The sequence below is a fragment of the Saccharopolyspora karakumensis genome (genome assembly GCF_004349225.1).
GTDB lineage: Bacteria > Actinomycetota > Actinomycetes > Mycobacteriales > Pseudonocardiaceae > Saccharopolyspora > Saccharopolyspora endophytica.
This window is the reverse complement of the sequence record NZ_SMLA01000008.1, coordinates 1-115,343: the sequence shown is the minus strand read 5'-3', so window position 1 is coordinate 115,343 and position 115,343 is coordinate 1. Positions and strand designations below refer to the sequence as shown.

Annotated in this window: 103 protein-coding genes and 9 pseudogenes (1 of these 112 running past the window's edge); 53 read left to right on the top strand and 59 right to left on the bottom strand. The window is 66.4% G+C overall.

Annotated elements, in window-relative coordinates; translation table 11 throughout:
* On the bottom strand, positions 1-939 hold the 5' portion of the coding sequence (locus E1202_RS08280; RefSeq protein ID WP_165943783.1) for an MFS transporter. 399 nt of this gene lie to the left of the window's left edge; only the first 939 of its 1,338 coding nucleotides appear in the window; the start codon lies at positions 937-939; its stop codon lies beyond the left edge, outside the window.
* Between the two features lie 296 nt (positions 940-1,235).
* Between E1202_RS08280 and E1202_RS08275 the strand changes: the two genes are divergently transcribed.
* Positions 1,236-2,450 (top strand): PucR family transcriptional regulator, encoded by a 1,215-nt coding sequence (locus E1202_RS08275; RefSeq protein WP_132681975.1) that lies wholly within the window; start codon positions 1,236-1,238, stop codon positions 2,448-2,450.
* Positions 2,451-2,561: 111 nt separating this feature from the next.
* On the opposite strand, the gene E1202_RS08270 is transcribed toward E1202_RS08275, so the two are convergent.
* Positions 2,562-3,935, bottom strand: coding sequence for a PucR family transcriptional regulator (locus E1202_RS08270; protein ID WP_132681974.1), 1,374 nt, complete (start codon positions 3,933-3,935; stop codon positions 2,562-2,564).
* A 27-nt stretch (positions 3,936-3,962) separates the two neighbouring features.
* On the opposite strand from E1202_RS08270, the gene E1202_RS08265 reads away from it, so the two are divergent.
* The 7 genes from E1202_RS08265 to E1202_RS08235 all read left to right on the top strand — a co-directional run bounded on the left by E1202_RS08265 (position 3,963) and on the right by E1202_RS08235 (position 14,268).
* Positions 3,963-5,591 carry a GMC family oxidoreductase gene (locus tag E1202_RS08265; protein WP_132681973.1) on the top strand — a complete coding sequence of 543 codons (1,629 nt, stop codon included), beginning with the start codon at positions 3,963-3,965 and terminating at the stop codon, positions 5,589-5,591.
* Positions 5,588-7,084: an aldehyde dehydrogenase family protein gene (locus E1202_RS08260; protein ID WP_132681972.1), complete on the top strand. Its 1,497-nt coding sequence runs from the start codon at positions 5,588-5,590 to the stop codon at positions 7,082-7,084. Before E1202_RS08265 ends, E1202_RS08260 begins: the two co-directional genes overlap by 4 nt.
* 93 nt (positions 7,085-7,177) lie before the next feature.
* Positions 7,178-8,455 (top strand): PucR family transcriptional regulator, encoded by a 1,278-nt coding sequence (locus E1202_RS08255; protein WP_132681971.1) that lies wholly within the window; start codon positions 7,178-7,180, stop codon positions 8,453-8,455.
* A 413-nt stretch (positions 8,456-8,868) separates the two neighbouring features.
* Positions 8,869-9,615: a hypothetical protein gene (locus E1202_RS08250; RefSeq protein ID WP_235877862.1), complete on the top strand. Its 747-nt coding sequence runs from the start codon at positions 8,869-8,871 to the stop codon at positions 9,613-9,615.
* Positions 9,615-11,378, top strand: a complete 1,764-nt coding sequence (locus tag E1202_RS08245; RefSeq protein ID WP_132681969.1) for a GMC family oxidoreductase N-terminal domain-containing protein — start codon at positions 9,615-9,617, stop codon at positions 11,376-11,378. Before E1202_RS08250 ends, E1202_RS08245 begins: the two co-directional genes overlap by 1 nt.
* Positions 11,379-11,439: 61 nt before the next feature.
* Positions 11,440-13,779 carry a molybdopterin cofactor-binding domain-containing protein gene (locus tag E1202_RS08240; protein WP_132681968.1) on the top strand — a complete coding sequence of 780 codons (2,340 nt, stop codon included), beginning with the start codon at positions 11,440-11,442 and terminating at the stop codon, positions 13,777-13,779.
* A 12-nt stretch (positions 13,780-13,791) separates the two neighbouring features.
* A complete protein-coding gene (locus tag E1202_RS08235; RefSeq protein WP_132681967.1) occupies positions 13,792-14,268 on the top strand; it encodes a (2Fe-2S)-binding protein in 477 nt (158 codons plus the stop codon).
* On the opposite strand, the gene E1202_RS08230 is transcribed toward E1202_RS08235, so the two are convergent.
* Positions 14,243-14,611, bottom strand: a complete 369-nt coding sequence (locus E1202_RS08230; protein WP_132681966.1) for a GntR family transcriptional regulator — start codon at positions 14,609-14,611, stop codon at positions 14,243-14,245. The genes E1202_RS08235 and E1202_RS08230 overlap by 26 nt on opposite strands.
* 107 nt (positions 14,612-14,718) lie before the next feature.
* Here E1202_RS08230 and E1202_RS32950 point away from each other — a divergent pair, with 107 nt between their 5' ends.
* On the top strand, positions 14,719-14,952 hold the full coding sequence (locus tag E1202_RS32950; RefSeq protein ID WP_132682021.1) for an L-asparaginase family protein: 234 nt from the start codon (positions 14,719-14,721) through the stop codon (positions 14,950-14,952).
* Between the two features lie 12 nt (positions 14,953-14,964).
* Here E1202_RS32950 and E1202_RS32945 read toward each other — a convergent pair.
* From E1202_RS32945 to E1202_RS08200, 5 genes and pseudogenes are all read right to left on the bottom strand, one after another.
* Positions 14,965-15,300, bottom strand: a pseudogene (locus E1202_RS32945) (SAM-dependent methyltransferase); the annotation flags it as partial.
* A gap of 78 nt (positions 15,301-15,378) precedes the next feature.
* On the bottom strand, positions 15,379-15,606 hold the full coding sequence (locus E1202_RS08215; protein WP_132681965.1) for a hypothetical protein: 228 nt from the start codon (positions 15,604-15,606) through the stop codon (positions 15,379-15,381).
* Between the two features lie 194 nt (positions 15,607-15,800).
* Positions 15,801-16,163 (bottom strand): hypothetical protein, encoded by a 363-nt coding sequence (locus E1202_RS08210; protein ID WP_132681964.1) that lies wholly within the window; start codon positions 16,161-16,163, stop codon positions 15,801-15,803.
* A 112-nt stretch (positions 16,164-16,275) separates the two neighbouring features.
* The gene (locus tag E1202_RS08205; protein ID WP_132681963.1) at positions 16,276-16,926 is read right to left on the bottom strand and encodes a response regulator transcription factor; all 651 of its coding nucleotides are present in this window, start codon (positions 16,924-16,926) and stop codon (positions 16,276-16,278) included.
* The gene (locus tag E1202_RS08200; RefSeq protein ID WP_132681962.1) at positions 16,923-18,101 is read right to left on the bottom strand and encodes a sensor histidine kinase; all 1,179 of its coding nucleotides are present in this window, start codon (positions 18,099-18,101) and stop codon (positions 16,923-16,925) included. The genes E1202_RS08205 and E1202_RS08200 overlap by 4 nt, the downstream gene beginning before the upstream one ends.
* Before the next feature lie 110 nt (positions 18,102-18,211).
* Here E1202_RS08200 and E1202_RS08195 point away from each other — a divergent pair, with 110 nt between their 5' ends.
* From E1202_RS08195 to E1202_RS32940, 3 genes and pseudogenes are all read left to right on the top strand, one after another.
* Positions 18,212-18,973: an ABC transporter ATP-binding protein gene (locus tag E1202_RS08195; protein WP_132681961.1), complete on the top strand. Its 762-nt coding sequence runs from the start codon at positions 18,212-18,214 to the stop codon at positions 18,971-18,973.
* Complete coding sequence (locus E1202_RS08190) at positions 18,970-21,414, top strand: FtsX-like permease family protein (protein WP_132681960.1); 2,445 nt, start codon at positions 18,970-18,972, stop codon at positions 21,412-21,414. The genes E1202_RS08195 and E1202_RS08190 overlap by 4 nt, the downstream gene beginning before the upstream one ends.
* Before the next feature lie 116 nt (positions 21,415-21,530).
* A pseudogene (locus E1202_RS32940) lies at positions 21,531-21,692 on the top strand (PadR family transcriptional regulator); the annotation flags it as partial.
* A 55-nt stretch (positions 21,693-21,747) separates the two neighbouring features.
* Here E1202_RS32940 and E1202_RS08180 read toward each other — a convergent pair.
* Positions 21,748-23,190, bottom strand: a pseudogene (locus E1202_RS08180) (cytochrome P450); the annotation flags it as partial.
* A 377-nt stretch (positions 23,191-23,567) separates the two neighbouring features.
* Here E1202_RS08180 and E1202_RS08175 point away from each other — a divergent pair.
* Genes E1202_RS08175 through E1202_RS08150 form a run of 6 tightly spaced genes read left to right on the top strand, consistent with a single transcriptional unit; the run spans position 23,568 to position 28,855 of the window.
* Positions 23,568-24,887 carry an MFS transporter gene (locus tag E1202_RS08175; RefSeq protein WP_132681958.1) on the top strand — a complete coding sequence of 440 codons (1,320 nt, stop codon included), beginning with the start codon at positions 23,568-23,570 and terminating at the stop codon, positions 24,885-24,887.
* On the top strand, positions 24,884-25,669 hold the full coding sequence (locus E1202_RS08170; RefSeq protein ID WP_132681957.1) for an SDR family NAD(P)-dependent oxidoreductase: 786 nt from the start codon (positions 24,884-24,886) through the stop codon (positions 25,667-25,669). The genes E1202_RS08175 and E1202_RS08170 overlap by 4 nt, the downstream gene beginning before the upstream one ends.
* Positions 25,666-26,067 carry a nuclear transport factor 2 family protein gene (locus E1202_RS08165; RefSeq protein ID WP_132681956.1) on the top strand — a complete coding sequence of 134 codons (402 nt, stop codon included), beginning with the start codon at positions 25,666-25,668 and terminating at the stop codon, positions 26,065-26,067. The genes E1202_RS08170 and E1202_RS08165 overlap by 4 nt, the downstream gene beginning before the upstream one ends.
* Positions 26,068-26,102: 35 nt before the next feature.
* Entirely contained in the window at positions 26,103-26,927 is an 825-nt protein-coding gene (locus E1202_RS08160; RefSeq protein ID WP_132681955.1) for an SDR family NAD(P)-dependent oxidoreductase, read from the top strand.
* A gap of 9 nt (positions 26,928-26,936) precedes the next feature.
* On the top strand, positions 26,937-28,370 hold the full coding sequence (locus E1202_RS08155; protein WP_132681954.1) for an FAD-dependent oxidoreductase: 1,434 nt from the start codon (positions 26,937-26,939) through the stop codon (positions 28,368-28,370).
* Complete coding sequence (locus tag E1202_RS08150; protein WP_132681953.1) at positions 28,367-28,855, top strand: nuclear transport factor 2 family protein; 489 nt, start codon at positions 28,367-28,369, stop codon at positions 28,853-28,855. Before E1202_RS08155 ends, E1202_RS08150 begins: the two co-directional genes overlap by 4 nt.
* 15 nt (positions 28,856-28,870) lie before the next feature.
* Here E1202_RS08150 and E1202_RS08145 read toward each other — a convergent pair whose 3' ends face one another.
* The 6 genes from E1202_RS08145 to E1202_RS08120 all read right to left on the bottom strand — a co-directional run bounded on the left by E1202_RS08145 (position 28,871) and on the right by E1202_RS08120 (position 34,963).
* A complete protein-coding gene (locus E1202_RS08145; protein ID WP_165943782.1) occupies positions 28,871-29,572 on the bottom strand; it encodes an IclR family transcriptional regulator in 702 nt (233 codons plus the stop codon).
* A 273-nt stretch (positions 29,573-29,845) separates the two neighbouring features.
* The gene (gene fahA / locus E1202_RS08140; RefSeq protein WP_132681951.1) at positions 29,846-31,030 is read right to left on the bottom strand and encodes a fumarylacetoacetase; all 1,185 of its coding nucleotides are present in this window, start codon (positions 31,028-31,030) and stop codon (positions 29,846-29,848) included.
* A gap of 5 nt (positions 31,031-31,035) precedes the next feature.
* The gene (locus E1202_RS08135; RefSeq protein ID WP_132681950.1) at positions 31,036-31,896 is read right to left on the bottom strand and encodes a hypothetical protein; all 861 of its coding nucleotides are present in this window, start codon (positions 31,894-31,896) and stop codon (positions 31,036-31,038) included.
* Positions 31,893-33,092 (bottom strand): homogentisate 1,2-dioxygenase, encoded by a 1,200-nt coding sequence (locus tag E1202_RS08130; protein ID WP_132681949.1) that lies wholly within the window; start codon positions 33,090-33,092, stop codon positions 31,893-31,895. Before E1202_RS08130 ends, E1202_RS08135 begins: the two co-directional genes overlap by 4 nt.
* Positions 33,093-33,226: 134 nt before the next feature.
* The gene (locus E1202_RS08125) at positions 33,227-33,769 is read right to left on the bottom strand and encodes a MarR family winged helix-turn-helix transcriptional regulator (protein ID WP_132681948.1); all 543 of its coding nucleotides are present in this window, start codon (positions 33,767-33,769) and stop codon (positions 33,227-33,229) included.
* Positions 33,770-33,826: 57 nt separating this feature from the next.
* Positions 33,827-34,963: a LacI family DNA-binding transcriptional regulator gene (locus E1202_RS08120; RefSeq protein ID WP_268952305.1), complete on the bottom strand. Its 1,137-nt coding sequence runs from the start codon at positions 34,961-34,963 to the stop codon at positions 33,827-33,829.
* A 104-nt stretch (positions 34,964-35,067) separates the two neighbouring features.
* On the opposite strand from E1202_RS08120, the gene E1202_RS08115 reads away from it, so the two are divergent.
* From E1202_RS08115 to E1202_RS08095, 5 genes are all read left to right on the top strand, one after another.
* Entirely contained in the window at positions 35,068-35,817 is a 750-nt protein-coding gene (locus E1202_RS08115) for a glutamine amidotransferase (protein WP_132681946.1), read from the top strand.
* A 6-nt stretch (positions 35,818-35,823) separates the two neighbouring features.
* On the top strand, positions 35,824-36,762 hold the full coding sequence (locus tag E1202_RS08110; protein ID WP_132681945.1) for a ribokinase: 939 nt from the start codon (positions 35,824-35,826) through the stop codon (positions 36,760-36,762).
* Positions 36,763-36,896: 134 nt separating this feature from the next.
* Entirely contained in the window at positions 36,897-37,826 is a 930-nt protein-coding gene (locus E1202_RS08105) for a DMT family transporter (protein ID WP_235877856.1), read from the top strand.
* Complete coding sequence (locus tag E1202_RS08100; protein ID WP_132681943.1) at positions 37,823-38,860, top strand: phosphotriesterase family protein; 1,038 nt, start codon at positions 37,823-37,825, stop codon at positions 38,858-38,860. The genes E1202_RS08105 and E1202_RS08100 overlap by 4 nt, the downstream gene beginning before the upstream one ends.
* 45 nt (positions 38,861-38,905) lie before the next feature.
* Complete coding sequence (locus E1202_RS08095; protein WP_132681942.1) at positions 38,906-40,003, top strand: M20 family metallopeptidase; 1,098 nt, start codon at positions 38,906-38,908, stop codon at positions 40,001-40,003.
* A gap of 372 nt (positions 40,004-40,375) precedes the next feature.
* Here the strand turns inward: E1202_RS08095 and E1202_RS08090 are convergent, their stop codons facing one another.
* Both E1202_RS08090 and E1202_RS08085 read right to left on the bottom strand, forming a co-directional pair.
* Positions 40,376-40,699 carry an EthD family reductase gene (locus E1202_RS08090; RefSeq protein ID WP_132681941.1) on the bottom strand — a complete coding sequence of 108 codons (324 nt, stop codon included), beginning with the start codon at positions 40,697-40,699 and terminating at the stop codon, positions 40,376-40,378.
* 16 nt (positions 40,700-40,715) lie between these two features.
* Positions 40,716-42,245, bottom strand: a complete 1,530-nt coding sequence (locus E1202_RS08085; protein ID WP_132681940.1) for a class I adenylate-forming enzyme family protein — start codon at positions 42,243-42,245, stop codon at positions 40,716-40,718.
* A 144-nt stretch (positions 42,246-42,389) separates the two neighbouring features.
* Between E1202_RS08085 and E1202_RS08080 the strand changes: the two genes are divergently transcribed.
* Positions 42,390-43,952 carry an acyl-CoA carboxylase subunit beta gene (locus E1202_RS08080; protein ID WP_132681939.1) on the top strand — a complete coding sequence of 521 codons (1,563 nt, stop codon included), beginning with the start codon at positions 42,390-42,392 and terminating at the stop codon, positions 43,950-43,952.
* Positions 43,953-43,979: 27 nt separating this feature from the next.
* Entirely contained in the window at positions 43,980-45,098 is a 1,119-nt protein-coding gene (locus E1202_RS08075; RefSeq protein WP_132681938.1) for an alkene reductase, read from the top strand.
* Positions 45,099-45,161: 63 nt separating this feature from the next.
* Here E1202_RS08075 and E1202_RS08070 read toward each other — a convergent pair whose 3' ends face one another.
* From E1202_RS08070 to E1202_RS07975, 20 genes are all read right to left on the bottom strand, one after another.
* The gene (locus E1202_RS08070; RefSeq protein WP_132681937.1) at positions 45,162-45,779 is read right to left on the bottom strand and encodes a TetR/AcrR family transcriptional regulator; all 618 of its coding nucleotides are present in this window, start codon (positions 45,777-45,779) and stop codon (positions 45,162-45,164) included.
* Positions 45,780-45,887: 108 nt separating this feature from the next.
* On the bottom strand, positions 45,888-46,622 hold the full coding sequence (locus E1202_RS08065) for an SDR family NAD(P)-dependent oxidoreductase (RefSeq protein ID WP_132681936.1): 735 nt from the start codon (positions 46,620-46,622) through the stop codon (positions 45,888-45,890).
* The gene (locus tag E1202_RS08060; RefSeq protein WP_132681935.1) at positions 46,622-47,095 is read right to left on the bottom strand and encodes a MaoC/PaaZ C-terminal domain-containing protein; all 474 of its coding nucleotides are present in this window, start codon (positions 47,093-47,095) and stop codon (positions 46,622-46,624) included. The genes E1202_RS08065 and E1202_RS08060 overlap by 1 nt, the downstream gene beginning before the upstream one ends.
* On the bottom strand, positions 47,092-47,556 hold the full coding sequence (locus tag E1202_RS08055; protein WP_132681934.1) for a MaoC family dehydratase: 465 nt from the start codon (positions 47,554-47,556) through the stop codon (positions 47,092-47,094). The genes E1202_RS08060 and E1202_RS08055 overlap by 4 nt, the downstream gene beginning before the upstream one ends.
* Positions 47,557-47,558: 2 nt before the next feature.
* Positions 47,559-48,440, bottom strand: a complete 882-nt coding sequence (locus E1202_RS08050; protein ID WP_132681933.1) for an HpcH/HpaI aldolase/citrate lyase family protein — start codon at positions 48,438-48,440, stop codon at positions 47,559-47,561.
* Complete coding sequence (locus E1202_RS08045) at positions 48,440-49,189, bottom strand: SDR family NAD(P)-dependent oxidoreductase (RefSeq protein ID WP_132681932.1); 750 nt, start codon at positions 49,187-49,189, stop codon at positions 48,440-48,442. The genes E1202_RS08050 and E1202_RS08045 overlap by 1 nt, the downstream gene beginning before the upstream one ends.
* Complete coding sequence (locus E1202_RS08040; RefSeq protein WP_132681931.1) at positions 49,186-50,997, bottom strand: acetyl/propionyl/methylcrotonyl-CoA carboxylase subunit alpha; 1,812 nt, start codon at positions 50,995-50,997, stop codon at positions 49,186-49,188. Before E1202_RS08040 ends, E1202_RS08045 begins: the two co-directional genes overlap by 4 nt.
* Before the next feature lie 174 nt (positions 50,998-51,171).
* Positions 51,172-52,479: an MFS transporter gene (locus tag E1202_RS08035; RefSeq protein ID WP_165943781.1), complete on the bottom strand. Its 1,308-nt coding sequence runs from the start codon at positions 52,477-52,479 to the stop codon at positions 51,172-51,174.
* Positions 52,480-52,861: 382 nt separating this feature from the next.
* Complete coding sequence (locus E1202_RS08030) at positions 52,862-53,719, bottom strand: fumarylacetoacetate hydrolase family protein (RefSeq protein ID WP_132681929.1); 858 nt, start codon at positions 53,717-53,719, stop codon at positions 52,862-52,864.
* 19 nt (positions 53,720-53,738) lie between these two features.
* Positions 53,739-54,953, bottom strand: a complete 1,215-nt coding sequence (locus E1202_RS08025) for an acyl-CoA dehydrogenase family protein (RefSeq protein WP_207918507.1) — start codon at positions 54,951-54,953, stop codon at positions 53,739-53,741.
* A 66-nt stretch (positions 54,954-55,019) separates the two neighbouring features.
* Entirely contained in the window at positions 55,020-55,445 is a 426-nt protein-coding gene (locus E1202_RS08020; RefSeq protein ID WP_132681928.1) for a cupin domain-containing protein, read from the bottom strand.
* Positions 55,446-56,225: 780 nt separating this feature from the next.
* Positions 56,226-57,347, bottom strand: coding sequence for a PucR family transcriptional regulator (locus E1202_RS08015; protein WP_132681927.1), 1,122 nt, complete (start codon positions 57,345-57,347; stop codon positions 56,226-56,228).
* A gap of 88 nt (positions 57,348-57,435) precedes the next feature.
* Positions 57,436-58,236, bottom strand: coding sequence for an enoyl-CoA hydratase/isomerase family protein (locus tag E1202_RS08010; RefSeq protein ID WP_165943780.1), 801 nt, complete (start codon positions 58,234-58,236; stop codon positions 57,436-57,438).
* Positions 58,233-59,564, bottom strand: a complete 1,332-nt coding sequence (locus E1202_RS08005) for an MFS transporter (RefSeq protein ID WP_132681925.1) — start codon at positions 59,562-59,564, stop codon at positions 58,233-58,235. Before E1202_RS08005 ends, E1202_RS08010 begins: the two co-directional genes overlap by 4 nt.
* Positions 59,565-59,604: 40 nt before the next feature.
* Positions 59,605-60,798, bottom strand: a complete 1,194-nt coding sequence (locus E1202_RS08000) for a CaiB/BaiF CoA transferase family protein (protein WP_132681924.1) — start codon at positions 60,796-60,798, stop codon at positions 59,605-59,607.
* Positions 60,795-61,145, bottom strand: coding sequence for a carboxymuconolactone decarboxylase family protein (locus E1202_RS07995; RefSeq protein ID WP_132681923.1), 351 nt, complete (start codon positions 61,143-61,145; stop codon positions 60,795-60,797). The genes E1202_RS08000 and E1202_RS07995 overlap by 4 nt, the downstream gene beginning before the upstream one ends.
* 31 nt (positions 61,146-61,176) lie before the next feature.
* Complete coding sequence (locus E1202_RS07990; RefSeq protein ID WP_132681922.1) at positions 61,177-61,953, bottom strand: enoyl-CoA hydratase/isomerase family protein; 777 nt, start codon at positions 61,951-61,953, stop codon at positions 61,177-61,179.
* A gap of 634 nt (positions 61,954-62,587) precedes the next feature.
* Entirely contained in the window at positions 62,588-63,946 is a 1,359-nt protein-coding gene (locus E1202_RS07985) for an MFS transporter (RefSeq protein ID WP_132681921.1), read from the bottom strand.
* A 209-nt stretch (positions 63,947-64,155) separates the two neighbouring features.
* Positions 64,156-65,373, bottom strand: coding sequence for a CaiB/BaiF CoA transferase family protein (locus E1202_RS07980; protein ID WP_132681920.1), 1,218 nt, complete (start codon positions 65,371-65,373; stop codon positions 64,156-64,158).
* Entirely contained in the window at positions 65,366-67,090 is a 1,725-nt protein-coding gene (locus tag E1202_RS07975; protein WP_132681919.1) for an acyl-CoA dehydrogenase family protein, read from the bottom strand. Before E1202_RS07975 ends, E1202_RS07980 begins: the two co-directional genes overlap by 8 nt.
* Positions 67,091-67,502: 412 nt before the next feature.
* Here E1202_RS07975 and E1202_RS07970 point away from each other — a divergent pair, with 412 nt between their 5' ends.
* Entirely contained in the window at positions 67,503-68,396 is an 894-nt protein-coding gene (locus E1202_RS07970; RefSeq protein WP_132681918.1) for a LysR family transcriptional regulator, read from the top strand.
* Between the two features lie 1,024 nt (positions 68,397-69,420).
* On the opposite strand, the gene E1202_RS07965 is transcribed toward E1202_RS07970, so the two are convergent.
* The 5 genes from E1202_RS07965 to mftA all read right to left on the bottom strand — a co-directional run bounded on the left by E1202_RS07965 (position 69,421) and on the right by mftA (position 73,597).
* Positions 69,421-69,819: an SDR family oxidoreductase gene (locus tag E1202_RS07965; RefSeq protein ID WP_207918515.1), complete on the bottom strand. Its 399-nt coding sequence runs from the start codon at positions 69,817-69,819 to the stop codon at positions 69,421-69,423.
* Positions 69,820-70,638: 819 nt separating this feature from the next.
* The gene (mftD, locus tag E1202_RS07955) at positions 70,639-71,886 is read right to left on the bottom strand and encodes a pre-mycofactocin synthase MftD (protein WP_132682019.1); all 1,248 of its coding nucleotides are present in this window, start codon (positions 71,884-71,886) and stop codon (positions 70,639-70,641) included.
* A gap of 40 nt (positions 71,887-71,926) precedes the next feature.
* Positions 71,927-73,201 carry a mycofactocin radical SAM maturase gene (gene mftC, locus E1202_RS07950; RefSeq protein ID WP_132681916.1) on the bottom strand — a complete coding sequence of 425 codons (1,275 nt, stop codon included), beginning with the start codon at positions 73,199-73,201 and terminating at the stop codon, positions 71,927-71,929.
* Entirely contained in the window at positions 73,198-73,482 is a 285-nt protein-coding gene (mftB, locus tag E1202_RS07945) for a mycofactocin biosynthesis chaperone MftB (protein ID WP_132681915.1), read from the bottom strand. The genes mftC and mftB overlap by 4 nt, the downstream gene beginning before the upstream one ends.
* Before the next feature lie 13 nt (positions 73,483-73,495).
* A complete protein-coding gene (gene mftA / locus E1202_RS07940; protein ID WP_132681914.1) occupies positions 73,496-73,597 on the bottom strand; it encodes a mycofactocin precursor MftA in 102 nt (33 codons plus the stop codon).
* 145 nt (positions 73,598-73,742) lie between these two features.
* Between mftA and mftR the strand changes: the two genes are divergently transcribed.
* Entirely contained in the window at positions 73,743-74,333 is a 591-nt protein-coding gene (gene mftR / locus E1202_RS07935) for a mycofactocin system transcriptional regulator (RefSeq protein ID WP_132681913.1), read from the top strand.
* Between the two features lie 349 nt (positions 74,334-74,682).
* Here the strand turns inward: mftR and E1202_RS07925 are convergent, their stop codons facing one another.
* The 4 genes from E1202_RS07925 to E1202_RS07910 form a co-directional block, all read right to left on the bottom strand.
* Complete coding sequence (locus tag E1202_RS07925) at positions 74,683-75,486, bottom strand: HpcH/HpaI aldolase/citrate lyase family protein (protein WP_132681912.1); 804 nt, start codon at positions 75,484-75,486, stop codon at positions 74,683-74,685.
* Positions 75,483-76,292: an FAS1-like dehydratase domain-containing protein gene (locus tag E1202_RS07920; RefSeq protein ID WP_235877852.1), complete on the bottom strand. Its 810-nt coding sequence runs from the start codon at positions 76,290-76,292 to the stop codon at positions 75,483-75,485. Before E1202_RS07920 ends, E1202_RS07925 begins: the two co-directional genes overlap by 4 nt.
* Before the next feature lie 227 nt (positions 76,293-76,519).
* Positions 76,520-76,954: an MFS transporter gene (locus E1202_RS07915; protein ID WP_132681911.1), complete on the bottom strand. Its 435-nt coding sequence runs from the start codon at positions 76,952-76,954 to the stop codon at positions 76,520-76,522.
* A 284-nt stretch (positions 76,955-77,238) separates the two neighbouring features.
* Positions 77,239-78,192: a LysR family transcriptional regulator gene (locus E1202_RS07910; protein ID WP_132681910.1), complete on the bottom strand. Its 954-nt coding sequence runs from the start codon at positions 78,190-78,192 to the stop codon at positions 77,239-77,241.
* A gap of 128 nt (positions 78,193-78,320) precedes the next feature.
* Here E1202_RS07910 and E1202_RS07905 point away from each other — a divergent pair, with 128 nt between their 5' ends.
* The 5 genes and pseudogenes from E1202_RS07905 (at position 78,321) to E1202_RS07885 (ending at position 82,342) form a co-directional block, all read left to right on the top strand.
* Entirely contained in the window at positions 78,321-79,505 is a 1,185-nt protein-coding gene (locus tag E1202_RS07905) for a CaiB/BaiF CoA transferase family protein (RefSeq protein ID WP_132681909.1), read from the top strand.
* 30 nt (positions 79,506-79,535) lie between these two features.
* Positions 79,536-80,702, top strand: coding sequence for an acyl-CoA dehydrogenase family protein (locus tag E1202_RS07900; protein ID WP_132681908.1), 1,167 nt, complete (start codon positions 79,536-79,538; stop codon positions 80,700-80,702).
* A gap of 91 nt (positions 80,703-80,793) precedes the next feature.
* A pseudogene (locus E1202_RS32075) lies at positions 80,794-81,248 on the top strand (transposase); the annotation flags it as partial.
* Between the two features lie 33 nt (positions 81,249-81,281).
* Positions 81,282-81,830 carry a transposase gene (locus E1202_RS07890; protein ID WP_235877866.1) on the top strand — a complete coding sequence of 183 codons (549 nt, stop codon included), beginning with the start codon at positions 81,282-81,284 and terminating at the stop codon, positions 81,828-81,830.
* 233 nt (positions 81,831-82,063) lie between these two features.
* Positions 82,064-82,342, top strand: a complete 279-nt coding sequence (locus E1202_RS07885; protein WP_235877850.1) for a hypothetical protein — start codon at positions 82,064-82,066, stop codon at positions 82,340-82,342.
* A 423-nt stretch (positions 82,343-82,765) separates the two neighbouring features.
* Here E1202_RS07885 and E1202_RS31715 read toward each other — a convergent pair whose 3' ends face one another.
* From E1202_RS31715 to E1202_RS07845, 8 genes and pseudogenes are all read right to left on the bottom strand, one after another.
* Complete coding sequence (locus E1202_RS31715) at positions 82,766-82,939, bottom strand: hypothetical protein (RefSeq protein WP_207918506.1); 174 nt, start codon at positions 82,937-82,939, stop codon at positions 82,766-82,768.
* Positions 82,940-83,105: 166 nt separating this feature from the next.
* A complete protein-coding gene (locus tag E1202_RS07875) occupies positions 83,106-84,422 on the bottom strand; it encodes an MmgE/PrpD family protein (protein ID WP_207918505.1) in 1,317 nt (438 codons plus the stop codon).
* The gene (locus E1202_RS07870; RefSeq protein ID WP_132681905.1) at positions 84,419-84,682 is read right to left on the bottom strand and encodes a hypothetical protein; all 264 of its coding nucleotides are present in this window, start codon (positions 84,680-84,682) and stop codon (positions 84,419-84,421) included. Before E1202_RS07870 ends, E1202_RS07875 begins: the two co-directional genes overlap by 4 nt.
* A gap of 10 nt (positions 84,683-84,692) precedes the next feature.
* Positions 84,693-86,083: pseudogene (gene pntB / locus E1202_RS07865) on the bottom strand (Re/Si-specific NAD(P)(+) transhydrogenase subunit beta).
* A 94-nt stretch (positions 86,084-86,177) separates the two neighbouring features.
* Positions 86,178-87,707: a Re/Si-specific NAD(P)(+) transhydrogenase subunit alpha gene (locus E1202_RS07860; RefSeq protein ID WP_132681904.1), complete on the bottom strand. Its 1,530-nt coding sequence runs from the start codon at positions 87,705-87,707 to the stop codon at positions 86,178-86,180.
* 87 nt (positions 87,708-87,794) lie between these two features.
* Positions 87,795-89,174 (bottom strand): NAD(P)/FAD-dependent oxidoreductase, encoded by a 1,380-nt coding sequence (locus tag E1202_RS07855; RefSeq protein WP_132681903.1) that lies wholly within the window; start codon positions 89,172-89,174, stop codon positions 87,795-87,797.
* Between the two features lie 92 nt (positions 89,175-89,266).
* The gene (locus E1202_RS07850) at positions 89,267-90,613 is read right to left on the bottom strand and encodes an aldehyde dehydrogenase family protein (protein WP_132681902.1); all 1,347 of its coding nucleotides are present in this window, start codon (positions 90,611-90,613) and stop codon (positions 89,267-89,269) included.
* A 436-nt stretch (positions 90,614-91,049) separates the two neighbouring features.
* On the bottom strand, positions 91,050-92,546 hold the full coding sequence (locus E1202_RS07845; RefSeq protein ID WP_132681901.1) for an APC family permease: 1,497 nt from the start codon (positions 92,544-92,546) through the stop codon (positions 91,050-91,052).
* A gap of 486 nt (positions 92,547-93,032) precedes the next feature.
* Between E1202_RS07845 and E1202_RS07840 the strand changes: the two genes are divergently transcribed.
* From E1202_RS07840 to E1202_RS07830, 3 genes are all read left to right on the top strand, one after another.
* Positions 93,033-93,485 (top strand): FAD-binding oxidoreductase/lyase, encoded by a 453-nt coding sequence (locus E1202_RS07840; RefSeq protein ID WP_132681900.1) that lies wholly within the window; start codon positions 93,033-93,035, stop codon positions 93,483-93,485.
* 789 nt (positions 93,486-94,274) lie between these two features.
* Positions 94,275-94,697, top strand: coding sequence for an alpha-hydroxy-acid oxidizing protein (locus E1202_RS07835; RefSeq protein ID WP_207918504.1), 423 nt, complete (start codon positions 94,275-94,277; stop codon positions 94,695-94,697).
* Between the two features lie 202 nt (positions 94,698-94,899).
* Entirely contained in the window at positions 94,900-95,850 is a 951-nt protein-coding gene (locus tag E1202_RS07830) for a helix-turn-helix domain-containing protein (RefSeq protein ID WP_165943779.1), read from the top strand.
* A gap of 290 nt (positions 95,851-96,140) precedes the next feature.
* Here the strand turns inward: E1202_RS07830 and E1202_RS31320 are convergent, their stop codons facing one another.
* Complete coding sequence (locus E1202_RS31320) at positions 96,141-96,515, bottom strand: helix-turn-helix domain-containing protein (protein ID WP_268952308.1); 375 nt, start codon at positions 96,513-96,515, stop codon at positions 96,141-96,143.
* A gap of 334 nt (positions 96,516-96,849) precedes the next feature.
* On the opposite strand from E1202_RS31320, the gene E1202_RS07820 reads away from it, so the two are divergent.
* The 8 genes from E1202_RS07820 (at position 96,850) to E1202_RS07790 (ending at position 104,363) form a co-directional block, all read left to right on the top strand.
* Positions 96,850-97,152, top strand: coding sequence for a transposase (locus tag E1202_RS07820; RefSeq protein WP_132681897.1), 303 nt, complete (start codon positions 96,850-96,852; stop codon positions 97,150-97,152).
* A 57-nt stretch (positions 97,153-97,209) separates the two neighbouring features.
* Positions 97,210-97,881 (top strand): helix-turn-helix domain-containing protein, encoded by a 672-nt coding sequence (locus E1202_RS31710; protein WP_235877847.1) that lies wholly within the window; start codon positions 97,210-97,212, stop codon positions 97,879-97,881.
* Positions 97,785-98,303, top strand: coding sequence for an IS30 family transposase (locus E1202_RS31705; RefSeq protein ID WP_235877845.1), 519 nt, complete (start codon positions 97,785-97,787; stop codon positions 98,301-98,303). Before E1202_RS31710 ends, E1202_RS31705 begins: the two co-directional genes overlap by 97 nt.
* Positions 98,304-98,394: 91 nt before the next feature.
* Positions 98,395-99,339: an IS3 family transposase gene (locus E1202_RS07810; protein WP_132681896.1), complete on the top strand. Its 945-nt coding sequence runs from the start codon at positions 98,395-98,397 to the stop codon at positions 99,337-99,339.
* 270 nt (positions 99,340-99,609) lie between these two features.
* Entirely contained in the window at positions 99,610-101,088 is a 1,479-nt protein-coding gene (locus E1202_RS07805; protein WP_132681895.1) for an aldehyde dehydrogenase, read from the top strand.
* Between the two features lie 772 nt (positions 101,089-101,860).
* Positions 101,861-102,538 carry an APC family permease gene (locus E1202_RS32535; RefSeq protein ID WP_165943776.1) on the top strand — a complete coding sequence of 226 codons (678 nt, stop codon included), beginning with the start codon at positions 101,861-101,863 and terminating at the stop codon, positions 102,536-102,538.
* On the top strand, positions 102,496-103,227 hold the full coding sequence (locus E1202_RS32530) for an APC family permease (RefSeq protein WP_132681893.1): 732 nt from the start codon (positions 102,496-102,498) through the stop codon (positions 103,225-103,227). Before E1202_RS32535 ends, E1202_RS32530 begins: the two co-directional genes overlap by 43 nt.
* 134 nt (positions 103,228-103,361) lie before the next feature.
* Positions 103,362-104,363: a helix-turn-helix domain-containing protein gene (locus tag E1202_RS07790; RefSeq protein ID WP_165943775.1), complete on the top strand. Its 1,002-nt coding sequence runs from the start codon at positions 103,362-103,364 to the stop codon at positions 104,361-104,363.
* 171 nt (positions 104,364-104,534) lie between these two features.
* On the opposite strand, the gene E1202_RS07785 is transcribed toward E1202_RS07790, so the two are convergent.
* Positions 104,535-104,969, bottom strand: coding sequence for a nuclear transport factor 2 family protein (locus tag E1202_RS07785; RefSeq protein ID WP_132681891.1), 435 nt, complete (start codon positions 104,967-104,969; stop codon positions 104,535-104,537).
* Positions 104,970-105,321: 352 nt separating this feature from the next.
* On the opposite strand from E1202_RS07785, the gene E1202_RS07780 reads away from it, so the two are divergent.
* Complete coding sequence (locus tag E1202_RS07780; protein WP_132681890.1) at positions 105,322-106,641, top strand: flavin monoamine oxidase family protein; 1,320 nt, start codon at positions 105,322-105,324, stop codon at positions 106,639-106,641.
* A 205-nt stretch (positions 106,642-106,846) separates the two neighbouring features.
* Here the strand turns inward: E1202_RS07780 and E1202_RS07775 are convergent.
* The 3 genes and pseudogenes from E1202_RS07775 to E1202_RS07770 form a co-directional block, all read right to left on the bottom strand.
* A pseudogene (locus E1202_RS07775) lies at positions 106,847-107,074 on the bottom strand (transposase); the annotation flags it as partial.
* A 17-nt stretch (positions 107,075-107,091) separates the two neighbouring features.
* Positions 107,092-107,514, bottom strand: coding sequence for a transposase (locus tag E1202_RS32935; RefSeq protein ID WP_408006099.1), 423 nt, complete (start codon positions 107,512-107,514; stop codon positions 107,092-107,094).
* Positions 107,429-108,302, bottom strand: a pseudogene (locus E1202_RS07770) (IS701 family transposase). Before E1202_RS07770 ends, E1202_RS32935 begins: the two are co-directional and overlap by 86 nt.
* A gap of 253 nt (positions 108,303-108,555) precedes the next feature.
* On the opposite strand from E1202_RS07770, the pseudogene E1202_RS32930 reads away from it, so the two are divergent.
* The 9 genes and pseudogenes from E1202_RS32930 to E1202_RS32055 form a co-directional block, all read left to right on the top strand.
* Positions 108,556-108,633, top strand: a pseudogene (locus E1202_RS32930) (hypothetical protein); the annotation flags it as partial.
* Positions 108,627-108,962, top strand: coding sequence for a transposase family protein (locus tag E1202_RS32060; protein ID WP_132681883.1), 336 nt, complete (start codon positions 108,627-108,629; stop codon positions 108,960-108,962). The pseudogene E1202_RS32930 and the gene E1202_RS32060, both read left to right, overlap by 7 nt.
* Before the next feature lie 363 nt (positions 108,963-109,325).
* Entirely contained in the window at positions 109,326-111,191 is a 1,866-nt protein-coding gene (locus E1202_RS07760) for a flavin-containing monooxygenase (protein WP_165943774.1), read from the top strand.
* A gap of 164 nt (positions 111,192-111,355) precedes the next feature.
* On the top strand, positions 111,356-112,165 hold the full coding sequence (locus tag E1202_RS07755; protein WP_132681887.1) for a mycofactocin-coupled SDR family oxidoreductase: 810 nt from the start codon (positions 111,356-111,358) through the stop codon (positions 112,163-112,165).
* 29 nt (positions 112,166-112,194) lie between these two features.
* A complete protein-coding gene (locus E1202_RS07750) occupies positions 112,195-113,052 on the top strand; it encodes a mycofactocin-coupled SDR family oxidoreductase (RefSeq protein ID WP_132681886.1) in 858 nt (285 codons plus the stop codon).
* 470 nt (positions 113,053-113,522) lie between these two features.
* Positions 113,523-114,176: an NAD(P)H-dependent oxidoreductase gene (locus tag E1202_RS07745; RefSeq protein ID WP_132681885.1), complete on the top strand. Its 654-nt coding sequence runs from the start codon at positions 113,523-113,525 to the stop codon at positions 114,174-114,176.
* A 257-nt stretch (positions 114,177-114,433) separates the two neighbouring features.
* A complete protein-coding gene (locus E1202_RS07740) occupies positions 114,434-114,763 on the top strand; it encodes a cupin domain-containing protein (RefSeq protein ID WP_132681884.1) in 330 nt (109 codons plus the stop codon).
* A gap of 163 nt (positions 114,764-114,926) precedes the next feature.
* Positions 114,927-115,004, top strand: a pseudogene (locus E1202_RS32925) (hypothetical protein); the annotation flags it as partial.
* Positions 114,998-115,333 (top strand): transposase family protein, encoded by a 336-nt coding sequence (locus E1202_RS32055; RefSeq protein WP_132681883.1) that lies wholly within the window; start codon positions 114,998-115,000, stop codon positions 115,331-115,333. The pseudogene E1202_RS32925 and the gene E1202_RS32055, both read left to right, overlap by 7 nt.
* Positions 115,334-115,343 lie beyond the last annotated feature (10 nt).

The window sequence follows — 115,343 nt, the reverse complement described above, 5'->3', positions numbered from 1 at the left end:
GAGGCCGCCGCGCGCCCACCGCCCGGACACCCCGCGCCACATGAGCCTCTGGCTGACCGCACCCTGCACGACCACGGCGAGCGCACCCACGACCCAGGGCAAGGTCGTCAGCAGACCGGTTTCCGATTCGCTGTACCCTGCACCGGTGGTGAGGTACGGGGGCAACCAGGCGATCAACAGCGACAGCGACCAGTACGCTGCGAACACCGCCACCGCGCTGCCGATCCAGGTGCCCGTCGCCAGCACCCGCAGAGTCGACACGGTCGTCTCGGGCGCGGGCGACGTCTCGTCCGCACGCGGCTGAGCGGTCTCGGCACCGATCGGACCGTCCTTGCCCAGCGCGGCCCACAGGATCGCCCACAGCACGCCGACCGCGATGAGGGCGACGAACATCGATCGCCAGCCGAAGTGGATCATGAGCCAGGTGAGCGTGGGCGCCGTGATGATCACACCCAGCGACGGGCCGAGACTGAGCAGCGCGGCGGGCACGTTGCGTTCGGCGTCGGGGAACCACTTCTGCATGGCGTGGTTGGCCACGCCGAACGCCGGCCCCTCGGCAGCACCCAGCACGATCCGGGACACGAGAATGACGACGAATCCCGCGGTACCGAGCACCGGCAGCAAGGTCAGCGACCAGATCACCGCCAAGGCCAGCAGCACGGGCTTGGTCGCGATCCGGTCCACCAGGAAGCCCACAGCGAGGGCCGAAAGGCTGAACAGCAGGAAGAAGCCACTCGCGATCACCCCGTACTGCTCGGCAGAGATCCCGAACTCCCGCTGCAAAGCACCGGCAGCAAGCCCCAGCACGGCCTTGTCGCCGAAGTTGATGACCATGAAGACGACGAGCAGAACGGTCACCGTCCACGCTCGACGCCGGGAACCTGATCTGCTCGATCCGGCCGGTTCGGCCACCTGCTCCGTCGATTCGTTGCGGAACATCTGAAACTCCTGACTCGGACGCCGTCGAGCGGCGAGCATGAGAATTCGGGTCAGAGATAGCAGGCCGTGCCGTCGTACCGGCCTCGTCCGGTGATCGGATCGGCGATCACCCGGGGACCGCGCATCGCGGAACCATCGACCGGCATGGGTCGGGGTCCTGTGCCCTACGCCACAACCTGTGCTTGACACCACCGTAAGGCGGCGCGATGGTCCTCTCAATGAAGAATGTGCACAGTCGATGAGAGGTTGGTTGTGCGCGAGCACAACGCCACGCGATCGCCGATCGAGGACCGCCGATGACCGACGCCGACGCCATCCCACCGTCCGCCCATCGAATCCTCGACCGGGTCCAGAACCGGATCGCCACCATCGCCCGCGCCGCGACGGTCGACCCCGCACTGCAGAACCTCCCCACCGCCATCCGGAAGAGCGAGGTGCCGGAGACCGCGCGGCGCTACATCGCGCTCACCATCCGCGCCCTGCACGACGGCCAGCCTCTGCAGGACACCGACCTGCGGGGGGCTCAGGAACGCGGTTCCCAGCGAGCCGAGGACGGAGTGCCCCTGTCACTGGTGTTGCACAACTGGTTCCAGGGCGCCCACGTGTTCCTCGAGGCGTGCGCCGATGCCTCGGACCCGGAAGACGCGGAAGGCTTCAAGCACATCGCCCTGGCGTACTTCCGCCTGCACGAGAAGATGATCCGCACGGTGACGGACGCCTACCAGGACGAGAAGGCGGCGATCGCCAGCGAGGAGCGCGGAGCCAATCACGTGCTCGCCCGGCTGCTGGTGAACGGTCAGGACGGCAGCGGCGAGGCCGAGCGATTCGGCATCCGGCTCGCGGCATCCTATGCGGTGCTGGCTGTTTCGTTCGGTACGGCCACCGATGAACGAACCGGCGACACCACCGGACGCGCGGTCGCCGAGCGACGCAAGCTCCGTCGGATCAACCGGGTGCTCGGGCAGCACTCCCGCTTCCCGATCCTGGCGCTGCTCGAAGCGGACGGTGGCCAGATACTCCTTCCGCACGTCGGCGCGGACGCCTACAGCGACGCGAGCGACCTCGTCACCAAGGTCACCGCAGAGGCGCATGTCCAGCTCACGGGTGCGCTCGTCGACCACGCCCCATGCCCATCCCTGCCTCACTCCAGCGAGCTCGCCCAGGAAATGCTGAAGCTCGTTACCGCAGAAGAACGTCCGCCCGGGATCTACCGGATCTCGGACATCTCGCTGGACTACCACCTCACCCGGCACACGGCCGCCACCGAACACCTGCTGGCGCTGCTCACGCCGCTCGAGCCATTCCCCGAGCTGATCGAAACGCTCGAGCGCTACTACGCGCACGATCTCGACCGGGGTCCGACCGCACGTGCACTGCACGTTCACCCCAACACCGTGAACAATCGGCTCAACCGGATCGCGGAGCTCCTGGGAATGGACCCCAGCAAGGTCGACGGTGTCATGAAGCTCGGCGCGGCTCTCAAGGTGCGAAAAGCCACGTACGACTCGTGACGCCGGTCGGGACGCGGCTGCGCTCCAGCTGCGCGGGCGAGCGCGGTGACGCGATCCTGTTCAACAGCCGCGGGTGTACGTCGACCACCACCTCGGGGATGAGGATCGGCGTCACTGCCTGGGGACCGCCGGTTCACCGTCGGCCAGTGCGCCGACGCCGAAGACGTGGTGGCAGTGCAGCGCGAGTTCTAGGTGGGCACGGCGGCGGTCAATCGGGTGGCCGCGCAACTGCTCGGCCTGCCGAACGCGGTAGCGGACGGTGTTTCGGTGTACCCCGAGCGCCTTGCCGGTGCGATGGGCATCGGCCGCGTGGGTGAGGAACTCGTGCAGGGTTTCGCGCAGTCGGGTGGTGGCGTCGTCGGTGGCCGCGAGCGGCCCGAGTTCGCGTTCGACCATGGCTCGCATCGCGGCTTTGCCACCGACACCGGCCGCCAAGCAAGCCAGTTCGACCTCGGCATAGCGGGTGATGACCTGGTCCTGCGCAGCCGTGATCGCGACGGATTGGGCAGCCAGCGCCTCCCGATGGCTGCTGCGGAAACCGCCCACGCCCGCCGCGCTGATGCCAACAGCCGCCCGAACGCCTGGCCACAACGTTGCGGTGGCACGAGTTGCAGCGTCCGGAACCCCAGCGGTCACCGCCCAGCACCACAGACCGCGGGCGCCACTTGCCATGGTCAGCGGCCGCGGCGCGCCGAGCGCCTGGGCCAGCTCGGTAGCCGACCCTTCGAGCGCGCGCACGACATCCACTTCAGGAACCGTGTCGTCGGCCCACAGCACCATCGCGGTGTGGTGCCGGCGCAGCGACAAGCCGAGCTCCTGCGAAGCGATGTCCAGGTCGAGCAGGTCACCGCGCAGAACGGCGTGCACGGTTTCGGCGCGGCGTGCGAGCGCACCCCGCTGCCACTGCTCGCGCTCCTCGGTGTAGGTGCCGACCAGGGACTCGACGGTCGCGTCCAGCCACCGGCTGACCCGCTCCCAGAACTGCACCAGCACGGCTGCGCGCAGGTCGGCATCGGCGACTTCCTCGTCGAGCGTGCGGGTGATGTGAGTCCACACGGCACGCTGGGCGACGCGGTAGGTCTTGAGCAAGGCCGCCAGATCGATTCCCCGGCGGGCGACGGTGCGCGCGAGGTCGTAGGCCTCGGGTGGGGTGTGCACCTCGAACCGCTCGCGGTTGATCACGCTGAGGAACGACCGCCAGTGAGCACGGGTGCTGGCGTGCAGGTCCCGGCGGAGTTCTTCATCAGCGGCGTACTCGGGGACCTCCGCCAGCACCTCGTTGTCGACGATCGTGACCAGGTGCTCCAGCTCTTCCGGCAGCTGGACGCGCTTGCTGAAGCTCTCGATCCAGTCGGCGACAGTCGATTCCGCATCGTTGCGCATGCCCTCACCTCGCTTTTTGTACCGCTGCACAATGCACTCGTTCAAGGTTGGCGCGCAAGCCAAGAATGTGACCGGAGCCATATCTGATGCTGGGGCCAACATCTGCTGAACAGCACGTGGAGGCCAGTCGTGAGCGATCGGGAATCGGTCGACTACATCGTCGTAGGGGCGGGCAGTGCGGGAGCCGTGGTGGCGAACCGGCTTTCCGAAGATCCATCGGTGTCGGTGCTGCTGCTGGAGGCGGGGCCTACCGATGACGCGGACGAGATCAAGATCCCCGCGGCTTTCCCCGGCCTTTTCAAGACCAAGTGGGACTGGCACTACCAGACCACCCCGCAACCCGGCCTGGGGGGAAAGCGCGCGTTCTGGCCGCGCATGAAGGCGCTCGGCGGCTGCTCGTCGATGAACGCCATGATCTACATCCGGGGCAACCGCGCGGACTACGACGGTTGGCGACGTGACTTCGGCGCGACCGGCTGGGGCTACGAGGACGTGCTGCCGTACTTCATCAAGGCCGAGACCAACACCCGGGGAGCCAGTGAGTTCCACGGAGCCGATGGCCCCCTGCACGTGGAAGACCGCCGGTTCACCCATGAGCTGACCGACGCGTGGATCGCCGCCGCCGTCGACTCCGGGCTGTCCGCCAACGACGACGTCAACGGCCCCTCGCAATATGGCGTCGGCCGCTACCAGGTGACCTGCAAACGAGGTCGCCGCTGGTCCACCGCTGACGCCTACCTGCGGCCGGCAATGGCGCGCCCGAACCTCGAGATTCGCACTGGCGCGCAGGTCACCCGGCTGGTACTGACCGGAAACCGCGCGGCGGGGGTCACCTACCTCAAAGGCGGGCAGGAGCACACCACTTTCGCAGCCGGCGAGGTGATCCTCTCCGGTGGCGCGATCAACAGCCCGCAGTTGCTGATGCTGTCCGGCATCGGCCCCGCCGACCACCTGCGAGAGATCGGCGTCGACGTGGCGGTCGACCTCCCCGGGGTGGGGCAGAACCTGCACGACCACCCGGTGTGCCCGATCGTGTGGCGGACCAAGGGCACCACCGACATCGCCGCGGACCACAACAACCCGACGCGCCTCATGCAGTGGCAGGCACTCGGTCGCGGTCCGCTCGTGTCCAACATCGGCGAGGGCGGCGGGTTCGTCGCAACCCGCGACGGGCTGGAAGGCCCGGACATGCAGTTCCACGTCGTGGGCACCGGTTTCTACGACAACGGTCTCAACGAAGCGGTCGAGCGGATGTTCACCACGGGCGCGACGCTGGTCGACGTGCGCAGCCGCGGGCGGCTGCGGATCCGCTCGACGGACCCGCGCTGGAAACCCGAGATCGACCCGGCCTACTTCGCGGACCCGACCGACCTGACGGCGATGATCGCCGGGTTGCGGCAAGCGCACGAGATCGCCACGCACTCCCCGCTGTCGAAGTTCATCGACGGCAAGCACCCGCCGATCACCGACCACGACGACGAGGCGCTGCAGCGGTTCGTCCAGGAATGGACCCAGACGCTCTACCACCCGGTCGGCACCTGCGCCATGGGCACCGGCCCAAATGCCGTTGTCGATCCGGAGCTGCGCGTGCACGGCATCGAGAACCTGCGCGTGGCCGACGCGTCGATCATGCCGCGCATCACGCGTGGCAACACCAACGCACCCACCATCATGGTCGGCGAGAAGGCGTCCGACCTCATCACCGGCCACGGGCCGAAGTTCGCCGCGGCGGCCAAGACGAAGGAGAACGCCCGATGACGACCAGCACTCGCGACGAGCGAGCGACCGCCGACACCTTCGAGGTCCGCAGCCCGAGCACAGGCGACCTGGTCGGCTCATTCCCGACGCACACGGCCGACGATGTCGCAGCCACCGTGGCGCGTGCGCGCGTCGCCGCCGACTGGTGGGCAGGTCTGACCTTCGGCGAACGAGCCAAGCGGCTGGACCGCTTCCGCGGCATCATCGCCCGGCGTCTGGCACAACTGGCCGGGATCATGCACGAGGAAACGGGCAAACCGCACTCCGACGCCGCTCTCGAGGCCTCGCTCGCGCTCGACCACTGCGCCTGGGCGGCGAAGCACGCCGACCAGGTGCTCGGCAGGAGGAGGGCCGGCGTTGGCCTGCTGACGCTCAACCAGGCGGCGAGCGTGGAGTACCGGCCGCTGGGCGTGGTCGGCGTGATAGGCCCGTGGAACTACCCGGTCTTCACGCCACTCGGCTCGATCGTCTACGCGCTGGCGGCGGGCAACGCCGTGGTGTTCAAGCCCAGCGAGTTCACACCGGGAACAGGTTCCTGGCTGGTCGAGGCCTTCGCCCAGGTCGTTCCCGAGCACCCGGTCTTCCAGCTGATCACCGGTGACGGTTCCACCGGTGCTGCCCTGTGCGCTTCGGGTGTGGACAAGGTCGCCTTCACAGGCTCGACGGCGACGGCGAAGAAGGTGATGGCCGGCTGCTCCGAGACCTTGACACCGATCGTCGCCGAGTGCGGCGGCAAGGACGCGCTGCTCGTCGACACCGATGCCGATCTCGACAGCGCGGCCGACGCGGCCGCGTGGGCGGGAATGGCCAACGCAGGTCAGTCCTGCATCGGTACGGAACGCGTCTACGTGCATGCCGACGTCTACGACGCGTTCGTGGAGAAGCTGGTCAAGATCGCGCGCGAGCAGCGAGCGGGCACCGACCCGGATGCCAAGATCGGCCCGATTACGTTGCCCTCGCAGGTCGAAACCATCCGCAGGCACATCAACGACGCCCTCCGCCGAGGAGGCCGGGCCGCCCTCGGAGGACCCGACGCCGTGGACGGAAACGTGGTGCAGCCCTGCATTCTGACCAACGTCCCGGAAGACTCGCCGGCCGTCACCGAGGAGACGTTCGGCCCCACGCTGACCGTCACCAAGGTCCGCGACATGGACGACGCCGTCGCTCGCGCCAACGCCACCACGTACGGCCTCGGTGCCGCGGTGTTCTCGAAGAAGCGCGGAGCCGAGATCGCGGACCGGTTGCGGTGCGGCATGGTCGCCGTCAACGCAGTGTTCAACTTCCCGCAGATCCCGTCTCTGCCCTTCGGCGGAGTCGGCGACTCCGGCTTCGGCCGCATCCACGGCCCGGACGGCCTGCGCGAGTTCAGCTACGCCCGATCCGTCGCGCGACAGAGGTTCACCCCCCCGCTCGCGCTGACGACGTTCGCCCGCACCGCGAAGACCGACTCGCTGGTCGCCAAGATCATGACCCTGCTGCACGGAAGGCATTGACAGCGTGACCTGACGGCTCATGGCCGTGGCAGACCTCTTCAACCGATCGAAACCCACCTCGAGGACGGCCTCCGCAACAACGCCGTTCCCGAGGTGACCGCTGACCAGGATCCGGCGACACCTCGCATCACAACGGTGCGGGGCCTGGAGGAGGCAGATCCGGTGAATCCGACAACGCCGTCGGGATCGGGGTCGGGAGCCACCCCGTCAAGCGCGGCTCGTGAACTGGCGACCCGACTGATGAACCGATTACCGGAACTGGCCGTGCGGTTGCGAGATGCGTTGATCGCGAAGGACGAGATCTACGCGACCACCGACCTGATCACACCGGACGAGCTGCTGCGCTCGTGCGAGCACAACCTGCTCCGCGCGGTGCAGTCGCTCGCCGGTACCGCACCGGACGATGTGGACATGCTCGACGCGGCCCGCCGCACCGCGCGCGGGCGGGCCGACACGGGACTCCCCCTCGAGTCGCTCCTGCACGCGTATCGGCTGGGCACCGAAGTGCTCTGGGCCGCGCTCCTCGAAGAGGCGCGCGAGCACGCGCCACCGCTGCTGTGGGACCTGCTGGACAGCGCGGCCCAGGTGATGCAGGTGATCGACTGGATGTCGCTTGAGGCCGCGTCGGTGTACCGCGCACGCGTGGAACAGGCGCAACGGCGAGACAGCGAACGGCGACAGGCGGTTCTGGACGGCCTGCTCGAGGGATACGGCGGCGACCCTCGGGTGGCCGAGGAAGCGAACCGAGTGCTCGGGGTGTCACCGGCGGCACGTCTGTTGATGGTGGTGATCAAGCATGTCGGTGTTTCGGCCTCCCCGCCGCAGTCTCCGGCGGACGCGCTCGCCGCGCACGGGTTCACCTCGGAATGGCGGTTGCGCGCCGACCGCGAGATCGGGTTGGTGGTGCTTGGGAGCGAATCCGTGGCTCGGATGACCACGCGCTTGCGTGCCGTGGTGGATGGACAAGCCGGGATGTCGTCACCTTTCACCGGACTGGAGCAGGTCCCGTCGGGTTGCCGACTCGCGGAGCTCGCGCTGGACACGATTCCAGGCGATGAGCCGATGGTCGTCGCGTTCGAGGATCGGTTGCCGGAGGCGCTCCTGGCATCGAACCGCACGATCGCTGACCGCATCCACCAACGCGCGCTGGGGCGGCTACTCGAACTCGATGTGGACAAGCGCGACATGCTGCTGGACACGCTGCGGTGCTGGTTCCGGCACGACCGTTCGGCCAGGGACGTCGCCGGCGAACTGCACTGCCATCGCAACACGGTGCTGCAACGGCTGGCCCGGATCGAGGACCGCACCGGCCGCTCGTTGTCGAACGACCGCGACGTGCTCCTGCTACGTCTCGCGTTGATGACCGAGTAGCTGCTCGTGCACCACCACGAATTCGCTTCCGCCGACCACGCGGAGGTCACCTTGGCGAACCTGCGCCTCACTTGCCGTGCGGGTTGGGGTTCGGTCGCTGATCGCAGGAGACTTCCCGGACCTATGGCTCACCCGGTTCCGTCAAGCGGAAGCCGGAGGTGTGCAGCTGCACACCTCCGGATCACGGAAATGTGTACGCCACGACGATGCGCGGACAAGGCCGAATGGACGAACCTTTTACGGTCCATGATGCCGCGCCTGCAGGAGGCTCGATGCCCCAACGACCTGTGGATCGACGCGTTTTCCTCGCCCGGATCGGACTCCTGGGAGCACTTGCCGGGACCGGTTACTTGGCCCCGAGCGTGCTACGCCCCGGCAGCGCTCGGGCGGCCTCCGGCGCGGCACCTGACCTGGTGACCACCGCACTGGCGGAGCTCGCCCGCGACACGTTGAACGCCCTCGCCGTGTTCGTCGTACCGGGCCCTGACGCCTACTCGGCGGCACAGGGCACGCCGCGGAGCGAGCCAGGAGCGTTGGAGGCCAAGACCCCGGATTTCTTGATCGAGTCGCTGGACCACTACGTCCCGGTCCCGGACGGAATCGGAAAACCGATCGGCTCCGCACTGGCCAACGGCCTCGCCGACGTCGCCGTACCGCTGCCCGGAGACCTTCCCGAGTTGCCGACTGACGCGCTCGTCGACTTGGACGACGCCGTGCGGACCTCGCTGCGCAACGACGAGACCCTCCCGCTGTCGCTGCTCGTCGCCCTGCTGCTCAATAGCCTGGCCACGCAAGTCAATCCGGCAGCGGTCAGCGGGGCGTTCCTGTCGCCGTTCGCGCGCTTGTCGTTCGAGGAGAAGGCTCGGGTCTTCCAGCAGCTGGAAGACCCGACCGCGGCCCTGATAGCTGCCATCGACGGCGAACTCCCAGAGCCGGTCAAGGGGAGCGTGTCAGGTCTGCTCCGGTTCTTGGCCGGTGCCCTGCTGGAGTTCTCCGCATTCGGTACCTACTCCGAGTGGTCGACCTTCGACCCGGAGACCCGCTACGTCCGCACCAAGCCAGTCGGCTGGCAGTTGTCCGGATACGACCCGGGTGTTCTCGACGGTTGGGACGAGTTCCGGGGTTATTACCAGGGACGCACGAAAGTGAGTGAACGCTGATGCGCGATGTCATCATCATCGGTGCCGGTGGCGGCGGTGCCGTCGTCGCCAAGGAACTCGCCACGCACGGCCTCGACGTGCTCGTGCTGGAGGGCGGCCCCCGGCATGCGCGTCCTCGCCAGGAGTGGAGCCGACTGGAGAACGACGCGAACAACCCGCTCAGCGGCTACTTCCGAGTGGGACCGGAGGATCGGAGCAAACCCGCGCACTACCGCGAGCTGCCGCAGAACTCATTCCTGTGGCAGGTGTCCGGCGTCGGCGGTACGACCCAGCACTACTTCGGCAACAACCCACGCGCCTACCCAGGTGCCTTCGCCGGCTACGACGGCCCGGACAAGGCGATGTACGACATCGCGCACCACTTCCCGTTCTCCTACGACGAGTTGGTGCCCTACTACGAGTGGGTCGAGGCGACCCTGCCGGTGCACACCGCGCCGATGGGCACCAAGGAGGAGATCTACTTCCGCGGCTGCGAAACGCTGGGCATTCCAGTGCAGACGACCAAAACCACGCTCGGCCCGTCCTACAGGCCGCAGGAGAACGCCATCTTGCCGCCGGGCGGCCACGCCGGCCGGACCACCGACCCCGCCCAACTCGCCTACCCGGCCTCGACCGGTTGCACGTTCTGCGGCCACTGCTTCCAGGGCTGTGCCACACCCGTCGACGCCCCGCGCAACCTGCTCGCCAAGCGATCGACTGACAACAGCTACATCCCGATGGCGCTCACCGCCGACACCTGGTCCCCTGGCGGAAAGGCGATCACCTTGATCACCGACGCGATGGTGACCAAGGTCCGCGCCGAGCGCGGTGAGGTGAAGGGCGTTACCTGGCGGGAGAACAGCACCGGTGAGCTGCGATCCGAGGATGCTTCCGTCGTGGTGATGTGCGGCGGTGCGGTCGAGACACCGCGCCTGTGGTTCAACTCCGAACTGCCCAATCCCAACGATTGGGTCGGTCGCCGCTTCACCGACCACTACCTGGACTGGACGTTCGGGCTGTTCGACCACGACACCGGCTCCTCACGTGGTCCGGCGTCGGCGGCCCGCACCGAGTACCCCGGTTACGGGATGCTCATGAACACCGGACTGATGCCCGGCATCGAAGCGTTCGCGCTGACGTTCTCCGACAGCGGCATCCGCGGCCACTACACCAACGGGCGCGGTATCGCCGGACCGTGGGATGGACCTGCCGGGCGGCTCATCGGCCCCGAGCTCAAGGACGTCATGCTCGGAGGCATCGACCGCATGCTCAACGTGCTCAGCATCGTCGACGACGACGTCACGCCGGACAACCGCGTCACGCTCTCGGCGATGCCCTCCGATGAGAACGGATCGGTGCCCAAGGTGACCTTCCACAATCGCGGTCGCACCCAGCGCAGCGTCCGCAACCGCGAGTTCCTGGCGCGCAAGGCGACCGAACTGCTGCGCGGCGCCGGCGCCAAGGAGGTCTTTCGGATGGACTTTCCCGCGCTCCCCTTGCACGTTCACTCCACGATGCGCATGGGCCAGTCCGAAGCCAACTCCGTCGTCGATCACGGCGGCGAGGCGCGGGCGGTTCGGCGGCTGTTCGTCGCGGACAACTCGGCCCTGGCCAACTCGGTAGGGGGACCGAACCCGACCATCACGACGCAAGCGGTGGCCACCCGAACCGCCGAGCACGTCTTCCAGCGCTATTTCGGCGGGGACCCGTGGGTCCGCAGCCAAGCACCCGTGGTCTCCACCGACACCCGAATCAGCCGCCGGCTGGCCGAGCTCGGCCTCTAGCAGACCTGGCCCTGTCCGAAGGCACACACCCGACGACACTGAAGACCTGAGAGGACCGCAGATGACGGCCGAAGACGATGGAACGGGACGACGCGGAGTCGGACGGCGACGCTTGCTCGGCTACCTGGTCGCCGCCCCGACCCTCGCCGTGGCCGTGCGGCTCGGTGTCGACTCAGCCGCACCGGGCGTTGCCGGCGCGGCCGGAGCCGTTCCGGTCCCGAGCCCTGATCTCCCGGCAGACATCGTCGACCTCGAGGACACCCAGAACTACGCGGCCAAACCGACGTCGCACCTCATCTGGCTGGATGTTCGCGAGGACGGCACCGTGCACTTCGCGCTGCCGCGCATGGAGGTAGGCCAGGGAATCGTCACCTCGACCGCGATGATCATCGCCGAGGAGATGGGCGTACCGGTTCACAAAGTCGTGGTCACCTTGGCGAAAGCTCGACCGGAGCTCGCGTTGAACCAACTCACCGGCGGCTCCAACACCACCATGTCGACCTACTACCCGATCCGGACCGCGGCCGCCATCGCCCGGGGCGCCCTCCTGGAAGCGGCCGCGCTGATGCTGGGCGGCATCAAACCCAACCTCCTCGAGATGGACAACGGCGAGGTGGTCGCGCCCGACGGTGCCAGGATCCCGTTCGGCGACCTCACCGGTGCGGCTGCCGTTGACGAGACCACCGCGAAGGAAGTCGAGCTCAAGGACGCCTCGCAGTTCAACGTGATCGGCACGCCGCACGGACGGACCGACGCCCGTGACGCGGTCACCGGTGCGAAGCAGTTCGGCATGGATCTCGATGTGCCCGGCGCGCTGCCGTGCATGGTCTGCAAGGCGCCCACCATCAACGGCAGCGTCCGATCCGTGCGCAATGCGGCGGAAGTGCGATCGATGCCGGGGGTCACCCACGTGGAGACCATCAGCACCGGCGTCGCTGTGCGCGCACGCACCTTCGGCCAGTGCATCGACGCGATCGTGGCGCTCGACATCGACTGGGCACCTGGTCTTGTGGGACACGACTCCGACGAGGACGTGCTGGCTGAGCTCAGAAAGGCCGAGCTTCCGCTGGCAGTGCCGGAACTACCCGCGCCGGCGAAGACCATCGACACGAGCTTCACGTTCGCCTTCGCCAGCAACGCGCCGCTCGACCCCGACTGCGCCGTGGCCGATGTTCGGGGCGACTCAGCGGAAATCTGGAGTGGCCTGAAGGCGCCCATCGTGGCCCAACAGGAAATCGCCCAGGCCCTCGGGCTGCGGATGGACAGGGTCACGGTGAACGTGGTTCAAGCCGGGGGCTCCTTCGGACGACGACTGTTCCACGACGGCGCGATGGATGCCGCCCTGGCTTCGAAGGCGATGGGTGCACCGGTACGCCTGATGTGGCACCGCGCCGACGCCTGCAGGCAGGGTCGCGTGCACCCGATGGCGACCTCTCGGGTCCGGGCGACCGTCCTCGGCGACCAGGTGCTCACCTACGAACAACGGCACACGAGCGCGCGCACCGACTTCGGGCACGGATACGGCGACATCATCACCGCCGCGGCGTCCAAGCTCCCGGTGGCCGACTACACCATCTCCCAGTGGATCTACGTGCTCACCACGGGCTCCCACTACGAGTTCGGTCCCACGACCTCGTTGCTCGACGAGCTCACCGATCGACGGTTCAACACCGGGGCGATGCGCAACATCTACTCACCCAATGTCGCGGTCGCACGCGAAGTCACGGTGGATGAGATCGCACGGACACTAGGACAGGACCCGTACCGGTTCCGCCGCACGTTCGTCCGCAAGGACCGTCTCCGCGCCGTGCTCGACAAGGTCGCCGAAGTTGGCGATTGGGGTCGCTCGATGCCGCCGCACCACGGCCAGGGCCTCGGCCTGCACAGCGAGTACCACGGCCACTCGGCTTGCCTCGTGGAGCTCGACGCCAGCCCCGAGACCGTCAACCGAAAGGTGCCGAAGGCCGTCACCGGCCCGCGGGTCACCAAGGTGGTCTTCGCCGTCGACGTCGGGCAGGTGATCAATCCGAAGGGGCTCGAAGCTCAGATCATGGGCGGCATCATGGACGCGCTCGCCTTGGTGCTGACCTCGAGCGTCCACCTGAAGGACGGCAACTTCCTCGAAGCGAGCTGGGACAACTACGCCTACACCCGTCAGTGGAACACACCGTTCGACGTGCAGATCCACATCATGGAGGGAACCGACGAGGAACCAGGGGGCGCCGGTGAGTTCGGGGTCGCCGCGGCGTGCGCGGCAGTCGCCAACGCGTATTGGCGAGCGACCGGCGCCATGCCGACCGAGTTCCCGATCAACCACGGGAGTCCGCTTCACTTCGAGCCCTATCCCTACGTCCCGTCCGTTCCGCAGTCCCCCACCAACGGCCTCGACCACGTCCAGTAAGGCGATCACTCCATGACGAAACACACCTTCAAGGTCAACGGAAAGACCGTGTCGGTCGAGGTCGAAGACGATGTGCGCCTGCTGTGGGTACTGCGCGACATCCTCGGCATCCGCGGCCCCAAGTACGGCTGCGGCATCAACGTGTGCAAGGCGTGCACCAGCCACATCAACGGCAAGGCCTTCAATCCCTGCTCGGTCCCGGTGCAGGAGCTGAGCGAAGACGACGAGGTCACCACCATCGAGGGCCTGGCCAGGACCGCGGACGAAGAACTCCATCCGATGCAGGAGTCCTGGATCGAGCTCGACGTGGCGCAGTGCGGCTATTGCCAGCCCGGCCAGATCATGGCTGCCGTCGATCTGGTCCGGCGAGTCAAGGACGAAGGCCGCGTGATCAGCGAGCAGGACCTCGACACCCTGCGCAACATCTGCCGCTGCGGTACCTATCCGCGCATCCGCGAGGCCATCAAGAAAGCCGCCGATCGGATGTAAGCAGCTCCATCCTTGTACGACTGCGGCAGACCGGAGTTCGCTCGAGCCATGGACCAGCGGCATACGTCGCGGCCCACGCTTCGAGGTTGGCCCGGAGCCGGTAGGTGTCTTCGAGATCGCGCTGGTTCCAGCGGGACACCTCAACCCCGCGACGTCCGCGCGGTTCGATCAAGCCGTCGGCGCGGAGGCGCTGGATCGCATGGCTCACCGGGGTACGCGAGACGCCGAACTCGCCTGCGATCTGCACCTCGCGCAGCGCGGTGCCGGGCGGGAGTTGCCAAGTCATGATCTGTCGGCGGAGCTCGTCGTAGACGCGCGTCGCGGCGGGGTTGGCCTCGCTCAACCAGTCCTCCTCACGATCATCCTCGGTGCTGGCGAACCGAGGGTTGCCGTGGTGATCACCGGCGCCATGGCTCGCCGCATCACTCCGGACCCGACGGTCCGGCGAACGTGCGCGCCGCGCTGGTCGCGGCGGGCCGACCCCTCGCTCGCGCCGTACGGGCCGGTCGTGGTCTTCCAGGACGAGGTGCACGTCGCCAGGCTCGTGACAAGATGCACAGCGCCCGCGTCGCCGCGTTCGCCTCCCCCGCAGCGGGCCCCGTCGGCTTCGTCGCGGAGGACCAGATCGAGCTGCTCCTGGGTCCCATGGCCGACGGACAGGTACAGCACCGCGACCGGTTGTGAGGAGTCGATCAGATTTCGGGTCGCTGGGTGGTCGACGACGGCTTCTGGGGTGCGCATGTCGGCGGTGATGACAGTGGTGGCATCGTTGTCGGCCAGCAACGCCCGGCCGTGTGCGAGCACGATGGGGTCGATGTCGACGTAGACCACGCGCGCCGACGGGTCGAAGGCCTGCGCGACTTCGTGCACGTTGTTGTCGGTCGGCAGTCCGCATCCCATGTCGAGGAACTGGGAGATCCCGGCTTCCTGCACGAGGTAGCGCACCGCCCGGTAGAGGAAGCGGCGGTTCTGCCGCGCGATATCGACGCATTCAGGGCCGTGGCCAGGGCATCCCTGACCACGGCGGCCCATTCGCTCGACCGGATCGCCTGACCGGACTGCCGGTTCCCCCGCCGCGCGCGGCGGGGGAACCGGCGTCGAGCCGGATGGTCAGCCGCGCACGAGCTTGTTCGGGCCGTCCGGGTCGTCGGAGTTCACCGACTCGCACATGAGGGGGCCCTTGTCACCCTCGGACATGAGCTGGTCCAGCCGGTCCGAGCAGGCCTGGAAAGTGGGGAACTCGCCCACCACTTCCTCCGCGAGCGCGGTGCCCGCACCCGCGGCGGACATGCCGGCGGCGCACAGCGCCAGGGTCGTGACGATTTTGCGGATGCGCATGAAAACTTCCTCCGAATTGGATTGATTTGTATTGCCGACAACTTCTGGTCGATCGAGGCCGACAGCGATTCGCGCGGCCGGGGAGTTCCTCAGCAGCGCATCGCCGCGCACCTGGAACACGTCGATGCCTCCGCGGCGCCAGGGACGTCGCGTGGATCGGCCCATGAGCGTCACCGCAGGCCTGGGACCTGCCCTCAGGCAGGCCCGTCGATGGTCAGCGCGCAAGTAACCGGCTGACCGGGCTTCCCGGTCTCGGTCACCCGCTCGTCGCCTTCGACCAGCACTGTGCAGGTGAGCGCCGAACCGGGGGAACCCGGCGTGACGACGAACTTCGCCGCACCGCCCATCGGAGCCCACTTATCGTGGTGCGGAACGCTGATCGGTTCCGGGTCCTGGTTCTGCGAGTCCGAAGTGGACTTCTGCACGGTGCCGGTCTCCCCGGCAGGACCCGAGACCTCCAGCGTCACCTCGTAAGCGGTCTGCTCCGGCGGGTGGCTGCACGCGGTGAGGCCGATGAGGGTGAGTGCCGGCACGGCCAACACGAGTGCGCGCTTCATGGGGTTGAGCTCCTTCGGGGCACGGCGTTCGATCTTCCGGGACAAACCGTAATGACCGCCTGCCGGGCCGCGGATCTGCCGAACGGCCAGTTCACGACCGAATCCCGTACGACTATCGGCCGACCCCTTTCGACTGCCACACCCAGGCGGCGATCTCCACGCGGTTCCGGACGTCCAACTTGGACTGGATGCTCGACAGGTGGGTCTTGACCGTGCCGACCGAGAGGAACAACTGCTCGGCGATCTCGGCGTTGGTGGCCCCGGTGGCGACCAGCTGGGCGACCTCCCCCTCCCGCGCGGACAGCGGGTCGGGCCGGTTCGTGCGCGGTTCAGCGGTGGTGGCGTGGCCGCGCAGCAGCTTCACCGTGATCGCCGGGCTGACCAGCGCTTCCCCGGAGGCCGCAGCGCGCACGCCTTCGAGCAGCAGCGCGGCGCTCGCGGTCTTGAGCACGAAACCGCTGGCGCCGCCGCCCAGCGCGCGGTGCACGTACTCGTCGTCCTCGAAGGTGGTCACGACCACGACCTTCGGCGGGTCGACCGCGCCCGGGGCGTTGATCCGCTGCAACGCGTCCAGGCCGTCCAGGCGGGGCATCCGGATGTCCATCAGCACCACGTCCGGCTGGTGCAGCGCGATCATCTCCAGCGCTTCGACGCCATCGGCGGCTTTACCGACCACTTCCATGTCGTCCTCGGCCGATAAGATCATCTCGAAGCCGGTGCGGACCATCGCCTGGTCGTCGGCGATGAGCACTCGGATGCTCACGTGCTACCTCCGTTCGACGGCAGCGGCATGCGGGCTTCGAGGCCCCAGCCACCCGTCGGCAGGGGCCCGTCCTCGAACTCGCCGCCGACCTCGGCGACGCGATCGCGCAGGCCTCGCAGGCCGAAACCGCTGCCGGAGATCTTGCCAACCGTGCCGTCGTCACCGACGCGCACCACCAGCTCGGAGTCCGCGCGCTCCACGTCGATCCGCACCGCCGTCACGTTCCGGCCGTGCTTGCGGACGTTGGTGAGCCCCTCCAGGACGACCCGGTGCGCGGTGGTGCCGACGTCGGCGGGGATCCCGTCGGTCGACTCGGGCAGCCGAAGCCGCGCGTCCGGGCCCGGTCCGCGATCGAAGCGCTCGACCATGGTGGAGATCTCGTCGATGGTGGCCAGCGGCGCGGTGCTCACGCCGTCCTCGGCGCGCAGCAGGCCGACCATGCGGTGCAGCGACTCCATCGCCTCGGTACCGGCTTCGGCGATGCCGTCCAGCGTGTCCAGCGCCTGCTGGGGTGATCGCTTCGCGATCGCCTGCGCGCCGCGCGCCTGCACCACCATGCCCGTGACGTAGTGGCCGACGAAGTCGTGCAGGTCGCGGGCGAAATCGGTGCGCTGGAGCAGCCGTTCGTGCTCGATCTGGCGAAGCCGCGCCCGGCGGGCCAGCCGTGCGGCCAGGCCGATCGTGCAGGACAGCGCCACGCAGCACAGCAGCAGGAACGCGAGCACCAACTCGGTCAACCGGCCGCGCCCGATCGCGGGTTGCGCCACGACCGAGGCGGTCACGATCACCACGGCCGCAACGACCCACCGCTTCCGCGACCGCCACACCACGAGCCCGAGCAGGATCAGCAGCGCCAAGGTCGGTGTGAGCAGCAGGCACGCCAGGTCGGGGCGTTCCTTCCATCCCTCGGCGTCGTAAGCGGGGTAGTACGCGGCCGCCGCGACCACGGCGGCGCCGATGGTGGCCGCGGGCAGCGCGCGCGGGCCGAGCCGCGGCGCGATCAGCAGCACCAGCGCGGCGATCGCGCCGCCGGTGTACATCACCGCCGGGGGCCACCGGACGCCGTCGAAGCCCTCGAAGATCACGTACTCCAGCAGCATCGTCACGGGCGTCGCGAGCACGATGCCGGACAACCAGAGCAGCGACTGCCACGGGGGCTTTCCGGGGAAGACCATGCGACGACCCTAGACAACCGGGGTCCGCCACCGAGATCAGCCGAAAGTCAGATCGGAACCGGTCGGCGGACGGAGGTGGGCGGCCCCGGTCGCTCGACAGGGTTCGGGGCATGACTCAGCACAGCCGGCCCCGGCCCGGTCCGTCCTACGCCGTCGAAGCGGTCGACCTCGTCAAGACCTACGGCAGCGGCCCGGCGGAGGTGCGCGCGCTCGACGGGCTGTCCGTGCGCTTCCCCACCGGGAGCTTCACCGCGGTGATGGGGCCGTCGGGCGCCGGCAAGTCGACGTTGCTGCAGTGCTCGGCCGGCCTGGACACCCCGACCGCCGGACGTGCGCTGATCGGCGGCGTCGACCTCGCCGCGCTGCGCGACGACGAACTCACCCGGGTCCGGCGGGAGCGGATCGGCTTCGTCTTCCAGCAGTACAACCTGCTTCCCGAGCTCACCGCGGAGGAGAACATCGTGCTGCCGGTGCAGCTCGCCGGACGTCGGCCGCGGCGCGGCGCGCTCGGCGAACTCGCCGAGCGGCTGGGCTTGTCGGGGCGGCTGGGGCACCGGCCCGCGCAGCTGTCCGGCGGGCAGCAGCAGCGGGTGGCGTTGGGCCGCGCGCTGCTCACCGAACCGGAGGTGATCTTCGCCGACGAACCCACCGGGAACCTGGACACGCGGGCCAGCGGGGAGATCCTGGAGCTGCTGCGGGCGTCGGTGCGCGAACTGGGGCGGACCATCGTGATGGTGACCCACGACCCCGTGGCGGCCTCGTACGCCGACGGCGTCGTGCTGGTCGCGGACGGGCGGCTCGTCGACGCGCTCGCCAAACCCGACGCGGTGACCGTCGCGGAATCCCTGCGGCTGCTGGGACAGCGCCGATGAGCGCCGTCGTCCCGCACCTGCGCGCCGTGCGGCGGGCTCCGGTGCGGCTGCTGCTGTGCGGCGTGACGATCGCCGTGGCCGCCTTCTTCAGCACCGGCACGCTGCTCGGCAGGGACATGGCGCTGCGCACGATCATCGATGACCTGACCTCGATCCCGCAGGCGGCGTCCGCGGTCGTGCGATCCCCATCCGGGTTCGGGCCCGCCGAGCTGGACCGGGCCGCGAGCCTCGCGGGCGTGACCGCGGCGACCGGCAGGGTGAGCGGATCGGGCCTGGTCGGGGCGGTGGAGGTCGATCTCACCGCAGACCCCGGAGCGGGGCCGCTGAGCCGGGTCCAGGTGGACGCGGGCACCTATCCGCGGTCGCCCGGGGAGGTGGCGGCGTCCGACCGCGCCGCCGAGCGCCTGGACCTGCGGATCGGCGACGAGGTCGAGTTCGCCGACCCGAACGGCGGCGCGCCGCACCCGCTGACCGTGACCGCGCTGGTGGACTCCCCGTCCGCCGACGGACTCGCGCTCTACGCCCCGGATCGGGACGTGCTCGCCCGAACCGGCGCGGAACTGGCGCGCGTGGACCTCATCGGGGAGCTGCCCGAGATCCAGCGCAGCGCCCGGCCGACGGCGATGACCGTGCAGTCCGCCGCGGACGCCCGGCGCGCCGAACTGTGCGAGGGACGGGACGTGGTGGACCAGGTCTCGGCGGTGCTCGGCGCGTTCGTGGTGCTCGCCTCGCTCGCCTCGATCATGGTCGCGGTCTCGGCGTTCCGGATCGTGTTCGCGCAGCGCATCCGGCACCTCGCGATGCTGCGGGCGGTGGGCGCCACGAGCGGAGGGCTGCGCCGGGCCCTGGTCGCCGAGGGTGCGCTGACCGGCTTGATCGCGGGCGGCGCCGGGACGCTGTCGGCCGTCGGGGTGAGCGGGATCGTGCCGCTGGTCGCGCCGGTCGCGGCGGTGGCGCCGTCACCGCTGGTGCCGGGTTCGGTGCTGGCGGGCACCGTGCTCGCGGTGGTGCTCGCCGTGCTGACCCCGGCGTGGGACGCGGCGCGGGTGTCCCCGATGGAGGCGCTGCGGTCGACGACGCGGCCGAGCGAGCGCCCGGCCACGACCGCGCTCCGGACCGCGCTCGGCGCCGCGCTGCTGGTGGTTGCGATGCTGCTGGTGCTGTGGGCCGCATCCGGCGGGCTGCTCTCGCGCTACCGCCCGGCCGGGAGCACCGAGGCTCTGATGCTGGGCGGCGTGCTGGCCGTGGCCGCCTGCTTCGGCGGGTACTTGGCGTTCGCACCGGCGTTGGTGCGCCCGGTGCTCTCCGGCGCGCACCGGTTGCTGCGCCGGTTCGGCCCGGTGGCGGCGTTGGCGGTGCGCAGCGCAGCCGGGATGCCACGCCGCGCGGCGTCGGTGTCGTCGGTGGTGGCGCTGGCCGCGACGTTGCTGCTCGCGGCCCTCACGGCCGGTGGCACGTTGCGCGACTACGGCGAGGCGAGCGCGGCGGCGCAGTACCCCGCCGACCTCGAAGTGCGCGCACCGGAAGGCGCGGTGCTGCCCGCCGGCCTGCCCGCGGCGCTGGCGGCCGATCCCGCGCTGCGCACGGTCGTCCCGTTCCGCGCGCCCCGGTTGCGGATGGAGCTGCCCAGCAGGCCGATGACCTTGGAGGTGTCGGACCTGCCGATCACCCGGCTGCCCGGAGCGGCCGGTGCGGCGGACAGCGACGGTTCGCTGCGCGACTCGGGTCCCGGCGCGATCGCCGTGTCCGACGCCTTCGCGAGCCAGGAGCGGCTCGCCGCGGGCGATGTCGTGCGGCTCGGCGACCGGGAGGTGCGGGTCGCGGCGGTGGTCGTCGGGGAGGGCCTCGGCGGCTCGCAGGTGCTCGTGCACCCGTCGGACCTGGACGCCCTCGGTGTCGGCCCGGCTCCGACGGCGATCGTGGCCGACGCCGTCGGCGGGAATCTGGCGGCGGCGCAGTCCGCGGTCGGCGCGCACGTCGGCACCGGCGGCGAGTGGGAGATCAGCGTGCTCGACGACCTCCGCGCGGAGCGGTCCGACCTGGTCGGGCGGCTCACCGGGAGCGCGTTGGCGCTGATCGCGCTGACGGTGTTCGTCGCCCTCGTCGGGGTCGGGACCACGGCGAGCCTGTCGGTCCTCGAACGCGGCCGGGAGAGCGGCGTGCTGCGCGCAGTGGGCCTGTCCCGCGGCGGACTGCTGCGGGTCCGGGTCGGTGAGTCCGCGCTGCACGGGCTGCTCGGCGTCCTCTTCGGGGCGCCGCACGGGCTCGCGCTGGGTGCGCTGCTGATCACGGCGCTGGTGCCGGAGGCGCCCCTCGCGCCACCGGTCCTGGTGCTGCTGTCTGCCTGCGTCGGACTCGTCATCGCCGCAGCGGCGGCGGGCTTCCCGCCGGCCTGGCGGGCGGGCGGAACGCCTCCGGCCGCGGCGGCACGCCAGGATTGACGGCGACCGCGGACGCTAGTTCAACATTTGAAATAGTGGGTATGCTGGCATATAACACGATTCACCTATATGAAGAGTCACATATCCAACAGGCCGCGGCATGAAATTCGAGCAACGTGATCCTGGGACTGCTGTCCTGGCGGCCGTTCAGCGGCTATGAGCTGGGCAAGCACCTGGAACGGGAGGGACGGTTCATCCGTTCCAAGGTCCACTTGAGCCAGATCTACCGGCTGCTCTCGCGCATGGTCGATTCCGGCTGGGCCTCCTACGAGGTGCAGGCGAACGACGGGCGCCCCGACTCGAAGATCTACCGGCTCACCGAGACCGGGGAGCCGCCGCTGTCAGAGCCACCTCGACGACGTTGTCGGCCGCGAACTCAACCGAGACCACGGTCATGGCCCGTCCGATGCCCCTCGTCGAGGGTTCGCCGAGACGCACCGGCCTTCGCTTCTGAATGATCGAGCGGTCCCTCCGCTCGGGGTTCGCGGTCGGATCCCAGTGCGCCCAGAGGTGTTCTGGGCCGCGGAAGGACGTGTTGGGAACGTAGGTGAACTCCTGGTCCGGCACGAGGTCCATGTGCGGGAGACGGCTGGTCAACTCCTCCAGGATCACCTGCAGTTCCATCCGCGCCAAGTTCTTTCCCATGCACTGGTGGCTGCCGTACCCGAAGGTCAGGTGGTCTCCGGCGTTGTCCCGGCGGATGTCGACCTCGTCGGCGTCGTCGAAGTGCCGTTCGTCGCGGTTGGCGGACGAGTTCACGATGAGCAGCTTCGCGCCGCGCGGGATCGGGACTCCTCCGACGTCGGTGTCCCGCGTGACGAGCCTGCGCCACGCCGCGACGGAACCGGAGTGGCGCAGGCATTCCTCCACCGCGTTCGGAATCAGGCTCGGGTCGGCGCAGATTTCCTCCCACACACTCCGGTTTTCCAGCAGGAGCTTGATCGCGTTGGCTGCGGCGTTGGCCGTCGTCTCATGGGCAGCCACGATGCCGGCCATCATCATCGAGTGAAGGTAGGAGTCCGTGATGACCTCGGGATGGTCCTGTTGAGCGCGAATGCTGTAGGGCATCCAGCCGGGCCCGGACGGGTCCCTGCGCAACTTCTCCAGCACCGTTCCCGCGTACTGCCAGAACTTGCCGACGTTCTCGGCGACGGTGACCTGCTCGTCCCGTGAGGGCCGCCCCCAGGTGTTGACGGTGTGCGCGATGGAGAACAGGCGCAGGGTGGCCATGTCATCCTCGGGGACGCCGAGAAAGTGGAGGGCGACTGCGAGGGGGACTTCCCAGAGCATGTCGTCGACGAGGTCGACCCGGCCGACGTCGACGAAGCGGTCGACGTGCTCGCGCACGAGTCGCCGGACCATCGGCTCGTGGTGCAGGAGCTGCTCCGGGGTGAACGGATCCATGAGCACCCGCCGGCGTGGCATGTGCTCGGGCTCGTCCTCGTTCACGAGCGTGCGGTCCATGGCGTAGTCGTACTTGGCGAGGGTTTCCGCGGCTTCCTCCGAGACGGGCGTGATCTTCTCCAGCGCAATCGACGGGGAGAAGGTGATGTTGTCGCGGAAAACTGCCTTGACGTCCTCGTACCGGGTCACCACCCAGTAGCCGAGAACCGGGCTGTAGAACACCGGTTCCTCATCGCGGGACCAGCTCAGCGAGGCGGGCGGATCGGACTGGTAGTCCTCGCCGAACGGATCGAACGCCGCGGCACCAGCCGAAACCAGGCATCGTCCGCCTCCCCCGAGAACGTGATCGACGGGGCACGACTCTGCACTCATACAGTCACACCTCTCGGTGACCTGCGTGTTTGCTTTTATCGCACATGCAATCTCGGGGAGCGAACCGCGCCGAAGAGTAGGGAGCTCCCGCCGGGAGGTCAGGATTCCACCGAGAACCTCGCCCGCACGAAGCAGTGGAACCGCTGAGCACGACCCAACGCGCCGAACATCCCGCTGAACACCCCTGGCGGAACAGCTCCAAGCGGAGCAAGGGCCCCGCTTCCGCGAACGACCGACGCTCTGCGCCCCACCTGCCACACCCGCGGAGGCTGCACCGGAGCATTGCCAAGCCACGCCGGACGTCCATATACTCCCACTAAATGAACATGACGCTCACTATTTAAGCATATAGATCCCGCACCACCGAAGGACATTCAATGGCGAATTCCACGACCGAGGGTGCCGCAGCCGACCAGGTGGGCGCGCGGCCGACGCCCTCGAACGCCAAGGTCATCCGCGGCGCGATCCTGGGCACCGTGGTCGAGTACTACGACTTCGGCATCTACGGATACATGGCGACCATGGTCAGCGCCCACTTCTTCGTTAGGGACGACCCGACGGCAGCACTGCTCGGCACGTTCGCCGCCTTCGCCGTGGCGTTCTTCCTCCGCGTGCCCGGCGGGATCTTCTTCGGTCACATCGGCGACAAGTACGGGCGAAAGCGGGCGCTGACCTGGACGATCCTGCTGATGGCAGTCGCCACAGCACTCATGGGACTGCTGCCCACCTACACCACGCTCGGCGTCTGGGCCACCGCGCTGCTGACGCTGTCCCGATGCTTGCAAGGCTTCGCGGCCGGTGGAGAGATCGGTGGCGCCAACTCGTTCGTCTCCGAGCACGCGCCGCCCAAGTGGCGGGCCTTCCAAACGTCGATGGTCAACTCCGGCACCTACATCGGATCGCTGTGCGCCTCGCTGATGGCGCTCACGCTCACGACGACCATGACCGCCGAGCAGGTCGACGCGTGGGGCTGGCGCATTCCGTTCCTGCTGAGCCTGGTCATCGGGGTGGTCGGACTGTGGATCCGGAATTCGCTGGATGAAACCGAGCAGTTCCAGGACGTCCAGGAGCACAGCGAAGTCGTGAAGGTGCCACTGTTCGCGCTGCTGGCGACCGCCTGGCGGCAGGTTCTCACCATCATCCTGCTCGGCGCACTGATCACCGGTGGCTACTACATCGCCTCCGTCTACGCCGCGACCTACTTGCAGACCGCTGGCGAGCGATCACCACAGTTCGCGTTCACGGCCACCTGCATCGCCATGGTCCTGGGCGTGATCACGCTCCCGATCGCGGGCTACATCGGGGACCGAATCGGGCGCAAGCCGGTGTTCATCGGAGGTTCCGCAGCCGCGGCACTGCTCGGGGTTCCGATGTTCATGCTGATGGCCGACGGCCCCGCACCGCTGGCACTCCTAGGCCCCGCCGTGCTGTTCATCTGCGTCTCAGTGGTCAACGGCGTTTCGTTCGCCGCCTACGCCGAGATGCTGCGGGCGCGCTTCCGGTACAGCGGGATCGCGTTGGGCAACAACGTGACCAACATGCTGCTCGGGGGTACCGCGCCGTTCATCGCGACGCTGCTGGTGAGCTCAACCGGCAACAAACTCGCTCCGGCCGGGTACTTCGTCGCGTGCGCCTTGATCAGCCTCATCGCCTCCTTCTTCCTCAAGGAGACCAAGGGAAAGGAACTCGCACTATGACGACCAGGTTTCGCGATCGCAGGATCGTCGTCACCGGCGCCGGCAGCGGGATGGGCCGAGCCGAAGCACTCGGCCTCGCCCGCGACGGTGCCGACGTCCTGGTGACCGACATCGACCTGGACGCCGCTCGCGCCGTCACCGACGAGATCACCGCGGCAGGCGGCACCGGCCATGCCCACCACCTCGACGTCACCAGCCCGGATGCCTGGCACCAGCTCGCGACGCTGCTCGATGAGAAGGCCTTGCACGGGTTGGTCAACAACGCCGGTGTCAGCTTCCGCAAGGGCATCACCGACACCTCCGTGGACGACTGGCGCCGGGTCATGGACATCAATCTCTCCAGCATCTTCTTCGGCATGAAGTTCCTCGCCGATCCGCTGAGCCGAGCCGGTGGCGCGTCGGTGGTCAACGTGTCCTCGATCGCCGGCATGATCGGTTATTTCTCGGCCTCGTACGGGGCGAGCAAGTGGGGCGTGCGCGGTCTGTCCAAAGTGGCCTCGCTGGAGTTCGCGAGTAAGGGGGTCCGGGTCAATTCGGTCCACCCGGGCCTGGTCGACACGCCCCTCCTGCACTCCGGCGACAGCCGCTTCGTCGACGAGAGCCTCCGATCCGTCCCCGCCGGCAGGGTCGCCTCTCCCGACGAGGTCGCGGCAGCCGTGGAGTTCTTGCTCTCCGATGAAGCGTCCTACATCAACGGGACCGAGATCGTGGTCGATGGCGGCCTGGTGTCCAGCGGCACCTACCACCGCATCACCACAGCTCTCGCGGAGCCCACCTCATGACCGGATCGCTGCTCGAAATCCTGAACCTGCTCGGCAAGCAATCGCACGCGATCGACAGCGGGGCAGCCCAGCAGTGGGCCGAGACCTTCACCCCCCACGGGGTTTTCCGCTCCCCCACCTACGCCGAGCCCGTACGCGGCCGGGAGGCGCTCACCGCATTCGCCACGGCCTTCGCCAAGAACAATCCGCGAACCCACCACGTCGTCACCAACGTGTGCATCGACCGCGAGATCAGCCCGGACGAATGCCGCGTCAAGTCCAACCTGCTCATCGTGACGACCACGCAGCAACACGGCTCCGAACGGGTGGCCATCAACCGGATCACCACCGTCGACGACCACTTCATTCGCCACGAAGGAGTCTGGCGGATCGCTGAGCGCATCATCACCCGCGACTGAACCACCTCACTGCCCGCACACCTGGAGAACCCACCATGACAGCAACCACTCCCAACGAACTGGCCAACACGACGCGCGCGGACGCCAGCCCCCTCTCCGCGAGCTACCCCGAGCTCGTCGGCAAGGTAGCCGTCGTGACCGGCGCCGGCCGCGGCATGGGCGCGGTCTTCGCCACCGAACTCGCCCGGCGAGGCATCAACGTTGTGGCCGGGGATCTCGACGGGGCACCCGAGGTCGCTGACCAAATCAACGAGGAGATCGCTGAAGGAGGCCGGGTGGTCGGTCTCCGCACCGACGTCACCGAACCCGGCGACCACGACCGTCTCCTGGGTGCCGCGGTCGACGAGTTCGGCGGCGTTGATTTCTGGATCAACAATGCCGGGATCTTCCCGCAGGCCGAGTTCACCGAGATCCCGCCGGCCCAGCTCACCTCCACCTACCAGGTCAACGTCAACGGCGTGGTCTACGGCGCGCAGACCGCGGCCCGACACATGCGTGCCCACGGCGGCGGGACGATCGTCAACATGGCATCGGTAGCCGCCGTGCGAGTACGGGCCACGCGCGCTGCCTACAACTCGTCCAAAGCGGCCGTGCGGCACCTGACCAGCTGCATGGCAGTGGAGCTCGGATCCCACAACATCCGAGTCAATGCGATCGCCCCCGGCTTCGTCGACACCGAGATGACGCGATGGGTACGGGAGGACCCGGCGGCGTTGGACCGGGCCCTCAGCACTGTTCCGCTGCACCGGGTCGGTTCACCCATCGAAGTATTCGGCGCCCTGTACTTCCTGCTCTCCGACAGCGCGCGGTACATCACCGGCGCCGTGATCCCGGTCGACGGCGGCTCCCAACACATCTGAGGCAGATCCATGAACTACGACTACGACCTCATCGTCGTCGGCGCCGGGGGCGCCGGCTTGGCGGCAGCGGTATCGGCGGCGCAACAGGGCTTGCGCGTGCTGACGCTGGAATCCGAGGACGAGATCGGCGGCTCGACCCAACTTTCCGCCGGAATGCTGACCGCCGCCGGAACCGAGGTGCAAAGCTCCCTGGGCGTCGAGGACTCAGCGGAACGCATGTTCCAGCACTACATGGATCTCAACCAGTGGCGCGTGCTCCCCGGCCCGACGCGGATGTTCTGCGAGCAATCCAGCACGCTCATCGACTGGCTGCTCGACCTCGGTGTGGAAATTCCGTCTCAGCTCTCCCGCAACGCTCACATGCCCGGGCTGACCCGAGCCGGTGTCGAAGACGTCTGGCGCGGCCACGTGCCGAAGGACCAAGGCTACGGACTCGTCCAAGCCTTGGATCGGGCGCGGCGGCGGCTCAAGGTCGACCTCGCACTCGGCAGTCGCGCCACGGACCTGATCCGCGAAGGACCCGCAGTTCGCGGAGTCGTCATCGACGATGCTGAGGTCACAGCACCTTCCACCGTCATCGCCTCCGGAGGGCTGGCGCAGAACCCAGACCTGGTGCGCACCTACTTCCCCGACGCCCACCTCGCCGAGGACGCGCTGTTCGTGGTCGCCGCACCCGGCAGCCGAGGTGATCACATCGCGCTGGCACAACGGCACGATCTCTCGATCTTCGGCCGCGGCTGGGGCCTGCTGCTGGTCACCGCCGAGTTCCAGCGGTTCCACCACTGGCAGAGCGGTTTCCCGCCCGTGTCCCGGATCCACGTCAATTCCACGGGTCATCGGTGCATGGACGAAGACGCCCCCTATGCAGTCAGCCCTGGAATCCTCAAGGACCACGGCGGGCACGTCTGGGCTATCTTCGACGAAACCGCCCGAACCAGCCTCCCCCCGGGATACGCCGACTGGGCCGCTGACCGCGTCCTGGAAGAAGTCGGGAAGGGCGTGGTGAATCGTGCCGAGACAATCCCCGAGCTCGCTGCGCGCATCACCGTGCCGACTGCGAACTTGGTCCGCAGCGTGGAGCGGTTCAACACGATGTTGGGGCACGGCCACGACGAGGACTTCCTCCGGCACGAGTCGTTGGCCGCCAAGCAGATCGACCCACACCTGACACCAGTCGAAACCGGCCCGTTCTACGCGGTGCGAATGCTGCCGGCCGAACTGGTCTGCACTCACACGGGTCTGCGCATCAACAGCCGCGCACAGGTGTTGGACACCAACGGACGCGTGGTGCCCGGTCTGTACGCAGCCGGCGAGGCAGCCGGGGGAATCCTGGGCGAGCGCTACGTCGGCGGAGGCAATTCCGTGGCCCACGCCCTGGTCCTCGGCCGACTCGCCGGCCAACAAGCAGCCCAGCGCCTCGACGAGAAGGAGCCCGTCACGTGACCAGTTCGCCCGACCGGATCGCCATCGAGCAGGTGCTCTTGCGCTACGCACGAGCGGTGGACCGGCTCGACTACGACGGAATCCAGGACTGCTACTTCCCCGACGCCATCGACAACCACGGCGGCTACCACGGGCCGGTCAGCGGACTCATCGACAACATCCGCAGGCGCCACGCCACCATCGACTCGTCGCAGCACTTCATCAGCAACATCCTGGTCGAGTTCACCGATGACAACACTGCAGAGGTCGAGTCCTATTGCCTCTGCTACCTCAGGCAGGCGCCGGATCCGGACACGTCCGAGCACGAGCTGGCAACCATCCGGTGCCGTTACGTCGACAAGTTCGAGCGCCGCGACGCTCGCTGGCGCATCGCCGACCGCGTCGTGGTGTTCGACGAGTTCCGGACAGAACTGATCACCGACAGGCTGAACCCGGCCTGGGTCCGCTCGCGGAGAGACGCCGCAGACCCCGTCTACGGGCGGTGACGGCCCGCTGCGGCACTACCGGGAGGCGAAGAGCTGGCCGCTGAGCTCCTGGGCCGCCTTGACCACCTGCGGTGCCGCCCGCTCGACAGCACCAGGGTCGACGAGGGACACACCGAGACTCACCTCGGGCACGGTCGGTGGCGTCTCGACGCGCACCGACACACCGATGATGCCGGGTATCACCTGCCCGGTGGACACGGCGTAGCCGCGCTCTCTGGCCTCGACCACCTCGGGAGCGTCATCATCACGAGCCGGACGGCCGGCCAGAATCGCAAGACCGCCCGAGCCACTGTCTATCGGGTGGCGCTGCCCGGACCGAAATGCGATGTGGGCGGCGGCCATGCGCGGTTCCACGACGAGCACCGCCTGCACCTCGGTGTCGCTGATGGGCACCATCAGGTTGGCCGTCGCGTCGACGGCGTTCGCCAGTCCCGCCATGATCGGGTACGCGAGGCCGCGCAGATCGCTGTCCACCGCCGAGGCCAGTTCCACGAGCCCGTACGCCAGGTGGAACCGCTTGTCCTCGGTGCGCCGGACGAGGTTGTGCGCGGTGAGCGCCTCCAGCAGCCGATGCAGCGTGTTGCGGTTGACGTCCAAGGACTGCGCCATCTCCGTCAGCGTCTCGCCGTGGGGGCTCCTTGCGAGGTGCCAGAGAATCCGAATGCCCCGGTCGAGGGTCTGAGCGCCCGCAACCGAAGCCGCCCGGCTGTCTTCCACCCTCAATCGCCGCCTTGTCCTACTGTTCCCAGGTACCGGGCAATCCTATACGCCACGCGGACTCACCCACCGCGTGCCGCGAGGCAGTCAGATCAGACGTCGCTCAGGGCGGGGCTCTTCAGACGCGCTGCGGGCATCTCCGCGGGAGCGAGGGCACCCCCGCCCCGATGGATGGGGCGCCCTCCCTCTTGGCAGGCACGCCCAGTCAGGCCGAGCCGGCCGGCGGTGCCTCGCCCACTGCCGCGACTTGCTGCGCGCTTGCGGCAGTGCCGCTCACAGCGGCTCCTGTTGGGCCGGGAGGATACGTGTGCGCACTTCGCCGAAACCGATCCTTCCACCCGACGAGCCGGGTGCCGTCGCCGAGATGGAGATCTCGTCGCCATCGGCAACGAAGGTCCGCTCCTCACCGGCCACCATCACTGGTTCCCGGCCGCCCCACGTGAGCTCGATGAACGCACCCCGCTGCTCCTTCTCGGGCCCGGAGATCGTGCCCGAGGCGTAGAAGTCACCGGTGCGGACGGAGGCACCGTTCACCGTCTGGTGGGCCAGCATCTGAGCAGGAGACCAGTACATCTCTCGATACGGCGGCTGCGAGACGACATCGCCGTTCCACTCGACGGTCAGGTCGATGTCCAGCCCCCACGGCTTCGCCTCCTGCAGATACGGCAGCGGTTGCGGATCCTGTCGCGGGGTCTGCACCCGAGCCTGCTGTAACGCGTCCAGCGGCACCACCCACGGCGAGATCGAGGTGGCGAAGCTCTTGCCGAGGAACGGACCGAGCGGGACGTACTCCCACGCCTGGATGTCGCGGGCGGACCAATCGTTGACCAGCACCGCACCGAACACGTGCTCGTCGAAATCGGCAGTGGGCACTCGCTGACCGAAGCCGGAGCCAGCTCCGACGACGAAACCGAGTTCGGCTTCGATGTCGAGCCTGCGACTCGGCCCGAACGTCGGTGCCGTCTCGTCGGGCGCTTTGCGCTGACCGCAAGGACGCACGACGTCAGTACCGGAAACCACGACCGTCCCCGCTCGCCCGTGGTAACCGACGGGAAGGTGCTTCCAGTTCGGCATCAGTGGCTCGGCGTCAGGCCGGAACAGCCGTCCCAGGTTGGACGCGTGGTGCTCGGATGCGTAGAAGTCGACGTAGTCGGCGACGTCGAAGGGCAGGTGCAACCGCACCTCCGAGATCGCGTGAACGGCGTCGTCCGGGAGATCACCTTCCAGACGGACACCCAATTCCTCCCGGACTTGCGCCCATCGCGCCCGACCCTGCGCCATGAATGGGTTCAGCGACGGTCGCGCGAAGACGTCATCGTTGAGCACGAGGGCGAGGTCGACGACCGAATCGCCCAAGCGGACACCGACCCTTGGCTCGGAGCCAGGTGTGGAGAACACGCCGTAGGGCAAGTTGTCCCGCCCGAACAGCGAATCATCTGAAACATCTACTCTGGTCATGCAAGTCACTCCGTCGATACGTTCGCCAACGAGCCGGGCAGCAGCCCCAGCTCGATCATCTCGGTCAGTGGCTCTGCGATGCTGCACGTGCCGAACGACAGGAACCGCTCGCGCGCGGCCGTCGCTCGGTCCGAACCGAGTCCGGACACCGCCCCTGCGACCCGGTGTCCGTCTCGTTCCGCCAGCAATGCCACCAGCTCGGACTCAGCGGCCCCGCGCACAGCCGCATCGGTCGCCAGCAATAGGTTCAGGAAGCCGTGCTGCTCGAACCCCGTGCGCGGATCCGTGTTGCGGATGGCGTGGTGCAGGCCAGCCGTCGCCTTGAACGGAACCCCTCCGGACACCGCTGCTCGCACCGCCGAGGCGAGTTCGGCCTCTCCCGGGTGCAGCTCGGCCTTGACCCCTCCCGTGCGGAACTTGGCCTTGTACCGAGTCCGCGACAACGCCGCGAGAACTCCCGCACGCCGGTCGTCACGCGGCACTTCCACGAAGACCTCGACGTCCGAGGGGACTCCTCCGCGATCCAGTGCTGCGACCAAGTCAGCCGCGGTCATGGTCTCGGGAACTGCGACCTCGATGGCTCGCAATCTCACCGGCGAGGACTTCAGTTCGCGGAGCGCGCCGAGTTGCTCCGGGCCAGCGGGGAGGGTGACCGCGAGCGGCAACTGCTCGTGCTGTCCCGCGAGCAGGTTGCGCAGCTCGCCCAGAACGCCGACAGCCACGACGAGAGGACCGACCAGGTCTGCGTGGGGAGCCTTCTCGTGACGCAGGTGAGCCGGAACGGCCTCCTGCAGCGGGAGAAGCCCGGGTGGGAACATCGCGGCGTCGTCGCACAGCCCCCGGGCGAACGCTGGGAGCGAGCTCACGAGACCGGCCCCCGTCCCGCCCAAGTCCAGGCGTAATTCGGGTCCTCGCAGGCCAGCGCGCCTTCGCCGAGTTCCAGCGGGCGGAAGGTGTCGACCATGACGGCGAGCTCGTCGAAGGACTCCACACCGATGCTGCGCTCATAAGCACCCGGCTGCGGCCCGTGCGAATGCCCCCCGGGGTGGACGGAGACCGAGCCGGGGCCGATCCCGGATCCCTTGCGCGCCTCGTAGTTTCCGCCGCAGTAGAACATGATCTCGTCGGAGTCCACGTTGGAGTGGTAGTACGGCACTGGGATCGACAGCGGGTGGTAGTCGACCTTGCGCGGCACGAAGTTGCACACCACGAAGTTGGCGCCCTCGAACACCTGGTGCGCGGGCGGCGGCTGGTGCACCCTCCCGGTGATCGGTTCGAAGTCGTGGATGCTGAAGGTGTGCGGGTACAGGCACCCATCCCAGCCGACCACGTCGAACGGATGCTGCGGGTAGACCATGCGGGTTCCGACGATCCGACCGCCCGCACGGTGCTTGACCAGCACCTCGACGTCGGTGCCCTCGCACAGCAGCGGCTCCGCCGGCCCGTGCAGGTCCCGCTCGCAGTACGGCGCATGTTCCAGCAACTGCCCGTACCGGGAGAGGTAGCGCTTCGGCGGGGCGACGTGGCTGTTCGCTTCGATGGCGTAAGCCCTGAGCGGCTCCTGCCCTCGGGGGACCCACCGATGCGTGGTCGACGTCGGAAGCAGCACGTAGTCGCCCGGCTGGACGCTCAGCGCGCCGAACACGGTCTCGACGGTGGCCCTGCCGGACTCGACGTAGACCACCTCGTCGCCGACGGCGTTGCGGTAGAGCGGCGAAGGCGCACCGGCCACCACGTAGGAGAGGCGGACGTCGCTGTTCCCGAGGATCAGCCTGCGCCCGGTCACCACGTCGGCGTTCCGCCAATGATCGCCGGGGAACAGCTCGTGCAGCTTCAGGTGCCGCGGTCGCAGCGGGTGGTTGGGCGTCGTGGCCTGGTCCGGCAGCTCCCACACCGATGAGCCCACGATCGCAGACGGGATGGTGCGGTGGTAGAGCAGCGATGAATCGGAGGAGAATCCCTCCTCCCCCATCAACTCCTCGAAGTACAGCTTCCCCGACCCGTCGCGGTGCTGGGTGTGCCTCTTCGGCGGGACCTCACCGACCTGGCGGTAGTACGCCATGCTCGCCTCCTGGTTCGAAGCCGTCACGGGCCGGCGCCGCTCCGCTGCCGACCGAGGGCGCAGCACCGACCTCGCTGAGGATAGTAAACACATTTACTACATTCAGGTAAGAGTCCCGCGCTGATCGACGAGGTTCAGTTGCGGCCGCGGACGTCGAACTGGTCGCGATTGGTGATCAGCTTTGTCAGCAGCATGACCAAGATCCGCTGCTCGGCCTCGGTGAGGACCGAGGTCCACTCGTGCTCGCGCTCGTTCTGCGCGGCGAAGATCTCCACCATCTCGCGGTGCCCGCGCTCGGTGAGCGACAACCGCACCGAACGCCCGTCTTGATCAGCGGGAGCGCGATCCAGCAGACCGTCAGCGATCAGGGGCTTCGCCAGGTTCGACACCGCAGCCCGGCTCATGCCGGTCAGCGCCGCGGCGTTCTTCGGCTCCAGCGGTCCCGCCAGCCACGCGACGAAGAGCAAGCGGAATGCCGACCACGACAGCCCGCGGGGACGATGCACGCTCGCCTCGAGGTCGTAGGTCACGATGTTGGAGGCGCGGTTGAGGGTGAGCAGCACCTCGGTCGCGAGCTGGTGGGAGAAGCCGTATTCCGCCGCGAGCCTGCCGTTCGCCAGCTCCACGAACGACCAGAAGTCCAGCTCTCTCTCCTGCGCACCCTCACCCTCGGCCATGTTCGCCAACCTAACGCACGCCACCAACGCCCTCAGCTGCAGGATCTGATACAGATCTTAACTATCCGGGTATCCCTCTGCCGCGTTGAAGAGCGGTAGCCGCGCGGAGGTGCGATGAGGAAGGCCGGCACCTCGGCCACCCTCGCCGGACCGCTCGGCTCTCGCCGCTCCGGCGTGTTCTACCGGAGATGCCGAGCCGCGGGTGACCAATTGCAGGGGCAGCACGCGGTGCTTGGGGGATGTGCTGTTCGGCTCGGCGATGCGGTCGCTGATGATGTCGAGAGCGGCCTGAGCGAGCTCGGTGATCGGCTGCTGCAGCGTGGTGAGCTTGGGACGGAGCCATTGGCCGACGCGGATGCCGTCGCACCCGACGACCGAGAGGTCCTCGGGGATGCGGATGCCGTGGAGTTCGGCAGCGCCCAACACGCCGATCGCGGCGATGTCGCTGCCGACGAAGACCGCGGTCGGGGCGGTGGCGGCTTTGGCGAGATGAGGGAAGGTGCTGGCACCGAACTGCTCGGTGTAGGGGCCATGCAGGACCAAGGTGGGATCGAACTCCAGCCCGGCAGCCTGCAACGCTTCGCGGTACCCGCGCAGCCGTTCCTGCGTGGTGGACAGTTCCGGCGGACCCGCGATGTGGGCGATGTTGCGGTGCCCGAGTTGGACGAGGTAGGTCGTGGCCTGGTAGGCACCGCCGAAGTTGTCGACGGTGACGGTGTCGATATCGGGTTCGATGTCGATCTCCTCGTCGACTGCCACCACGGGCAAACCCTCGGCGACGGCTTGGGTCAGCCGGGGGTTCCTGCGGTGCATGCCGACGTAAATCAGGCCGTCGACGGCTTCGGCACCGGCGGCCAGGGCGCTGATGCTGGACTCGCGCTCCGCACGCCTGCCCGTGACGCCGACGACCAACGAGGTGCCGGCCGCAGCCGCGAGATTGGCCGTCTCGTCAGCCAGCGCGGCGAAGAACGGGTTGATGAGGTCCGGCACGACCAACGCCACGACGCTCCCCTGCTCGGACTTGGCCGCCTCAGGGCGGTGGGCCTCGTAACCGAGCTCGCGGACGGCCTCGTCGATCCTGGCCGCAGTCTCCTCCTGGACTTTGAGCTGGCCGCGAAGGTATCGAGACGCCGTGGAGGCGGACACACCCGCACGTTGCGCAACTTTTGTCAAAGTCAACGGAAACCCTTTCACCCTCGTTGCATCCGTGGTCGTTCATATTAGCCCGTTGACTTGCGCCCCCACACGACCTACGTTTACGCAACACCAACACAACATTGCGCAACACTGGAGTTCCCATGAGTCGTGTGCTCATCGCTGGTGAGTCTTGGATCAACGCTTCGACCGACTACAAAGGGTACGACGCGTTTCCCCACACTCAGCTCGAAGTCGGTGCCACTCCCCTACTCGAGGCCCTCAGCCTCGCCGGGCACGAACCGGTTCACCTGCCCTCGCACGCCGTGGCCACGGACTTCCCTGCCACGTTGGAAGAGCTCGCCGACTACGACGTGGTGATCCTCTCCGACATCGGGGCGAACTCCCTGCTCCTGCCACCCCAGGTGTTCACCCACGCCCGACCGTTCCCCAATCGGCTCAAGCTCTTGAGCGAATGGGTTCGTCGCGGAGGCGGGCTCGCGATGGCTGGCGGCTACCTCAGCTTCCAAGGCTTCGAGGGCAAGGCGAACTACCACGCCACGCCGATCGAGGACGTGCTCCCCGTCGACATCCACCCCTACGACGACCGCACCGAGGCACCTGAGGGCGTGTACGGCGAGCTCACCGGGGTTGAACATCCCGTGACCGACGGGCTCGAGACCCACTGGCCGATGTTGCTCGGATACCAGCGACTCATCGCGAAACCCGATTCCGAACTCCTCGCGACGATCGAATCCCACCCGCTGCTGGTCACTCGGCTCGTGGGCGCCGGTCGCACGCTCGCCTTCGCATCCGACATCTCGCCGCACTGGGCACCGGAGGAGTTCACCTCCTGGCCGGGATACGGGCGGTTGTTCGACCAGGCCGTGGCTTGGTTGGCCGGTAAGGCGTGATGAGCGATGGACCACCGCGGTATCGCCGTCGTCGGGAGCCTGAACCACGACGTGCGCCTCTCCGTACACCGGCTTCCGCACAGCGGGGAGACCATCACCTCTGACGCCCTGCACCGAAGCCCCGGCGGCAAAGGTGCCAACCAAGCCGCAGCCTCGGCGAGGCTGGGGCGTGCCGTAGCCATGATCGGCGCGGTCGGTGACGATGACGCCGGACGCGACATCACCCACCGACTCGCGCGCGAAGGCGTGGGAACCACAGGTATCGACGTTGTGGATGACTCCACCGGCATGGCGGTCGTCCTCTGGGAACGACCTGAATCAACGATCATCATCGCGCCGGGCGCCAACGCCTGGGTCACCGGTGATCGCGTTCAGGCGCACGCGGAGGAGATTCGCCAGGCCGGGGCCGTGCTGTGCCAGCTCGAAACCCCGCTCAGCGCACTCGGGGCGGTCGCGGACCTCGCCGCGGGTATCACGCTCCTCAACCCGGCCCCGAGCGCGGGCGTCCCACTCGATCTCCTCCGCCGCTTCGACGTCGTGGTACCGAACCGGTTCGAGCTGGCAGCGCTCGCCGGAGCTCGTGAAGCACCGCGCTCCGTCGCGGAGGTGCGAGCCATGGCCGAGAGCCTGGGCCACCCGGCCGTCGTGGTCACCCTCGGTGCGGACGGCTGCCTGGTTGTCCAAAGGAATCAGTCCGCGGCGCACAAGAGCAGCGCCGCGGTCCACGTCCGTTCCGTGGACGTCCGCGCCGTCGACACCACCGGGGCCGGCGACAGCTTCTGCGCCGGCCTGGCCGACGCACTCCTGGACGGCGTCGACCTAGCCGACGCGGCGCGCTGGGCCACCCAAGTCGCCGCCGCGACGACGACCCGGGACGGCGCTCTCGACTCACTTCCCGCTCGCGCCGAACTTCCCTCCCCCACTCACATCCGCTCACGCACCTGACCCCCAGCAGAATGCGAGGCCATGCAATGACGCACACCAAGCAGTCTGGTAACCCCTCTCCCGAGGAAGTGACGAATCCCGGGAGCCCAACACCGCTCGCTCGCGCGGGCAGGACCACCGCAACGCTGGTGTTGGTGCTGCTCACCGTCCTCGCCGGGGCTCTCGGACCTCTTCAAGCCGCCGCGAACGGCCAGCTCGGCGATACCCTCGGCGACGGGCATGCCGCCGCGACGATCTCGTTCGGCAGCGGGCTGATCCTGATGATCTTGATCGTCGCGGTGCGGTCCCGAACTCGACGGCAGGCGATGTCACTCCCCCGCCTCGTGCGCTCCGGGCAGATCCGGTGGTGGAACTGCCTGGCCGGCCTGTGCGGTGTGATGGTCGTCCTCTCCGAAGGTGTCACGGTGGGCACTCTCGGAGTCGCGGTGTTCCAGATCTCCCTCATCTCCGGATTGGTCACCTCCGGCGTGATCTGCGACCGCCTCGGCATCACCGAGCAAGGCAAACAACCCATCTCGGTCCCGCGGCTGACCGGCGCCGTCCTGACCATCGTCGCGACCATCATCGCCATCTCGCCCAACCTCCACGTGCCCGGCACCGTGGCCCTCGCGCTCATGCCGTTCGTCGCCGGCCTCCTCGCCGGATGGCAACCCGCCGGTAACGCAGCCGTCGCCGACGGCACCGGCTCGATGCTGGTCTCGATCGGTTTCAACTTCCTCGTCGGGTTCGTGGCACTGGCGAGCGCCCTCGGAATTCGCGCTCTGCTCAACGGTGTGCACTTCGACTTCCCCGCGCAGTGGTGGCTCTACAGCGGTGGTGCGCTGGGCCTGATGTCGATCGCCGCGATGGCCGCTCTGGTGCGCGGGCTCGGCCTGCTCCTGCTCGGCATCGCCTCGGTCGCCGGCCAGCTCCTCGGCTCTCTCGCGCTCGATGCCGCGTTCCCGGCGCTGGGGCATCCCGTGCACCTCGCGACCTTGCTCGGCACCCTTCTCGCTCTCGTCGCCGCCGCCATCGGCACCCTCCCCACCCGTCGCACCCAACTCCCCGAGGGTGAAAAGCCTTGACACCCACCGCGCACACCGTTCGCGGGCCGGTCACCGCAGAGGACCTCGGCCTCACACTGCCGCACGAGCACCTGTTCAACGATCTCTCCGGGGTGTTGGACAAACCCAGCTACGAGTTCTCAGCGGAGCTGGCCGACCGGGAAGTCTCCGCCTCGGTGGCCTGGTCCCTGCGCCACGACCCGTACTGCTGCGCCGACAACATCGCCGACAAGCCCGTCTCCGCCGTCCTGCGCGAAATCACGGCGTTCCAAGCCGTCGGCGGGAGAACGATCGTGGACGCCACCTCCAGTCCCTCCATCGGCCGCCACCCCCAGCGCCTGCACGAGGCAGCCCAGCGCACCGGGCTCAACATCGTCATGGGGTGCGGCACCTACCTGGAGAAGTTCGAGCGCGAGACGATCACCGCACGGGCCCTCGACGACCAGGCCCGCGCGATCAGCGACGAACTCAGCCACGGCGTTGCCGGAACCGGGATCAGACCCGGAATCATCGGCGAGATCGGGGTCTCCCCCCAGTTCACCGATGCCGAACGAGCAGCCCTGCGCGCAGCCGCACTGGCCCAGCTCGACCACCACTCCGTCGCCCTCATGATCCACCTGCCGGGGTGGCAACGACGTGCCCACGAAGTGCTGGACATCGTCGTCGACGAAATCGGCGTTCGTCCCTGCAAGGTCGTGCTTAGCCACATGGATCCGTCCGGGGCGGACACCGCCTACCAGCTCTCCGTGGCCGAGCGCGGCGTCTGGCTGGAGTTCGACATGATCGGGATGGACATCACCTTTCCCCAGGAAGGCGCAGCCCCAGCCCCGCTCGAAACCGCGACCGCGGTCGCCGGTCTGGTGTCGCGCGGCTTCACCGAGCAACTGCTCCTGAGTCACGACCTGTTCCTCAAGCAGATGTGGACCCAGCACGGCGGAAACGGCTTGGCCTACGTCCCCACCGTCTTCGCCGAAATGCTCGCCGCGCGTGAGGTTTCCCGGGAGGCCATCACGACCATGCTGATCGACAACCCCACGGCCATGCTGACCGACTAACTCCATCGACATCCAGGCATTCCGCGCAGAGCAGTGGAGGAAACCGTGCAGGACACCGTCGCCCTGGCTCAGCGACTCGTGCAGATCGATACTCGTGCGGGCAACGAGAAACCAGCGGCCGAGCTCATCGCCGACCTGCTCAGCCGAGCCGGGTTCGACGTGCGCGTCGAGGAACCGGTCGCCGGCCGGGCCAACGTCATCGCCCGATGCGGCACGGGGACGCCCATCACGCTCACCGGCCACCTCGACACCGTGCCCGCCGATCCCGAAGACTGGTCCTTCGACCCGTTCAGCGGGGCGATCGACAACGGGCGACTTCTCGGCCGAGGCAGCAGCGACATGAAGGCGGGCGTGGCTTGCCTCGTGAACGCCGCGATTCGACACGCCACCGAACACCCGCACGGTACGGCACTGCAACTCGTCTTCACCTTCGGCGAAGAGACGGGCTGCGACGGGGCCAGGACGATCGATCGCGCGGCACTGTCCCCCAGCCCGCTGCTGATCGTCGCCGAGCCGACGGCCAACCGAGTTGTGCTCGGCCACAAAGGCACCCTGTGGCTACGCCTGACCGCACGAGGGACCGCGGCGCACGGCTCACGCCCCGACCTCGGCGACAACGCGGTCGCCGCGCTGGCGACGGCGGCAATGCGCATCCACGATCAGGGGGACTGGCCGATCAGCCCCACGCACGGGCCCGCAACGGTCAACGTCGGCACGTTCCACGCTGGAAGCCAACCCAACCTCGTCCCCGACCGCGCGGAAATGCAGCTCGACGTACGAACAGTGCCGGAGTTCAACTCGCACAACGCTCTCACAGCCATCAGCGAGCTCGCCGGCCCGGACATCACGATCGAATCCGTCCTCGACCTTCCCGGTGTCGGTACGAACGGCGACTACGAGGTGGTACGACCGATCGTGAACATGCTGGACGCGAATCCAACCGCATGGCAACCCGATTACGCCACCTACTTCACCGACGCGTCCGTGCTCGCCGACCGCCTCGGCGAGCCAACCGTGATCCTCTACGGACCGGGCGAACCGGAACAGGCGCATACCGTCGACGAATCCTGCCCCGTCACGGCCATCACCGACGCCACCCTCGCCATCGGCCGCCTTCTGGAGAGCAACGACTTCCGCCCCTGAAACAACCACAACACCCCAGCACCAAGCGCATCAGGTCCAGCCGAGTGAGATGACCGCGCGAGCTCGGCACGAAGGCCGGTGGCCGTGGCAGCGACGAGATCGTTGGATTCAGGCATGGCCGACGAATCATTCAGTCATCGCCGTGTGACAACCCGATTTCCAACACCTGATAGTCCACCAGGCAGCCGATTACTGGTTCAGTCCAGGTCACGGGGGATTTCAACCAGCCGGGCTCACAACCGGGCTCGACGAGCCTCACGGGGCCGTCCGAACAGAGCTCGACCGCAGCAACGATCACGGACTGTCCGGCCTCCCGCAGTTAGGTGGACCGGGTGCCGCGGGCCACACTGATGCCTCCTGCGGCGCTCGGAGCTAAAGGGACCACGGCTCGACGGTGGTTTCGGTCGCGATGAACCAGTCGATCGCGTCGAGGAAGTGTTTCTCGTGCTCGTTCAGCGGTTCGGCCTGCGGGGAGGCGAAGGCGGTGCGCACGTCGTCGACGGTGTCGAAGTACAGCTCGGCCATGCCGTCGTAGGGCCAGGACTTGCGGTGCTCGATGGCCGGGTTCTGCCGGTAGGCGCGCAGACCCGGTAGCTGCCACACGAGCGCGGGATGTTCCTGCTGCCAGTAGGTGAGGAAGTCTTCCCGCGACAGTCCCGGCAGCGCCTTCAGCATCGCGACGATCTTGACCGACATCGATGAGTCCTTTCCGCTACCAGCCGACGAGCTGGCGCAGGTTGCTCTTGACGATCTTTCCGCTGGGGTTGACCGGCATGGAGCCAGGTTCGAGGAACGCGAAGCGCTTCGGGATCTTGTACCCGGCGAGAGAAAGCCGCAGGTGCTCGCGAAGATCGCTCTCGGTCGCGCTCTGCCCTGGACGCAGTGCCACCACAGCACGGACCTCTTCGTCCCACTCGGTGCTCGAGACGCCCAGCACGCCGCACTCCATCACGGCGGGGTGGCTGTAGAGGACCTGCTCGATCTCCGAGGCGTAGACGTTCTCCCCGCCCGACTTGATCAGGTCCTTCGCGCGGTCGCGGAAGTAGAAGTAGCCCTGCTCGTCCCGAGTCACCAAATCACCGGTGTGCAGCCATCCCTCACGCAGGGCCTCGGCGGTCGCCTCGGGATTGTTGTAGTAGCCGAGCATCACCGCCGGGCCGCGCACGGCGATCTCGCCGAGTTCACCGGGTCCGAGCGGATCGCCCGTGACCACGTCGACGACACGGGCCTCGACCATGGAGTACTCCTGGCCGATGGAGCCATCGAGCTCGGGCCGCATGATGTCGCGGTCGAGCAGCCGGGTCACCATCGGCCCGCCCTCGGTCAGCCCGTACCGGAAGTGCATCCGCACCCGCGGGGTCAACTCACGCACGGCTCGCTTGTCGGGCATCCGAAGCAAACCGCCTCCACTGTGGAGCTGGCGGAGGTGCTTCTGGAATCCCGGTGTTTCGAAGATGCCGGCCTGCAGGAGGCGGCGCACCATGTTCGGGATCATGAAGGAGGTGGTGATGCGCTCCCGCCCGACCAGCTCGCCGATCTGCTGCTCGTCGAAGCGGTGCAGCATCACGTTGGTGCCGCCGCTCATGTAGTGCGGGGCGAACACGCACAGCAGCGCGGCCGAGTGGAACATCGGCGTCACGTTGAGCGCGACGTTCTCCGTTGCGCTGGCCATTCCCACGTCGAGCCGCTCGTTGATCGAGTTCACGATCCCGGAACGGTGGGCCAGCACGACGCCCTTGGAGAACCCGGTAGTCCCTCCGGTGAACAACACGCACATCGGGTCCTCGGGCCCGACCCCGGGATCGACGGCTTGCCCCGACGTGGCCGCGAGCGCCTCGAACTCGTCGCCCTGCCGGAAGACGCTGAGCGAGGGATCGAGATCGCCGGTCGACCGCGCGGCGTCCAGCGCGTCGTCGAACTGCGACTCGACCAGGACGGTGCGGGCGTCGGTGGAGGCGATGCCCTGAACCAGCTCGGCGGTGGCCCAGCGCCAGTTGTACATCACGGCCACAGCGCCGGCGGCGATGACGCCGAGGAACGCCTCCACGCAGAAGATCGAGTTCCCGGCCAGGATTCCGACGTGGTCACCGCGCCGGACACCGGAGGCTCGCAGACCGCGGGCGATTCCCTCAACCCGCGCACTGAGCACGCGATGGGTCAGCCGGCCGGTGTCGTCGACCAGCGCGTCCCGGTCGGGGTGCCTGCGGGCGTTGAGGCGCACACAGTCGGCAAGGGTCCACATCGTTGTCTCCTCCGCACACTCCGAACTTGCCCAAGAGCCTAAGAAACGAATGCACGTTTGTCTAGCTCGACTTCTTGTCTTCGCAGCAAGTCGCGGTAACATACGGTCGCTCGTTCGTTTTTAGTTGCGTACCCAGGAGTGCTGATGACCGACATCCAGGACAGCCCAGCGACCAGCGCCGAGGACGTGCACGGCGAACTCGGACGCCGGCTGGAGCAGGCCCGGCTCGGAGGTTCGGAGAAGAACCGCGCGAAGGTCCTCGACTCCGGCAAGATGCTCGTCCGGCAACGCCTGGAGCTGCTGTTCGACGAGGGTTGGTCGTTCGAGGACGGCCTGCTCGCGCGCTACGACGAAGGGCTGCCCGGCGACGCGGTGGTGACCTGCATCGGCAAGGTCGACGGGCGCGAAGTCGCCGTGATCGCCAACGACTTCACCGTCAAGGCCGGCACCTGGGGCAAGAGGACGTTCGAGAAGATCACCCGCACGCAGGAGATCGCCGACGAGACCGGCATTCCACTGGTGTACTTGTTCGACTCCGCCGGCGCCCGAATCGACGAGCAGTTCGAGAGCTACGCCGGTCGCCGTGCCTGGGGAAACATCTTCTACAACCAGGTGCAGATCTCCGGGCGCGTCCCGCAGGTGTGCGCGCTGTTCGGCCCCTCGCCCGCCGGATCGGCCTACGTCCCGGCGTTGTGCGACTTCACGATCATGGTCCGCGGCCATGCCACGGCCTACCTCGGATCTCCCCGCCTGGCGGAGATGGTCACCGGCGAGAAGGTGACCCTTGAGGAGATGGGCGGCGCCGAGATGCACTGCCGCACCTCCGGTCTCGGCGACTGCCTCGTGGAGGACGACGCCGAGGCCATCGCGGCGATCCGCGTCTGGCTGTCGTTCCTGCCGGCGAACTGGGAGGAGAAGCCGCCGGTGGCCCCTGCCGCCGCGCCCGCGTCAGCTCGAACCGTCCAGGAGGTCGTGCCGGAGCGCGAATCCGAGGTCTACGACGTGCACGAGCTCATCGACGCCCTCGTCGACGAGGACTCGTACCTGCCTTACAAGGACCTCTTCGCTCCCGAACTGGTCACCGGCTACGCGCGGATCGAGGGCCACAGCGTCGGCCTGATCGCCAACCAGCCCATCCAGCGCGGCGGCGTGCTGTTCCCGGATTCCTCCGACAAGGCCGCCCGGTTCATCTGGACCTGCAACGCCTACAACATCCCGATCATCTTCCTCGTGGACATCCCGGGCTACATGATCGGCTCGGAGGTGGAGAAGCAGGGCATCATCCGCCACGGCGCAAAGATGCTCTTCGCCGTCGCCGAGAGCCGGGTGCCGCGCATCGCCGTACTCGTGCGCAAGGCCTACGGCGGCGGGTACCTCGCGATGTCCGGCGCGCCGATGAAGCCCGACGCCGTCATCGCGCTGCCCACCGCCAAGCCCGCGCTGATGGGTCCGGACGCCGCTGTCAACGGCATCCACTACAACCGCATCCAGGCCATCGAGGACCCCGAGGAGCGCAAGCGCTTCGTGGCCGAGAAGCAGGCCGAGTACGCCGAGGGCATCGACGTGTTCAAGATCGCCAACGAGAACGCCGTCGAGGCCGTCGTCCCGGCGAACGAGCTGCGCGGGGAGCTGCACCGCCGCCTGTCGGTCTACCGGCGCCGCGCCACCCCGCCCGCCGCGCGCCGCCAGGCCGTCACCCCCGTCTGAGTCCGGAGAACGAGGAGGAGCACGCACATGGCCTTCAGCTCACTGTTCGAACCCGTTGATCTCGGAAGCTTGAAACTGCGCAACCGGTTCGTGATGGCACCGATGACGCGAAGCCGGGCGAGCCGGGACGGCATCCTGCCGGAATCGGCGCCGACCTACTACGCCCAGCGCGCCACAGCCGGGCTGATCGTCTCCGAAGGGGTCTGCGTCTCCCCCGTCGCGGTCGGCAACCCCAAGGTGCCGGGGATCTGGACCAACGACCAGATGGCGTCCTGGGCGAAGGTCGCATCAGCGGTGCACGGGGCCGGGGGCACGATCGTCGCCCAGCTCTGGCACACCGGACGCGCCTCGCACCCCTCCCTGCAACCCGGCGGCCAGGCGCAAGTCGGCCCGTCCGCGATCGGAATCGACGGGTCCACCTACGCCCGGGACGGGCGGGCGCCGCACGTGACACCGCGGGCTCTGGAGACCCTGGAGATCCCGGTCATCGTCGCGCAGTACCAGCGCGCGGCGCACAACGCGATCGCAGCCGGGCTGGACGGGGTGGAGATCCACGCGGCCAACGGCTATCTCATCGACCAGTTCCTCCAGGACAACGCCAACACCCGCACCGACGCCTACGGCGGGACCATCGAGAACCGCGCCCGGTTCCTCGCCGAGGTCATCGCCGAGGTCAGCGCCGAGATCGGCGCTGACCGGGTGGGCGTTCGCATCTCCCCGGCCAGCACCTTCCAGGGTATGGCCGACTCCGACCCGGCCGCGCTGTTCGGCCACGTTCTCGCCGTGCTCGACGAGGCCGCTGTGGCCTACCTGCACATCGTCGAGCCCGGCATCGATGGTTCGGAGAGCCTCGCCGGCGCTCATGACGTGGCTCGCAACGGACTCGGTTCGGCCTGGGCACGGGAACGCTACACGGGCAAGATCGTGGCCGCGGGCGGCTACCAGGCCGCTTCAGCGGAGGCCGCGGTGCTCAGCGGGCACGTCGATGCGGTGGCGTTCGGTCGCCCCTACATCGCCAATCCCGATCTGCCGGAGCGCGTCGCCGGCGGGACACCGCTGACCGAGTCCGACCGCGCCACGTACTACGGCGGGGGCGACGCCGGCTACATCGACTACCCCGCGTCGCAAGGGACCGTCAGCGGTTGATGCACCGACGATGAACGGGGTGACCGGGTTCAGCCCGGTCACCCCGTTCATCGTCGGTGCGCTTCAGCTGCCGGTGGCGGCAACGGCCGCGGAGGGCACTCCGACCTGGCGCAGGATCAGCTCGGTGTAGGTCTGGACGATCGCCTCGAGAGACATTCCACCGCGCGGCTTGTACCAGGACGCCACGTGGGTACCCATCGCGACGATCGCGTAGGTCTGCAGCCGCGCGTCGACGACCTCGGCCTTGCCCTGGGCGGAGAGTTCCTCGATGACACCGCGGATGAGCTTCTCGTACTGGTCGCGCTTGCCGACCACCCGCCTGTGTTCCTTGGCGGGGAGCGCGCGCAGCTCGGAGTTGCCGATGAAGACCTCGCGGGCGCGCTGGGCGTGGAACCGGATGTGGGTGTCCACGCAGGCGCGCAGGGCCGCGACCGGGTCGTCCTCGTGCTCGCGCAGCACGCTGCGAAGGGCGGCGAGCAGGTCGTCCATGATGCCGATCATGATCGAGCTGAGCAGCTCGTCCTTGCCGCTGATGTGGTTGTACAGGCTGCCGACGCGGATCCCGACCTTGGCCGCCACCTCGCGCAGCGAGGTCGCTTCGTAGCCGTGTTCGTAGAAGAGCTCGATCGCCGCCTCACGGATGGCGTCAGGCGTGCGAACGCCGTTCGTGGGGCGCGGCATGCGGTGCTCCGATCCGTAGTGGGAGGCCGAAGGGCCTCGCCGGGTGTTCCCACCCCATTCTAACCGATGGCGAACAAGCAGCCGTTCGTTAACCCGCGCGTGTCGTGCTCAGGAGATCGACGTGCCCCCGTCGACCGGCAGGACGTGGCCGGTGACCCACTCGTCGTCGATGAAGCGGGTGATCCACCTGGCCACCTCGGCGGGCTCCCCGGTGCGGCCCAGCGGGATAGTGGAGGCGCGCTGAGCGAGGAACGCCTCCGTGGCCGCGGGGTCCATGCCCGCCGTGGCGAACAGAGGGGTGTTGGTCGGGCCCGGAGCGACGGCGTTCACCCGGACCCCGTGGGGTGCCAGTTCGAGGGCCCAGCAGCGGGTGAGCTGAGCGACGGCCGCCTTCGACGCCGCGTAGTGGGCGTTGGAGACCGACGCCTTCAACGCCACCGTGCTGGAGAGGTTGACCACCGCGCCGCGGGTCTCGATCAGATCCGGCAGCAACGCCTGCGTCACCAAGGTCGTTCCGGTGACGTTGATGTCGAACAGCCGTCGCACGTCGGTGGCCCCAACGTCAGCCAGCGAGCCGAGCACGAAGATGCCGGCGGAGTTCACCAGGAAATCCACCCGGCCCCACGTCCCGCGCACCTCCTGCGCTGCTGCGGCGACCTGGGCCGGGTCCGTGACGTCGACGACCGCCGTGAGCGTGGCTTCGCGACCGGACAGCCACTCCAGGCCGTCGCCGCTGATGTCCCAGCCTGCCACGTGGGCACCGCGTTCCAGCAGCAGCTCCGCGGTTGCCCGGCCCAACCCGGATCCGGCACCCGTCACGACGCCGACCAGCTCGGACGTCATCACTCACCGCCTTCGGGACGGCGGCGGACCATGAAGCTGCTGGAGAACGTCATCACCGTCTCACCGCGCTGGTTGACGGTCCGGTAGGCGAGCGTCCAGATTCCGCGATCCGGTTTGCTCGTCGAGCGGGCCGCGGCGACCTCGGCTTCCGGGTGGACGGTGTCGCCGATGAGCACCGGCGCCGTGGCCCGGACCTCGTCGAGACCGAGCCAGGCCTGCACGTTGCCGAAGATGCCCGTCTGAGTGAACAGCCCCAGCGACAACGACAGCGACAGCGGGCCGTGGGCGATCCGGCCCGCGAAACCCGCTTCTCGGGCGTGGTTCTCGTCCAGGTGCAGCGAAACCCAGTCCCCGGTCAGGCCCGCCCACTGGACCAGGTGCGAGTCCGTTACCGTCACACCCGGGCCGCGCAGCGCATCGCCAACCGCGAGGTCCTCCCAGAACACGCGTCCCTGCCCGGTCACCGCGCTCATGCGCTCACCTCAGCGGGACGTCGCTTCATCAGCGCAGCGCGGCGCAGGCGGCAGACCAGCTCGTCGCGCTGGTTGAGCGCGCGGTGCTCGAGCTTCACGATGCCGGTGTCCGGACGGCTCTTGGACTCGCGCACTTCCAGCACTTCGCTCTCGACGCGGAGCGTGTCACCGATCAGCACCGGTTTCGGGAACTGCACGTCCTCGAAGCCCAGGTTGCCCGCCGTGGTACCCAGCGTCAGGTCGTTGACGTGGATGCCGGTGACCAGGCCGAGGGTGAACACCGAGTTCACGATCCGGGTGCCGAACATCGAGCCCTTGGCGAACTCCTCGTCGAGGTGCAGCGGTTGCGGGTTCATCGTCATCGTCGTGAACAGCAGGTTGTCGGTCTCGGTGACCGTGCGGGTCACGGCGTGCCGGTGGACCTCGCCGACCACGAACTCCTCGAAGTACAGGCCTGCCATGATCATTCCTCCTCGTTGTTCCCGGCCACGGCTAGGACCGATCGGGCGCGCTGGGCGTGGGCGAGGTCGATGTGCTCGCCCTCGAACATCACCGCTCCCTGACCGTCGCCGGCTCCGGCCTCGTAGGCCGTGACGAGGCGCCGCAACCGGTCGAGTTCGGCCGCATCGGGGGTGTAGGTCTCGTTAACCGGTCCGACGTGCGATGGGTGGATGACGACCTGCCCGCCGAAGCCGAGGTCGCGGTTGGCCCGCGCGAACGCGCGCAGGCCGTCGAGGTCGCGGAGCTCCTGCCAGAGTCCGAGCACGATGTGCTCCAATCCTGCCGAGCGGGCCGCCAGCACGACCTTGCTGCGCAGGTACAGGGTTTCCAGGCCGCCGGGGCTCCAGGTGAATCCGACCTCGCGGGAGATGTCGGTGTCCTTCGCGGCGGCGGCCATCAGGCTGACCACCCGGGGCGCCGAAGCGATCTCGTCCACATTGGTCAAAGACCGCGCCGTCTCCAGCGACGGGATCAAGCCCACCGTGCCGCGCGGCAGCCCGCGTTCGATCTCGGCTGCGGTGACCAGGGCGTCGTAGGCGAGGACGTCGTCGCGCCCGTAGACCTTGGGCAGCAGCAAGGCCGTGAGACCGGGGCGGACGACGGCCGCGACGTCCTTGCCGAAGAGGTCCGTCTCGAGCGGGTTGACCCGGACCACCAGGTCCGTCGGGCCCCCGGCCAGGCGCTCGAGGGTCGCAGCGGTGGCCGCGCGCGCCTCGTCCTTCGCCCCGTGCGGAACGGCATCTTCGAGGTCCAGGATCAGCGCGTGCGCCCCGGCGCGAACGCCCTTGTCTGCCCAGTTGGGCTTGTGCCCCGGCACGAACAGCAGGGAGCGGTAGGGTTTCATCACGCCTCCTCGTCGGTGAAGCGGAAGACCGCGGTCGCGCCGCCGTCGACGACGAGTGTCTGACCGTTGATATTCGCGGCGTCCTCGGACAGCAGGAACGCGCACACCCCGGCGACCTCGTCAGCGCTGGAGATGTGCCGGGTGGGCGTCTTGCGGAGGAACGCCTCCATCGCAGCCGTGTTGAGCATCGGTGTGCGCATCGGTCCTGGGCAGACCGCGTTCACGGTCACTCCCTTGCCCCAGAAGTCGAGCACCAGCGCCCGGGTGAGGTTGACCACCGCGCCCTTGGAGGTGGCGTAGGCGGTGAACTCGTAGCCGTTCATCCCGGCAATCGAACCGATGTTGACCACCCGGCCCGCACCGGTGGCGGCCAGATCACCGGCGAACTCCCGAGTCACGGTGTAGGCACCGGTCACGTTGACGTCGAGCACCTTGCGGAAAGTCGCGGTGTCGGTGGTGTCGAGCTGGCCGCGGAACATGATGCCGGCCACGTTGATCACGTGTTGGGGCAGCATGTCTCGGGTGACCAGGGTCTTGCGCAGCTCGTGCACGGACTCCTCGTCGGTGATGTCGACGCCGAACCCGACGGCATTCCCACCGCTCTCGACGATGGCCTGCGCTGTCCGCTGCGCGGCGTCCTGGTCGAGGTCGAGGCAGACCGCGGAACGCCCCTGGGACGCGAGCCGACGCGCGATCGCCGACCCCAAACCGCCTGCGGCTCCGGTGATCAGTGCTGTTCCGGCGCTCATGCGGGCACCACCACGGCCAGCCGCGCACCTGCGGTGACCACGTCGCCCACAGCCGCACCGATCTCCCCGACCTTCCCATCCACAGTGGACCGCACGGGGTTCTCCATCTTCATCGCCTCCACCACGAACAGGATCTGGCCGGCGGTCACCGCGTCGCCGTCGGCGACCTTGACCGCGATGACCGTGCCCTGCATCGGGCTGCTCACCGCACCCGAGCCGCCGGCGCCGGGGTCTCCTGAGGACTTGCGCTTGGTTCCGTTCCCCCGCGAGCGGCGTGCGGCCGGTTCCGCAGGCGCTGCGGCGCCTGCGCCGGTGAAGAAGGGGATGACGTAGCGGCGACCGCCGACCCAGACCTCGTCCCGACCGCCTTCGTCACCGTCGGCGTCGTCCGGTTCCTCGGTTCCGACCGCAGTTGCGGTGGGGAACTCGACCGCGTTCTCCAGCCAGCGGGTGGTGAACGCGACGCCGGCGAAGTCGGGGTGGGCCAGCACGGCCTCGGCCGCAGGGATCGTGGTCGGCACGCCGTCGACGACCAGCTCGTCCAGCGCGGCCAGGGTGCGCCGGATCGCAGTGTCGCGGTCCGGGCCCCACACGACGAGCTTGCCGATCATGCTGTCGTAGTGCGGCGCGACCTCGTCGCCGCTCTCGTACCCGGAGTCGAACCGCACTCCGGGGCGCATCGGCACCTGCAGGGCGTGGATCGGGCCCGAGCTGGGCACGAACAGGCCACCCGCCGGGTCTTCGGCGTTGATGCGGCATTCGATCGCGTGTCCGCGAGGGGCCGGCCCCGAGGTGGGCACACTCAGCGGCTCACCGGCCGCGACCCGCAACTGCTCGGCGATCAGGTCCATTCCGAGCACGGCCTCGGTGACGGGGTGCTCGACCTGGATGCGGGTGTTCATCTCCAGGAAGTAGAACCGGCCGTCCTCGACGAGGTACTCGACCGTGCCCGCACCGACGTAGCCGACCGCTTTCGCCAGCCGCACGGCGGCCTCACCCATCTCCGCCCGCAACTCCTCCTGCAGCCCTGGCGCCGGGGACTCCTCGACCAGCTTCTGGTGGCGTCGCTGCACCGAGCAATCGCGGTCGCCCAGCCACACGGCGTTGCCGTGAGCGTCGGCGAAGATCTGGACCTCGACGTGGCGTGCCGCCGACAGGTAGCGCTCCAGGTAGACCTCGGAGTTGCCGAAGGCGGCTCCGGCCTCGCGACGGGCCGCGACCAAGGCGTCCTCGGCCTCGTCCGGCCCGGCGACGGTGCGCATCCCCCGTCCACCTCCACCGAAGGAAGCCTTCACCGCCACCGGGTAACCGTGCTCGGTTCCGAAGGCGCGGACCTCGTCAGCGCTGGTGACCGGCTCGGTCGTGCCCGGAACCTGCGGGACACCGGCCTGCGCGGCGACCCGGCGCGCAGCGACCTTCTCCCCCATCACCTCGATGGCGTCGCCGCTCGGGCCGATGAACACCAGCCCGGCGTCGGTGACCGCGCGAGCGAACTCAGCGTTCTCGGCGAGGAACCCGTAACCGGGGTGGATCGAGTCCGCACCGCTGTCCTGCGCCGCGCGGACGATCCTGGTGATGTCGAGGTAGTTCTCGGTCGCAGCGGTTCCGGGGAGTGCGACCGATTCGTCTGCGAGACGCACGTGCAGCGCCTTCTCGTCGGCGTCGGAGTGTACGGCGACGCTGGCGATGCCGTGCTCGGCCAGCGTGCCGATTATCCGGACCGCGATCTCTCCGCGGTTTGCGACGAGCACCTTCGACAGAGCCCCAGCAGCTCCTCGTCCTGCCTGCTCTCGCGGCACCTGGCCCATCGATCTCTCCCTCATTAACGAACGTGCGCTCGTTTTTTAATCTAGACTTGCACCCGATGTCCGGTCAAGAAATGCAGGTCACAGCACCCACATAGGCGAACGACTGTTCGCGAAGCAGAGCGGGCACCGGGAACAGCGACCGTTGGAGGACGCCGCTCCCGGCATCACGGGCGATCAAAGGTCCTCGTGCAGCGCCCTCTTGTAGTGCTCCGGCAGGAGAACCGTCGCGGTGATCGACACCAGCACGAGCCCTACGCCGATCGCCGAGAGCGCGAGCGTCCCGTTGCTCGTGTTTTGGAAGATCCACGCGGCCACGAACGGAATGGGCGCACCGAAAATGAGCCCGGCGAAGGTCATGCCCAGCGCGGACCCGGTGTAGCGCATGCTCGTCGGCAGCGCCTCGGAGAAGAAGGCCGCCTGGGTGCCCGCGGTGATCTGGATACCGCACAGCGCCAGCGCCACCACGGCGACGCTCGCCGCGAAGTTCATGCTGTTCATGATCGGGAACATGGTTCCGGCCGCAAGGCCCTGCATCGTCAAACCGACGATGAACATCTTCTTGCGCCCCACGCGGTCGCTGAACCTGCCACCGTAGATCGCGGCGGGCACCGAGATGAGGTTCGCCATGACCAGCAGCGAGAAGGTCACGGAGTTGGCGTAGCCCAGCTCCTTGGTCATGTAGTTCACGGCATAGGTCACGCAGATCCAGAACAGACCGGTCGACGCGCCCCAGGACAGAACCAGCTTGAGCACCGTTCCCGGACGGCGCCGCAGCACGGCGAGCGCCCGCTCCTGCGGAACCCCGGAAACTTCGGCTCGCTGCTGACTCTCCTTGAACGCGATCGTCTCCTCGATGCGCCGACGGATGAACATGCCCACGCCGAGCAGCACCACACCCATCAGGAAGGGCACTCGCCAGCCCCACGAGGCGAATGCCTCCTCGGACAGACCCGCGGCGAGCCCCGCGAGCACGACCGAAGCCATCGTCTGCGCGAGAGGCGAACCGATGGCGAGGATTCCGCCCATCATTCCCCGTCGGTCGTCCGGCGCGTGCTCGACCACGAGGATCTGCGCGCCGCTGGCCTCGCCTCCGAGGGCGAAGCCCTGCAGGAAACGCAATGCCACCAACAGCGTCGGCGCCAGGATCCCGGCGACGGCGTAGGTGGGCAGCAGTCCGATGAAGACCGAGGCCAGACCCATGAGCACGAGCGTGAACATGAGGACGTTGCGTCGGCCGATCCTGTCTCCGAGAACACCGAAGACGATGCCGCCCAGCGGCCGGGCCAGCATGCCGGCACCGAAGGTGGCGAAGGAGGCCAGCACGGCGGTGTTGTCGTCGAAGCTCGGGAAGAACAGACTCGGGAACAGGGTGGCCGACAGCGTCCCGTAGACGGCGAAGTCGAACCACTCCATGGCGGTTCCGAAGGTTCCACTGGCCACGGCTCGTCGCGCGGCCCGCTCGTCCGCGGGTGCTCTGGTCACAGGATGAGTCGCCTGTCTTGTGGATTCGGTGAATTCAGACATGGGAAGTCTTTTCTGCTCGGACTGGGGTGGCCGACCGCAGCGGAGGCCAAAGTTCACATGGAAACGAACAATCATCCGTTCGTTACTTTGCGAAACGACGTCTCACCGATTCGCAACGGTTCGCTCAGGAGTGGGATGAGCGAGGAGGCCGGGGACTCCAGCCGCTCGCCCTTTCAGAGCGAAGACGGGTGGCGCTGTCCGAGGAAGAACTCGATCTCCAGGAGCGGTCGGTCTGCTCCCAGCTCGGCAACGCTGACGAGCGGGCTGTCCATATACACCTCCTATGAACGTGCGTACGTTTTTCTCACTCGACACGTCAGGCCCTGCGAGGCCGGCGTCCTCAGTCCTCGTCGAGGATCGTGTTCCGCAGTACGCCGACCCCGGACACCTCCACCTCGCAGACATCACCGGGTTTCATCCACAGCGGGGGCTCTCGGCGGGCACCGATTCCGCCGGGTGTTCCGGTGGCGATGACGTCTCCCGGTCGCAGCTCGGTCCAGGACGAGCAGTAGGCGACGATCTCTGGGATTGAATAGGTCAGGTCCGACAGCGGCGCGCGCTGAACCTCTGCGCCGTTGAGACGGGTGGTCAGCTCCAGAGCCGCCAGATCGGCGATCTCGTCGAGCGTGACCAGCCACGGCCCCATCGAGCCGGTCGCCGGGAAGTTCTTGCCCGGGGTGAACTGATGGGTGTGCGACTGGAAGTCCCGGATCGACCCGTCGTTGAGGCAGGTGATCCCCGCGATGTGCTCCACTGCGTCCTCCGACGGGATGCGACGGCCTCCGTGACCGACGACGAGCGCGAGCTCGCCCTCGAAGTCGAAGCTCTCGCTCTCGGCCGGGCGGACGAGCGGCGCGCCGTGCCCGACGAAGGTGTCCGGGAACCGGGTGAAGATCACGGGGTACTCGGTTCGCTCCCGCCCGGTTTCGATGCGGTGCTTCTCGAAGTTCAGCCCCACGCACAGGACCTTCTGCGGGTCCGGCACCACCGGCAGGAGCTCGACGGAGTCGAGCGCAACTCGGTGCGCGGTGTTCGCCGCCGCGGTGACCGCGTTCCCGATGCCCTCGGTTCCAGCATCGCCGAGCGCGTGGGCCATGGTCGGCCAGCCCGGATTCGCGGCAGCCAGGTCGATGATCTCGCCATCGACGAGCGCACCCCACGACCGCCGGTCGGCACTTCGGTAGGACAGCAGCTTCATGGTCTCAACGACTCCGGGGTCAGTAGGATCGCGGCAGGCCGAGCCAGCGCTCGCCGACGAAGTTGCGCAGCATCTCGTTGGTCAGCGGCGCGAAGGTGTAGAGGCGGGCATCGCGGAAGTAGCGCTGCATGGGGTATTCGCGGCTGTAGCCCGCGCCGCCCATGACCCGCATCCCCGCATCGGTGATGTCGGTGGCCGCATCAGCAGCGGCGATCTTGGCCATCGCGGAGAAGGTGTCGAACTGCCCATCACCCGCACTGGCCGCATCGGCCGCTCTGGTGAGCAGGCCGCGAGCTGATTCCACCCGCACCGCCCCGTCGACCAGGCTGTGCTGCAGGGCTTGGAAGGCCCCGATGCTCCGACCGAACGCCTGCCGCTGCGAGGCGTAGGCGACCGCGCTGCGCAGCGCTCCGCGCGCGATGCCCAGCGCCACGGCGGCGGCGTTGAGCCGCTCACCGTTGAGAGTTCCGATCACCTGCCGGAACCCCGCTCCGACCTCGCCCAGGACGGTCGATTCGTCGAGCCGGACGTCGTCGAAGGTGACCTCGCAGGTGTCGAGGCCGTGGATACCGGCGGTGTCGAGCACGCGCACCGAGATTCCGTCGGCGTCCAGCGGCACCAGGAACATCGTGATGCCGTCGATCGCCGACCGAGCCCCCTCCGCCGTGCGGGCCAGCACGATCGCGTGCCCGGACGTCGCCGCGCCCGAGATCCACGTCTTCCGGCCGGAGAGCACCCACCCCGAACCGTCCTGGACGGCCTTCGTGCGCATGGCGCGGGCGATGTCGGTCCCGCCGTCCTCCTCCGAGAGCGCGAACGCGAGCCGCTCGCGGCCCTCCGCGAGCGGCGCGAGCACGCGCTTGCGCTGCTCGTCATCGCCGTAGTGGCTGAGCAGGCGCAGAGCCATGTACTGCACGACCAAGCAGACCGCCATCGAGGTGTGGCCGGCCCCGAGCTCCTCCAGCACGACGATCTCGTGCCGGGGGTCAGCGTCTTCGCCGGTCGCCGGGTCGGCACCCAGGCCGATGAGTCCGGCGGCACCGAGGTGGCCGTAGAACTCCTCGTCGAAGGCCTCCGACTCGTCGAGCCGGGTGACGCGCTCGTCCGGCGCGTGGTCGGCGAGGATCGACCGGATCAGTTCCCGGATCTCGGCCTGATCCGGTGAGTCCGTCCCGACCACGTCGACCTTCCATCCGGCGGGGCGGTCCTGCCCGCCTGCCATGCCGCTCTGCATGCTCGAGCCTTTCTGCCGCCTACCGCCGTCCGGCGTTCGGCGCCGATGTGTTCCGAAGGGGACTGGTCAGACGCGCCGATAGCCCTCAAGGGTGCTGTCGTCGACATCGTCGAGGTTAACCACGATGTTGTCCGGCGTCCGGCAGGTCAGCCAGACCAGCTCCTCGGTGGTGCTCATGTTGCCCTCGACGTGCGGCATGAACGGCGGGACGAAAACGAAGTCGCCCTCGGCCAGGTCCACGTGCTCGGAGTAGTTCGGGCCGAACCAGATCCGCCCCTTGCCCTTGAGAACGTAACCACCGGTCTCGGCTTCACCGTGGTGGTGCGGCAACGACCGGTACCCCGGCTCGTTGCTGACCTTGCCGTACCAGATCTTCGTTGCGGGGGTGTGCTGCGGACCGACACCCGAGATGCGCACCGCCCCGCCTGACTGCCCAGTACCGGCGTCCTCCTGGCCGCTCCGGGTCACAACGGGAACGTCGTCCTTGGCCATCGCTGCTCCTCCTCGTCGACTCGGACGCCCGAAGCGTAACGAACGTGCGATCGCTCGTCTACTATCATTTTTGACTAGACCAGCAGTTCAGAGTCCATTTAGACGAGCGCGTGTTCGTTTCTCGGCGACGATGCAAAACAAGATCCGCCCGAGCCGGGCATCCGCGGCGCGCTCTCACCACCACCCGCTGGGCCCGGAGCGGGGTCTATGGAGACCGATAGGACACCGCGAACTAGACCGCCGCGATGAAGCACTACCGGCTCGCCAGCGAGCACCACGCGCTTCCACCAGGACGCAACGGTTCCTGGCATTGGCCTCATGTGACGCTGAAATGATCGTGGTTACCAAATTGCCAAGAAGCGCGATATCGGTAAGTTCTTCTCGCCGACACCCGGGACACCCCACGGACCCCGCCCTCGGCAGTGAACACTTCGTGTTCACTGCAGCTCAAGACGCAGCCAGCCACGTCGCGTCACGGTGTCCCAGGTGGACTCGCTCCAGGACACACGGGACAGCAAGAGCCGATTGTCTCAACCAACTTCCGGAAGCATAAGCCGTGTCGTCAGTGCGCAACTCGCCCCACCGACACAGAATTACCCCACGTGTTTGATCTTTTGCCTGATCGCCGCGGCGCCGATTGCGCCTACCTGGCCGACGCCATCGCGCGACAGTTCTGCTGCCACAAACCGTCGCAATGACCCACCGACTCGACAACACTCGTGCTCGGACTCCGCTTCGTCGGGCCTGGTACGACCATCGGTGTGACATCGCCCAGGGCTCTCACTCCCCCGGCACCGCTAGCACCCCGAGTTCCCGGCTGAGTGCGGCCAGCTCCAACTCCGCGAGCGCCTGGGGGTCCCGCAGATCGACGCCGGTCGCCGACCGGATCGTCTCCAGTCGGTAGTAGACGGTGTTGGTGTGCACCGACAGCGCCTTCGCGGCACCGCTGACGTTGCCACCCTGCTCCATGAGTGCTCGACCGGTCTCCGTCCACTCGACGGCGTGCCGGGAGCTGAGGAGCGTCCGCACCCACTCGGGCAGGTCGGCCCACTCAAGCCGCGCCTGCATCGCCGCCACCTGCAGCACGCTCATCCGACCGAGGTTGTTAACCGGGTGCTGCTCGGTAGTCGCGTGCAGGGCCCGCTCGGCCTGGTCCCGGCCGACGGACAGATCCGACCGGGCGGGCAGTACCCGACTGATCCCCACGCGGAGGGGACTTCCCGCCGGTAGCGAGGACGTCACGAGGACCTCGCGGCCCTCGGGCACCGGCACGAGGGCGAGGAGCGAACCGGTGACCATCGTCCACGGAACGTCCGTACGCGTGACGAGGCGCAGCGTCTGCAGCAGCCGGCTGTAGTCGGCGACCAGCTCCGCGCTGGCATCCGGCCCGGCATCAGGGAGCCGACACAGCACGACGACTACCTCACGGTGCAGCACCCCGAGGTCGCGCAGCGTCTGCTCCGTCTCCTCCGGCGGAGCACCACGCACGAGCCGGTCGACCTTCGACCGCATGATCATCGCGGCGTGGACGCGTTCCTCCTGCGACGCCGCGAAGAAGGTGTCGGTGATCTGCTCGACGTAGTGGTCTGCGTAGGCGAGGTAGCGAGACCACAGCTCGATGCCGTCACCACCGGGCCCGAACTCCTCGCTGAACTCCTCGGTCAACCACCGCCACAGCTCGTGCCCGGCGACCCTCCAGGCACCGAGGATCGCGTTGGCCGGCAGACCTTGTCGCGCCCGCTCCCCTGCGATGTACAGCACCCGCCGTCCTTGCTCGTGCTCGTCCGTGCGCACCAGGTGGGCGAACTCGGTGATGACGTCCTCGATGGCCGATGCCAGCTCGTCGCCGTGGCCAAGCTCGCGCCACTGTCGGTAGACGGGGACTTGCTCCTCGACGGCCATGGCGATCTCTGAAGCGAGGCGCGGCGCGGTCTGCGCCAGCCGATCAGCGATCTTTATGGCGCCGGACGACCGAGGAGCAGGACCCACGTCACCGCCGTTTCACCGGGAGTTTGAGGAGCCTCTGAGCGTACTCGTCCATCACCGCGCGCGACTCGGTATCCAGCGTGGCGAGGACGAGGGAGCTGAGGTCGCTGCGCTGCCCGTCGAGCAGCTCCCGACCGGCCTCCTCCAGTCGGGCGACCGTCTCCCGGACGAGGAAGGCGGGACGCGCTGCGACCTTGCCCGCCACCTCGAGCACCGCCGCGGCGAGTTCCTCGCGCGGGACGACGCTCGTGACGAAGCCCCCTTCGCGCGCTTCCTTGGCGCCCATCCGCCGACCGGTGAGAACCAGGTCGGCGGTCCGGGTCATCCCGAGGTACCGCGCGACCAACGGCAGGCCGCCCATCGAGAAGGGGATGCCGAAATCCAGCTCCGGGATGGAGAAACGCGCGTCCTCGGAGACGATCCGCAGCTCGCACATCGCCGCGAGGACGAATCCCGCTCCGACACAGTGCCCGTGGACCTGGGCGACCTTGACGACCGGCATCGTGGCAAAGGCCTCGAGCGCCCGCTGGGTGCGGGCATGCCCGGCGACCTGCTCGGCGGCCGAGACCGCCTCCACAGCACCATCGGCAACCACCCCCGAAGCGTCCCCGACGTCCGCACCAGCGCAGAAGGCTCGACCGGCGCCGCGCACGACGACGGCGCGCACGTCGCCCCCTTCGCCCAGGGGCACCACCCGCTCCACGAGCTCGGTGGTCATCTCGTGGTTGATCGCGTTGAGCGCGTCAGGACGATTCAGCGTCACCAATGCGATCCGGTCGGCGATCTCGATGTCCAGGGCACTCATCGGGCAGCCTCCGTCGCAGTGGTCGGAGCGGCAGCGGCGCCCCATTCTCCCCCGACCACGGCGTCACGCAGGCGCACGTGCCGGGTCTCAGGAGTCTTGAGGACGACGGCGATGCCGAGCGCGCAGATCGCCATGACGTAGAAGGCCGGTGCCATCGACGAGCCTGTGCTCTCCACGAGCGAGGCAGCGATGAGCGGGGTGGTACCGCCGAAGATCGCGTAGCCGAGGCTGTAGGCGATGGCGTGCCCGGTGAAGCGCATCGCGGTCGGGAAGAGCTCGAGCATGACCACGAAGCCACCCGAGGCGAAGACCGCGACGCCAGCTGACATGATCAACTGTCCCGCGAGCGCGCCAGCGAAACTCCCGGTTGCGACGAGCCGCAACGCAGGCCACGCGAGCACGAACAGCCACAGCGCGCCAACCATCATCATCGGCTTGCGGCCGAACTTGTCGCAGAGTGCACCGAAGACCGGGAGCATGATGACGATGAGCAGCACAGCCAGTGAATTGGCCATGAGCGCGACTGTGTCATCCATTTGGATGACTTTGACGGTGTACGTGTACATGTAGCCGTTGATCAGGTAGGCACCGACCGCCTGGACGGCGACAAGCAGGATCACCATGACGGTGACGCCGATGACCGGCTTGGCCTTGGGTCCCGGCTCTTCGGAGACCTGCTTCTCAGCGGCGGCCTCGACGAACTCCTCCGGGTCGTCCAGCCGGCGCCGGATCCACAGGCCGATGACTGCGAGCACCCCGCCGAGCACGAAGGGGAGGCGCCACGCCCAGTCCGTGTAGCCCTGGTCGCCGAAGGCGGTGCGCAGCCCGAGGATGAAGAAGCCGCCGAGGACGACGGGCAGGAACGAGGAGGCCACCCCGATGCTGACCCAGCGGGCCCGGCGGTCATCCGGCGCGGACTCGATGATGTAGCTCAGCCCGCCGCTCGTTTCCCCGCCGGCCGAGAAGCCCTGCGCGAGGCGGCACACGAGCAGCAGCGCGGGAGCGGCCAGCCCGATCGAGGCATAGGTCGGCAGTAGGCCGGTCGCGAGGGTCGCTGCGCCCATCAGCAGGATCGTGGCGGCGAGGATCGTGATCCGGCCGATGCGGTCACCGAGGTAACCGAAGAAGATCCCGCCGAGGGGGCGGATGAAGAAGGCGATGGCGTAGATCGCGAAGGTCCCGAGCAGGGCAGCGGTCGGGTTCGACTCCGGGAAGAAGTGCAGCGCGAGAATCGGCGCACTCAGCCCGTAGATGAGGAAGTCATACCACTCGACGAAGGTGCCGACGACGCCGCCAATGAGGCGACGTCTGGCGGTGGCGTGGTCCATAAGAGCTCCTGGGTGACGTCATTGTCCGGAGGCAGGGTCATCACGAAGGGAGGTGGGCGCGCTCGGAGAAGAGCTGGCCGAGGATCTCGTCGGTGTGCTGGCCGGCGGTGGAGAAGCCCTCAGCGTGCGGGGTGGCCCGCGGCTCGATGCGAACGGGATTGCCGGCCAGGGTGATCGAGCCGCTGGTGCCGACGGAGTGGGTGGCGAGCATGTCCCGGGTGCGGGCCTGATCGTCGGTGAGCAGGTCGGCCGGGCGCTGCAGGGGCGCGGCTGGGACACCGGCGTTGGCGAGCCGGGTTGCTGCATCCTTGGCCGGGGTGGCCGCGAGCCATGCGGACATCGGGGGCTCGATAATGTCGTGGAAGTGCTCGGCGCGGCCGCTACCGGTGCGCAGCCGCTCGTCCTGCCACAGCTCCTCGAAGCCGGTCACCTCGCAGAACTGGCGCCACGCCCCGTCGGTCGCGACGCAGATGCAGAGCCACCCGCCTTTGGCCTCGAAGAGGCCGTACGGGGCAAACCACGGATGCACGGTCGCTCCCAGCTCCACCTCGATACCGGCGCCGGATTGGCAGGCGATGCTCCACTCGTTCGCCGAGAGCATCGAGTCATACATCGCGATGTCGACGCGGGACCCGCGGCCGGTCCTCGCCTTGCGCAGCAGGGACATGACGATGCCATTGACGGCGTGCAGGCTCGCCATCGAGTCGCCAAAGGGAAGTCCGGCGGCCTTAGCGGGCTGATCGCCTTCGGGCAGGCGCCCGACGACCCCTGCCATGGCCTCCGCCACGAGGTTGAAGGCGGGCCAGTCACGGGCCGGGCTCGGACTGTGACCGAAACCGGTGATCGTCGCGTAGGTGAGGCCAGGGTTGATCCTCTGCAGTTCTCCCCATCCGAGTCCCCATGCCTCGAAGGCCCCGGGGCGAAAGTTCTCGAGGAGGACATCCGCGCTCGCGATGAGGCGCTCGAGTGCGGAGCGGTGCTCGGCACTGCGCGGGTCGAGCACGACTGACTTCTTCCCACGGTTCAGCCGGAGGAAATAAGTGCTGTGAAGGTTCTCTTTTTCGTCCTGCATCATCGGCGGAAGACTGCGCGAGATCTCACCTCCTTCGGGCTCGACCTTGATCACCTCTGCACCGGCATCGGCTAGGAGCATCCCTGCGTAGGGACCGGACACGTAGCGGGAGAAGTCGAGGACCCGCACGCCGTCCAGTGGGGGGAACATCGGATCGGTCATGCTTGGTGCCCCTGAGCCGTGTGCTGCTGGAAAAGCTTCATCGTCAGGGCTGCGTGGGCTCCCGCTCCGCCGGCCCGTAGGGCGGCAGCGATGAGTGTTGCCTCAGCGATCTCCTCCCGGGTGGCCCCGGCGTCAACGGCGGCCTTGACGTGCACGTCCAGGCAGTAGACGCACTGGGTCACGTGCGCGCACGCAACCGCGATGAGTTCACGTTCCTTCTGCGGGATCGCGCCGTCCTTGCGTCCAACCATGCCGTCGAACTTGACCCAGGCGGCGAACTCGGCCGGTGCGGACTCCTTGAGCTGGCTGAGGTAGGAGAGGTCGTCGTGGCTGTGGTACCCGGTCATGTTGTTCCTTCTGCGAGTTGGTTGCGGGTTGTCAGAGAACATCTGGGTAATGTGGCGGGCGGCGCTCGAAGAACGACGCAATGCCCTCCCTGAGGTCTCCGTGCGGGATGAGTTCGAGCCACAGCTCACGCTCGAGGCGCAGAGCTGTGGTCAAGTCGCGGGCCAGACCCTCGTCAACGCTCCTCTTGACATTGCGAACGGCCCGGGGGCTGTTGACGGCGATCTGCTCACCGAGCTCCATCGCGCGCTGCAATGGACAAGCTCCTTCGACGAGGAACTCGACGAGCCCGATGCTGTGGGCTTCGGCGCCCGTGACCGGCTGCGCGGAGAACATCATGGCCTTCGCTCGACCCGGGCCAACGAGCCGCGCCAATCGCTGCGTGCCACCCGCGCCAGCAAGCAGGCCCCAGCGTGTCTCGGGCTGGCCCAGGCGGGCCTCTACCGAGGCGACCCGTACGTCACAGGCAAGAGCCAGCTCGAGTCCGCCGCCCAGAGCGGTGCCCTGGATCGCGGCGATGACAGGCATGGGCAGTGTGGCCACCCGCTCCATGAGTGCGCACACGGAATTCAGGAACACCGCAGCCGATTCGAGTTCGGTGACCTGCTGGAACCGGTCGAAATCACCCCCCGCGCTGAAGTGATTTCCAGCTCCGGTGATGACAACGGAGCGATGAGGTCCGGTTTCGATACGGTCCAGCACCACGTTGAAATCAGTGACGAGCTCGTCGCTCCACGAGTTGACCGGCGGGTTGTTCAGCTCCACGACAGTCGTCGTGTCGTGATCCTGCGTCGTGACTCGTTCCACCACGGCTGCTCCCGGTCATCGTCGACTGGCCCCATCATTTCCGGGCGCGTGACCGCGGTCACTGGGTCGAGCTCAAGACTCCGACGGTGGTCATTGGGCTACAGCACAGTCCCGAGGACGGTTGGCGCACAGCCCAGCCGGATTGGGGCGATCCTGCGCTCCGGCACATTGAGTCGTTTGGTCGGGTGATCAAGCTTCGGGTCCGTCCTGCCCTCGACAGGACGGACCCGAAGGGGAACCCAATGATCCGCCCGGCTGACGCACGCATCCTTCCTGCTCTATCGAGCGCCAGGGCCGAATGCGATCGCGACAGGGTCATCCAGAGATTGGTGACGGCGAGCACACATACGGTGAGCTGTGGGAGCGATCAGTGCGGTTTTGCCACGGCCATGCGTCAGCACGGGGTGCGCCGGGGAGACGGAGTGGCTTCCATGCCGGGCAACGGCAGTGCCAACACGGCGGCAGCCTTAGCCGCATCCCCTTCGCGCGGTGCCACCCGCCCCGATCTTCTTCATCGCCGAGGCTTTCGACATCCAACCCATCGGAGCCTGCCGGTCGCCCCTCGAAGAGCCTCAGCAACTCGGCTTGCCCTCGTGGCCCACCCGGGTGCAGCACTCTCAGCCCTTCTCCACCACTTTCACGCCGGAGTCCGAGTTCCGGCGACCGCGGCGGGACTGCCCTGGGACGCGAGCACGTTGCTGCGACGGATCAGTGCGATCGCGCACACCAAGGTCAGCACGACGTATCCCAGTCCCAGCGCGACGACGGACGCGATGGACCCGGTGCGGGTGAGCAGGAACTGGCAGGCGATCGGCGCGGTTCCAGCGAAGAGCGTGGTGCACAGCTGGTAGCACAACGAGATCGCGGTGTACCTGACCTCGACCGGGAAAACCTGGGCCAGCAGACCGGCCAGGGCCGCGTAGTACATGGCGTGCGGGGCCGTCGCCAATGCCATGCCGAGGATCGACAGCCCCATGGATCCAGTGTTGATCAGCGCGAACATCGCTGGCAGCAGCACGATCTCGGGCAACAGCATCCACAAGACCGCCCGCTTCAGGTTGACACGGGTCGCCAGCACGGCACCGAGCGGTTGTGTGAAGACCTGTACCACGAGCGCGATCGTGATCACCATCAGGAATGACGACCGGCTAAAGTCCAGTTCCTTCGTCGCCCAGGACAGCGCGAACGTCGTCTTGACATAGGTGATGGCCACCCCCGCAGTGCCCGCACCCACGCCGAGTGCGACCAGGATCGGAAACCGTCCGAGCACATCCTTGATCGGCAGCTTCGACCGCTGCTTCGACTCGATGATCGCGCGCATCTCCGGTGTTTCGCTGAGCTGGAGCCGGATGAACAGGCCGATGAACACCAGCACGGCCGATGCCAGGAACGGCAACCGCCAACCCCAGGACTCGAACGCACTGTCGGACAGGTACGCGATTCCCAGGAATGCCAGCGTTGCCAGCAGGTTCCCGACCGGTGAGCCCTGCTGGGCGAAGGCACCGTAGAGGATCTTCTTGCCGGGCGGGGCATACTCTGTGGCGATGAGCACCGCGCCGCCCCACTCTCCACCCATGGCGACGCCCTGCACCATCCGCAGCGCAATCAGCAGCACCGGTGCGGCGGCCCCGATTTGGGCGTAGCCCGGCAGCAATCCGACGCAGAAGGTGGCCCCACCCATCAGCACCAACGTGATGATCAGCGCCTTCTTGCGCCCGAATCGGTCGCCGAAGTGGCCGAAGACCACGCCGCCGAGTGGGCGGGCGAGGAAGCCGACCCAGAAGGTGGCGAACGCGGCGAGGGTACCCAGCGCCGGTGAAGCCTCGGGGAAGAAGATCTTGCCGAGCACCAATGCTGACGCCGAACCGTAGATGTAGAAGTCGAACCACTCGATGGTCGTTCCGACGAACGCGGTGATCCCGGCCTTCCGCGCTTCGCGAGCGCGGGCCGGCGCGTGTTCGGCGCCGACGGTCCCGCTGCGCTCTGGTCGCTCCATTGCGATCTCCTCTCGTGGCACCGTCCCGTCACGCGAGGCTCATCAGCAAATCCAGCAGATTACTGCGTCACGACATGCGCATCACTGTGACAGCCGCATTAGGACTTGTCCAAGACCAATCGGACTCCCCGACAAGACTGATCAGATCTCAATTCTTGGGCGTTGGACGCCCTCTCAGCGATGTGCGCCGGTGACCGAGCACGCCTCGCTCACGACACGCCTCCCAGGAGGTGGTCGATCTCGGCGTCGCTGTAGCCGATTTCGGCGAGGATGTCGCGACTGTGCTCGCCCAGCAAAGGAGGGGCGGCGCGCAGTTCCGGCCGCTTACCGCGGAAGTTGACCGGGAACCGGATCTGCTCCAGCGGACCGACGGCTGGATGATCGACCGTGCCGATCATGCCCAGGACCTGCGTCTGTTCGGAGGCGTAAATTTCGTCGAGTGAGCGGATCGGCGTAACCGGAACCCCTGCCTCGCCCAGCTGCGCACACCACTCTTCGACCGTGCGTTCCCGCAGAGTGGCCTCGAGCTCCGCGTTGAGCGCCTCGCGGTGGGTCACGCGGTCGGCGTTGGTGGTGAACCTCTGATCCTCCAGCAGCTCGTCGCGTCGGATGGTCCGGCACAGCAGCCGCCACATCTCCTGGTTGCCGACCGCGATCACGAATTCTCCATCGGAGGCCGGATACGCCTGGTAGGGAACCAGGTTGGGATGACCGGAACCGAGTCGTCGAGGCCGCTCCCGCGTTGCGAAGTAGCCGGTGGACCAGCTGACGTGCAGCGCGAGTTGGCTCTCGAACAGGGACGTGGTCACGTACTGCCCTCGTCCTGTGCGGGCGCGCTCGACCAACGCCGAGGTCACACCGATGATGCCGAACAGCGCGGCGCTGAGATCGGCCATCGCGAACCCCGCCTTGAGCGGCGGTCCGTCGGGCTCGCCGGTCAACGACATCAGTCCCGCGGCAGCCTGCGCCACCATGTCGTAACCCGGTTCCCACCGCATCGGGCCGGAGTCGCCGAAGGCGGAGATGTGGAGCACGACCAGCTCGGGGTACTGCTCGCAGAGGCTCTCGTAGCTGTAGAGCTCCTGCAGCGAGCTGCCCGGCCGGAAGTTCTCCACGACCACGTCGGCGGTGGAGATCAACCGGTGCACCACCTCCTGCCCCTCGGGGGACTTCAGATCCAGAACCACCGACCGCTTGTTGCGGTTGGCCGACAGGTAGTAGGTGGCGTCGGGGCCGTTGAACGGGGGCCCCCACTTGCGGGTCGGGTCTCCCCCGTCGGGGTGTTCGACCTTCACGACATCAGCGCCCAGATCCGCGAGCGACATCGTGACGTAGGGGCCGGCCAGGATCTTCGACAGGTCGACGACTCGAACACCGGCCAGCGGACCGGCCGCGTCCCGGGGTGCACCGGAAGGCCGTTCAGGCACGAGCGCCTCCCGGAGCCGCGCCGGGAATCACCTCGTAGGCCGCTCTGGCGGTTTCGGCATCCACGTTGCCGCCGTCGGCGATCTGCTCCAGTGCGTGCAGCGCGGGCGCGCCGACCAGCTGTCCGGCCATGAGCCGGTGCAACCAGGTGTGGGCAACCAGCAGCTTGCGGTGGCCGAGCCCGACCTCCAACTCATGACCCGCCTGTTCCAGGAGCAGCGTGGCCATCGCGGTGTTGCAGAGGTCGTCCGCGTAGGCCGCGACACAGACCTGCTGGTCGAACCACTCGGCAGCGAGGAGGGCGTCTCCCCGCCCCCGCAAAACCTCCCAGCGCTCGACCAGCTCGTTGGCCGCCGGTTGGAGCTCCGGGTCGGCGAGGTCCGCGAGCCGTCCGACGTAGGTGTCGACGAGCAGAGCGTGCGCTCGTTCCCGGCGCATGCACCGCAGGACATCGAGGGCGATCACGTTCGACGAGCCTTCCCAGATCGACCCGAGGTAGGCGTCGCGCACGAGTCGCGGGTTGATCCAGTCTTCGATGTACCCGTTGCCTCCGCGGACCTCCATAGCCTCACCGGTGACCTGGCGCGCCCGCTTGCACAGGGTGTGCTTGGCGAGCGGGGTGAGGATCCGGATCAGCGCTGCTGACTGATGGTCCCCGGCGTCGGCCGCGTCGAGCTTGTCCGCCGCTTCGAGCACCAGTCCGAGCGACGCCTCCGCGTCGAGCAGCAGCGGCAGCAGCGTCGACCGCATCAGCGGCTGGTCGAACAGCAGCGCACCGAACGCCTCTCGCTGACGCGTGTGGTCCACCGCCTCCAGGACCGCGCGCCGCATCAGCGCGCTGGCCCGCATCGCGTTGGAAAGCCGGGAAACGTTGAGCATTTCGGCCATCTGCACGAAACCGCGCGTCAGGTCACCGACCGGCCGGGCGTACGCGCCCTCCAGGGTGACCTCGCCGCTCGCCATGGAACGGGTGCCGAACTTGTCCTTCAGGCGGTCGATCCGGATGGCGTTGCGAGTGCCGTCCGGCCGGTGCTTGGGAACCATGAACAGCCCGAGACCACGGGTCCCCTCCCCCTGCCCGGGGACTCGGGCGAGCGTGAGGATCACATCAGCGGAGACGTTGGAGCAGAACCACTTGTGGCCGTCCAGCGTCCAGTGGTCGCCGTGATCGGTCGCGACGGTGGCGGTCCGGCCGACGTCGCTTCCCCCTTGCTTCTCGGTCATGAACATCGCGCCGGTGGCCGTCTTGGCCGGGTCGAGGTCGGTCAGCGCGTTGATCTCGGCGGTGAAGTTCTCCGGGTCGAACAGCCTCAGCACCCGCGCCGCCGAATCCGTCATCGAGACGGGGCAGGCGAGACCGAACTCCGACTGCACGAACAGGTAGGACACGGCGTACTTGACCAGGTGCGGAACCCTGGTCGGCCATCCGAACACGCCGGGCCGGTGCGACATCGCGGCGAGCCCGAAGGTGCCGAACGCGATCTCGCACATGCGTTCGTACGCCGGGTGGAACTCTACCTCGTCCATCCGCGAACCGTCCGGGGCGAACTGCCTCAGCGCGGGCGGGTTGCGATCGGCCGTGGTGGCCAATGCGTCCAGTTCGTTCCCGGCGAGTTCCCCGAGTTCACCGAGGAACGGCGCCAGACGAGCGCTGTCCTCAGCGGGAAGGTAGCTCCCGAGCAGCGGCCGGAGAGCGGGGTCTCGATCGGCGAAGTTCACACTGATCCTCTCACGAAGTCTGGACTGAGCGAGCGGAACTCGAAGACGTGCGCACCCGGCGGTCAGCGCGAGCGGTGACCCGGGGCAGAGCTCGCTGCCCGTTGACGCTCCCGCACCCCGCCTCCGCGTGATGCGGGTGAACCTCACCTTGGCAGCACCATTGAGAATCGTCCAATATTAAAAGGACTCCTCAGTGAGACGTCACCCAACTCAATCACTGCGCAGCCAGCCTGCTGCCGAACCGACGACGCGATGAGGTTGAGAGCCGGGGAAAGATCGTCCGACCACGGCACTTGGCGCCGAGCCGACGACATCAAGTCGAGTGAGGCCACAGAACCGCCTGGTCATATCACCGATGTCAACTTAATCTGTCCTGGCGCGGCCACACACAGCGATGACGAGGCGGATGCAGATGGAGCTGAGACACCTGGCGGGATTCGTCGCCGTTGCCGAGGAGCGGCACTTCGGACGTGCGGCAGCACGCCTGCACGTGTCCCAGTCCCCGCTCAGCCAGCAGATCCGCCTTCTCGAACGCGATCTGGGAATCACCCTGTTCGACCGCAGCACCAGATCGGTGAAGTTGACCGCTGCCGGCGAGACCATGCTCGCCCCGGCACGGGAGGTGCTGGCGGCGGCGGCCGTGGCGCGCCGCGCCGCTCGTGCCGCAGGACAAGGACAGGTGGGTCGGGTCTCCCTCGGATTCGCGGGGACCAGCAGCGCGGTCACCATGCCGCTCCTCACCAGGGCCGTCACCGCAGAGCTCCCGGGCATCGAGTTCGTCCTCCAAGGCCCGCACTACTCGGGCGAGACCGTGGGCAGGGTCGCCGACGGGAGTCTCGACCTGGCCTTCGCCACAGTGTCGAACAACCGCGGACTGCACAACCGCGTGGTGCGCAAGGACCGCTTGATGCTGGCCGTGGCGGATTCCCACCCGCTGGCAGCAGAGGAGGAAGTGTCACTCGGCGACCTGGCCGACGAGTCCTTCGTGACGTTCCCCTCGGCACGCGGCTCGGAGGTGCGGGATCTCAGCGTGCGCTCCTGCCTCGAAGCAGGCTTCACCCCGCGGATCGCGCAGGAGGCCCCGGACTCGTTCAGCCTCCTCGCTTTGGTCGGTGCCAGCGTCGGGATCGCCCTCGTCGTGGAAGCAGCGCGCACCATCACCCTGGACCACGTGGTGTTCATCCCTCTGAAGGATCCCGCCCCGGTGCTCCCGGTCTCCTTGGTCTGGCGTTCAACAGATGAGTCGGCGGCGCTGCACGCGGTGCTGCACGTGGCAGAGGAAGTCCTGCCGACCGCGCGCAGCTGAGTCGATTTTCCGCTTACCGGCCCAGAACATCGGTCTTGGACCACCGGCTCCCTCTGCCAGGCCGTTCTGGCGACCCTGCTCGTCGAGCCGTCCGCGTGGGAGGCGAAGTCCGGCCACGGCACCCGCAAAGCACTGGTCGCCGACGCGTTCCTCCAGCGCCTGTTCGCGCCCCACGACCTTCCGGTCGAGGCGCTGAGAGATCTCACGATGATCGTCGAGGGGCGTGGGGACGACAACGGGCCCGAGGCGGGGTGATGCCACGAGATGAGGTGGCCCGGCAGGCGACGGGTAGCCGCGATCACCGGCTCGGGCAAGTGATCACGATCAGCACCAGGTTGCCCCACCGCGCGACGGCACCACGGGAAACGGCGGAGTGCACGCCTACTGCGTTGCGAGCCGCGATCACCACTGATCCACAGCGAAAAACAAAAATGCCCGTTGACCTGCGAATACTCGCAGATCAACGGGCATTTCTCACCGGTCGGGACGGCGGGATTCGAACCCACGACCCCTTGACCCCCAGTACGTCCGCGCCGGTGTTTTACCTGGTCAGGAGAGCACTGGGGGTACGAGGGTGGTGGTTCCGCGAGCCTGACGCGGGGACCGTGCACACCGTGCGGTCCCCGCCTGGTCCCCACACCCGCCGCCGCACCGGCGGCACGAGGATTGTGACCCCGTAAGTCCTACGTGGACGTCGTGCGCACCGTGCGGTCCCCGCTTGGTCCTCGGGAGCCCACCGCACCAATTAGATTCATTCGCTACTGAAGTTCTCGCACGCACAGAGCATCAGGCGCGACGGGGACCTTATGCCCCCGAGCGATCACCAAGCTTGGGGGCCGTTGCGATCCACCGCAGCCGCACGGCCTGCAACGGAAAACCCCCAAACCTGAGCAGACCCGACGTGTGCCCCCACGGTGAGCGTCAGGCGGGCTGTTGTACCCGCCTGCGGATGGTGATCTAATCGGTTCAGGGAACGAGAGCAAACTTCTCGACCGTCGAGCCCGGCACATGGTATCCGTTCTGGTCACGGGTCTGATCGATGTGCGCGGCAATGTCGTCGGCGGTGGCGACAGGCGCATCGGAAGGCACGTGGTGCCCGCCGGTCACCCGATGAGAGGCGGGCATAACGACCACGCGCGATGGAAATCGCCTCGTGGTTATACGGGTTCTTCTCGCTGGCGAGGTAACTCGCCATTGCGGTGACCATCTCGGGCTCGCCGTGCGCTGGCGTTGTGGGCAATCCAGCGAGGGTTTCGAGGTTCATGCCGGCGGCCATCCGGTTGGCGGCGGCAGGGAGAATGGTGTTCGTCTTGATCCCGTTTGGGGCGCCTTCGAGGGCCACGACTTTGGCCAAGTCCAGTACCGCTCCCGTGGCTGCCGCGTAGTTGGCTTGTTCGGGCTGCCGAAGAGGCCAGCGGCGGATGCCGTGAACACGATCCTGTCGTACCCCTTGTCCCGCATCACGGCGAACGCGGGCTGGGTAACGTAGAACGCCCTCTTTACATGGACGTCGAGGACGTGTCGATCGCTTCGGGAGTCAGCTCCTGGCTCATCGCCAACGCCAGCCCCAAATCACCCAAGCTCGCCGAACGGGCCAATCACCCGGACCTTGGCTGGTTATGGCCAGATCCCAGCTATTTTCGCAATGCGCTCCGGTGCGCCCGGTATTCGGTGCGAATGGTTCCCATGTCCTGTTCCCTCGAAGTGGCCGCGTTATAACAGGCACCGCAAAAGCGGCCGGAAGCGAAGAGCTTCGCGGCGTGTTCTGGAGGTGTGTTTCGGGGATCGGCCTCCCCGAGGCAAATACCCTGGTGGCCCGCGACCTTGCACAGACACGCGCACAACATGTTCACCGCGCTCTATTCCTTTCAGGATCAGCCGTTGGTTGGATGACCTCGGCGGCGATTGGTAAGTTGATGGTGAACCGGTCTCCCACATCTCCGCAGTCAACGATCTCGAAAGATCGGTGCCTCCGAGTCGGCCTGCACCGCGACGATCGTCGTCGACGTCTGCGTGATGCGCGGTGCTAGATCCCACCAGAGATGCCGAGGGCAATGTGAGAGGCTGCGGCGACACGGTCTGACCGAACCGGAGCTGTTCCAGGGCAGAAGCGCGAGTCCACCGCGGTACGCGAAGCACTCACAGCGACTTCCAGGGTTTCGGCGAGGTCGCGACGACGCGCCCGTGCGGTGGAATCAAACTGCGCCATGCCGGTGACGGGAGCGCTTAGCGCTCCCACACGTCACAGACCGGCCGAGACCTGCGGCACCGAACCACCGAGCTCGCGGTGAAAGCCTTCAGGTACGAGCAGGTGTTCCGGAGTTAGGTCCTGCACCGAGGGGACCGCGAGGCCACGGAGGGCCGAGTCGATTCCTCCGCGCAGGATGTCCAGGACGTTTTCCACCCCGGGCTGCCCGTTGGCCGCCAATCCCCATAGGTAGGACCGTCCGATGAGGACTGCCTTGGCTCCGAGGGCCACGGCCTTGGCGACATCCGAGCCCCGGCGCACGCCTCCGTCCATGACGACATCGACCTGGTGGCCGACACGGTCGGCGATCGGCTTGACCATCCGGATGGCCGCAGGCGTCCCGTCGAGGTTGTTGCCGCCGTGGTTCGAGACCGACAGACCGGCAACACCGGCATCGACCGCGCGCAGTGCGTCGTCGACCCGGCACACCCCCTTGAGCACGAACGGGGTGCCGGAGATCTGCCGCCACTGCTCGGCCATCCAAGCCACATCGTCCCAGCTCGGCGGGGGGGTGGTCATCCACTCGTAGTACGCGCCGAAGAAGGTCGGCGCGGCGCCGCCCGGCGGGGCGAGATTGGGCGCGGTGAGATCGGGGACGACGCCCGAGGCCGCGAACGTCGACAGCCAGCGGAGCTTCGTGGCGACCTTGGGTGCCATCCGGACCATGGTCTTGAGGTCCACCTTCTCGGGAATCTCGGGGCTGCCCCAGTCGCGCCCCATCGAAAACGACCAGTCGAGCGTGGCCATCAGCCCTCGGGCTCCGGCCCGATGGGCTCGAGTCATCCGCTGGACCATAGTCTCCCGGTCACCGGTCCAGTACATCTGGAAGAAAGTGGTGGCTCCAGTCGCCGTCACGTCCTCCACCGATTTGGACGCGAAGTTCGACAGCCCCATGACGGTGCCGCGCGCGGCAGCCGCCCGAGCCACCGCCACCTCCCCCTCCGGATGTACGGCCTGCACACCCGTGGGGCTGATCAGCACCGGCAACGAGACGTCCTGACCGAACACGCGCGTGCCGATAGAACGTTCCTGCGTTTGACCGGCCACGTGCGGGGCCAGACCGATCTCGCCGAAGGCGGCCTGATTGTCCGCGACGGTCTGGCCACGCTCACTGCCCGCCACCAGCGCCCCGTACACCGGAGCGGGCAGTCGCTCGCGCGCGCGCTGCTGCGCGACGGCCACCGATTCGAACCAGGGATTCTGCTTCCACGGGTTCTCGACCCTCGAAAGCCAGGAAGGCATGTTGGACACGATGGTTTCCTCTGATCACACGTCGGGACGGTCAGGTGGTCGGAGCGGTCGGATCGAAGCCGGCCAAGGGGCTTTCAGCACACGCGGACACCGGCGCGGCCTTCGGGCTGATCGCAGTCTCCAAATTCTCTGGCCGTCGAGAGAGCTGCAACAGGACGGGCTGGTTGCGGGTCGGAGTCGTCCTCGAGTGGTCCTGGCTGGCTGCCGGGATCGTGCGCCCCTGTGCGAGCGCTGCCTCGCCAAACCCGCGGACGCACTCCGGGTCGGGGCCGTCCAGCGGTAGACCGGTGAAGAACTTCGCGGCCATGCACCCGCCACGGCAGGAATCGAAGAACTGGCAGCTGCTGCAGGTACCGCCGGTTTGCGGAGACCGGAGCTCGGTGAACAACGAGGACGTCTGCCAGACCTGCTGGAAGCCGCCTTCGGCCAGGACGTTGCCCGCGTGGAAGTCGTCGTGGATGGCGAAGGGACACGCGTACACGTCCCCGACCGGGTCGATCAGGCACACCACTCGCCCGGCACCGCACAGGTTCAGCCCGGGAAGTGACTCACCGAAAGCAGAGAGGTGGAAGAAGGAGTCGCCGGTGAGCACGTTCTCACCGTTGGCCATCAACCAGTCGTAGAGAACCCGCTGCTGCTCCGGAAGAGGATGCAGGTCATCCCACACATCGGCCCCGCGCCCGGACGGACGCAACCGCGTCAGTCGCAGCGTCGCACCGTATCGGTCAGCGAGCGCCTTGAACTCATCGAGCTGCAGGATGTTCTCCCGCGTGCACACCACCGAGATCTTCGCGTCCTCAAAACCGGCACGCTGCAGGTTCTCCAACGCCTGGATCGCGGTGGCGTAGGTACCCGGGCCGCGGACGCGGTCATTGACCTCGGCTGTGGCACCGTCGAGCGAGATCTGCACGTCGACGTAATCCGTGGACGCCAGGAACCGTGCGCGCTCAGGGGTGAGGCGAATCCCGTTGGTGGAGAACTTCACCCCGACATCATGGGCAACCGCGTACTCGAGCAACTCCCAGAAGTCCGGGCGAATCGTCGGCTCACCACCCCCGATGTTGACGTAGAAGACCTGCACCCGCTGCAACTCATCGATGATCGCCTTGCACTGCTCAGTCGTCAGCTCACGCGGGTCGCGTCGACCACTGGAAGAAAGGCAGTGCGCGCACTCAAGATTGCAGGCGTAAGTCAACTCCCAGGTCAAGCAGATCGGCGCGTCGAGACCGTACTCGAACTGATCGACCAGACTGCCTCCCACCGGGCGCTGCACCGCATTGGCGGGATGCTCGGTAGTGACGGTCATGCAGTCACCTCTTCATCACGTCGAAGGATCACGTCGGCAGCCGCAAGACCACGCAGCGCAGCGACATAGGAGGAGAACTGGCGCTCCGGAACACCAGCGCAGGCAAGCGCACAACGGATGTGGGGCTGCTCGGCGAGCCCCCGGACCACCGCCACCAACTCGGGCCGCTTCAAAAACATCAGCTTGCGATTGCCGAAGTGATACGCCAGCGCACCGAAAGGTTCCGGACGCAGGCGCACCGACGGCGACAGGGTCCAGGGCTCGTCGAGCATCGCTGCCATCCGGATCGCCGCCTCAGTACACGCCGCACATGCCGTCGATCGACACCTCTTCGACCAGCAATTCCTCAGCGACTTCGGCGGTTTCAGGCTCGGACTGCGCGCCGGACGTCTCCATGACTGGCTCCTCACATGTCCCCGGGTGGGACACCCTCGACGTTATGGCACCGGGGGCCAAAAGTCGACGGGTATGACGCACCGCTTTCGCCCGCATTCCCAATGGCCATGCAGAACCGGAAGCCAGCACCGGTAGATTCACCCCCGTGACGAGCGAGAAACCACGGCTCGGGCGGCCGGTCGCGACCTCCCACGCCCAGATCGAGAAAGCGGCATTCCGGCTCTTCGCCGAGCACGGATTCGACGGCACCACCATCGCCGCGATCGCCGCCGAAGCCGGGATCGGACGCCGCACACTGTTCCGCTACTACCAATCCAAGAACGACATCCCCTGGGGCCAGTTCGACCGCCGCCTGAACGACTTCCGCACAATCCTCAACGATCAACCCAACGATCTGCCACTTCACGAAGCCGTCCACCGCAGCATCGTCGAGTTCAACCAATTCCCCGACAACGCCGCACCCACCCACCGCGAACGCATGCAGATCATCCTCACCACACCCGAGCTGCAGGCACACTCCGTACTGCGCTACACGCAATGGCGCGCAGTCATCGCCGACTACGTCGCCCACCGCACAGGCCACTCCCCCGATGACCTACTCCCCCGAGCCGCCGGCCACATCTCGCTCGCTTTGTCGATGTCGGCTTACGAGATGTGGCTGAAGGACCCGTATGCACCACTGACCCCCCTTCTCGAGGAGGCCATGCTCAACCTGCAGTCCTACCTCCGGAACTGACGGGCACGAACGAGCTGCGCTCAAGAACCGCCCCAAGCCTCGAATCACTCTCGCTGACGAGCTGACCCGCTGTGCAAGTGACCCTCCATATGCGGAATCCCTGCAGCACACCCCCTCGCGTCCTACCAGTGGTGGTTGTTGGCTTGCCCGACCAGCAACACCAACGGTCGCCCGGTGCCCTCGCACTGCTAGGCCAGGACGGTTCCGCCCTTCGCCCGAGCACGGGCCGCCCGTCGCTCACTCGTACCGCACACCTTCTCGCCCCGCCACCTCGAGACGACTGCCTTGACCATTCCCGCCACGCATGGCCCCGCCAATATCGACCTCTCGATGAGCCGCCAGCACCACCTCACGCGCCAAGAATTCGACGAGCGCGTTCCAACACAGGCTTGTCGATCATCTGCCCGTTCACGCGGGTGACCGATTCACCGGCCTCGATGACGGTGCGGGCCCATTTCCTGTCGCTCTCGGACGGCGCGAACCCGTCTGAGACAATCGGGACCTGGTTCGGGTGGATGCACAGCTTGCCGGTGAAGCCGAGGCGGCTGGCGTGCTCGATGTCGGCGTTCAGAGCCACGGTGTCCTCGATCGAGATCGTCACGCCGTCGATGGGCGGCGCCAGCTTCTCTGCGGCTGAGGCGCTGACCAGCTTGGACCGCGCGTACGTCAGCGCCAGGTGGTCGTTGGGTGCGACGCCGACTTCGGCGCCGAAGTCGGCGTTTCCGAAGGCGAGGCGGATGATTCCGGCCGTGGCGCACACTTCGTTGGCGCGCTCGATTCCGGCGGCGGTCTCGACCAGCGCCACTAGGTCGCACTTTCCGGCCGTGCACCATCCGAGGTCGGCCAGCGCGGCAACGGAATCGGCCTTGGGGACCATAATCGGGCAGCCGTACCGCATCGCGGTGTCGAGATCGGCCTCGAACCAGGTCGTTTCGAAGGGGTTGATGCGCACCAGGGCGGCATTGCCGTGTTCCAGCCATTCCGAGACGTAGCCGCGCGCACGGTCCTTGTCAGCAGCGGAGACGGCGTCTTCGAGATCAACAACCACGACGTCGGCACCTGAGGCGGCGGCCTTGTCGAAACGGTCGGGCCGGTGACCGGGCACGAACAAGAAGCTGCGGGCGGTGGCGATCTGATCGCGGGTCAGTCTCACGCGAACATCACCTCCGCCGTCGCGTGCCGATCATCCCGGTGCGTCGCCACCTGCAGCATAGCCCCATCGGCTGAAGGATTTCCGGACGCCACGATCTGTTCCCGTGAGAAAACGGGGCTGCGCAGACGGAACGACAGTGAACGCACTCGTCGCGAATCGTTGCGCCGCACCAGCTCCAGCATCAACACCGCCAGCAACGGACCGTGCACGACGAGCTCCGGGTAGCCCTCCTCTTCCCGCACATACGGACTGTCGTAGTGGATGCGATGCGCGTTCGCGGTCAACGCACTGAACCGGAACAGCAGCGCCGGATCAGGCCGTGCAGCCAGCTGCCAATCACCGCCCGGTTGCGGTGTCGCCGACGTGTCCACCGCATCAGGATGATCCCCCGCGCTCCGGTCGGACCGGTACACGATGTCCTGTTCCTCTACCAGACACGTGTGCCCGTGCTGGCGGAATTCGTTGCGCTGGGTCACGAACACCATCTCGCCGGTCCGCCCCTGCTTGACCGCGACGTTGGCGATACTGCTGGTCCGCTCGGTGCGCGCACCGACGCTCAGCGGCTCGGCGATCTCGCAACGGCCGCCGGCGAACATCCGCTGCCGGCCCGGGATCGGCGGCAGGAAGTGCCCGTTGCCGGGATGACCGTCCTCACCCAACTCATCCTGCTTCGGCCAGCGCAGAAAGTACAACCAGTGCCACAGTGGTGGCAGCGCCTCTCCCACTCCGGCAACAGGTCTCGACTGGTTCAGCACAGCCGACAACGCCGCCACCGGCGCCGCCGACAGCACCTCATCGTCGGTCAACGGACACGGATCCCACGAATCCACATAAGTTCCCAGCACGCTCGAACGGGTTGGCATGCGCCCTCCAAATCGTTGATCGGCGGGTGTGCACGGCGCGCACACCCGCCGATCCGGAATCATTCTTTCTGACTGAGCCCGAGTCAGCTCACACTCTTCGGGCACCGAATCAATGTCGCCCAAAGGCGACTGCTTGGGCGGCTCACGCACAAGCAACTTCGTGATGAACGTCAAGGGGATGCACCCCGTGACGTACCAGAAGAAGGCGCCTTCGACACCGGCTTTTTCAAGGTCAGGGCGATCGACTCGGCCATCCAGCCGAACGTGGCGGTGATCAGTGCGTGGCACAACCCCACTCCCAGCGCGAGTACCTTGGTCGGAAACATCTCGGGCTTGATGATCGACGACAGCGTCGAGTATCCGCACACGAAAGTTAGCCCGACGACCATCAGTATGAACGCCACGATGGGGCTATGGGCTTCTCCGGGCACGGTCATGAGCGGCACGGTCAGCACCATCAGACAGATCGAGAAGATGAACATGACCGGGCGCCACCCGATGTGGTTCGACAACGCTCCGACTAACGGCTGAAACGGCATGAAGAACAGCAAGGCGCAGAAGTTGATGACCGCCGCGGTCGGCTTGGGAATGCCTGCGGTGTTCACAAAGTACTTCTGCAGGTAGGTGTGGTGAAGATGTAGAAGGCGACCGTGCCGCCGAGGGTGAACCCGAGAACTGAGTGTTCCTGAGGCAACCGACTCGACTCCGGTGCTCGGTCCGTTGGTGACACACATCATGTGCGGCTATGCATCGAGTTGGGAAATAGAAATCCGTGATATCTGCATTCCTCAACGGCATCGAAGTCCTGACCGCTGCCTCTTTCGTCACGGGCACGGTCAACATGCAGGACACGTCGGCCGCGCCAGGCCGAAGAGGGTGGCCGTTGCAGTTACTCGTGGCGCACGTCGGCCCCGTTTTCCGGGAGCTGCGCCGAAGGCCATCTCCACTGGCGCACCGCAGTGTTGATGAGGTGGGTCAGCTCTCGTACGACGACTTCGACCGCCGGTGGCGTACGGCCCGCCCGCTGCGTTCCGAGCACGACCGAGCGGTACACGTCCGGCTCGCACAGTGGAGCCGCGCTCAATTCGCCCCGGGCGACGTCGGCGGCGATACCTGCAGCCGGCAGGATGGTCCAGCCGTATCCAGCCTGAACGAGCTGCTTCTGCACCCACATCGAGTTCGTCTGGACGACCGCGTTCACCTTTGACTTCGCCCGAGCGGCCGCCTCGTCGACCAACGTGCGCAAGGCGTGACCCGCGGCCGGCATCACGAGCGGATGCGTGCTGACCTCCTCGAAGGGGACGGGCCGGTCCGGGCTCAGCGCGTCCAACGGCGGCGCCACCGCCCACAGGCTCTCCTGCACCAGCGGCTGCGCGTTGAGCGAGGGCGTGCTGGGCAGGTTGTAGAGCAACGTCAGATCCAGGTCTCCCTCGTCGAGCCATTGCTGGAGATGCCCCGAATAACCAGTCATCAACCGCAGCTCGATACCGGGATGGTTCTGGGCGATCACTGACACCAGGGGCTCGGCGAGCAGAGCGGTCGTGCTTTCAAGCAGGCCGACGGTGACGAGCCCGGTGACCACACCGGGTGTGGGCTGCAGCTCGACGCGAGCGCGTTCGAGCTCGTTGAGCGCTCGCCGCGCGCGGTCAACCATGACCGTGCCGGCTTCAGTGGGCCGCATTCCCTGCCGGGTGCGTTCGAACAGCGGGATCCCGAGCTCCTGTTCCAGGGTGCGGATCTGCCGGGTCACGGCGGGCTGGACCAGGTGCAACAGTTCCGCAGCTCGGGTGACGCTGCCCACCTCCGCAACCGTCACAAGCGCCTTGAGCTGCTTGACGTCCACGGCCACTTCCTCCTATCCGCACCGAGCATGCCTACATCAGAAATTGCTATTTCACGAACCCTCTCATGAAAGCTCATGATGCTCCTCATGGCGCGAACGCGGAAGACGAGGCCAATGGAGGTCAGCGCATGAGTGAGCTCCCGCTCGCGGGCATCACGGTGGTCAGCATCGAGCAGGCGGTGGCGGCACCGTTCGCCACTCGACAGCTCGCTGATCTGGGCGCCCGCGTGATCAAGATCGAACGCCCGGGCGGAGGTGACTTCGCGCGCCGCTACGACACCACCGTGCACGACCACTCGAGCTATTTCGTGTGGCTGAACCGCTCGAAGGAATCCCTCACGCTGGATCTCAAGTCCGCACAGGGACGGGACGTTCTCGACAAGCTGCTCGCCGAGGCCGATGTGTTCGTGCAGAACCTGGGACCGGGCGCGGCCAGTCGGCTCGGCCTCGACGCCGCGTCTCTGTCCGAGCGGTTCCCGTCGTTGATCCCCTGCTCGGTCTCCGGCTACGGAACGGACGGACCGTGGTCCGACCGCAAGGCCTACGACCTGCTCGTGCAATGCCAGACCGGACTGGTGTCGCTAACCGGAACCCCGGAGTCCTCGGCCCGCGTCGGCGTGTCCATCGCCGACATCTCCGCCGGGATGTACGCGTACTCGGGAATCCTCACCGCCTTGTTCACCCGTGCGACCACCGGCGAGGCCCGCGCCGTCGAGGTCTCGCTGTTCGAGGCGCTGGCGGAATGGATGAGCCAGCCCGCCTACTACACCCGCCACAGCGGCACCCAGCCCGCGCGGTTCGGAACCCAGCACGCCACGATCGCCCCCTACTGCGCCTACACCGCGGCCGACGGCAAGGACGTGTTGTTCTCCATCCAGAACGAGCACGAATGGATCGCTCTGTGTGAGCAGTTCCTCGAGCGCCCCGATCTCGCCGATGATGCACGCTTCGCGACGAACTCCGACCGCGTGGCCAACCGCGACGAGCTCAACGCGCTCGTGCGCGAGCGATTCGCCCGCACCGACAGCCGCGAGGTCATGAAGATCCTGGACCAGGCGGGTATCGCCAACGCCGGCGTCAACGACGTCGCCGAGTTCCTCGAACATCCCGTGCTGCGCGACCGCAACCGCTGGCGCGACGTGCAGATCCCTGGAGCCGTGGTGCAGGCCCTAGTCCCGCCCGCGGACCTGGCCGGAATCGAACCTCGCATGGACCCCGTTCCCGACCTCGGCCAGCACACCGACGACGTCCTCACCGGACTCGGCTACAGCCAGTCCGACATCGCCGGCCTGCGGACCGACAACGTCGTCTGACGGCCCACAGAAGATCACCAAGGAGCAAACGTGAACGCTCTCGACATCCTCTCCGAGGACGAGCAGTTCATCGTCAACACCGTCCACGACTTCGTCGACAAGGACGTGCGCCCGGTCGTCAACGAACTCGAACACGCCAACACCTACCCCGAGGACCTCATCGAGCAGATGAAGCAGCTCGGCATCTTCGGCCTGACCATCCCCGAGGAGTACGGCGGGACACCGGTTTCCACGCCGTGCTACGTGTTCATCACCGAAGAACTCGCACGCGGCTGGATGAGCCTGGCCGGCGCCATGGGCGGCCACACCGTCGTCTCCAAGCTGCTGCTGCACTTCGGCACCGAGGAGCAGAAGCGCCACTACCTGCCGAAGATGGCAACCGGGGAAATCCGGGCCACCATGGCCCTGACCGAACCGGGAGGCGGCTCCGATCTGCAGGCCATGCGCACCGTCGCACGCCGCGACGACGAGGGCTACCTGATCAACGGCTCCAAGACGTGGATCACCAACGCCCGCAGGTCCCAGCTGATCGCGCTGCTGTGCAAGACCGACCCGGACGCCAACCCGGCCCACAAGGGCATCTCGATCCTGCTGGTCGAACACGGCCCCGGACTGGAGGTCTCACGCGACCTGCCCAAGATCGGCTACAAGGGCGTTGAAAGCTGCGAGTTGTCCTTCGACGACCACCGGGTCGGCCCGGACGCCGTCCTCGGCGGCACCGAAGGCCAGGGCTTCTCGCAGATGATGAAAGGCCTGGAGACCGGACGACTGCAGGTCGCCGGACGCGCTCTCGGCGTCGCCCGAGCCGCACTGGAAGACTCGCTGAACTACGCCCAGGAGCGCGAGTCGTTCGGCAAGCCCATCTGGAAGCACCAGTCCGTCGGCAACTACCTGGCCGACATGGCCACCTCATTCTCCGCCGCCCGCCAGCTGACCCTGCACGCCGCCCAGGAGTACGACGCCGGACGTCGCGTGGACATGGAAGCCGGAATGGCCAAACTCTTCGCCTCGGAAACGGCGATGGAGATCGCGCTCAACGCCGTCCGCGTCCACGGCGGCTACGGCTACTCCACCGAATTCGACGTCGAACGCTACTTCCGCGACGCCCCGCTGATGATCGTCGGCGAGGGCACCAACGAGATCCAGCGCAACGTCATCGTCCGCCAACTGGTCCAACGAGGCGGCCTCGACGCCTGACCTGTGGGTGTGCGGGCTCTTGACGCCAGCACCTGAAAGCCGGGGCACCCGATCCCTCTACAGGGCCCTAGTAGCATTTCGTTAAGTCTTGATCTCGCATGTTGCTGATCTTGTTGCGGTGGAACGTCTTCGGGATGAGTCAAGCGAGTTCGTGGGTGAGGTGTTCGCCTCGGTATCGCGGAAGGATCAGCGGCGGCAGGGGGACTGTTTTTTTGCGCGGGTTGATGCTGGGCGGTCCGCGTAAGTCGATTCAGTCGAGGCCGAACGGTTGCCGGATGGGAACATGCAGGCCTTGCAGCAGTTTGTGAACCAGTCGCAGTGGGACCACGAGCCGGTGTTGCGCACGATAGTGGCCAAGGTGATCGACGCGATCGGTCCGCAGGCATGGGTGGTCGATGATGTTTCGTTTCCCAAGTCGGGTGATCAGTCGGTGGCGGTGGCGCGTCAGTACTACGGCGAAAAGTGGCGGCTGGCCTGGAAACTCTGGACGAGCTGACCGAGCAGGGGCTGGCGCCGCCGGTGGTGGTCGCCGATGCCGGTTACGGCCTCCACTGCACCGGGCCTATCAACAAGACCCGGATGTTGTGCCACAGTGAAAACCGAGGAATATCCCGAATCCAGACCCAGGCCGCCCGTGAAGACGCGTTGATCTACTTCGCCGACGAGGCCAGGATCCGCTCGGACTATCACTCCGGCACCACCTGGGCCCCAGTAGCCAACACCCCGGTGGTCGAGCGCACCGAAGCCCGATTCTCGGTCGACATGCTCTCGGCGGTCACCCCCGCCGGCACGCTGCGGTTCATGGTCAACGAGGGCAACACCACCGCCGCAGTGTCCATCGACTTCTGCAAACGCCTGCTACACGACGCACGCGGGCCGGGCTATCTCATCGTCGACGGACACCCCGCACACCGAGCCAAAGCCACGCAACGGTTCGTGGCCTCCACCGCGGCCAATAGCAGGACCGGCTGGCCGCCGTGCTGCAGGAAGGTCGCGCTGCGAACGGCTACACCGAGGATCAGCGGTGGCCTGACGCGGATGGCGGACCTGATCGCTCGGCTGTTCCGGGTCCAGTACACCCTGTGTGGAGTCTCAATGTCGTTGCATCGCATGAGATTCAGCCCATAAATGCCCGCGCATCGCCCGATCGAACGCGACGAAGAAGCCATCACGGCGTGGCGGCGTAGTTGTGGCGGCAGGCACAAAGCGGTCGCCAGTCTATTCTGCCACCCCGACACACGCCCACACTCGCTGTATCGGGTCAAAGTTCACCGTGCTCGCAGGGGCGAACGCCGCAGCCTCGCCGAAAATGGCTACGCCCCCTGCTGGATGCCGCCCACCAGTACCTGAAAGCCCCGATCGTGGCCATCTGGGAAAACCTCAACACCCACATCAGCCGCGATGCAGCAGTTGATCGCCAGCCGGGATTGCCTCCACGTCATTCAGCTACGGCCTACGCCCCCGACCTCAACCCCACCGAGAGCGTCTGGTCGAACGTCAAGGGCAGCCTCGCCGTCACCAACGTCGATCACCTCGCCACTGTCGTACGCAACCGACTCAAACGAATCCAATTCCGAGCCCACCTGCTGACCGGCTTCCTCGCCCAAAACCGGCCTCACCCCCGACCCGGAACCTCTTGATCATTCAACCTCTATAAATTCGGCGGCGCGTAGTCGCGACTCCTCGGAACGGCATTGCATCATGACGGCACGAGCGTCGATCGCCTCCGGAAACTGAACTGCCTGATTGGTCCTGCCCCTGGAATCTCGACTGGCGGAGTAGACAATTCACACGGAGGAGAGCGTGTTGACCACCGTGACCACACCCCGAGCTGGCCGAACCTCGGCCCCGGCGTCGAAACCGTCCTCGGTGGACAGCATGCTGAACGTCTGCGGGCCGACCATGAGGCGACGAGTCGGTAGTCGAACGTGCGACCCAGGCCCGCCCCGAGACGGCGTTGGATCTCCCCCATTATCAGGGCCTGGAGCGGGCCGTGTGGACGACGAGGTAGTCGCAGCCCTCCTGGCTCACATGGTCGTAGTGGATGCGGTGCGCGTTGTAGGTCAGGGCCGAGAACCGGCCAGGAAAGCTTCGTCGATCGCGAGGTCGATTCGGGCGGACCGCTCGGGCACCGGTCCCGGCTCACGCGCCGGCAGCGCCCCTGAGTCGGCGGAGCGGTATACGATGTCGTTCTCGTCGACCACGCGCACCTCGCTCTGGGAGAGCTCGAGCCGCACGGTTGACGAAGGTCAGCGGGCCGGTGCGGCCCGGCTGGCCGAAGCTCGCCCGCTCCGGCTGTAGGCTAGCGCGGCCTCCAGCACGGCCCGACCGACTCCGAGGCGCGGCCGGCCATCTAAAAGCTGGCCGATCTCGAGGCCGCACATTTGGGTGATGTCCTCGCCCTCAGTGTCGCTGAGCAGCTGGGACCGCGGGGCACCTGCATGTCGTCGAAGACGAGCTCGCAGCTCCTGCGATGCGAGTAGGTCGGGGTAAGCCCAGGGACAGGGTGCGGTGCAAGACCTGCGCAGACCCCGCCCATGTGATCTCGTCGGCGGGGACGTCGCTGCCGTCGAGGCATAGGGCGACCTTCTCCCCCAACTCGTCGTGGGTCGGTGGGCGCTGCGGGGAGCCTGGGGGGAACTGCAGAGACGCCTCATGGCATTCCTCGTCGGTGTGCACAACCACCCGGACCGTCCCCGCCAGCAGCCAGTCGCCCGAGTCCTCAAGCACCGTGTCGACGAGGTCGACCAGTCGTCTAGCCTCCGGACGCCGAACGGCCTCGTCGCCGAACTCCTCGAAGCCGTGGCGCTCGTCCAGCAGCGCGGTCGCGACGGCATATTCCAGGCTGAACTTGCCTTGGAGCCCGTCCGTGGGCCGATGGTGGATCAGCGGCTGCACGGTCGCGGCGGGGGTGTGCACCTCGATCCGGCGTACCGCAGCCGGGTCGACCGACACGCCGCGCACGGCCTCCCGCATCGCGGTGATCGGCCGTTGCAGGGCGTAGCACGCGGGGTAGATCTTGACCGCCAGCCCGCCGGGCACTGCGGGCCCGGACACGTCGACGACCGCGGGGTCGCCTCCGAGCAGCCGCAGCCAGTCCTCGACAGCGCCGGTGTCGGCGGTGGCGCCGGACGCAGCCAGCCCGGCAGCACGCACGCCGGCGTCGGCCGCCTGGCCGACCTGGAGCGATTTGGCGTCCGTCCCGAAGGCTCGCTGCACGCCACCCGCGGCGGGGACGGCTAGCGCCATCGCCCGGGCGAGTCCGTCGGCGTCGAGCCCCCGGGCCACCCCCGCCACCACCGCGGCGGCGAGCGCGCCAGCCGTGGTGGTCGCGTGCCAGCCGGAGGAGTAGTGCCGCCAGCCGAGGGACATGCCCAGCCGCGCCATGACACCGGCCCCGGCGAGGTAGGCGCGGGCCCCGCCCCCGGTGGCGAGCGCCACCGGGACGCACACGGTGCTGATGTGGGTGGTGGACTCCATGTGGAGGTCGTCGTAGTCGATGACGTGACTGGCCGTGGCCCAGCGGCCGGCCTCCCCCAGGGCCCGTGCTACCTCGAGGACGTCGTGACCGCGTGCCGCCACGGCCACCGCCACCGTGTCGCGCAGGGACCGCTCGGCGAGAGCCAGATCCTCGGCCGTGGGCTGGAGGCCACCGGCCCACCGCGCCAGCCGGACGGCCACATCGGCGGCGAGGTCCTCGTCGGAGTTCACCCAGGTCACTGCTTTTGTTCCCAGCCGTGGGCCACGAGGCCGCTGGCCCCGGTGCAGTCGTGTCCCAGCTTCGCCAAGACCGCCTCGTTGTGCTCCACCGCCTCGGAGATTTGAGCTCCTTCCTCGTTGGGAACCGCGATGTCGTGCCGAACATGTCGACCTGGGTCTTCTGCACCGTGGTTGGCACGATGCGTCGCGGTCAGCTCGAAGTTCGTCAACCCTTCCGCCGTGGAATTACAGGTGAGAACGGTACTGAACAAGGTGTGCACGGCTGCCCCCTCAGTGAGCTTCTTGCAGGTAGCGCTGGTCGAGCAGCGACGGGCGGTCCGGTGGAAGGGATTGAAGGATGTCGCCGACCCGGTCCTTGGCGTCGCCGAAGAGCATCTGGGTGTTGTCCTTGAAGAACAGCGGGTTCTGCACGCCGGCGTACCCGGTGGCCATGGAGCGCTTGAAGACAACGACATCGCGGGCGTTCCACACCTCCAGCACCGGCATGCCGGAGATCGGAGATCCGGGCTCCTCGACAGCGGCCGGGTTGACGGTGTCGTTGGCGCCGATGACGAGCACAACGTCCGTGTCGGTGAAGCTGGCGTTGATCTCATCCATGTCCAGGACGATGTCGTAGGGGACCTTGGCCTCGGCGAGCAGCACGTTCATGTGCCCCGGCAGTCGGCCAGCGACGGGGTGGATGCCGAAGCGGACGTCGACGCCCTTGGCGCGCAGCTTGGCGGTCAGGTCGGCGACGGGGTACTGCGCCTGCGCCACGGCCATGCCGTAGCCGGGGGTGATGACGACGGACTTGGCGTCGGCGAGCATCTCGGCGACCGCGTCGGCCTGGACCTCGCCATGCTCGCCGTAGTCCCTGGACTCCCCTGAGACGGCGCCGTCGGTGCCGAAGCCGCCAGCGACGACACTCACGAAAGAGCGGTTCATCGCCGTGCACATAATGTAGGACAGGATCGCGCCGGAGGAGCCGACCAGGGAGCCGGTGATGATCAGCAGGTCGTTGCTCAGCATGAAGCCGGCAGCGGCCGCGGCCCAGCCGGAGTAGGAGTTGAGCATCGACACCACGACCGGCATGTCGCCGCCGCCGACGGCCGCCACCAGGTGGAAGCCGAGGAAAAGCGCGAGCACGGTCATGACGCCCAGCGGCAGCAGCCCGGCCTGGGACTGGTCAGCCACGAACCACACCATCAACGCCGCCGAGGCGATCAGGATCGCCAGGTTGAGCAGGTGTCGCGCGGGCAGCACAGCGGCGCCGACTTCATCTTCGCGCTCAGCTTGAGGTTGGCCACGATCGAGCCGGTGAAGGTCACCGCGCCGATGAAGACGCCGAGGAACACCTCAACCGCATGGATCACGTCGCCGCCGTGCTCGGCGGCCTCGAAAAAGGAGTTATAGCCGACCAGCACCGCGGCCAGGCCGACGAAGCTGTGCAGCATCGCGACCAGCTCGGGCATGCCGGTCATCTCGGCCGTGCGCGCCTTCCAGGCGCCGATCAGCCCGCCGATGAGCATAGCGGCGATGATCATTCCGAGGACGGAGGTGACCTTGCCAAGGCCGTCGTACGACGCGTTTCGCGCAGCCAGCAGCAGCGTCGCGGCCAGCGCGACGGTCATGCCGACAATGCCGGCGATGTTGCCGCGCTTGGCGGTCTCGTGCTTGCTCAGGCCGGCGAGCGCGGCGATGAAGAGGACGCCGGCGATGTTGTAAGCCGCGGTGACCAGACCCGGCAGCCTCGGAGTTCAGGAAGTCGGTCATGGGTCAGTCCTTCCGGAACATCTCGAGCATGCGGAGGGTGACCAGGAAGCCACCGAAGATGTTGATGCTGGCGACCAGCACAGCGACGAGCGCGAACGCGGTCACCACGGGGTTGTCGCTGCCGACCTGCAGGATGCCGCCGACCAGGATGATCCCCGAGATCGCGTTGGTCTCGCTCATCAGGGGCGTGTGCAGGGCGTGCGCGACGTTGAAGATCACGTAGTAGCCCACGAAGACCGCCAACGCGAAGACCGTGAAGTGCCCCAGGAATGACGGCGGTGAATACGCCGCCAGCCCCGCGAACGCGAGCGCGGCCAGCGCCGCCGCAACGACCTTCCTGCGCGGGTCGGCCGGCTTCTCGGGCTCCTCTGGAGCATCCGGCTCCGCTGCGGGAGCGGCCGCCGGAACCGCAGACACCTGCACCGGCGGCGGGGGCCACGTCAACGCGCCGTCGCGGGTCACGGTGATTCCGCGCTGCACGACGTCGTCCATGTCCAGCTTCAGCTGCCCGTCCTTCTCCGGGGTGAGCAGCTTAAGCAGGTTGACGATGTTGGTGCCGTAGAGTTGGCTCGTCTGCGCGGCCAACCGGCTGGCGAGGTCGGTGTAGCCGAGCACGGTCACACCGTTCTCGGTCACCACCCGCTCGTCGGCCACCGTCTCGGCGGCGTTGCCGCCGTTAGCCGCGGCCATGTCGACGATCACGGAGCCGTTGCGCATCCCGGCGATTGTCTCCGCCGAGATCAGCCTCGGCGCCGGACTGCCCGGGACCAGCGCTGTCGTGATGACGATGTCGGCATTGCGCGTCTCCTCGTCGTACATCGCCGCGGTCGCCGCCTCTTGCTCGGCAGTCATCTCCTTGGCGTAGCCGTCGGAGGACACCTCGGATTTGAAGTCGACCTGCACGAACTCCGCGCCCATCGACTCGACCTGCTCGGCCACCTCGGGCCGCACGTCGAAGGCACGCACCACCGCACCCATCGCCGACGCCGCACCGATCGCCGCCAGGCCGGCGACACCGGCACCGACCACGAACACCCGCGCCGGCGGCACCTTGCCCGCCGCCGTCGCCTGGCCGGTGAACATCCGACCGAACTCGTAAGCCGCCTCGACCGCGGCGCGGTAGCCCGCAACGTTGGCGATCGACGACAGCACGTCCATCGACTGAGCCCGCGAGATCCGCGGCACCGCGTCCATCGCCAGCGCGGTCACCCCCTGGTCCCGGAACCGCTCGACCAGCTCCGGGCTGCGGGCCGGCGCCATCATCGAGATCACCGTCGCACCCGAGCGCAGCCGGGTGACCTCGTCGTCGGTGGGGGCGTTGACCTTCACCACGACGTCACTGGACCACACTGCCTCCGCGTCGACGACCGCGAACCCGGCCGCTTCGAACGCCTCGTCCGACTGGTCCGCAGCCACGCCGGCGCCGCGTTCGACGACCACCTCGTAACCGAGCTCCTCCACCTGTACGGCTGTCTTCACGGTCGCCACCAGGGTCTCCCCCGGTTTCGACTCACGGGGAAACCCGATCAACACTCGATACCTCCTAAGAGCCCGTGCATGCGCTACACCGCCTCCCGAATAGGTTGCAATGCTCTCCCGCCCGATTCGAACCTCAACGAACTATCGCCCAGCGATCCGGTCTGCGAGCCGCGCCGGCCACGCGGTGCGCTCCGTGTCTCGACGCGCTTCCATACGGTCAGCGATCGAATACGCCTTATAGAGCCCATGTGCGCCTACCCACCTCAGTGGCTCAGGCTCCCAGCGCCGTGGCATAGGCCTCACCCAGGGAAGTTCGGTCAGCTCCGTGGATTTGCCGCAGAGCAAGTCCGCCACGATCCGGGCGCCGACGTAGGAAGCCGTCAGCCCCTGCCCCGCGTATCCGCCAACCCTGGTAATTCCATTCGAAGGATCCGTGTCTACGAAAGGAGACCAGTCACGGGTCACGCCGATAACTCCGCACCAGGCGTGGACGGGTCGCGCGGAGACCTGGGGGAAGAGGTCACGCAACAGGTTACTCAGAGCGGTCACAGTCTTTTCGTCGACCCTGCCATCGTGATCGAGCTTGGATGCGAATCGGTAGGGATGGCCTCGTCCGCCGATGGCGATTCGACCATCTGGTGTGCGCTGGCCGTAAAAGAAGGTATGAGCCACGCCGCGGATTCCTTCCGCACTCTCCCAACCGACCATTCGCCACTGCTCGTCGGTCAGGGGCTCAGTCACCATCATTGCGCTGTTCATCGGAAGCAGGGAGCGGCTGCGCCCTGTCTCCCGTCCGGAGTATCCCTCGGTCGCAACGACGATGTGCTGTCTGGCCCGCACAGTGAAGTCGCCGACTCTGAGACGGCGTCCATCGGTGACGTTGTGCACCCGAGACGACGTGTAGATCGCTGCCCCACTTGATGCTGCAAGGTTAGCAACAGCAAGAACGAGCTTGTAAGGGTCTACGCGGTAGTTGTCCGGCGAGTACAGGCCTCCGAGCGCCCCGCTCACCTTGACCCGATTGCGAACCTCCTCAGCACCCAACAGACGCACCCGTTCAGGCTCCACACCCCAGCTCTGCGCGTCCATAAGGTGATGCTTGATCCGTGCCAACTCGCTCCTGGACCGCGCGATCTCCAGCCACCCGCCGTGGTGCGCGTCGATCTCGCTGGCCCCGAGAATCTCGACAATCTCGTGGATCGAGCTCGCCAGAACACGATCGATCGCGAGAACACCCGCTCGTCCCGAAGTGCCTCGCGCTAGGACTCGTCGCATTCCAACCGGTTTCGCCGAGAGCCACCCACCGTTGCGTCCCGACGCGCCGTATCCGATTTCCTCGCCCTCGAAGACCGCCACCTCGAGGCTGGGGTCACGCTGTTTGAGCACCCACGCCGTCCACAGCCCGGTCAAACCCCCTCCGATGATCGCGACATCTACATTCAAGTCCTCGTCTAGCCGAGGCCAGTTCGCAGATGAGGCCCCAGCGTTCGACCTCCAGTAGGATATTTCGCCGTTCTTCACGAGTGCTCCGATATTTGTGAGAGGGTTATGGCGGTCGCTGCGATCTGGCCCCCGGGCAAGAGGAGCGGAGGCCGTGGTGCAGCCCGGCTACCTCAACGCGTATGAATCAGCTTCTTGTTCACAAATTCATCGATCCCGAAGCTGCCCAACTCGCGCCCGAACCCCGAGCGCTTAACTCCACCGAACGGAGCCTGCACCGCATCCGCCTGCACGAGGTTGATGTAGACCATGCCCGCGTCGAGCTTTTCCGCCACCCGCTGGGTCTGTCGGGTGTCCGAGCCGAACACGTACGACCCAAGACCGTATGGAGTGTCGTTCGCGATCGCTACCGCCTCGTCTTCATCAGTCGCCTTGAAAACGAGGGCAACAGGCCCGAACAATTCCTCCTTGCAAACATCCGCAGCCGGGTCTAGATCGGCCAGAACAGCCGGAGGATACGCCGCGCCCCGTCGTTCACCCTTCGCGTACAGTTTCGCCCCCGAGCGCACTGCCTGCTGCACTTGCCTCTCGAGCTTTTCAGCTGCTTCAAGAGACGACAGTGGAGCGATTCCATTGTCAGCGCCCTGTATCTTCGCGATCAGCCGCTGCAAAAACTCGTCATAAACATCCTCAAGCACAATCATTCGCTTGGGAGCGTTGCAGACCTGTCCGGCGTTGCTGACCATCCGGGCGGCGTAGGCAGCCTCCACCGTAGCATCGAGGTCGTACGAGTCGAGCACAATGAAGGGATCTGACCCTCCCAGCTCGAGCACAACCTTCTTCAAATGCCTTCCCGCAACTTCGGCAACTGCAGCCCCAGCGCGATCCGAACCGGTGAGGGACACGCCCTGAATCCGCGGATCAGCGATGATGTCCCGGATCTGCTCGTTGGTCGCGTAGATGTTCTTGAACACGCCTTCCGGGACTCCAGCATCGGTGAAGATCTCCTCGATGGCCACCGCCGAGCTCGGGCACTGAGGCGCATGCTTCATCAGGATCGTGTTACCGAGCACGACGTTGGGTGCGACGAGTCGCGCAACCAAGGCGATTGGGTAGTTCCACGCCTTGATGCCAAGGATGGGGCCTAGTGGGACGCGGCGAACGAACGCCTCTCCCCGGCCATCATCTAGCGCAACGGGTTCATCAGCGAGGAATTCCTCGGCATGGTCGGCGTAGTACTCGTAGATAGTGGCCGAGAAGTCAACCTCACCGAGAGCTTGGTCGATCGCCTTGCCCATCTCCTGATGCATCTTGGTTGCGAGTGAATCTCGGCGTTCCCGGTGAAGTTCACCCACGGTGCGAATCAGCGATGCCCGCTGAGCCACTGAGAACTCACGGGACCACCGACGGTAGCCCGAATCCACCAAGTTCAGCGATGCCCGGACCTCTTCGTCGGTAGCAATCGAGTACTGCCGGACTCGCTCACCGGTCGACGGGTCGACAACTGCATACTGAGTCACGTTTTCTCCTCCATCGCCTTCAGCGGCGCGTATGGGCAGCGGCCTGTACTAGACATCACCAACACTGGGCCACTCCCAACCTATGTAAACCAGCACCGGTAGACTTGTCCCGCAGCGCCACGTATGTCAACCGACGCCGACATGCGATAGACCAGCCACCAGACCGGCAGTTGATCACGAAATCAGAGAGAGCCGATCTTGGAACATTCCCGTTAGTTGGTTATTGACACTGGGACGATGCGGCCTCCGAGCGTGGCAGCGAAGGCGTTGAGGGGTGGTTTCCATTTTCGCGCGGCCTTTCCGGTTCTGAACCATCTAGCGCTCGACGAGCGTTTACGGGCTACTTACGCGGGGCTCACGAAGACTTATGCTTTCATGGTGCCGTCTTCCTCAAAGGGACTCCCTTCGATTACTGTCCGCGACCGCTTTGGAAACGTCACGGCTCTTGCCGACCGATCGTTTTGTAAACCGCTGGATTGGACTTTCGCCACCATAAGGAAAGTCCCGCGCCGACAACCGCGACGATGGCCGCGAATATTAGGATGAGCTGAGCAGTCCGGAGGTTCCCGACGAGAAGGCTGAGATTATCGGTCGCAAGCCAGACCAAGATGCCCAGTCCCAGCAGTGAGAGGATCGGTGCCACGGTCGAACTCCAGGTACCTGCCACGCACCTCGCATTACGTCGGAAGAAGACGAACACGGAAACGCTCGTCAGCGTCCAGAGCAGGAGAATTCCGTATCCCCCGAGGCCTAGGAGCACCGTGTACGTCTCGATCGGTTCGCCCCCGCCGAGTACGGGAATCAGGATGATGAAAAGAATCATCGCGCCGCTCACAATGCTTGCGACGGCTGGGCTTCCGTGTCGGTCGCTCACTTGCCCCAACTTGGCCGGAACGACCTGGTCGCGGCCGAGAGCATAGAGGTAGCGGGACGTGATGTTCTGGATAGCCAACGTGCAGGCAAAGCTACTGGTCATCAGCAACAGGCTGGCGGCATCTGTCACGACACTTCCTGCGTATCGTTCGATGGAAGCAAGAACTGTACCGGTCGGGTTTGTCGCACCGTTGATCACCCCCTCCCCGAACCCTTCCGAAACGATGTAGGCATACGTCGAGATGGCGTAAAATACGGCAAGGAAGGCTACGACAATGTAGGTAGCCTGCGGAACGGTCCGCACCGGATCACGCGTCTCCTCCCGGAATACCTGCAACGACTCAAACCCGGTCATGCACATTGCGATGAACAAGAATGTGAGCGCTGGCGAACCGTCGAAGAAGTGAGAAAACACGGGAACTGCGATGCCATCGGGGCCACCTTCCCAGAAGACGCGCGCATCCCAGATCGCTATGACCGCAATCTCGAACAACATCGCCACGCCGAGGACCTTTGCGGACAGTTCCACGTTGAAGAGGCTGAGAATTGTGACTGTCGCCCAGCTCACGAGCGCCCAGATCCACCAGGGTCCCGAACCGGACGCTCCAAGCAAGGTGGAGGAGAAGTCGCCGACTGCTACTGCAAAGAGCGAGAAGGTTCCTGCGCCCAGAGCGACGTAGGTGAGAATCGCGAGAAAGGCCGCCCCTAAGCCCGGTGGACGACCGAGGCCGCGCGCGATGTAGGCGTAGAATGCCCCGGGCCGCACCATGTGGGTCGCCATCGCGTTGAGACCGGCAGAGAACACCATGAGGAGCGCACCCATGGCTACGAAAGCGATCGGCGCGCCGAGGCCATTTCCGACGGCCGTGATCACGGGGACGAACCCCCCTACCACCAGCAAAGGCGCGTTGAATGCGAGGGCGGTGAACGACAGCTTCAGCGTGCCGAGATTTCCGCGGAGCTTGCCGTCGGGAGGACCGGAGGCAGGCACGACTCTCTCGGCGGACCGAACGCCGTGACCGCCGAGCGGGGCATCCGGCTCGGACATTGCATCACTCATGTCGAGTCTCCTCAGTGACAAATCGGCGGTGGGCAGCCGTCATCGAGTAGGTGTGGGCACACCCAGGCCGGTCTTAATCTGATTCGTCTGTTCGCTACCGCAGCCTTCCGAGATGCCCAGCGCCGCGCCCTGATGGGCCTGCAGTTGACTCCGGATCAGGCGCCTTTCCCAGCCGAGTCCGTTGCGTGACCCGTTGTTCGTTTGCACTGACCGTAAATGCCTGAGTTGCCAGGCGCTTGCTCTCCAGTGACACCCTTCTCAGCGTTCTGCGCCACAGTCGCTCGAGCCCAACCCGCCTTCTGGTTGCTCGCGGACTCGATCGTGCGCATCGCGGCACGTCCTGCGAAGGCCGAGACGGTGGCTATCGGGTTCTTTGCCGAGCAAATGACGAAGATATCGAGAACGAAAAGGGTCGGCAGGTCGTGCGCGCGCCCATATTGGCCCTTCGAACAGTTCGTTGAGAACCGCAGGCGCGATCGTTTGGACATGAGCTTGATCGGCAACATTGAGGTACGTGAAATGGTCGGCTCGATCACGCCGGACGAGCTCGGCGCCAGCTTCTGCGCCAACGACACACTGATCAACACTCCGACCGTCGTAAACGCGCTCTTCGAGGAGCGATCGCGCATGGAACCAAAGTGGTGGCCGGCGTTACGGTGTCGCCTGATCTACTCGCACGACACAATCCTCAGCGTCGAAACCACCGACGGGAAATTCCTGGTCGACAAGACGGTCATCGCAACCGGAGTCTGGACTGAAAGATTGATCGCCACGAACCGCGGTCGACACGCGGATCGGGAGGAGCGTCTGCAAGTCGTGGCCACCGCGCCGCTTCCGCAGTCGATCAAGCCGGTTGCGAGGGTCCGCAGACGGCCAAGCAATACGCCTTGTTCCGCGATCTCGCCGCATGGGACGAGGATGCCTTCACGACCGAGTTAGAGCGGGCAGGCCCTCCTCTAGGGCAAGGGCTTTCAATATCCTGGTCTCAGCACGCCACGGGCTGCGGCATTCTCGTCGCGGCGTCCACAAAGGCCTGGCCAACCTCGCCACGGGAGTTCGTCGCGGGCACCACCTGGGTCATTCCGTCTCCGTACCCAGGGTGACCGGCGCGGGACGGTGACCCCCACGTCCAGTCGTCCGACACGTAGTGTGCGATCAGGTCACGCCAACGGCGTACCGGAGCTCGGAGTGTGCAAGCAAACCGGGGGCTCCCGGCGACGGCATGGCGTCGTCGGGAAGTCGTTGAAGTCGAGGACTGCCTGGTGATGGCGTCGGTTAGGGGTCTCTGCCAGTAGGGCGGCGAGGGCTTCCTCGAAGGCGGTCAGGCTGAGGTCGAACCGGCCCCAGAGGATGTCGTTCTCCGAGCGGTAATAGCGAAAGAGCATGCGACGGCTGACCCCACCTCCGTGGCGATGTCGGCATTCGTCGTTTCATCGAAACCCTTGCATTCGAAAGAGAGTGAAGGCGGCTGCCGCGATTGCGTCGTGGCTGGCGGTCGGAGGCCGGCCGACGTCGCAAGGCTCGTCACGTTCGGCAAGCTAGCAGATGTCAAGGGGTATATTTCTGCACCGAGTGTCGTTACTGTGTCGCGGACCACAGGTCTCAGCCTGTGGCGATAACCCGCTGGCAGGCTTCGTCCCACCCACGAGGGAGGACCCGTCGCGATGAGCACGAAGAAGCCCCGAGTCACTGAGGAATCCCTGGAAGCAGAACCCCTGGTTCGAGCCGGTGGCGGTTGCTCAACAACGCGCCCGCGAGCGGCTGCAGGCCCGGGTGTACAGCGCCCTGGCCCCCGCTCCGAGCGCGGTCCGACGATCGAGGACATCCCCGGCCGCCTTCGCCGAGCTCGAGCTGGCGCCGCACGTCGCCGACCACCAGCCGGTGCGTGCGATGAGGACGACTGTGATCGGTCAATACATTTCGCTGCCGGTCCCGATCAGGCCCACCGGCGTTCAGGGCGTCCATCCCGACCGGGAGGTGGCGGTGGCGCGTGCGGAGGCCTCGCGCGGCACGGTCGCTATCACCAGCGAGCCTCTAATAAGGTTCGCCAGCCTCGAACGCTCCGGGTGGGTGGACAGCTGGGTGGCCGCTCGGCGGCAGCAAGAGTTCCTCATCCAGGGTCGAGGTTGGACCATCTATCCCGCACCCTAGAGAAGCAGGATCGCTCGGTCAGACGAGCCTCGCCCGCACCACAATCTGACTGTCGCTGGATAGGACCCGCGCAGCGGGATTTTTCCAGACAGCCCTCGCATTCTGACGGCCAGCGCATATATTGACTGTGGGGTGCGTCACAGGAGGATCCATGACACGTATAACGCGAGCCGCGAAGCCGATCGCGGGGACCTGGTCTCCGATGCGCGAGGCAGCAGCGCGCAGCGCCGTGGGGACCGTCGAGACACAGAACCCCCGGGAGTGGGCCGACGTGATGTGGGACGTCTACGGCGGCCTTGAGGTCGTGACGCAGAGTGAGCAGCCGTGCGCGGGGGCGATGGTCCGTCGTTCGATTGACCGGCTTCATACCCTTGAGCTGCGGCTAACTCCTCAGACCCACCGGCGAACGGCTTCGATGGTGGAGAGCCATCCAAGCGACGACGTCTTCGTGGCCATGATTACCGAGGGACAGGCGCTCGTCGTCCAGGACGGCCGCTCGTGCACACTGGGTCCTGGAGACTTCGCCTTCGTCGAGAGCAGTCGCCCGTATTCCGCAATCTATGAGACGTCATCCCGGTTGATCGACTTCGCTTGGCCGCGGCACGCCATCGGTCTCTCGGAGAGCGAGTGCCAGTCAGTGACAGCCAGAGCCTTCAGGGCAGCGTCCCCACTGGGACGCTGGCTTTCCCCTGCATTGATCGGCCTCCACCAGATGGATGAGGGAGTCTCGCAAGCTGGAGTCGTCCGAATTGCCGACGGAATCTCGGACCTCCTCGTAACGGCAGCCCTCGAGTTGGCGTCACCGGACGATCCGACCGACCGCTGGCGCCCGCAGTATGACCAGATGATCAAGTTCATCGAACGCAACCTCGACGAGACCGAGCTGACAGCCGACTTTCTCGCCGAGAACTTCTTCATGTCGACGCGGTCGGTGCACCGGTTGTTTGCGAAGTTCGACACGACCGTCGCGTCTGCCATCCGGGACATGCGTCTAGAAGAAGCTCGACGGATGATGTTGTCGCACTCACATCGCACGAAGTCCGTCAGCTTCATCGCCAGCCACTGCGGGTTCTCGAGCCTGCAAGTTTTCAGCCGCGCGTTCACCACCAAGTACGGGGTCGGCCCGAAGCAGTACCGGGATAGCCACCAGTAGCAGCTCCGTATGTCGCTACGATGGTGGGCTCGTCGGCGCAATTCGCTGGACCTTCCCGCGCGGGGCGCCGACAGTTCCGGTGGAAGCGACCTGAAAGTGCGCCTACGACACTGTGCGGCTGCGGGACATCGGCTTCACCCGAGGCTTTGGCTTGGGTCTTCTGCCGAGCACTTGCTTCGCCGCCCGACCGGCTTGAGCGACACCCTGGGCTTATCGGCCTTGGGCAATGGCTCGACGAACTTGACGTCGAGTTATACCTGATGCCCGGGACACTGCTACTCCTAGCGTTTTCAGCGCCTGTCATGTCGCTGGAAACGCTGCGATGCAGGTAGCCGACCCATGTCCAGGCGGTGCTGCATACACCAGTCTGTCGAGACGCTGATGTCCACGTCGTGGTAGCGCTGCAGGTACATGGCGATCTTAGCCGGCCCGAAGTGGTAGTTGCCTTGAAGGTGGATGTTCTTGTCCACAACGTCGGCGCGGGTGGCGTTCGGGCTTGTCTGCGGCCGCCTGGACTGACCGCGTAGCCCATCGACACCATTGGCCTCGTAACGGCGTAGCCACTTGTAGTACGTCGGCCGGCTGATCCCGTAGTACCGGCACGTCACCGCAACGTTGGCGGACACTTCCACGAAATGACGAAGGACCGCGATGCGCCGACGCACCTCGCGGTCCAACGTAGGTTCACTCAAGGGGACTCTCGGTGATCAACAAGCCCGGATGTCAACCATCTCCCTCAAGCTTTTAGACCGACAGCAAATGCGCATCTCAATCTGGCCAGTGACTTCGTGGCTACGTCACTGACATAAGCGTACCTTTTTTGATGCAGGCGCTTCGATGCCATGCAAGGCATTCCCCGACACCCTCGGCGGTCGGTAGGGCCTTTCACCAAACAAGGGCGCGCGGAAGTGGGTGGCCGGCGAGGCTGCCAGACCTCTCGCGATCCGCTCGGCCCGGGGCGTGGAGGCGTGGAGGTACTAAGCGACTCGGCCTCGGGCAATGGGGTGTACCAAGGATCTTGGACAGGGCCTCTCGTTTGAGAGGATGTGTGCATGCCCGCAGCGTCGGAGGTTCAGTGCTCAGTTCAAGGCTGAGGCTGTGCAGATGGTGATCGAGACCGAGAAGCCGGTCGCCGAGGTCGCCCGGGACCTGGAGATCAACGCGGGCACGCTGGCCAACTGGGTCAACGCGTGGCGACGGGAGAACCCCGGTTCTGCGCAGCCGGTGAGCCCGTCCGAACGAGCCCGCGTGGCGGAGATGGAAGACGAGATCCGCCGGCTGCGGATGGAAACGAGTTTCTGAAAAAAGCCGCCTTAGATTCAACGGGTCGGTGCAACACTGCTGATTGAGGAGAGGCGCGTGGCGCAGGTGGGGCGGCCGGGGATCAGTGTCATCTCCCGGGCGATCGGCAAACCTCCGGGCTCGGTGTTTACCGTCCTCAAGCACCATGGTGGTATCGCTCCGCAGCCCTGGAAGCATCGGGCCGGCTCGCTGACACTTCTTGAGAGAGAAGAGATTTCGCGTGGCTTGAGCGCCGGCTGTTCGTTTCGAGCGATTGCGACTTCCTTGTATCGCGCGGTGTCGACGATCAGCCGGGAAGTTAACAAGAACGGTGGCCGTGACGCCTACAGGGCCACCACTGCACAGGAACGCGCGCATGAGCAAGCTCGCCGACCGAAAAGGTGCTTGCTGGCACGTAAGTCCGCGTTGCGAAACGAAGTTATGGCTCTGTTGCGTGAGGAATGGTCACCGGAGCAGATCGTCGGCTACCTGCGCCGACATCACGGTAACGATCCGGCGATGGCGATCAGCCACGAGACGATCTACCGGTCAATCTACACTACCCGCTGGAAGGTGATCCCGAAGGAGTTGTGCAAGCGGCTGCGCACCGGCCGGCCGATCCGGAAGAACAAGCGCCACGGGGTCAAAGGTCAATGGCGGTCCAGATCATCGACGCCCGTCCGATCGAACAACGGCCGGCCACCGCCGAGAACCGCAGCGAGCTCGGACACCTCGAAGGCGACCTCGTGATCGGAGCGAACAACAGCCAAGTCGCCACACTGGTGGACCGCGAATCACGCTACCTCGTGATCGTGAAACTCTCCAGCCGTCACACCACGGTTGTCCTTCCCGAGTTGATCGAGACCTACGCCCGGCTGGATCCACGGCTATCCAGCACGCTGACGTGGGACCGGGGAATGGAACTGGCCGAGCACAAGCAGCTCACCGCCGTTACCGGCGTCGACGTGTTCTTCGCCGCGCCACGCAGCCCCTGGCAGCGCGGCACGAACGAGAACACCAACAAGCTGCTGCGCCAATACCTACCCAAGGGCACGAACCTCACGACGTTCACCCAGACCGATCTCGACGCGATCGCCACCAAGCTCAACACCAGACCCCGTAAATGCCTCGGCTTCCGCACCCCCGCAGAAGCCGTTGCCTTGACCGGTTGAATCTAAGGCGCGGCCTTCTTCGGCAGACGTCTCAGTAGCCGAACGCTGCGCGGTCATCGACGCGGAGAAGGCCCACTATCCGATCACCTAGATGTGCCGGTTACTCGGGGTGCCACGCTCGTCGTTTTATGCCTGGCGCCAACGGGTGGTCACTGAGACGACCACCCAGGCCCGCCGCCGCGAGCTGAGCACTCACATCGCCCGGGTGTTCACCGACGGGCGGGGAGCCTACGGCTGTCGCCGGGTCGCCGCCCAGCTTAACCGCGAAGGCCACGCGTGCAGTGTCGGACTTGTCGCCGACCTCATGCGCAAACTCGGGCTGGCCGGTTGCCAGCCGCGAGCCTACAAATGCACCGCCGTGCCCGGCGACGAGCGGTTGCATAGCCCGGATTTGATCGGCCGCGAGTTCACTGCGGATGCGCCGGGTCTGCGGTTGGTCGGCGACATCACCTACCTCAAAACCGATGAAGGGTGGCTGTATCTCGCGACCGTGATCGATCTGGCCACACGGATGGTCGTTGGGTGGCAGCTGGCCGACCATATGCGCACCAGCCTGGTCGTTGACGCCCTTGACATGGCGATCACCCACGCATACCTACGACCAGGAGCGGTGTTTCACTCCGACCGCGGCACGCAATACACCTCCGGAGAGTCTTCCCGTTTCTGCAAGGACAATCAGATCCGAACCAGTGTTGGACGTACCGGGGTCTGTTGGGACAACGCGGCTGCCGAGTCGTTCTTCGCCACCCTGAAAAACGCGATGTATCACCGAGAAATGTTCCCCACTCGGACTCACGCGCGTTTCGCCGTCGCCGACTACATCGAAGTCTTCTACAACCGGAAACGACTCCACAGCAGCCTCTGCTACCGCACCCCCGCGAGACACACCGAGACCACCTCACCGCGACCGCGGCCTGAGGAAACCCACCGAGGACCGTCCAAGATCCTTGACACACCTCACAAGTTCAGTACGACTGCATTGTTTCTCGGGGCGACCCATGCACTCCAAGGTGTCACGCATGACCCAGCCAGCTGACGCTGACCGACAAGTCGGCCCCCTGGCGTCGCTCGTAGCATCTTATCGAGCCTTAACAGGGCCGCTTTCCAAGGAGTCCCCCATCTCGGCCCGGCCCGGCGACGGGGCGAATTAGCAACTGGTGCGGGGACTATTGACGGGGTCAAGGCGGAGTCTTTGTCGGGCCGGTCGACGGGAGTCCCCTGACCACCTGACACGGGTTTCTGACGTTCGTGTCGGGCTCCCGATTTGATCGAAGCAAGGCGTCCTCCAAGTCCAAGATGGGACATCATGATTCGGTACAACCACTTCATCGACGGAAAGTCGACCGTTCCCTCCAGCGGTAGATGGTTCGACACGGATAATCCGTACCGTGGCAAGCCTTGGGCGTCCGTGGCCGAAGGCAACCTCGACGATGTCGATCACGCCGTCACAGCTGCCCAGAACGCACTGGAGAGTGAGCAGTGGGCGGGTATGACCGCGAGCGAGCGCGGCCTGCTCCTGTACCGGATCGCCGACGTGCTGGAGGGGCACGCGAGCCGGTTGGCCGAGCTCGAGACAAGAGACAACGGAAAGCTTGTCGCTGAGATGCGCGCCCAGACCGCGTATTTGCCGGCGTGGTACCGCTATTACGGGGGCTTGGCCGACAAGGTAGAAGGAACCGTGCCACCGATCGACAAGGCCGGGTTCTTCACCTACACCCGCCGAGAACCGGTCGGAGTCGTCGCAATCCTAACGCCCTGGAACTCGCCGCTCATGCTGCTGTCCTGGAAGCTGGCCCCGGCCCTTGCCGCAGGCTGCACAGTAGTAGCGAAACCCTCGGAGTTCACTTCCGCCTCGACGGTCCGGATGGCCGAGCTCTTCAGCGAAGCCGGACTCCCGAACGGCGTCTTCAACGTCGTCACCGGTCTCGGCCAGGACGTCGGTGAGCCACTTGTGAACCACCCCGGGATCAGCAAGGTCAGCTTCACGGGCTCAGAAGCCACTGGAAGCAAGATCGGCGAGGCTGCGGGCCGGGACTTCAAGCACGTTGCGCTCGAGCTCGGCGGGAAATCGCCGAACATCGTATTCGCCGACGCCGACCTCCCTTCCGCGGTGAACGGCGTCGTGGCCGGAATCTTCGCCGCGTCGGGGCAGACATGTATCGCCGGCTCCCGGCTCCTGGTGCAGGAAGAGATCCATGACAAGCTGCTGGCCGAGGTCGTCCAGCTCGCCTCCACCGCCCGCATGGGGGATCCGCTCGACGCCACCACCCAGGTTGGTCCGATCACGACGAGGCCCCAGTACGCGAAGGTGCTGCAATACATCGAGATCGCGCAGGGCGAAGGTGCACAGGTCGCGCTGGGTGGTGGGCCAGCCCTACGGCCGGAGTGTGGTGACGGCTGGTTTGTCGAACCGACCATTCTATCGGGAGTCGACAACCAGATGAGGATCGCCCAGGAAGAAGTCTTCGGTCCGGTACTTGCAGTCATCCCGTTCCGAGACGAGGAGGAAGCGATTCGCCTCGCGAACGACAGCCGCCACGGCCTCGGAGCGGGCGTCTGGACGCGGGACCTCGGCCGGGCGATCCGGGTGAGCCATCAGATCCGTTCCGGCACGGTATGGGTGAACACCTATCGCGCCCTCAGCTACCTCGCACCGTTCGGCGGCTTCAAGGCATCCGGTCTCGGCCGGGAGAACGGCATCGCGGCGATCAACGACTACCTGGAGACGAAGACCGTCTGGGTCAACACCGGCGCCCCCACCGCGAACCCATTCGTGATCCGCTAAGAATCCACCTCGCGGTATTTCTGTCAAGCGGGGCAGCAACATTCTTGACGCGAGGACTAAAGCACGAAGTTTCGAACGACTCGAGACTATCCAGCACGGCGCCGTCCTGGAATCGAGCCCGAAATGTTTGTCCGAAGTTGCGCACCCCCCTCGTAAGCGCCCATCCAAACCCTGGTTCCCTCACCCATAACGTCGACACTGGACTCAATTCCTGCGGTCGACTCGGCACCAGGAGCTTCACCCGTGTCCACACACCCGGCCGCACCAGCGCCGAGGCCCTACCGAGCCAAGTGGAAAAAGCTCAATGGCTGCCACTGACGGAGGGCAAGCCCGCAGTGATGCGCCTCGAGGGAACCCTCCCACCCGTTACGGTGGTACCTCACGACGACTTTCGACCGTGAAGAGTTCCGACCACGTGGCCAGGTTTGCGAGGCCCCAGCCGTGGCTGGGAATGCGAAGAAGCTGGCAATGACGGACCAGTCTGCAGACCCGTTCCTGCGTCGAGACATCAGTCACACTGGCCGATCCCCGGCCACGAAACCACGCGGTCGACCGTGTCTCCGAACCGACCGGAGGGCTGAGTGTCTCGGGTCGCATCCGTCCGGCCGGAACGCCCACTGCCACCGCCTGTTGACGCCCGGGCGGCATTTCGCCCCGGCAAGAAGGAAGTTCATCGTGCCCAACACTTCAGTTGAGGGCCAGGACACCTGGCCCTATCACGTCCGGAGGCACCGACTCGCGGCTGCGGGGCAGCATGGGGACGGTCGAGCTGATGTTCACCGCTCTGGCGTTCAACGCTCCACTGGCGGTCGTCGCGGGGTTCATCCCGGTGATCGCCGGATTCGAGAACGGTCTGGGCTCGCCCCTGCTCTTCCCCGCCATGGGTGTGCTGCTGCTCGTTTTCTCGGTGGGCCTCAACGCGATGGCCACACGCATGGAGAAGCCTGGCGCCTTCTACAGCTACATCGCGCGGGGCCTAGGACGCCCCGTAGGCCTGGCAGCTGGCTTCTTCGCGACGCTGACCTACCTCGGGCTCGGAGCCGGGACCTTCACGCTCATGGGAGTGGGCGCGGGTGACTTCGCGGGGACCGTGCTCGGCATCGAGGACTCGGGTCCGTGGTGGCTGTGGGCGCTCGTGGGATGGGCGGTCGTGGTCGCGCTGAGCTTGTTAAACGTCGAGGTATCGGCCAAGGTCCTGGGCGTCGCGATGCTGCTCGAGGTCGCGATCGTCGCGACGTGGAACCTGCGGATGTTCGGCGACGGCGGATCCGACGGCCGCGCGGTACCCATGTTCAGCCACGTCTTCGACGGATCGGTCACGCTCGGGATGCTGTTCGTGGCCATGTGCATGACGGGCTTCGAGTCGCTGCAGGTCTTCCGTGAGGAGACCGAGACCCGCAGCGGACCGTGCCACGCGCGACCTCCCTGTTCCTCGTCATCCTGTCGCTGATGTACGGCGTCACCACCTACGCCTACGTCGTCGGTCAGGGATTCGGCGGTGGCCTGGCCACCGGGGCGGCTGACCCGACCGGCACGGTCTTCGGCTCCATGCGGCAGTACGTCGGTAGCGTGGCCAGCGACGCGGCCAGCCTCCTGCTGCTCACCAGCGCCATCGCATGCACCCTGGCAGTCCAGCACATCGCTGCCCGGTACCTCTACTCGCTCGGCCGCGACCGCGTCGTATTCGCCGCACTGGGCCGGATCAACGAGAGCCACGGTAGCCCGGTGGTGGCGAGTCTCGTCAGCGGCGCCGGCATCCTGGCGATCCTTTTGACACCGGTGCTCGCGGACGCCGACCCCGTCAAGACCTACGCGGTCCTCCTCGGGCTCGGCGGCTACGGGATCCTGCTGCTGTGGGCCACGACCAGCGCGGCCATCATTGCGTTCTTCCGCCGCGTCCCGCCGACTGGCGTCGGTCGCTGGCCGTCCGTGGGCGCTCCGCTCCTCTCGGCTCTCGGGCTGGGGGCCGTACTTTGGCTCGCAACCGTCCACCTGGGCGACCTCGTCGGTGACGTCGGTCTCGCGCGGATGGTGCTGATCGGTGCGGGCGTCGTAGCGGCGGCAGGTGGCCTTCTCGCCGTGTGGTGGCGACGCAAGGATCCGACGATCTACGAGCTCATCGGTCGCCAGGGCGAATGACCGCAAGGGACGTGTCGGGTGGGGCGTGGTGGCTCACCGCTCCACGCGACACGACCGCATCCGGGCGCGACAGCGGGGGTCGCGTCTCCTCCCCAGCGAGAATGATGATCCGGCCGTCCGGAGAAGGGAGTCAGATGTCGTCCACCCGCCACACCGCGCTGTCCGGTGCAAACCATCCGGAAGCGGGAGCCTCCGGGCGGGGCGCCGGAGGCACAGAGTCCATCGAGGCGCAGAGTCCGCGCGAGTGGGCCGACGTCATCCGCGAGGTCTACGGCGGCCTCGACGTCATGGCCCGAACGCAGCAGCCATTCAAGGGCGTCCTGATCCGTCGATCGCTCGACCGGCTCCAGACCGTCGAGCTCCGGATCAGTCCGCAGTTCTATCAGCGGACGGCGTCGTTGGCCAAGCAACATCCGTCCGAGGACCTCTTCGTCACCATGATCGTCGAGGGCCAGGCGCTCGTGGTTCAGGACGGGCGGTCGTGCGAGCTAAACGCCGGGGACTTCGTCTTCGTCGAGGGCCAGCGTCCGTACTCCGTGATCTTGGGCAAGGCGTCGCGCTTGATCGACTTCGCATGGTCACAGCACGGCGTGGGCCTCTCCTGGAACGAGCGGCGGCAGGTGACGGCTCGGACCTTCAGCGCGAAGTCGCCAATCGGGCGGTGGCTGTCGCCCGCTCTGCTCGGCCTCCACGAGATGGAGGAGGGCGTGTCAGAGTTCGGTGCGGCCCGCCTTGCCGACGGCATCGCCTGCCTCCTGGTGACCGCGGCGCTCGAGCTCACCTCCCCGAACGGTCCCGCCGACCGGTGGCGGCAGCAGTACGACGAAATGGTCCGCTTCATCAAGCGCAACATCGACGATCCGGACCTGTCGGCGGACTCCCTCGTCGAGAACTTCTTCATGTCGGGACGGTCGGTGCACCGCATCTTCGCCAAGTTCGGCACCACCCCTGCGGCGATCATCAGGGACATGCGGCTGGAGGAGGCCCGCCGGATGATGCTCTCGCGCGCGTACCAGACCCAGTCCGTCAGCTTCATCGCAAGCCAGCTGGGCTTTTCCAGTTTGCAGGTGTTCAGCCGGGCGTTCAGGGCGAAATACGGCGTCGGCCCGAAGCGCTACCGGCTCGAGCACCAGTAAGACCCCCGACTCCAGGACTCCCTCTAGAGCTCGCGTGAGGCCGCGTCGTCGCGGACCGGGCCGTCCAGGCCTCTCGTGAAATGCAGAAGACGTCGACGTTCACGAACCCTCGGCCCGAGGCCGCGTCCGCGGACGCCGACGCGCTGCGGACGGTGCCGCAGCGGCAGCCCGTCAGGTGATCTGTCGCAGGATGAGTCCGGTGTCGTATCCCATCGTCTCGTGGCGCATCTTGGTGTTGTCCTCGTTCAGCTGCATGACGACGACCGCGGGGTAGGAGATCCGACGTCCCGTCAGTGCGACTCCCAGCAGCTCGCCGGTGTGGTCACCTGAGATCCGGAGCAGCATGGTCGTGGCGTTCTGCGAGTCGAAGATCCCCTCGATGTCGATTCGCATGTTCGTCAGCGAGCCGAAGTACGCCGTGCAGTACTCCCGCATCTGGGCCTGCCCCTTGACGGTCTCCGTCGTGGTGAGGTCGGCGAGCTCGACGTCCTCGGTGAAGAGCGCGCAGATCTGGTCGACCAGCTGCTCCAGGCCCTCCTCGGTCGTGCAGTCGGCTGCGTTGATCAGCTCGAGCTCTCGCAGCAGGGGGCCACTCGGTTTGTTCATGTCAGCTCCTTATCGTCGGCAGGTCACCACCCAAAGACATGCGACGGGTGGCCCACTGATTCGGCCGAGCCTGCCCACGCGTCGTGGTCGACCATCCGTGCGGGGAGCGTAGGTTCGCCGATGCTCCGCGGCTTGATGCCCAGAGCCAGCCTGTAGGCATTCCTCGACAGGCAGCGGTGTCTGCGGCGCCGCCGACGTAGGGCGTCCGCAAAGAGACAGAAACAGTCGTGTGCCTGGCGACCAACGACAAGTCGGGGCGGTCGTGCCGACCTACCGTTTCGGCACTCGATCCGTGGATGCCCGGTCTTCACGAACTGCCCTCGGATCCGCACACGACGAGGAGTGATATGACATGACGGATCTGGACAAGACGTACGACGTCGCGGTGATCGGTGGGGGTCTGGCAGGCGTTTCCGCGGCTCGAGATCTCCGCGACCGCGGACACTCGGTGGTGTTGCTCGAGGGCTCCGACCGTCTCGGCGGGCGCATCTTCGCCCGTCCGTTCAAGGGGCTGCCCGACGTCTCGGTCGACTTCGGTGGCACGTGGGTCAACACCTCGATGCAGCCGCTGATCCGGAACGAGATCAGTCGCTACGGCATCGCCCTGAAAGAGGACTCGGACCCGGGGTGCTCGGCGTTCCACACCGGTGGGGTCCTGCGATCGGTGCCGATTCCAGCGCGGGAGATCCCAGACCTCCAGCGGGCCCTGACCCGCCTGCGCGACGCCTCTCTACGGTTCACCCCGGGACACGCGGTCACCAGCGTGCCGGTCCGCGACCTCGACATCTCTGTTGACGATTTCTTCGCACCCCTCGACCTGCCCGCTGCCACCCGGGATCTTCTCGACGCCATGGTCGTCGTCTACGGAGGATGGAATCCCGGAGCGCTCTCGGTCTTCAGCTTCCTCTCTCAGGTCGCCGCCCTGGGGAACGAACCGGACGCGTTCTACGGTGCCCTCACCGAACGTTTCGTGGGCGGACTCCACGTGTTGCTGGAGGCGATGGTCGCCGACTCTGGAGTCGAGGTGTTGTTCCGGCACCGAGCGGTCGCGGTCGAGCGGGGCACGACGGGCCTGACGGTGCGTGCGGACAACGGCGTGGCGCTGGATGCCCGCGAGTGCATCGTGGCGGTCCCGTCGAACGTGATCAGGCACATCGACTTCATGCCCTCCTTGAGCCTGGGGAAGGTGAAGATGGTGGCGGAGAACCACATGAGTCGAGCGATCAAGTGCGCGATCAGGGTGCGCAACCTGGCTCCCCGACCGTTCGCGATGGGCAGCCGCGGCTTCCACATGATCTGCTCAGGCAAGGAGCTGGGCGACGGCACCGAGATCGTGTATGGCTTCTCCAGCGAATACCACATGGACTTCGACCCGCGAGACCGCGAACGGGTCCAGGACTGGGTCCGCGAGTACTTCCCATCCGCGGAGGTCGTGGAGGTCGACTTCCACGATTTCGGCGCCGACCCGCTGTTAGACGGCACCTATCGAATCGACCGTCCGGGTGAGGCGTTCGAGTTCCTCACGGTGATGAACGAGCCGGAAGACCGCATCGTCTTTGCCGGGACGGACGTCGACGACTCGGTCTGGCGCACCTGGATGGAGGGCGCGCTCAGTAGTTCGCGCAAGGCCGTTGGAGTCGTGACCGAGAATCTGCACCGCCACACCGCCTGATCTCAGACGCCGGCCATGTTCTGGAAGAGCTCGGCGGTCAGCAAAACCTGCGCCGGCTCGCCAGACCAGGCGCAGCGGTCAGATCAGCGGGTCCGACCGGATGCCGGTTGGACAAAGCAAACGAGGCCCTGTCCGGCGTTCCCGCTGGCCGGGGCGGTCAAGTCCCTCGGCGTGGTGTACGACGGTGATCCGTCGTTGATGCCGGCTATGTGCTGATAGCGCCGGCAGTTGGGGTGTCCTCTTCCGGGTTGTTGGTAGTGATCAGGGTGAGCCTGCTCTTGGCCAGAACGTCCAGTCCGATGTAGCTGCGCCCGTCGGCCTTTTCGCCGTTCTGCTCGGCCAAGACAGCTCCGACCAATCGGATGAGCGAGCCTCGGTCAGGGAAGATCCCGACCACTTCGGTACGTCGGCGGTTCTCGCGGTTGAGACGTTCGAATCACTGAACTCCCGCTACCGCCGCGCTGTGCGGGCACGCGGACACTTCCCCACGTAACTAATAAACAGGCCGCCATGAAGTGCCCGTAAGATGCTCGTCGTCGGTTGCGAGTGCCCCTTTTTGAGGGTGTGATCGCGGATTCGTTCGGCGTGGGCGGACCACGAAAAGCGGGGCTTCCCAAGGGAAGCCCCGCTTTTTTCGGCGAGGAACGTGGCGGCGAGCATGGATAGAGTGATGTGGCGGTACCAGGCGTCGTATTTGCGAACTTGGTAGTGGTCCAAGCCGGTCTCGTTCTTGGCGAACTGGAAGGTTTCCTCGACGCCCCAACGGGATCCGGCGATCCGAACGAGTTCAGCGACCGGTACCGGTGTGCTGGTGTGGCAGATGTAGTAGGCCAGCTCGCTGGGTTTGCTGATCGAGCGACGCACCAGCAGCATGTGCTCGCTGGCGCCGGAAATCGATCAACAACCAGCCATAGAGCCGATGCCCCTTGCTGCCTTCACCGGCCGAGAGGCGTTGCCAGCCCTGACAAGGAGCGGTCCGGGCGAGTTCGTCGGCGCGTACCCGCCCGGACGGGATGTCGAACCGTTGATCGCATGACCCGGCCATGATGTAGTTCAGACCCACCTCGGCCAGCCAGACCCGTAGACCGGGGTTGTCCCCGTACGCCTCGTCCGCGGTGAACCAGCCGATGTCGGCGCCGGAGTCCAGCAGGCGTTGCAGCATGCGCTGCGCCAGTTGGGTTTGGTCGCGAACTCGACGCCATCGTCGATCCCGGCCTCGGCGCAACGCTGGCGGTCACCGGTCCACGACGCGGGCAGATACAGCTCCCGGTCGATCAACGCCCGGCCCTGGGCCGAAACATAGGTCAAAAACACACCGAACTGACAGTTCTCGACCCTGCCCGCGGTTTCGGAATACTGACGTTGCACACCGGCGATTTGCCGCCATTCTTCAGAAAACCCGTCTCATCGGCCACCACCACACCACTGGTATCAGCAAGATGGCCGAGAACGTAGGCGCGCAGATCATCACGGACCTCATCGGCGTCCCACCGGTAGAAGTTGAGCAACCGCTGCATACCATCCGGGGACAGCTCCCCGGCCTGCTCGGCCAACGTCCACGCGTTCTTGCGCTCAGCACCCGAGAGCAGCCCCAGCACATACCACCGGGCCCGGCGACGCGAGTCCGCCTGCGCGAAACGCCCCGCGACCAGCGCGAACATCTCATCAAACCCCGCCTTTCACCGCCCGCGACGATCACCGACTACCCTTGGCGACGCGGCCACCGCGTCTTCTTCGAGTTCCAACACACCTTGAAGTTGATCACGCGGTGGGCCGCACCCATGATCACACCTCACCAGTCAAGATCTCACTGTGCGGCTGCCGTACTAGACCCGATCAGGACGACGCCGCAGATTCGTCGCTACGCACGCTGATCCACACCGACCGGATCGTCATCCCGGGCCCACCCGCGGGGTGGGCCTGTGGTGGAGCGGCAAGCACCGCCATCACGATGGGAACATTCAGGTTGTCTCCGCTCCAGGCGGATGGCCACTGTGGATCTCCGATGTGCGGCCCGGCCGCGAGCACAACAAGAGTGCCACCCGCGCCGACCCCGAACTGCTCGCGCGGATCGTGCCGCAGCCCTAGCCGACCTCGGCTATGAAGGCGAACCCGACACCTTCACGCCCCTTTTCAAGAAGCCAAAAGACGGTCAAATCACCATCGACGAGCAGTCCCACAACGCCCTCCACAGCGCCCTCCCCTACCTCGGCGAGTACGCCAACTCCTCACTCAAAACCACCTACAAGACCCTCCACCGCTACCGCGGCCACCCCTGCCACCTCCGCGACATCGTCGCCACGCTGTCCTACGCACGCTAATCGCACATGGGGCAATACTGCAGAACAAGGCGTGGTATCACCGAGTACAGCTCGTATCGCATTTGACCAGGTCCCAAAGCTCCTCTTATCGGCCCTGTGATTGCGCGACCCTCGTGTGAGCGCCACGGTCTCATAGATCGCGGCATCGACCCGGCTTTCACCCGTCACATGCGACAGCTTCCGACACGCCGGACCGCGCGGCGTGGGAACGCTCACCGCGTAGCGACCAGCAGTGGCACAAAACGCCCGCATGTCTGGCGTCGCGCAGCAAGTTGGAGTGCAGTCCACAGACCTAATATGCCGTGTATCACCAACCGATCCGCGAGACGGCAACGCTCACGGCAGAAGGAAAGGGAACGTGTGATGACGGCTCTCGACTCCGAAGTGAGTACCGCTGAAGCCAACGCAGGAGACGCTGCACGCGCCTGGCTTTCGGCATTCGAGGATGCTCTCGTCGCCGGCTCCGAGCAGGACTTGCAGGAACTGTTCGAGACCTCGGCTGGGTGGCGCGATCTGTTGGCTTTCACCTGGAATCTACGTCAGGCGCACGACAACCAGGCCATCGCGGAGTTGCTTAGCGCGGTGGTTGACGACATCCGGCCGACCGGGTTTCAGGTCGACGGCGAGCGTCCTGGCCCCGCGATCATCAGCGAAGTTGGGACACCAGCCACTGTGGAGGTGTTCTTCCGCTTCTCGACTGCTGCCGGTGAGGCAGACGGCTACGCGGTGCTCACTCTCGATGGCGTCGACAACACCGCGCGAGCCCGCACCCTCTTCACTCGCTTGGTGTCGCTCCACGAGGCACCCCCTGTGTGGCCGCCGCTCGGGCGATTCGATGTCGAGCATCCCACCACTCGTTGGCGCGAGCACCGCAAGGAGCGCTGCGAGTTCGCTGAGCGCAGCCCTGAGGTCCTGATCATCGGTGCGGGACAGTTTGGGCTGATGACAGCTGCCAACCTCGGCCGCCTCGGGGTCGATACTCTCATTGTGGACAAACAGCCCGCGGTTGGCGATGCCTGGCGGTCCCGGTACGAATCGCTCATGCTGCACCAGCCGCACAACATGCTGCACTTCTCGCTGATGCCCTACCCCGATGCATTCCCCGAATACCTGCCTAAGGACAAGATGGCCGACTGGTTCGAGACCTACGCCTCGTGCTTCGACCTGAACATCTGGACCAGCACCGAGTTCGTGGGTGGTACCTACGACGAGCCCAAGGGGGAGTGGACAGTCTCCCTGCATCGAGAAGACGGCACGGTGAGCACGCTGCATCCAAAGCACGTAATGATGGCCACCGGCGGTAGTGACATTCCGAACGTCCCAGAGATCGAAGGGATGGATACCTTCCGAGGCGAAAAGATCCACTCGTCGCGGTTCGTTGACGGCCGCGAATACAAGAACAAGAATGTCCTCATCATCGGATCGGGGACATCGGCTCACGACTTCGCGCACGACATCGTCCGTAACGGCGGTCAGGCGACGCTGGTTCAGCGTGGGCCGCTCATCGTCGTAGACCTGCCTACCGCTGAAGTGCTGTACGGGGACTACCGCAACCGCGAGATTCCGGTTGACCTCACTGACATCCGGTTCCAAGCCGGCTTCGTCTATCATCAGATGCGCGAGGCCTTCATCGGCTACCAGAAGTTTGCGAACGAGGCAGATAGTGACCTCCACACACAGCTCAGGAATGCTGGCCTTGAGGTATGGGCGGGTCGAGACGACACCGGATTCTACTACCACTACCTGAGCAACTCGAAGGGCGGCTACTACCTCAACGTCGGGGCCTCAAATGCGATTGCCAGCGGCGACATCAAGGTCCTCAAATACGACGACCTTGCAAAGTTCGACGCCGAGGGCATTGTTCTTGAAGACGGAAACCACCAGGCGTTTGACGCAGTGGTGTTCGCAACGGCGTACAGACCCCTTGCTGAAGGAGTGAGGAGGCTCTTCGGAGACGAGGTCGCCGACAAGCTCGGTCCGATCTGGGGATTCGGCAACGACGGTGAGCTCAATAACATCCTCAAGCCCACCGTCCAGCCAGGACTCTGGATCCTCGAGGGATCTCTGCCCATGGCGCGCTGGCATTCGCCCCTGATGGCCCTGATCGTGAAGGCCGAACTCGACGGCATCGTCCCCGAGTCGTTCAAGGCGCAAGGACACCCAAGCCGCACCCCCAGTGTGCCGGTCCCGGCACTCGCTTCAGCCTTCGGAACAACGCCGGACGCGTGACGGTGACGCAGGACGTCCAGAGCCGTAGCTCGGCGCCCCTCCCGCAGCCTAGCCGCTGAAATCATTACACAAACAGGAGGTTCGATGTCAGATCGCGCGCATTGCGATTTCGTCGCCGTCGGAGCCGTGCCAGGCTCCAAGCCCAACATGAACGGAGGAACAGCATGAGCGAGCGGGTAGTGCTCATCACCGGCGCTGCGCGTGGCCAGGGGCGCTCCCACGCACTGCGCTTCGCCGAAGATGGGGCAGACCTCCTGCTGGTCGACCGGTGTGCCGACGCGCCAGAGATCCCTTTCGCTATGGGGTCCTCCGACGAGCTGAAGCAAACCGCGAAGGAGGCCCGCGCTCTCGGTGCTCAGGTGCTGACAAAGGAGGTGAACGTGCGCGATGGTGCCGCGCTGACGAAGTTCGTGGAGACTGCGAGTCGTAAACTCGGTGGGCTCGATGTGGTTATCGCGAACGCTGGGACTTACTCGTTCGGGCCACTTAGCAGCCTTGAGATCGACGACGCGCGCTGGGAAGAGGTCGTGGGAACGAACCTCACGGGCGTCTTCAACACGATCCGCGCGGCGGCACCGATCATGATCGAAGCGGGTCGAGGGGGAGCCATCATCATCACCAGTTCGACCGCGGCTCGTCGTGGCTTGCGTTCGATGGCGGATTACACGGCCAGCAAACATGGAGTCGTGGGTTTGACGCGCACTTTTGCCAACGAACTGGCGTCGCACTCAATCCGTGTCAACTCAGTCGCTCCCACGGGCGTAGCCACGCACATGATCCAGAATCCCGCGATCGACAAGTGGTTCGCGGACAACCCGGAAATGCTTGAAAATGAAACTGGAAACATGCTCCCGGTCGACCTGATCGAAGCCTCGGACATCACTAACGCTGTCGTGTGGCTCGCTTCCGATGCAGCGCGGTACATCACCGGAGTTGACCTGCCCGTCGACGCCGGATTCCGAGAGCTCACTTGAGTCATGCCTATCAACAGAAGGAGTGAACAATGGCAAAACTTGACGGCAAGGTGGCATTCGTCACGGGGGTTGCCCGTGGCCAGGGACGTTCGCATGCACTGACTCTCGCTAGAGAAGGTGCCGCGATCATCGGCATCGACATCTGCCAGCAGATCGACACAGTTCCTTATGCTATGTCGACCCCGAACGATCTTGAGGAAACGGTTCGGCTCGTCGAAGAGGCTGGCGGCAAGATCCACGTCCAGCAAGCGGACATCCGCGATCTGGATGCGGTGAAAGGTGCAGTTGACGGTGGAATGGACCTCTTCGGACGCTTGGATGTTGTTGTCGCCAACGCAGCCACTATTAACGGGCTCGGACCTCTCTGGGAGATCCCCGAGCAGGAGTTCCGTGACCAATGGGAGGTGAACGTCGGCGGCGCCTGGCACACGATCAAGGCCACCGTTCCAACGCTGTTGGAGCAAGGCGAGGGCGGGTCGATCATCCTCACCGCATCCATGGTCGGCCTGGCATCAGAGACCAACATCGGGCACTACTCAGCGTCGAAGTATGGCGTGATCGGGTTGATGAAAAACCTGTCAGTCGAGCTCGCACCGCACTCGGTGCGGGTCAACACTGTCTGCCCAACCGCCGTGAACACACCAATGATCATGCACGAGGAGTTCTACTCCCTATTCAGCGGGGGCACAGGCAATCGGCTCGAGGACGCCCTCCCCGCTATGCAGGGATTGAACGCGCTTCCTGTGCCGTTCTTGGAGCCAAGCGATGTCAGCAAGACGGTCTTGTACCTGGCCTGCGACGACAGCCGATACGTCACTGGCACAAATGCTGTCGTTGACGCCGGAGCGCTGCTTCCCTTCAAGATTCCCCATCCCGCCACAACCTGAGGGCGGAGGCGCCCGTGGTTAGGGATGTCGCTATGGCCCCCTCGGACGGGGGTACATGAAGAACTGCTTCACGAGTGGCAGGGACACCGATGCAAGGTCCACAGGCGTGCAGGAGTCGTGAAGGCTTCGAAACGGTGCTGTGCAATCCGGACGGTGAGTTTACGAGCGCGGTCTGCTGCACCGATAGGTGACACCTGATCTGTGGTGCCATTGGAAGGATGTTGCGCCGAAGTCGTGGCTCAACCTCACAGCATCGAATTCTGTCAAACGGTGGTAACATTCGTAGCGCGCCGAGTAAAATAGGACGACTTAAATTTCCTGACACTTGCCTAACACGGCGCGGTCCCAGGTCTTGAGCCTATGGCCAATCGCTGTCTCATTTAGCCGCCGTCGGTGATCACGCTCGCACCAGTTTCGTTCATACGTGGTTTCCGCTCTTTGGAATATCGACCGGAAGTTGAGGTTTGAAGTTGCACACCCTTGTCGTAGTCGCCCACCCCGACCCCGATTCCCTTACCCAGCACGTGGCCAGGAAGCTCGTTCACGCGGCCAACTCTGCAAGCGCTGGGCACACTGCCGAACTTGGAGATCTCGTCGCCGAGGGATTCGACCCCAGGTTCACCAACCAGGATCGAGCGGCCTATTTGGCTTCCGCCAACTATCCGCCTGATGTTGTCGTCGAGCAAACGCGCATCGAGCGCGCACAGCACTTGGTGCTGGTTTTCCCCGTGTGGTGGTGGAGCATGCCAGCCTTGCTCAAGGGCTGGATCGATCGCGTATTTTCGAACGGGTGGGCCTTCGGTCACGCTGTGGGTCCCGATGATGCCGATGTCGAAGATTCAGGCGGACTTGAAGGGCTCACCATCCATCTGGTACCAATCGCCTCGGGCAATGAGGCTGGGTATGACCGTCACGGATACGACTCCGCTCTACGAACGCAGCTCGAACACGGTCTAAGTGACTACTGCGGCGCAAGGCGTGGCATCGCGGAGTACATCTGGCGTTCGGAGACCACGCCGGCGGACGAACTCAGGTCTCGCATTGAAGAGATCGCAGGTCTCCTCAATGCCGCCGTAGGCGAGCGACAGACCGAGGCCGACTCGTCCGTGCTGGCTGAGCGCTGAACTAGCGGCTCCGACCTAGGTCCTGTCCTGGCATCTTCTGGTACCTCGCGGGGGGCGTGGCTCGCCGCGAGGCACAGCTAACCGATATTAGATGCAGCATGAGTGCCCTCCCAGGGTGACTGTTCAAGATTTAATTTGGCTTCAGATCCTCTTTCTAGCGCTAGGGCACCTCAATCAGCTTGTCTCCTGTAGGGAGCGGTCGCCTCAGGATTAGGAAACCATCCGCCAGTAATGGTTTGACGAAAGGAATTGACGCGATGATTGATCCACTTCGTGAGCCTGTTCGTGAGTACGCCGTAGACCCCTGCCGACTGCTGGAAGGAAAACCGCGAGCATCCGCCGCAGTGCTCTGGGGCGACCCCGAAGAACATGCGTGGGGTGGCATTTGGGAGCTGACCGAAGGTACGATCGACGATGTGGAGGCGGATGAGATTGTGCACGTCGTTTGCGGGCACGCAACTGTATCTTTCTCCGACGGAGAGACGGTCGAGTTGCAGGCCGGCGATCTTTTCGTGCTATCCCCAGGGCAGAAGTCGCGGTGGCAAGTCCACAAGCGGTTTCGCGCAGTTTTCGCCGCGCGTCGCTGACGGGTAGACAGGTCACGATTAATGCGGCAAGTACCCTTGCTCACGAAGCAAATACCTCTGTCCTACCCTGCTGGCGGCCAAAGGCAGCCGGTCACTCGCATGTGATCGTGGACGGCGCGCTGATCCACACCGACCGGATCGTCATCCCGGGCCCACCCGCGGGGTGGGCCTGTGGTGGAGCGGCAAGCACCGCCATCACGATGGGAACATTCAGGTTGTCTCCGCTCCAGGCGGATGGCCACTGTGGATCTCCGATGTGCGGCCCGGCCGCGAGCACAACAAGAGTGCCACCCGCGCCGACCCCGAACTGCTCGCGCGGATCGTGCCGCAGCCCTAGCCGACCTCGGCTACGAAGGCGAACCCGACACCTTCACGCCCCTTTTCAAGAAGCCAAAAGACGGTCAAATCACCATCGACGAGCAGTCCCACAACGCCCTCCACAGCGCCCTCCCCTACCTCGGCGAGTACGCCAACTCCTCACTCAAAACCACCTACAAGACCCTCCACCGCTACCGCGGCCACCCCTGCCACCTCCGCGACATCGTCGCCACGCTGTCCTACGCACGCTAATCGCACATGG

Coding starts and splice junctions, on each gene's coding strand:
- E1202_RS08275 (WP_132681975.1), top strand. CDS start 1,236: ATGACCGACGCCGACGCCATCCCACCGTCCGCCCATCGAATCCTCGAC.
- E1202_RS08270 (WP_132681974.1), bottom strand. CDS start 3,935: ATGTTGGCCCCAGCATCAGATATGGCTCCGGTCACATTCTTGGCTTGC.
- E1202_RS08260 (WP_132681972.1), top strand. CDS start 5,588: ATGACGACCAGCACTCGCGACGAGCGAGCGACCGCCGACACCTTCGAG.
- E1202_RS08245 (WP_132681969.1), top strand. CDS start 9,615: ATGCGCGATGTCATCATCATCGGTGCCGGTGGCGGCGGTGCCGTCGTC.
- E1202_RS08240 (WP_132681968.1), top strand. CDS start 11,440: ATGACGGCCGAAGACGATGGAACGGGACGACGCGGAGTCGGACGGCGA.
- E1202_RS08235 (WP_132681967.1), top strand. CDS start 13,792: ATGACGAAACACACCTTCAAGGTCAACGGAAAGACCGTGTCGGTCGAG.
- E1202_RS08215 (WP_132681965.1), bottom strand. CDS start 15,606: ATGCGCATCCGCAAAATCGTCACGACCCTGGCGCTGTGCGCCGCCGGC.
- E1202_RS08210 (WP_132681964.1), bottom strand. CDS start 16,163: ATGAAGCGCGCACTCGTGTTGGCCGTGCCGGCACTCACCCTCATCGGC.
- E1202_RS08200 (WP_132681962.1), bottom strand. CDS start 18,101: ATGGTCTTCCCCGGAAAGCCCCCGTGGCAGTCGCTGCTCTGGTTGTCC.
- E1202_RS08195 (WP_132681961.1), top strand. CDS start 18,212: ATGACTCAGCACAGCCGGCCCCGGCCCGGTCCGTCCTACGCCGTCGAA.
- E1202_RS08190 (WP_132681960.1), top strand. CDS start 18,970: ATGAGCGCCGTCGTCCCGCACCTGCGCGCCGTGCGGCGGGCTCCGGTG.
- E1202_RS08175 (WP_132681958.1), top strand. CDS start 23,568: ATGGCGAATTCCACGACCGAGGGTGCCGCAGCCGACCAGGTGGGCGCG.
- E1202_RS08170 (WP_132681957.1), top strand. CDS start 24,884: ATGACGACCAGGTTTCGCGATCGCAGGATCGTCGTCACCGGCGCCGGC.
- E1202_RS08165 (WP_132681956.1), top strand. CDS start 25,666: ATGACCGGATCGCTGCTCGAAATCCTGAACCTGCTCGGCAAGCAATCG.
- E1202_RS08160 (WP_132681955.1), top strand. CDS start 26,103: ATGACAGCAACCACTCCCAACGAACTGGCCAACACGACGCGCGCGGAC.
- E1202_RS08155 (WP_132681954.1), top strand. CDS start 26,937: ATGAACTACGACTACGACCTCATCGTCGTCGGCGCCGGGGGCGCCGGC.
- fahA (WP_132681951.1), bottom strand. CDS start 31,030: ATGACCAGAGTAGATGTTTCAGATGATTCGCTGTTCGGGCGGGACAAC.
- E1202_RS08130 (WP_132681949.1), bottom strand. CDS start 33,092: ATGGCGTACTACCGCCAGGTCGGTGAGGTCCCGCCGAAGAGGCACACC.
- E1202_RS08125 (WP_132681948.1), bottom strand. CDS start 33,769: ATGGCCGAGGGTGAGGGTGCGCAGGAGAGAGAGCTGGACTTCTGGTCG.
- E1202_RS08115 (WP_132681946.1), top strand. CDS start 35,068: ATGAGTCGTGTGCTCATCGCTGGTGAGTCTTGGATCAACGCTTCGACC.
- E1202_RS08110 (WP_132681945.1), top strand. CDS start 35,824: ATGGACCACCGCGGTATCGCCGTCGTCGGGAGCCTGAACCACGACGTG.
- E1202_RS08090 (WP_132681941.1), bottom strand. CDS start 40,699: ATGTCGGTCAAGATCGTCGCGATGCTGAAGGCGCTGCCGGGACTGTCG.
- E1202_RS08085 (WP_132681940.1), bottom strand. CDS start 42,245: ATGTGGACCCTTGCCGACTGTGTGCGCCTCAACGCCCGCAGGCACCCC.
- E1202_RS08080 (WP_132681939.1), top strand. CDS start 42,390: ATGACCGACATCCAGGACAGCCCAGCGACCAGCGCCGAGGACGTGCAC.
- E1202_RS08075 (WP_132681938.1), top strand. CDS start 43,980: ATGGCCTTCAGCTCACTGTTCGAACCCGTTGATCTCGGAAGCTTGAAA.
- E1202_RS08070 (WP_132681937.1), bottom strand. CDS start 45,779: ATGCCGCGCCCCACGAACGGCGTTCGCACGCCTGACGCCATCCGTGAG.
- E1202_RS08065 (WP_132681936.1), bottom strand. CDS start 46,622: ATGACGTCCGAGCTGGTCGGCGTCGTGACGGGTGCCGGATCCGGGTTG.
- E1202_RS08060 (WP_132681935.1), bottom strand. CDS start 47,095: ATGAGCGCGGTGACCGGGCAGGGACGCGTGTTCTGGGAGGACCTCGCG.
- E1202_RS08055 (WP_132681934.1), bottom strand. CDS start 47,556: ATGGCAGGCCTGTACTTCGAGGAGTTCGTGGTCGGCGAGGTCCACCGG.
- E1202_RS08050 (WP_132681933.1), bottom strand. CDS start 48,440: ATGAAACCCTACCGCTCCCTGCTGTTCGTGCCGGGGCACAAGCCCAAC.
- E1202_RS08045 (WP_132681932.1), bottom strand. CDS start 49,189: ATGAGCGCCGGAACAGCACTGATCACCGGAGCCGCAGGCGGTTTGGGG.
- E1202_RS08040 (WP_132681931.1), bottom strand. CDS start 50,997: ATGGGCCAGGTGCCGCGAGAGCAGGCAGGACGAGGAGCTGCTGGGGCT.
- E1202_RS08030 (WP_132681929.1), bottom strand. CDS start 53,719: ATGAAGCTGCTGTCCTACCGAAGTGCCGACCGGCGGTCGTGGGGTGCG.
- E1202_RS08025 (WP_207918507.1), bottom strand. CDS start 54,953: ATGCAGAGCGGCATGGCAGGCGGGCAGGACCGCCCCGCCGGATGGAAG.
- E1202_RS08020 (WP_132681928.1), bottom strand. CDS start 55,445: ATGGCCAAGGACGACGTTCCCGTTGTGACCCGGAGCGGCCAGGAGGAC.
- E1202_RS08015 (WP_132681927.1), bottom strand. CDS start 57,347: ATGGCCGTCGAGGAGCAAGTCCCCGTCTACCGACAGTGGCGCGAGCTT.
- E1202_RS08010 (WP_165943780.1), bottom strand. CDS start 58,236: ATGAGTGCCCTGGACATCGAGATCGCCGACCGGATCGCATTGGTGACG.
- E1202_RS08005 (WP_132681925.1), bottom strand. CDS start 59,564: ATGGACCACGCCACCGCCAGACGTCGCCTCATTGGCGGCGTCGTCGGC.
- E1202_RS08000 (WP_132681924.1), bottom strand. CDS start 60,798: ATGACCGATCCGATGTTCCCCCCACTGGACGGCGTGCGGGTCCTCGAC.
- E1202_RS07995 (WP_132681923.1), bottom strand. CDS start 61,145: ATGACCGGGTACCACAGCCACGACGACCTCTCCTACCTCAGCCAGCTC.
- E1202_RS07985 (WP_132681921.1), bottom strand. CDS start 63,946: ATGGAGCGACCAGAGCGCAGCGGGACCGTCGGCGCCGAACACGCGCCG.
- E1202_RS07970 (WP_132681918.1), top strand. CDS start 67,503: ATGGAGCTGAGACACCTGGCGGGATTCGTCGCCGTTGCCGAGGAGCGG.
- mftD (WP_132682019.1), bottom strand. CDS start 71,886: ATGCCTTCCTGGCTTTCGAGGGTCGAGAACCCGTGGAAGCAGAATCCC.
- mftC (WP_132681916.1), bottom strand. CDS start 73,201: ATGACCGTCACTACCGAGCATCCCGCCAATGCGGTGCAGCGCCCGGTG.
- mftB (WP_132681915.1), bottom strand. CDS start 73,482: ATGGCAGCGATGCTCGACGAGCCCTGGACCCTGTCGCCGTCGGTGCGC.
- mftA (WP_132681914.1), bottom strand. CDS start 73,597: ATGGAGACGTCCGGCGCGCAGTCCGAGCCTGAAACCGCCGAAGTCGCT.
- E1202_RS07905 (WP_132681909.1), top strand. CDS start 78,321: ATGAGTGAGCTCCCGCTCGCGGGCATCACGGTGGTCAGCATCGAGCAG.
- E1202_RS07890 (WP_235877866.1), top strand. CDS start 81,282: ATGTTGTGCCACAGTGAAAACCGAGGAATATCCCGAATCCAGACCCAG.
- E1202_RS07845 (WP_132681901.1), bottom strand. CDS start 92,546: ATGAGTGATGCAATGTCCGAGCCGGATGCCCCGCTCGGCGGTCACGGC.
- E1202_RS07840 (WP_132681900.1), top strand. CDS start 93,033: ATGAGCTTGATCGGCAACATTGAGGTACGTGAAATGGTCGGCTCGATC.
- E1202_RS07830 (WP_165943779.1), top strand. CDS start 94,900: ATGCGCGAGGCAGCAGCGCGCAGCGCCGTGGGGACCGTCGAGACACAG.
- E1202_RS07820 (WP_132681897.1), top strand. CDS start 96,850: ATGGGGTGTACCAAGGATCTTGGACAGGGCCTCTCGTTTGAGAGGATG.
- E1202_RS31705 (WP_235877845.1), top strand. CDS start 97,785: ATGGCGGTCCAGATCATCGACGCCCGTCCGATCGAACAACGGCCGGCC.
- E1202_RS07810 (WP_132681896.1), top strand. CDS start 98,395: ATGTGCCGGTTACTCGGGGTGCCACGCTCGTCGTTTTATGCCTGGCGC.
- E1202_RS07805 (WP_132681895.1), top strand. CDS start 99,610: ATGATTCGGTACAACCACTTCATCGACGGAAAGTCGACCGTTCCCTCC.
- E1202_RS32535 (WP_165943776.1), top strand. CDS start 101,861: ATGTTCACCGCTCTGGCGTTCAACGCTCCACTGGCGGTCGTCGCGGGG.
- E1202_RS07790 (WP_165943775.1), top strand. CDS start 103,362: ATGTCGTCCACCCGCCACACCGCGCTGTCCGGTGCAAACCATCCGGAA.
- E1202_RS07785 (WP_132681891.1), bottom strand. CDS start 104,969: ATGAACAAACCGAGTGGCCCCCTGCTGCGAGAGCTCGAGCTGATCAAC.
- E1202_RS07780 (WP_132681890.1), top strand. CDS start 105,322: ATGACGGATCTGGACAAGACGTACGACGTCGCGGTGATCGGTGGGGGT.
- E1202_RS32935 (WP_408006099.1), bottom strand. CDS start 107,514: ATGCTGCTGGTGCGTCGCTCGATCAGCAAACCCAGCGAGCTGGCCTAC.
- E1202_RS32060 (WP_132681883.1), top strand. CDS start 108,627: ATGGCCACTGTGGATCTCCGATGTGCGGCCCGGCCGCGAGCACAACAA.
- E1202_RS07760 (WP_165943774.1), top strand. CDS start 109,326: ATGACGGCTCTCGACTCCGAAGTGAGTACCGCTGAAGCCAACGCAGGA.
- E1202_RS07755 (WP_132681887.1), top strand. CDS start 111,356: ATGAGCGAGCGGGTAGTGCTCATCACCGGCGCTGCGCGTGGCCAGGGG.
- E1202_RS07750 (WP_132681886.1), top strand. CDS start 112,195: ATGGCAAAACTTGACGGCAAGGTGGCATTCGTCACGGGGGTTGCCCGT.
- E1202_RS07740 (WP_132681884.1), top strand. CDS start 114,434: ATGATTGATCCACTTCGTGAGCCTGTTCGTGAGTACGCCGTAGACCCC.
- E1202_RS32055 (WP_132681883.1), top strand. CDS start 114,998: ATGGCCACTGTGGATCTCCGATGTGCGGCCCGGCCGCGAGCACAACAA.